Consider the following 87,977-nt stretch of genomic DNA (forward strand, 5'->3'; position numbering starts at 1 on the left):
GCTTGAAATGCTCTGAGTACTTGCTCATAACTCCCCCAAGGGTTGGATTGGTGTCCAACTTCTTGGGGGCAGTCCAGGTCAGGTGTACACAGTCCAGTGTGGGAGCCGGCCTTGCCGGCGATGGGCTGCGCAGCAGCCCCAATACCCTGATCACATCCTTTTGACACGCCAGCGACAATTCCCCACCTAGACTTTCCTTGGCAAGCGGAGAGTCTGAACATGCGGCGGTATTGGCTGGTAGTAGCGCTAATGGGTGTACTTGCGGGTTGCCAGACAACCCACGAGCAACTGATCAATCAGGGTTATCCACCGGCCTACGCCGATGGTTTCCAGGACGGTTGCAGCAGCGGTCGCCAGGCCGCCGGGGTGATGGCCGGGGATTTTCGCAAGGACGTGCCGCGCTACCTGCACAACCGTCAGTACGAGTCCGGCTGGGACGATGGCTTTCGCCAGTGCCACGCCATGCAGGAGAACCAGGAGCTGCAGGAATACCGCGCCCGACACTGGGATGACCGCGACGAGCAGTGGCAGGAAGAAAAGGATCGGGATGCCGCGCGCGCCTATCGACGCAAGTAGGTCGCAATCGGACATCCGATGCAACCACCGGGCTGTCAGCATGGTCTCCCATGAAAGGAGGCCCTCATGAGCCGAGCATTCGTCAACGAAGACCAGGCCGCCGCCCAGGCCAGCCAGCCGGTGGAACGCCGGATCAGCGAGCAGCCCAACCACGTTACTGCCCGCGGCCTGACCCTGCTGCAACAACGGCTCGCCGAGCTGAACAGCTTGCGCAGCGAACTCCTGAGCCAGGGCGATCAGGCTGACCAGCAGCGCCTGGCCGAAATCGAACGCGACCTGCGCTACTTCAGCGCCCGGGTGCAAAGCGCCCAGGTCGTCGCCCCCGCCACTTCCCATGAAAAGGTGCAGATCGGCAGCCGGGTACTGTTCGTCGATGAGCAGGGCCAGCAGCATCAGGTGCAACTGGTCGGTGAAGACCAGGCCTATGCCGCCAGCGGCCTGATCAACTGGGGTTCACCTCTGGGCCGGGCGTTGCTGGGAGCCGCGCCCGGTGATGAGGTGCTGTGGCGACGACCGGCAGGGGATGTGCGAATCGAGATCGTCGCCATCGAGCCGGAAGCTTAAACCACGCCCTGGGCCAGCATGGCATCGGCAACCTTGACGAAGCCGGCGATGTTGGCGCCCTTCACGTAGTTGATCCGGCCGTTCTCTTCGCCGTAGTGCACGCAGGCATGGTGGATCGATTGCATGATGTTGTGCAGCTTGCTGTCCACTTCACCGGCGGTCCACAACAGGCGCATGGCGTTCTGCGACATCTCCAGGCCACTGACGGCCACGCCACCGGCGTTGGAGGCCTTGCCCGGAGCGAAGAGGATGCCGGCTTCGATGAAGATATCCACAGCTTCGAGGGTGGTCGGCATGTTGGCGCCCTCGGCCACGCAGATACAGCCGTTGCGCAGCAGGGTGCGGGCGTCTTCAGCGTCCAGTTCGTTCTGGGTCGCGCATGGCAGGGCGATGTCGCAGGCCAGGGTCCAGGGGCGCTGGCCCTTGCGGAACTCCAGGCCAAAACGTTCGGCCAGCTCGCTGATCCGGCCACGCTTGACGTTTTTCAGCTCCATCAGCGCATCCCACTGCTCATCGCTCATGCCGGCTTCGCAGTACAGGGTGCCTTCGGAGTCGGACAACGAGATCACCTTGCCGCCCAGGTCCATGACCTTGCGCGCGGCATACTGGGCAACGTTACCGGAGCCGGAAATGGCCACCCGGCGTCCGTCGATGCGCAGGTCCTGGCGCTTGAGCATCTCTTCGGCGAAGTACACGCAGCCGTAGCCGGTGGCTTCCGGGCGGATCAGGCTGCCGCCATAGGTCATGCCCTTGCCGGTCAGCACCGAAGTGAACTGGTTGGCCAGGCGCTTGTACTGGCCGAACAGGAAACCGATCTCGCGGGCACCGACGCCGATGTCACCGGCCGGCACGTCGAGGTCGGCGCCGATGTGGCGGTACAACTCGCTCATGAACGCCTGACAGAAGCGCATGACCTCGGCATCGCTCTTGCCCTTCGGATCGAAGTCCGAGCCACCCTTGCCGCCGCCCATGGGCAGCGAGGTCAGGGAGTTCTTGAACACCTGCTCGAAAGCCAGGAACTTCAGCACCCCGAGGTTCACCGAGGGGTGGAAACGCAGGCCGCCCTTGTACGGGCCGATGGCACTGCTCATCTGGATGCGGTAGCCGCGGTTGACCTGGACCTTGCCCTGGTCATCGACCCACGACACGCGGAACAGGACCGCCCGCTCCGGCTCGACCATACGCTCGAGGATACCGGCCTGCAGGTAATGAGGATTGGCTTCGAGGAACGGCCAGAGGCTGCGCAGCACCTCTTCGACGGCCTGATGGAACTCAGGCTGGGCCGGGTCGCGTTGCTTGAGGCGAGCGAGAAAATCTTCGACAGATTCGATCATGTAGACATTCACCAGATGGAGTGAGCTTATTGGTTTTTTCCCCGACTTTACCAAGAAGCCACCGCACCGCAACAGGGCGAAATGTCGTTTTTATGAAATTAAATGGTGCAATTGTATAAGTGTATACAAGTTGGACAGCTTCGCGGGGCAAGCCCGCTCCTACAGAGCTGCAGTAAATTTCGGACAAAAAAAACGGGACCCGAAGGCCCCGTTCCAGTGCACACCCCTAAGGGTTATGCCAGTTTTTTGTGCCGTACCCGGTGCGGCTGTGCAGCGGCTTCGCCCAGGCGCTTCTTGCGATCGGCTTCGTACTCGGTGTAGTTGCCTTCGAAGAACACCGCCTGCGAATCGTCTTCGTAAGCGAGGATGTGGGTGGCCACACGGTCCAGGAACCAGCGATCGTGAGAGATCACGATGGCGGCGCCCGGGAAGTCCAGCAGGGCTTCCTCCAGCGAACGCAGGGTTTCGACGTCGAGGTCGTTGGACGGTTCGTCGAGCAGCAGGACGTTGGCGCCCTCTTTCAGGGTCAGGGCCAGGTGCAGACGACCGCGCTCACCACCGGAGAGGTCCTTGACGAACTTCTGCTGATCGCCGCCCTTGAAGTTGAAACGGCCCACGTAGGTGCGCGACGGAATCTCGTAGGTGCCGATGCGCAGTTGGTCGGAGCCGTCGGAGATCTGCTGGAACACGGTCTTGTTGCCGTCGAGGTCTTCGCGGCTCTGGTCAACGCAAGCCAGTTGCACGGTTTCACCGATCTCGATGCTGCCCGAGTCCGGTTGTTCCTTGCCCATCAGCATGCGGAACAGGGTCGATTTACCGGCACCGTTGCCACCGATCACGCCGACGATGGCGCCTTTTGGCATGGCGAACGACAGGTTGTCGATCAGCACGCGATCGCCATAGCCCTTGCTGACGTTCTTGAACTCGATGACCTTGTCACCCAGGCGTGGACCGGCCGGGATGTAGATCTCGTTGGTCTCGCTGCGCTTCTGGAATTCCTGCGACTGCATTTCTTCGAAGCGTTGCAGACGGGCCTTGGATTTGGACTGACGGGCCTTGGCGCCTTTGCGCACCCACTCCAGTTCTTCCTTCATGGCCTTTTCGTGGGCCGACTGCTGCTTGGATTCCTGGGCCAGACGATCGGACTTGGCTTCCAGCCAGCCCGAATAGTTGCCTTCGTACGGAATACCGGCGCCGCGGTCGAGTTCGAGGATCCAGCCGGCGACGTTGTCGAGGAAGTAACGGTCGTGGGTAATGGCAACCACGGTGCCCGGGAAGTCGTGGAGGAAATGCTCCAGCCAAGCGACGGAATCGGCATCCAGGTGGTTGGTCGGTTCGTCGAGCAGGAGCATGTCAGGGGCCGACAGCAGCAGACGGCACAGGGCCACACGGCGCTTCTCACCACCGGACAGGTGCTCGACCTTGGCTTCCCAGACCGGCAGGCGCAGGGCGTCGGCGGCCACTTCCAGCTGACGCTCGAGGTTGTGGCCATCGCTGGCCTGGAGGATGGCTTCAAGCTTGGCCTGTTCGGCGGCCAGCTTGTCGAAGTCGGCATCCGGCTCGGCGTAGGCGGCGTAGACTTCGTCCAGGCGGGCCTGGGCGTCCTTGATCACACTGACCGCTTCCTCGACCACTTCACGCACGGTCTTGGACGGGTCCAGCTGGGGCTCCTGCGGCAGGTAGCCGATGTTCAGTTCGGGCATCGGACGGGCTTCGCCGTCGAACTCGGTGTCTACACCCGCCATGATTTTCAGCAGGGTGGATTTACCCGAGCCGTTGAGGCCGAGCACGCCGATCTTGGCGCCGGGGAAAAACGACAGGGAGATGTTCTTCAGGATTTCCCGCTTCGGCGGGACAACCTTGCCCAGCCGATGCATGGTATAGACGTATTGAGCCATGGATAAACCTAGCGTCAGAGACGAAAAAATAAGGACGATACAGATGAAGGGAGCCGTAGCCCCCAGGAAAGGGCCAAAGCTACCGTAATGCGCCGGGTTGGGCAAACCGCCGACGAACAGGGCTGGCACTTTGCCACGTTTGCGGGCATGCTAGCCGCCCTTCGGGCGTCCGGCTTATAGTGCGCAACCGGAGCCGTCGCCAGGAACGCGGCACTTGCCAACCAGCAGCTCTAAACCTGCCATCCAGCCATACCGCAGGATCAACGTTTGACCAATCTCTCTCAGCCGTCATCCCTGCGCAAGCCGGCCACTGCGTCAGGCTCGCCGCTGCGCGGTTCATTGAAAGGCGCGCTGGCCCTGTTGGTGCTGTTGCTGCTCGGCCTGCTGCTGTGGCAGTTGATTGCCCAGTTCCGTCATACCCAGGCTGACCAATATCAGCAGAGCTTGAACGCCAGTGCCGAGCTCGCCGATCACATGAGCCTGAACATGGCGCTCAAGGCCCAGGTGGCGCTCAATCAGTTCCAGCAATACCGCGTGTCGCCTGGCCCGGAACACCTGCCAAAGGTCATCGCCCAGTTGCGTCAGCAACAGCCGAACCTGCTCAGTGTCGCCTGGATCGGCGCCGACGGCAGTCTACAGGCCGACAGCCTGAACGCCAGCCCCGATTACCAGGCGCTGGACGAGCTGCTGCGGCTGAACCAGGGGCGCGACTACTATTACAGCAACAGCGCCGATAACCAGCAGGTCTACCTGTTGCTGCGCCAGCCGGGCGAAGCGCCCAGCGGCTACTGGTTCCTGCGCCTGGCGCCGAGTTACTACAGCGACTTGACCACCCACCTGGACCGGCCCAACCACCCCTTATGGTTGCTGGAAAACAGCCGTACCGGCGACATCATCAACCGCCATCAACCGACTCCCGGCAGCGATGAGCCGCTGCAAAGCGTGATGCTGGCGTTTCTCGACAACAGCACCTGGCAACTGCGCGGCCTGTTCGATGCAGGCCTTGCCCGCCAGCAACTGTTGCCGGCACTGATCGGCAAATGCGTACTGGGGCTGTTCTGCGCGCTGATACCGCTGCTGGCCTTGATCAACATGCGCCGCCGGCATCGCCTGCTGCAGGAAAGCCGCCGGCGCTACCACGACATTTTCGAAGGTACCGGGGTCGCTCTGTGCGTGCTCGACCTCTCCGGCCTGCCCGGTCAGCTCGAGCGTTATCGCCTGCGCAGCCGCCCGGCCCTGGAACAGCGCCTGGCGTTCGACCAGCCTTTGCGCCGGGTGCTGCTGCAAGAGCTGAAAGTCACCGAAGTCAATCAGGTGGCCTTGCAACTGCTCGGCGTCAATTGCTGTGACAGTGCCTGGCAGCGCCTGGTCGAAGGTTCGCTGACCGGCAACGACGGTATCGGCGTCCAGCTGCTCGGGGCGATCCTCGACAACCAGCAACAGCTGGAACTGGAGATGCGCCTGCCGGCGGCGGATGGCGAGGACCTGCACCTGTGGCTGATGGTGCGCTTCCCGCAGCAACGCCGTGATTACCAGGCGGTGATCCTCAGCATCAGCGATATCACCAGCCGCAAGCAGGTCGAGCTGTCGCTGCTCGAACGCGAAAGCTTCTGGTCGGACGTGGTGCGCACCGTGCCTGACCAGCTGTACGTGCAGGATGTGCAAAGCCAGCTGATGATCTTCAGCAACCGCAACCTCGGCCAGACCCTGGGCTACAGCCGCGCGGAGCTGGCGAAGATGGGCGATCATTTTTGGGAGTTGCTGCTGCACCCGGACGATGCCCAGCTGTACCGGCAACTGCGTCAGCAACAGCGCCACTCGGGTTATGTCGAGCAACTGCATTGCCAGCTGCGTTTGCGCCACCACGACCAGTGCTGGCGCCGCTTCGACATCCGCGAACAGGCCCTGACCCGCAACAACGCAGGTTGCGTGACACGGATCATCGGCGTCGGCAAGGACGTTACCGAGCAGATCGAGGCCAGCGAATCCCTGCGCGACAGCGAACAACGCTACCGCATGCTCGCTGAAAGCATCAGCGACGTGATCTTCTCCACCGACAGCCAACTGCAGCTGAACTACGTCAGCCCGTCGATCCAGGCGGTGCTGGGCTTTGAAGTGGAGTGGATCATCGAACACGGCTGGCATTCGACCATCGCCAACCCGGCCCAGCTCACCGGCATCTACAGCCTGGTCGAGCGGGTCAACAAGGCCATCGGCGACCCCGAACAGCTGGAGCAGTTGCGCACCCAGTTGCCGACCCAGCTGTTTTTGTTCGACTGCCTGCGCGCCGATGGCCGCAAGATTCCGATCGAGCTGCGCCTGGTGCTGGTCTGGGATGACCAGGAGCGCTTCGAGGGTATCCTTGGCGTCGGCCGCGACATCAGCCAGCAACGCCGCGCCGAGAAAGACCTGCGCATGGCCGCCACGGTATTCGAGCACTCGACCTCGGCGATCCTCATCACCGACCCGGCCGGTTACATCGTCCAGGCCAACGAAGCCTTCAGCCGCGTCAGTGGCTACGCCGTGGCCGATGTACTGGACCAGTTACCAAGCCTGTTGACCGTCGATGAGCACCAGGATGCCCACTTGCGCTACGTGCTCAAGCAGCTGCACCAGCGCGGCACCTGGGAAGGCGAAGTGTGGCTCAAGCGCCGCAACGGTGAACACTACCCGGCCTGGGTCGGCATCACCGCGGTGCTCGACGATGAAGGCGACCTGGCCAGCTACGTGTGTTTCTTTACCGACATCAGCGAGCGCAAGGCCAGTGAACAGCGCATCCACCGCCTGGCCTACTACGATGCCCTGACCCACCTGCCCAACCGCACCCTGTTCCAGGACCGCCTGCACACGGCCCTGCAGCAAGCCGATCGGCACAAGGCCTGGGTGGTGCTGATGTTCCTCGACCTCGACCGTTTCAAGCCGATCAACGACTCCCTCGGCCACGCCGCGGGCGACCGCATGCTCAAGGACATGGCCGAGCGCCTGCTCGACTGCGTCGATGACGACGACACCGTGGCGCGCATGGGCGGCGATGAATTCACCTTGCTGCTGCAACCGCGCGCCACCCGGGAAATGGCCTTGAACCGTGCCATTCACGTGGCCGAACAGATTCTCGGCAGCCTGGTGCGGCCGTTCGTGCTGGAGAACCGCGAGTTCTTCGTCACCGCCAGTATCGGCATCGCCCTCAGCCCGCAGGATGGCAGCGAGCTCAGCCAGCTGATGAAGAACGCCGACACCGCCATGTACCACGCCAAGGAGCGCGGCAAGAACAATTTCCAGTTCTACCAGGCCGACATGAACGCCAGTGCCCTGGAGCGCCTGGAGCTGGAAAGCGACCTGCGCCACGCCCTGGAGCAGAACGAATTCATCCTTTATTACCAACCGCAGTTCAGCGGCGACGGCAAGCGCCTGACCGGCGCCGAGGCGCTGCTGCGCTGGCGTCATCCGCGGCGCGGGCTGGTACCGCCAGGGGACTTCATCCCGGTGATCGAGGAGCTCGGCCTGGTGGTCGATGTCGGCGATTGGGTGCTCAAGGAGGCCAGCCGCCAGCTCAAGGCCTGGCACCAGGCCAAGGTGCGGGTGCCGAAGGTCTCGGTGAACATCTCGGCGCGTCAGTTCTCCGACGGCCAGTTGGGCGAACGCATCGCCACCATCCTCAAGGAAACCGGCCTGCCGCCGGCGTGCCTGGAGCTGGAGCTGACCGAAAGTATCCTGATGCGCGAGGTCAACGAGGCCATGGTGATCCTCGACAGCTTGAAGAACCTCGGCCTGAGCATCGCGGTCGACGACTTCGGTACCGGCTATTCGTCGCTCAACTACCTCAAGCAGTTCCCCATCGACGTGCTGAAGATCGACCGCACCTTCGTTGACGGCCTGCCCGAGGGTGAACAGGATGCGCAGATTGCCCGGGCGATCATCGCCATGGCCCACAGCCTGAACCTGGCGGTGATCGCCGAGGGTGTGGAAACCCACGAGCAGTTGGAGTTCCTCCGTGAGCACGGCTGTGACGAGGTGCAGGGTTACCTGTTCGGGCGGCCGATGCCGGCGCATCAGTTCGAGGCGCAATTCAGCAACGAAACGCTGTTCATGTTCGAGTAGCCCCATCGCGGGTCAAGCCCGCTCCCACAGGGTAAGAGGTCTCTGTGGGAGCGGGCTTGACCCGCGATGAATTCACCACCTATCTCAGAATGAAGCCCACTTGTCTGCGACATGATGCCCTTTCATATGCCAGACAAAAGCCGATGAGGTAGAATGCCCGCCTATTTCAGCACGATCCTTGAGGACCGCCATGTTCAGCCGTGATTTGACCATTGCCAAGTACGACGCCGATCTCTTTGCCGCCATGGAGCAAGAAGCTCAGCGCCAGGAAGAACATATCGAGCTGATCGCCTCGGAAAACTACACAAGCCCCGCTGTCATGGAAGCCCAAGGCTCGGTGCTGACCAACAAGTACGCCGAAGGCTATCCGGGCAAGCGCTATTACGGCGGTTGCGAATACGTCGACGTGGTCGAGCAACTGGCCATCGACCGTGCCAAGGAACTGTTCGGCGCCGATTACGCCAACGTCCAGCCGCACGCAGGTTCGCAAGCCAACAGCGCCGTCTACCTGGCCCTGCTGTCGGCCGGTGACACCATCCTGGGCATGAGCCTGGCCCACGGTGGTCACCTGACCCACGGCGCCAACGTCAGCTCCTCGGGCAAACTGTACAACGCCATCCAGTACGGCATCGACGCCAACGGCCTGATCGACTACGACGAAGTCGAGCGCCTGGCGCTCGAGCACAAGCCGAAGATGATCGTTGCCGGCTTCTCGGCCTACTCGCAGATCCTCGATTTCCCACGCTTCCGCGAAATTGCCGACAAGGTCGGTGCCTACCTGTTCGTCGACATGGCCCACGTTGCCGGCCTGGTCGCTGCAGGCGTGTACCCGAACCCGGTGCCATTCGCCGACGTGGTCACCACCACTACCCACAAGACCCTGCGCGGTCCACGTGGTGGCCTGATCCTCGCCCGCGCCAACGCCGAGATCGAGAAGAAGCTGAACTCCGCGGTATTCCCGGGCGCCCAGGGCGGCCCACTGGAGCACGTGATCGCCGCCAAGGCCATCTGCTTCAAGGAAGCACTGCAGCCTGAGTTCAAGGCCTACCAGCAACAAGTGGTGAAGAACGCCCAGGCCATGGCCGGTGTGTTCATCGAACGCGGTTACGACGTGGTTTCCGGCGGTACCCAGAACCACCTGTTCCTGCTGTCGCTGATCAAGCAGGAAATCTCCGGTAAAGACGCCGACGCCGCCCTGGGTCGCGCCTTCATCACCGTCAACAAGAACTCGGTTCCAAACGACCCACGTTCGCCGTTCGTCACCTCCGGCCTGCGCTTCGGCACCCCGGCCGTGACCACTCGTGGCTTCAAAGAGGCCGAGTGTAAAGAACTGGCTGGCTGGATCTGCGACATCCTCGCAGACCTGAACAACGAAGCGGTGATCGACGCCGTTCGCGAGAAGGTCAAGGCCATCTGCGCCAAGCTGCCGGTATACGGCAAGTAAGCACAGCGTCATGATGTGAAAAAGCCCGGCTCTTGAGCCGGGCTTTTTTATTGAGCATGCAGCAAACCTGTGGGAGCTGGCCTTGCCAGCGATGAGGCCCTCAAGACTGGCTCAAAGCCTCAAACCCTTCGCGAATCTTCGCCTCCGGCAAATCGTCGGCAATGAACACCATCACACTCTCGCGCGCTTCCCCCTCTGCCCACTCGGTATCCCAGTCAAAGCCATAAAGCTTGAGCACGCCCTGGAACACCAGGCGCCGCTCCTCCCCGGCAATGTTCAGCACGCCCTTGTAGCGCAACAGCTGCTTGCCGTGCTCCTCCAGCAACTGGTTCATGAAGTCGCTGAGGCGATCAATGTCCAGCGGCGAATCAGTGCGCAACACCAGGCTGGAGATTCGATCCGGCGTCGCCGTCTGCCCGGCCGGGCGCAGACGCAAACCGCCGCCCAGGTCGGCATTGAGGTTGAAACCGCGGACATCGAGCAGCTCGGCCAGATCGATCTTGCCGTTGTCCACTACCCGAATCGGCGCGCGGCGGTTGATCCGCCCCAGGCGCTCGCTCAGTGCCTGGAAGCTGGCGGCGTCGACCAGGTCGGTCTTGCTCACCAGCAGGCGGTCGGCAAAACCGACCTGTGCCTGGGCGATGGTCTGGGTCAGGTGCAGGTCGGCGTGCGCGGCATCGACCAGGGTGATGATGCCGTCGAGGATATAGCGCTCGCGCAGCTCTTCGTCGATGAAGAAGGTTTGCGCCACCGGCGCCGGGTCGGCAAGGCCCGTGCACTCGATCACCAGACGGTCGAAGGCGATCTCGCCGCTGTCCAGGCGCTCGAGCAGCAGGAACAGCGCCTTGGTCAGGTCGGTGTGGATGCTACAGCACACGCAGCCGTTGGCCAGGGTCATGACCTGCACCGGTTCATCACCCAGCAGTTGGGTATCGATACCGGCGTCGCTGAATTCGTTTTCGATGACGGCGATCTTCAGGCCGTGCTCGGCCTTGAGCAGGTGGCGCAACAAGGTGGTCTTGCCGGCGCCGAGAAAGCCGCTGAGCACGGTAACGGGAATTGGAGGTAACAAACCGAATACTCCTGAACGCTGAAAATGACTGTGGGAGCCCGGCGCAAACCGGGCTCCCACAGCTTTGTCACAAGCCTTGCGTGCCGTCTTTCAACAGCACTTGGGCCCACCCTTGCCGCCGTAACGAGCCTCCTGGCGTTCGCGGAAGAACTCCTCGTAGGTCATTACCGGTTTGTCCGGGTGCTTGGTCTGCATATGCTCGACGTAGTTGTCGTAGTCGGGCATGCCGACCATCAGGCGGGCTGCCTGCCCCAGGTACTTACCCAGTCGACCGAGATCGTTGAACATCACTGCATTCCTCTTGGGTTACGCATCCGGCAGGGCCTGGAACGGGGACTCTTTGTCAGTCCGCTCTTTTTTGCCCAGGGCAGCGATGCCGACCTTGAGGGCGAAGAACAGAATGCTGAAGACCACGAACAGGAACAGGCCGGTCAGGGCCGCGTTGGTGTAGGCGTTGAAGATCACGTGCTGCATCTGGCCGATGTCCTTGGCCGGGGCCAGCACCTGCCCGGCGTCGAGCGCCGCGCTGTACTTGTTGGCCAGGGCCAGGAAGCCGACTGCCGGGTTAGGGTCGAACAGCTTGATGAAACCGGCAGTGGTGGTGCAGATCAGCAGCCAGACCGCAGGCACCAGGGTGACCCACATGTAGCGTTGGCGCTTCATCTTGATCAGCACCACGGTGCCGAGCATCAGGGCGATACCGGCGAGCATCTGGTTGGAGATGCCGAACAGCGGCCACAAGGTGTTGATGCCGCCCAGCGGATCGATCACGCCCTGGTACAGCAGGTAACCCCAGAGCGCCACGCAACCGGCGGTGGCGAGCAGGTTGGCGCCCCACGATTCGGTGCGTTTGAGCGCAGGTACGAAGCTGCCCAGCAGGTCCTGAAGCATGAAGCGTCCGGCACGGGTACCGGCGTCCACCGCGGTGAGGATGAACAGCGCCTCGAACAGGATCGCGAAGTGGTACCAGAAAGCCATGGTGTTCTCACCCGGCAGCACCTGGTGGAGGATCTGCGCGATCCCCACCGCCAGGGTCGGCGCACCGCCGGCGCGAGCCAGGATGGTGTGCTCGCCGATGTCCTTGGCTACCGCCTCAAGGGCATCCGGGGTAATGGCAAAGCCCCAGCTACTGACGGTTTGCGCAACCGAGACAACATCAGAACCGACCACTGCGGCCGGGCTGTTCATGGCGAAGTACACGCCTGGCTCGATCACCGAGGCGGCAACCATGGCCATGATCGCCACGAACGACTCCATGAGCATGCCGCCGTAACCGATGTAACGGGCGTTGACTTCGTTATCCAGCAGTTTCGGCGTGGTCCCCGAGGAGATCAGCGCGTGGAAGCCCGACACCGCGCCGCAGGCGATGGTGATGAACAGGAACGGGAACAGGGTGCCTTTCCAGACCGGGCCGGTACCGTCGGTGAACTGGGTCAACGCCGGCATTTTCAGCTCGGGAGCGATGATCAGGATACCGATGGCCAGGCCGACGATGGTGCCGATCTTGAGAAAGGTCGACAGGTAGTCACGCGGTGCCAGCACCAGCCATACCGGCAGTACGGCGGCAACGAAACCGTAGCCCACCAGCATCCAGGTGATCTGCACGCCAGTGAAGGTGAACGCCGGGCCCCAGACCGGGTCGGCGGCAACCTGGCCCCCCAGCCAGATCGACAACAACAGCAGCACCACGCCAATCAGCGAAATCTCGCCGATATGGCCCGGGCGGATGTAGCGCATGTAGATGCCCATGAACATCGCGATCGGGATCGTCGCCATCACCGTGAACATGCCCCATGGGCTCTCGGCCAGGGCCTTGACCACGATCAGCGCCAGCACCGCAAGGATGATGATCATGATCAGGAAGCAGCCGAACAGGGCAATGGTGCCCGGAATCCGGCCCATCTCTTCGCGGACCATGTCGCCCAGCGAGCGGCCGTTGCGGCGGGTGGAGAGGAACAGGATCATGAAGTCCTGCACTGCACCAGCCAGCACCACCCCGGCAATCAGCCAGAGCGTGCCCGGCAGGTAACCCATCTGCGCCGCCAGTACAGGACCGACCAAGGGGCCGGCACCGGCAATCGCGGCGAAGTGGTGACCGAAAAGAATGTGTTTGTTGGTCGGCACGTAGTCCAGACCGTCGTTGTTAAGCACCGCCGGAGTGGCCCGACGTGGGTCCAGCTGCATCACCTTGGTGGCGATGAACAGGCTGTAGTAGCGATAGGCGACCAGGTAGATGGCCACCGAAGCGACGACAATCCACAAGGCGTTGATGGCCTCGCCACGACGCAGGGCGACCACACCCAGCGCACAGGCTCCTATGACTGCCAGCGCCAACCACGGAATGTGGCGTAGCAGGCTATTATTGTTGTTCATGGTTTGCTTCCAGCTAGTGGATAAAAGACAGCCTTTCGAGTCTAGCGATACTGGCAGGAAAGGCCAGCCCCCACGTTGGTCTAGAGCCCTCCAGCGTGGGTTGGACAAACCTCGTTATGCGCCCTTGCGCGGGCCTTGGCAAGTGCTGAGCTATAGTCAGGAAGAACCCCGGAGTGCCTGAACATGAGCGACCCCCAAGAACGTCGACGTTTCCAGCGAGTAGCCTTCGATAGCCCCACCGAACTGCGTCAGGGCGATCGATACTGGCCGGTCGAGCTGATTGACCTGTCCCTCAAGGGCTTGCTGATCAAGTGCCCAGAACCTTGGGACCCCGACCTGACCCAGGACTTCGAGGCCCTTGTCCACCTGGGGGAGCAAGTAACCCTATGGATGCAGGTGGAACTGCGCCATGAAGAAGGCAATCGACTGGGTTTTGTTTGCCTGCGTACTGATATCGATTCATCGTGCCATTTGCGCCGTTTGGTGGAACTCAACCTGGCCGACAACCCCGAAATGATGCGTGAACTGCGGGAACTGATCGAAGATTAGAATCTGTTAGCACCCTAACTACCAGCCTCCCCCTTGCTTTTCTGTCCATCTGGACAGCTTTTTCAACCTCCCTGTCATTTCTCACGCAGCCTTGCGAGGGCTGCTCGCAGCTGTTGGAACGATCCCTGCATCCAGCCCTGAAGCCAAACCAGAGGTAGGACTGTTCCTACGTAAATCTAAAAATTGTATACAATTGTTCTGGCATTAACGCGCAGGACTTGTCTACAGTAGCGCCACAACAATAAAACTGAGAACTTGCCCCATGAATACGTCCTCCCCTAGCACGTCTTCAGCCCAGCGTCCCGAAGACGAGAACCTGGGCCTTGGCGCCAACCTGGCTTATGGCCTGCAGCATGTTCTGACCATGTACGGCGGTATCGTCGCCGTGCCTCTGATCCTCGGCCAGGCAGCCGGCCTGGGCCCCGCCGATATCGGCCTGCTGATCGCCGCGTCGCTGTTTGCCGGCGGCCTGGCAACCCTGCTGCAAACCCTCGGCCTGCCGTGGTTCGGTTGCCAGTTGCCGCTGGTGCAAGGGGTGTCGTTCGCCGGTGTGGCGACCATGGGCGCGATCCTCAGCAGTGAAGGCGGTGGCGGCTTGCCCGGGGTATTGGGCGCGGTCATGGCGGCGTCGCTGATCGGTTTTCTGATTACCCCGGTGTTCTCGCGGATCACCAAGTACTTCCCGCCGCTGGTCACCGGCATCGTCATCACCACCATCGGCCTGACCCTGATGCCAGTGGCCGCACGCTGGGTCATGGGAGGCAACAGCAAGGCGCCGGATTTCGGCAGCATGGCCAACATCGGCCTGGCTGGCCTGACCTTCGTCATCGTCCTGGTCCTGAGCAAGCTGGGTAGCGCGACCATCTCGCGACTGTCGATCCTGCTGGCCATGGTCATCGGCACCCTGATCGCCTGGTCGCTGGGCATGGCTGACTTCAGCAAAGTCCTCGACGGCCCGCTGGTGGCGATGCCGACGCCGTTCCACTTCGGCATGCCGACCTTCCACATCGCCGCCATCCTGTCGATGTGCATCGTGATCATGGTGACCCTGGTGGAAACCTCGGCGGACATCCTCGCCGTCGGCGAAATCATCGACACCAAGGTCGATTCCAAACGCCTGGGCAATGGCCTGCGCGCCGACATGGCCTCGAGCATCCTGGCGCCGATCTTCGGCTCCTTCACCCAGAGCGCATTCGCCCAGAACGTCGGCCTGGTGGCCGTGACCGGGGTCAAGAGCCGCTACGTGGTGGCCACTGGCGGGGTGATCCTGGTGGTGCTCGGCCTGCTGCCGATCATGGGCCGGGTGATTGCCGCGGTGCCGACCTCGGTACTGGGTGGCGCCGGCATCGTGCTGTTCGGCACCGTTGCCGCCAGCGGCATCCGCACCTTGTCCAAGGTCAGCTACAAGAACAACGTCAACCTGATCATCGTTGCCGCCTCCCTGGGCTTCGGCATGATCCCGATTGCCGCACCGAACTTCTACGCGCAGTTCCCCAACTGGTTCGAGACCATCTTCCACTCCGGCATCAGCTCGGCAGCGATCATGGCGATCGTGCTCAACCTGGTGTTCAACCACTTCACCGCCGGCAACTCCGACCAGCAATCGGTATTCGCCGCCGCCTACGAACGCACCCTCCACTACTCGGACATTTCCGCCCTGCGCGATGGTGACTACTTCGAAGACGGCAAGCTGTTCAACGCCGAAGGCAAGGAGGTACCGGTAATGAGCGAGGGCGAGCATGGAGAGCCGCCGGCGCGACGAGAGGCGATTTCGGAGCACTGATTGGGTTGCGCTTGATTCAACAGGGCCGGTGCTTATGCACCGGCCTTTTCTATTGAGCCGTTATTGATGCGCCGATGACAGCTGCTGGGTAATGAATCCCTCGGCGGTCAGCGCACGGATAACCCCACGCAAAAGGTAGCTGTGGGAAAAGCCCAAGGTGTATTGGCGGGCATTGGGCTTGATCGGGACCAGCATGCCGCGCTCAACCAGTTTCTTGATCTGATACGTACGTTGAGGGCCATTCAGTCCCGGCATCGCGGCTGCCAGGTCACTCGACCTGGCAATTGCGCTGTCACTATCGAGCAGCAACCGGAGTACTCCGTACTCAAGCTCGGTAAGCAACGCCCGTTCGCGAGCATGGCCCAGTGCTGGAGACAGAATGGCCTGTTTCAAATAACGGTAATCCAATAATCGATCAAGCTTCCTGAGTTCGTCCAGAATGCCCCGCAGAACATACTCGCACCACCGCTCCAGCCCTTCGACCGTACCGGCATCCGCTTGGGCAAGCATTTCGTAATAGCGTTCGCGGTCATTGCAAAACACTGCGGTCGGGTTGAGCAAACGCCCACCTGCGGCGACGTTGAATCCATATTTGATCGACATCACATAGGTCAATAACCGCACCACGCGGCCATTGCCATTGCTGAACGGGTGAATCCAACCGAATCGATGATGAGCGATGGCAACCTTCATCAGATCGTACTTTTGTGGATCCCTGCGATTGATGAAAGCAACCAGCTCTTCCATGTAACCTTGGACCTGCACCGGATCGGGCGGGAGATGGTTCGACTGGGCGATACGCACCTGTCCAGTGCGGAAACTGCCAGGGGTTCGGTCCCCTTCCCTGTCGAGGTCGTCAACGGTAATGGCATGCAACTCTCGCAGCAGATGCAAACCGACGTCATCCGCCTCATTGAAATGGTCCTCGACAAAAGTCATGGCTTTTTCGATATTGGATATTTCGCGAAGCTGGTCCGATGCGGAGTCAGTCCCCTCCACTTTGCTTTCGACATAGTCCGCAAGTGTCGTGTGGTTACCTTCGATACGTGCCGAACCCAAGCTCTCTAGAAGGTGGAAAATGCTCTTGAGCTGGAAGAACAGACTGGAAGGTGTGGTGCCAGCAAGCCGATAGCGACGTAAGTGCTCAAGCTCCGTCAAGACATCCACCAATGGCGAGTCGAAGGAAGGGTTAAGCAGTGCCAGTTCGTGGCGCTTGAAAGTCGGCATGTCGAATCATCTCAAGAGCACTTCTTCAGTAAGTCAAAAAATAGCACATGAAAGCCCTGTAAATTCTGGGTTTTATAAGAAAGCGCTTAAGCAATTATGTCAAAACACGGCGAGTAGCCAAGTCAAACGCTTGGTTACTGCAAGTCAAATGGCAAGCTGAACTCAGCCTGCAGCCAAATCCCCCGGGCCGCTGGCAAAGTAGCCATTCAGTTGCTGCAAATCCTGCGGTTCCAGCACCCCAGCCAGATAACGCAGCTGCAACCAGGCGCGCAGGTAATCGTAGCGCGCCTGCGCCAGGTCGCGGCGGGCGCTGTACAACTGCTGTTCGGCATCGAGCACGTCGAGGTTGACCCGCTCGCCACCGGCCACGCTTTTGCGCGTGGCCGTGATCAAGCCGCTGGCTGACTTGACCGCCAACTCATAGGCGCGGATCTTCGCCGTACTGCTGGCGCAGAGGTTGAACTGCTTGCGCAACTGATTGAGCGTGTCGGCAATCTGCCCATCCAGGCTGAAGCGCGCACTGTCGCGCTCGGCAGCCGCCTGGCGGGTGGACGCCGACACCCCGCCGCCGGCGAACAGCGGCAGGCTGACCTGGATGCCGATGCTGTCGGTGTCATAGCGCTGGTCGTAGCTGCTTTCGGAGCTGGAGCTGGATTTGCCGGTGCTGGCATAGGCGCTCAGGGTCGGCAGGTGGCCGGCGCGCTGACGCTCGACGGCATAGTCGGCGGCTACCAGGGCGTGACGCTGGGACGCCAGCTCGGCGTTGTGGGCCACGGCCAGGTCGCGCCAGCTTTCGAAGCGCAGTGGCTGCAAGGGTTGAACGCGGAAATCGCCATTCAATGGCGCCAGGTCGGCGACCTCCAGCGGCTCGCCGATGATCGCCTGCAGCGTACGCAGGGCAGCATCGAGGTTGTCGCTGGCTTCGATCTCTTGCGCCTGGGCCAACTCATAGCGCGCCTGGGTTTCCAGCAGGTCGGTACGGGTGCCCTCGCCGCCCTTGAGCAAGCGCCGATTCAGTTGCAATTGCTCGGCATAGGCACGGCGCTGGGCCTGGGCCAGGGCGATCTGCTCGTTGGCGAACAGCGCTTCGCTGTAGGCGGCGAACACCCGCACCGCCAGCTCCTGGCTACGGCTACGAAAACGTTCGTCCGCCAACAACGCCTTGGCCACACCCTGGCGGTACTCGGCCCAGGCGCCGTAGTCGAACAGCGGCTGCTGCAAGGTCAGCGTCGAGGTGTAGCTGCGGTAGTCACGCTGGCTGGTGACGTTGCCACGGGCGTTGGTCTGGGTCACTTCGGAATCGTTGCGGGCATTGTTGTAGCGGTAGGACAGGTTCGGCAGCAGCGCCGCCCGGCCGATGGCGCGGTGCTCAAGGCCGGCATCGCGTTCGGCGATGGCGGCATGGAAGGCCGGATCGTTGCGCAGGGCCAAGGCATAGGCATCGCCCAGATCCACCGCAGCGGCCGACAGGCTGGTGCCCAACAACAGCAGGCATGACCACACTCGCATCGACATCATTCCTCCGCCAGGGCGACATGCACCCGGTCGGTCAACGGCTTGAACAGGTAATTGAGCAGCGAGCGCTCGCCGGTACGCACGAAGGCTTCCACCGGCATGCCGGGGCGGATGTCCTGGCCGGCCAGTTGCTGCAAACCGGCGTCACTGACCTTGGCGCGCACCTGGTAGTAGGGCTGCTGGGTTTTCTCATCGACCAGGCGGTCGGCCGAGACCAGCGTCAGCTCACCCTCGACCCGTGGCGTTTTGCTCTGGTTGAAGGCGACGAACATGATCTCCACCGGCAACCCCGGATGCAGGCGGTCGACCAGCTCCACCGGCGCACGGGCATCGATCAGCAACGGCGCATCGCTGGGAACGATCTCCATCAGTTGCTGACCGCGGGCAATCACCCCGCCATTGGTGAACACGCTCAGGCCCACCACCGTGCCGCTGGCCGGGGCGCGCAGCTGGGTGTTGGCCAGTTCGAAGGCGGCACTGCGCAGGCGGTTGCCGAGGTCTTCGGCGCTGGACTGCATCTCGCTCAACTGCTGGCCGACTTCGCGCTGGTACTCCTGTTGCCGCTGGGCCATGCGCAGTTTCAGCTCCAGAACCTGGCGGCGGGTACGGCCGATATTGCCCAGGTCCTCCGAAATCGCGCCGTTGATCTGCGCGTACAGGCGCTCGCTGTCGAGCAGCCGGTTGCGTGCAATGTAACCGTCACGGGCCAGTTCACGCAGGCCCTGCAGTTGTTCATCAAGCGCAGCACGTTGTTCCTGCTTGTGGCTCATCGAGCCCTGCACACCGGCCAGCATGGCCTCGGCGCCGGCGATGTTCTCACGCAGGCCGGCCAGTTCCATGTCCAGCGACTGGCGCCGGCTGTTACGCAACTGGCGCTGCAGTTCCAGGGCGGTGGCCACCCAGGGTTCGGCCGCCAGGGCCTGCAACTCGGCCGGGAAGGTGATCGATGCCAGCCCGTCACGCTCGGCTTGCAGGCGCGCTTCACTGGCCCGGGCGTTAACGTACTGAACCCTTAACGAATCATGCTGGGCCTGAGCCTGGGTGGCGTCCATCTGCACCAGCACCTGCCCGGCACTGACACTGTCGCCGTCGCGCACCAGCAGGCGTTCGATGGTGCCGCCCGTGGGATGCTGCACAGCCTGGCGACTGCCGGCGACCACCACGTTGCCCGAAACCGGCACGCCCTTGTCCAGCGGTGCCAAGGCGGCCCAGAGGATGAACCCGCCAAAGCCGCCGATCACCAGCCAGCGGCCCAAACGGCTGTGGCGGCGGGCATCGAGGGTCAGCAGGTTGTCGGGAATGGCATGCGCGTGAAGCGACTGAGGGGCGGTCATGATCAGGATCTCGGGGTGCCGTAGCTCATGCTGACGCTGGCCGCGCTGCGTAGCGCCGGGGTGGGGGTGGGAATGCCGGCCGGCTTATGGCTGCGCTGCAGGTCCTGCAACACCCGCGCGGTCGGACCGAAGGCCTGCATCTGGCCGTTCTGCAGTACCAGCAACTTATCCACAGCCGCCAGCAGGCTGGATTTGTGGGTAATCAGGATCAACGTGCACTGCTGCGCCTTGACCTGCTTGATAGCTTCAAGCAAAGCGCGCTCGCCAACATCATCCAGGTTGGAATTGGGTTCATCGAGCACGATCAGCGCCGGCAGGCCGTACAACGCCCGGGCCAGGCCGATGCGCTGGCGCTGGCCACCGGACAGCCCTGCTCCGCCTTCACCCAACTGGGTGTCATAAGCGTTGGGCAGTTTCAGGATCAGCTCGTGCACACCGGCCCGTTGCGCGGCGGCCACCACCTGTTGCGAGTCGACCGCGCCCAGGCGGGCGATGTTCTCGGCAATGCTCCCGGCGAACAACTGCACGTCTTGCGGCAAGTAACCGATGTGGGTGCCGAGCAGGCCCTTGTCCCAGTGCTGCAGCTCGGCGCCATCCAGGCGCACCTTGCCGGCAGCCGGCAAGGCAGCACCGACCAGCAAACGCGCCAGCGTCGACTTGCCCGAGCCGGACGCGCCAATGATCCCCAGGCTGTCGCCGGCCGCCAGCTCGAAACCGAGATTGACCAGGCACGGCTTGCGCGTGCCCGGCTGCATCGCACTGAGCTGCTCCACCAGCAAGCACCCGCTCGGTGCCGGCAACGGCATGCCGGCCGCACGCGGCGGTTGCTCGCTGAGCAAGCTGTACAACCGCTCATAGGCCTGGCGTGCCGAACCCCACTGGCGCCACACGGCAATCAGCTGGTCGATTGGCGCCAGCACCCGGGCCATGAGAATGGAGCCGGCGATCATCATCCCCGGGGTGATCAGTTGCTCGATCGCCAGCCATGCGCCCAGGCCCAGTACCAGCGATTGCAGGGCCAGGCGCAGGCTCTTGGACACTGCGGTGATCGCTGCAGTGCGTTCGCTGCCGAGGTTCTGGCGCAGGAGAAAACCGTGGTGCAACCTGGCCCAGCGCTGACGCACCGCCGCCAGCATGCCCATCGCCTCCATGACTTCGGCATTACGCAGGTTGGCGCCAGCCTGCTGTCCGGCCTGCTGCGACAACTGCCCGGCTTCGGCGAACGGCGCCTGGGTCAGGCGCTCGTTGACCCAGGCGAGGATCGTCAACAGCACGGCGCCAACCAGCGCCATCAACCCCAGCCAGGGGCTGAACAGGAACATCACCAGCAGGTACACCGGGAACCACGGCGCATCGAAAAAGGCGAACAGCGCCTGGCCGGTGGCGAACTGGCGCAAGGTGGTCAGGTCGCTGAGCACCTGGGTCGCCGCGCCCTTGTGGCCGGCCAGGCTGGCCTGATAGGCGGCCTCGAACACGCGCGGGTTGAGGCGCATGTCCATCTGCGTGCCGAGACGGATCACCACCAGGCTGCGCACCCATTCCAGCAGGCCCATGAAGGCAAACAGGCCCAGCACCATCAGGCTGAGCATCAGCAGGGTCATCGCGTTGCCCGAAGACAGTACCCGGTCGTAGACCTGCAGCATGTACAGCGCTGGCGCCAGCATCAGCAGGTTGATCACCGCAGTGAACAGGCCGATGTTGGCAAAGCCGGCGCGGCAGGCCTTGAGCGCCTGCAACACTTCGTTCGCAGGGCGGGAGCGGGTTGCTTTCATGAAGGACCTCAACAGGGCGAGCCCGCGGGCGGTTGACCTCGCCGGCGCAGGCTCGCAGAATTCGCACCACCGCCGCCTGGGCCCGGCAAAGACGCAGGCGGCGGGGTAAGCCAGCAGCGAATGGAGGAGTGATCTTCCATTCGCTTTTTTTTGCCTGGGGTCAGGCGGCCAGGGCAAAGTCCTCGGCCAGGGCTTGAACGCCCACCACATCAGCCGAGGCGACACTCAGCGGGCCACTGGCCAGGGCAGCGCTGATGGCGTCGAAGGTGTCGTCGGTGGATACGCCGTAACCGGCCAGCAGGTTGTCCAGCACGCCTTCCAGGGCCGAGGTGTTGCCCTGCATCAGGCCGTAGATCACGCTCTGCACTTCGTTGCCGGCGCGACCGGCGCCCAGCGCCGCCTCCAGGTCCAGGCCATTGAACGTGACCACTTCTTCGGCCAGGGTGAAGTTGCTGCCATTGCCGCCACCGAGCTTGTAACCCAGCGAAACGCTGTCCACTTCGCCCCACAGGTAGTGGTTCATGTTGCTGCTGGCCGGTTGGCCCGGGTTGAACACATAGTGCAGGCCGTTGGTGGTATCGCTGCTGGCTACGAAGGCGTAGTCGGAACCATTGGCACCGTGGGTCGCATACTGCTCGCCATTGAAGCCGCCTTTGTTGAAACCGCCGGTGTTGCTGTAGCCATGACCTGCGGTGGCGAAACCGGCCGCCCAGGTGGCCAGGTAATCGTCAACGGTGTAGGAGGCGTACGCTGCATCGTAAGAAACGGAAAGGCTCATGTCTCATCCTCTAAATAGTTGAGGGTTGTGGTTCGAAGGCGTGTTCCATGCCTTCGGTGTTGCCCGGTATGGGCAATTCGGTCAGAACTTGTACTCGAGCATCCCGGTCAGGGTCCGGCCACGGGCCAGGGACAGGTTGTTGCTGTCGCCCATGGCCACGAAGTAGGCCTGGTCGGTGAGGTTTTCCAGGCTTAGGGCCAGGTTCAGCTGCGGGGTCATCCAGTAGCTGCCGTACAGGTCGTAGACCTTGTACTGCGGCCACAGGGCCTGATCGAGGTAGGAGTAGTTGTGGGTGTCCAGGTTGGTGCCGTTACCTTTGCTGTAACGCAGGCGGGCACCGACATCGAGCTGGTTGTCGAGAAAACGCAAACCGACGGTGAGCGAGCCGCGATCAGCCGGCATGTAGGTGGCGTTACCCATGATGTCGCCGCAGCGGCTGTAGTTGTTGAGTTCTGCATTGTCGAACGCCTCGCTCACCGGCACCCGCCGCATGATGATGCGATTGCCGACCTTGAGCGGGCGCAGCACTGTGCCCACGCGCTTGAGATCCTTGGCACCCCCCAGGTAGAACTGCGGCGAGCAGAACTCGTTGCTGCCGATCATGTGGGTGTAGCTGAGCTTGCTGTAGAACCGTCCGGCGTCGTAATCCACGGCGTATTCCACGCCACGGAACTGGGTCTGCTGCTGGTTGTTCTGGTACGCCATGCGTCCGGTCGAGGTGCCTGCTGCGGTCAGGCCCGGCACATCGACGTTGATATCGAGGAACGAGAAGTTGTCGATCCGGGTGTCGAAGTAAGCGACCTTCATGCCCAGCCGATCGCCTTCACGGAACAACGACTCCTTGAAGATGTTCACCCCCAGCTCCCAGTCGTGGGAGCGTTCGGCTTGCAGGAACGGGTTGGGGTAGACCATCTCGGCGCCACCGCCGCCGTGGGGACGGCCGGACATGAACACTTCGGTGACCGAGGGTGGCCGCCAGCCACGGCCCCAACGGGTGTACAGCTGCAGCCAGTCGACACCCGGCTTGACGGCAATGCCGAAGGTCGGCGAGAAGCGCCCTTCTTCCTGTTCCTCGTCAAACAGCAGGTGCGTCGCCGGCTTGCCCAGATCGGCCTCAAACGGTCCGTCCGGGTACATCCACACGGTCATGCCGGTTTCCCCCGTGAGCCGGTAGCGGTCATAGCGCAGGCCGGCATCCAGGGTCAGCCAGTTGCCGTGTTCGTACTGCATTTGCCCGAACAGGCTGGCCATGACGCGCTTGCCGCCCGGCGTCGACCCCTGGACGTAGGGGTAGGCTTCTTCGTTGCTGGCCGGCACGCGATCGGTGCGCGGTTTGAATTTGTCCTGGAACAGCTCGGTGCCGTAGTCGAACGTCAGCTTGTCGCTCGCCCCCAAGTAGAAGCGCGAGGTGTTCTGCAACTGCAGGCCCCAGGTATCGGTCTGGAAGCGATCGCTGTAGGCCGCATAGTAGTTACCGCTTTGCGAGCTGGCATTGTTGCCGGCATTCCAGCGATCCTGGCGGGTGCTGACGAAATAGAGCTTGGCCCTGAAATCGATCAGGTCGCTGTCGGGGCTGAAGCTGTAGTCGAGGGCGACGTTCTTGGCATTGATGTCGTTGCTGCCGGAGCGCTGGTAGAAGTACTGGTCCTCGGTGTCGTTGAGCCAGGTCCAGGCATCCTTGCTGTCGGTGTCGGTCTCCATGTAGCTCAACTGCACGCGCTGATCCTGGGGCAGGTTCAGGCCCAGTTTGATCATCTGCGAACGGGTGACGCTGCCCATGTCTTCGACTTCACCTTTGAGCCAGTCGTCCCAGGCGGCGGGAAACTGGTTCTTCAGGCGAATCTCGGTGCCGAGGTTGTCTTCATTGTTGCTGCCCGCCCGGTAGTTGCCGAAATGGCGCTCACTGACGCCGAGCAAGACATCGCCGACTTCATTGCCGAACGCGAACAGCGCACTGCCATTGAAGTACGTGCCGTTACCCAGTTCACCGATACCGTGACCGACGCGCAGGCGGCCGCCGTATTCCTTGCCGGCACCGAGAAACTCGCTGGCCTGCACGGTGTTGAAACTGGCAATGCCACCGATGACCCCGGCGCCGCCCATGCCTGAACGCGAACCTTTTTCGATCTCGACACTGCTGATGAACTCCGGGTCGACGAACATCACCCCGTTGCGCTGCTGGTGACCGTTGACGTTGAAGTTCTGGCGCATACCGTCGATGTTCATGTTGACCCGGCCGTAGTCCTGCACGCCGCGGATGTTCACCGACAGGCCCGGGTCGCGCTGGTTGACGGCGGTGTAGACGCCGGCGGTTTCTTCGAGCATGTCGGCGGCATGGCGCGGCGGGCGCTTGTCGATCTGCTCGCGGGTGATGACGCTGACCGAACGGGGAGTCTGATAAACCCAATCGGCATCGCTGTTCGAATCGACATGCGTGGCGCCCAGCTCCAGCGTCTGGCCGTCGTCGCTCACCCGCTCCAGGCCGACCCGGTCGGTGCCGCTAAAGCGATAGCGCACGGGCGAGCCACGCAACAACAAGCCAAGCCCTTCCTGTGCCGAATGCTCGCCGCGCAAGCCTTCACTGCGCAGGCCTGCCAGCTTGCGGCTGTCGAAGAACACCTGCACCCCGGCCTGTTCGGCGAAGGCCAGTACGGCGCTGTCCAGGGCCTGGGCGGGAATGTCGAAGTGGATCAGCGCGGTGCGCTGGCTGGGCGTCGCGGGCTCGGCCGCCTGGACGCTGCCAATCCCCATCGGCAAGGTCCAGGCGCCCAGCATCAGGCTGCTGGCAAGGGCTACCCGACCGAGCGGCCGGATGCGTCGTTGGTGTGGATTGCTCACTTTTGTTGCTCGCTGTGTTGGCGTTTTCTAGTAATGAAAATCAATCTCAACAAACAGACGTGCAACGCGGGGAAAGTCAGTAAAGAAATTTCAAAAGAAATTTAACCCGTGAACATCAGACGCCGCAGGTGAGCGCCGATTGCCCTTGTTTACGGTCCTTGCCGCTGTTTTCGATGATCGACGCCGTCACCGCAACCTCATCGCCGCTGGCCGACATGTCACCGTCTTCGGTCACCCGGTAGCCCAGTTTGCGAAACAGCGTACGTACCTGATCGGGCGGCGCATCAAAATAGATCCCGTGCCATTCATAGCCGATGAATACCGCCGTGACCTTGATGCCATGGAAGGGCAGGTCGACCGGGTAGCTCACCTCCTCTTCCTGCGCCTCGGCAGGCAGGGCCTGACGCTTGGCAATCGCCTTGTCGAAGTAAGGCTCAAGCGGTGCACCGAACTCGCAGGTGGCGGGGTCGAACTGCACCAGGTTGTCGTCGGCCGCCAGCACCTGAGTGCTGCACAGTCCGAGCAGCAAGGCGCCGGAGAGGGATGAAGCAATACACGCGAGAAAACCACTGGCCATATCCCTGCCTTAAGATCATCGTGAAAGCGCCAGTTTCGTGGAAAAAACCGCTGCCGACAATCGCCCGCCAAGGCACTCAATAGATCAGGGTCAGCCCCGGCAGATCCAGCCGACTGACCTTGAGCTCATCGGTCAGCAGGCCCAGCGCGGCGTCCAGGTTATCCAGACGAAACATGCCGCTGACTTCACGCCGTGCCAGAGCCTGATCGGTGATCAGCAGGTGTCCGGCACGATAGCGATTGAGTTGCGCGGCCACCTCAGCCAGTGGTTCGCGCTCGAACACCAGCACGCCGCGCTGCCAGGCGGTGGCACGACGCACGTCCTGCTCAGGCCACAGGCGAATACCGTGGGTCGTGTCGTAGCGCAGGCTCTGACCTTCCTTGAGCAACTGCTCGCCGCTGCCCGTTTGCGCGGCGTCCTGCAAGGTAACCGCAACACTGTGCTCGAGCATGCCGACCCAGGTGCCGCCATCAGGCTCGGGGCCCACCACGAAACGCGTGCCCAGGGCACGGCTGCTGCCCCCTGCCCGCTCGACCACGAAAGGCCGTTGTTCGGTGCCGGAGACCGGCGCAACGGTAAACACCGCTTCACCGGCCAACAGGCGCACACGACGTTCGCTGTCGCTGTAGGCCAGCTCGATGCCACTGTGACTGTCCAGGTCGACCTGGCTGCCATCGGGCAAACTCACCCGGCGCACTTCACCTTTGGCCGTTGCGTAATCGGCGTGTAATGCCAAGGAAACGCTGGGCAACTGATCCACAGCGACGACCGCCAGCAGCCATGCCGCCGTAGCGCTCAATGCCCAGCGCAAGCGTGAACGGCGTCGGCGCCCGGCCAGTGGACGGGCCACGGCAAGCGACGCCATTGGCGCACCCTGGTCAAGCGAGCCAAGACGGCCAAGGTCGGCCCAGGTCGCCTGGGCAAACGCCAGCGCCTGGGCATGGTGTGGAGCACTGGCCAACCAGCGCGCCAGCGCCTGCTCCTGCTCGGTACTCAACGGGCCGGCGCTGAGCAGCACCGCCCACTCGGCGGCCTGCTCGCGAATGGCTTGCTCTGGCGAGTTCTGGCTGGTCACACGGTTCTCTCGAATTCTGGTTATGTGAGTGCTGACGTCTGAAGGCGCATTTCCCAGTAAACCGTTCGTCATCCTGGTTCCTGCAGACACTGCATCACATAGGCCAAGGCCTTTGCCAGATGCTTCTGCACCGAGCTGTCGGAAATGTCCAGCGCACGCGCCACCTCGGCGTGGGTCATGCCTTCCAGGCGGTTGAGGCGGAACACGTCCTGGGTACGCGGCGGCAAGTCGGCCAGCGCCCTGCGCAGGCGGCGCATGTGCTGTTCAGTGGCGGCATGTTCATCCAGGCCCGGGCGGTCTTCGACGATGGTTTCCAGTGCGTCGTGTGGCACCGAATCGGTCTTGCGCCGTTGCTGCTGACGAACATGATCGATCATCAGGTTGTGCGCAGTGCGATAGAGATAGGCCGGGGTGTTGTCGATCCGTTCATGGCCCTGTTGCTCGGCCAGGCGCAGAAAGCTCTCCTGCACCAGGTCGGCAGCCAGTTGCGGATCACGCACCTTGCGCGTCAACACCCCCTGCAAGGTTTTCGCGTGCTTGAGGAACAGCCGCTTCAAGTCGGACTCCGCCACGCGAACTCCCTGTGGATGGCCGGAAGAAGGCGGTATGCTACTCGCTAGTGAGAATCACTTGCAACTTCACCCCGGCAAGCCTTGCACGCGCCGGGGTGCGCAGGTCACTCGAACAGCGCGTCCAGTGCCTGCTCAAGCCGGGTCACGGCAATCACCTGCAATCCGGGCGGCGCTTCCTTCGGTGCGTTGCCCTTGGGCACGATGGCACGCTTGAAGCCATGCTTGGCCGCTTCCTTCAGACGCTCCTGGCCACTGGGTACCGGGCGTACTTCGCCGGACAGGCCGACCTCGCCAAACACCAGCAGGCCGTTGTCCAGCGGGCGGTTGCGCAGGCTGGACATGATCGCCGCCATCAGCGCCAGGTCGGAGGCCGTCTCCAGCACCTTGACCCCGCCGACCACGTTGAGGAATACGTCCTGGTCGTGGGTAGGGATGCCGCCATGGCGATGCAGCACCGCCAGAAGCATCGCCAGGCGGTTCTGGTCCAGGCCGAGGGTGACCCGCCGCGGGTTGGACAGGTGGCTGTCATCGACCAGCGCCTGTACCTCCACCAGCATCGGTCGGGTGCCTTCCCAAGTGGCCATGACCACACTGCCCGGCACTTCTTCCTGGGCACGCGTGAGAAAGATCGCCGATGGGTTGGAAACTTCCTTCAGGCCACGGTCGGTCATGCCGAATACACCCAGCTCGTTGACCGCGCCAAAACGGTTCTTCACCGCGCGTAACAGGCGCAGGCGGCCGTCGGACTCACCCTCGAAATACAGTACGGTATCGACCATGTGCTCGAGCACCCGCGGCCCGGCCAGCGCGCCTTCCTTGGTCACGTGACCGACCAGGAAGATCGCCGTGCCGCTCTGCTTGGCATAGCGCACCAGCAAGGCCGCACTCTCGCGCACCTGGGAAACGCCGCCGGGAGCCGACTGCAACTGTTCGGTGAAGATGGTCTGGATCGAGTCGATGACCATCACCTTGGGCTTCTCGACCCGCGCCGTGGCGATGATGGTTTCGATGCAGGTTTCGGTCATCACCCGCAGTTTGTCCTGGGGCAGGCCCAGGCGTCGGGCACGCATCGCCACCTGTTGTTGCGACTCTTCGCCGGTGACATACAGCGCCGACATGCGCGTGGCGATGGCGCACAGGGTCTGCAGGAGGATGGTCGACTTGCCGATCCCCGGGTCGCCACCGATCAGCACCACCGAGCCATCGACCAGGCCGCCGCCGAGCACCCGGTCCAGTTCGGCGCTGGCGGTGGTGAAGCGCGGGATTTCTTCGACGCTGACTTCGGCCAGGGTCTTGATCTGCGCCTGTTGCCCGGCCCAGCCGGTGCGCCCGCTGGGGGCCGCGGCGGCGCCGCTTTCCAGCACGGTCTCGACCAGGGTGTTCCAGGCACCGCATTCAGCGCATTGCCCGGCCCATTTCGGGAAGGTTGCGCCGCACTCGGTGCAGCCGTACATGCGCTTGGCCTTGGCCATGGGACGGTCCTCTGGAAAAAGGCACCATCATAGCCGACCTCGACAGCCTGGGCGGGCACAGAAAACGACAAAACTATTCGGTATAACCGCAGTCTGTTGCAGCAGCGCGGAGCATGAAGCGCATAGCTGATTTACACTGCGTTTACCAACCTCATCTGTTACAAGGAATAAACCATGGGCGTGCTCAGTGAATTCAAGGCCTTCGCGGTCAAAGGGAATGTCGTCGATATGGCCGTCGGTATCATTATCGGTGCCGCCTTTGGCAAAATCGTTTCATCTTTCGTAGGTGATGTGATCATGCCACCGATCGGTCTGCTGATCGGTGGCGTCGATTTCAGTGACCTGGCGGTAACCCTCAAAGCCGCCGAAGGCGACATACCGGCTGTGGTAATGGCCTACGGCAAATTCATTCAGACCATCCTCGACTTCATCATCGTCGCCTTCGCGATCTTCATGGGCATCAAGGTCATCAACCGCCTGAAACGCGAAGAAGCCGCCGCACCCACCCTGCCGCCGGTACCCAGCAAAGAAGAAGAGCTGCTCACCGAGATCCGCGACCTGCTCAAGGCGCAGAATCGGCAACCCTGAGTACAGGGATAAAAAAACGGCGCCTGCGGGCGCCGTTTTGCTTGCGGCTTACCAGTAGGTCTCGACGGCTACCTGGCCGGGGCGGCGGCTGAGGCTGAGGTTCATGTCGCGTTGTTTGAGCACTTTGCGGGTGTCATCGATCATCTGCGGGTTGCCGCAGAGCATCACCCGCGAATGTTCCGGAGTCAGCGCCAGGCCTGCTGCGCGTTCCAGTTCGCCATTCTCGATCAGGGTGGTGATGCGCAGGTTCAGGGCGCCGGGATGCTGTTCACGGGTAACGATCGGGATGAACTGCAGCTTGCCGGCAAATTCCGCCAGGTAATCGCGTTGTTCAAGGCCCGCGATCAGTTCCAGGTACGCCAGCTCCCGGGCTTCGCGCACCGAGTAGACCAGCTTGATCGATTCGAAGCGCTCCCACACCTCGAAGTCCTGGAGGATCGACAGGAACGGCGCAATACCGGTGCCGGTTGCCAGCAGCCACAAGTCGCGGCCGTCGACAAAGCGGTCGAGGGTCAGGTAACCAAAGGCCTGGCGATCGATCAGCAGGCTGTCGCCTTCGCCCAGTCGGCTCAGTTCACTGGTGAACTCACCGCCCGGCACCACGATGGAAAAGAAATCCAAGTGCTCGTCGAACGGCGAGGACACCATCGAATAGGCGCGCCAGACCACGCTGCCGTCAGCCTTGGTCACCCCTAGGCGGGCGAACTGGCCGGCACGAAAACGAAAGCCCTGGTCGCGGCTGGTACGCAGGCTGAACAGGCTGGGGGTCAGTGGCTGGACGTCGAGCAGCGTCTGGCGGGTGAACTTTTCAGCACTGGCAGTCATGACTCGCTCCAAAGAAAAGATGGCCCAGTGTCGCGCAAACGCTACGGGATAAACACCGTTGGTTTGTAGTGGCATCGACCAGAGGCGTGGTCAGTGCCAGTGATAGCCCATTGATTTCGAACTGACATCAAACAACTACGCCACTGTGTGCTAAAGAACATCCCTGTCGAAATGTTCACATTTCTATAGCCAAAAAACCCAACAAAATCGTGGGACATTTCCTACACTACTTTCCACCTTTATTCAGTTGTTGGATCCATCAACGAGAGACTGGCCCCATGCCGCACTGGAAAGAACAGCAGCTAGAGCAGTTGCTGGGTGAAACCGACGAACAACGGATGTTTGAGCTCGCGGTTTCCCTGGCCCAGCAATTGGACATGGAGTACCTGGCCTTCGGCATGCGCGTGCAGATCGCGACTCTGGCGCCTCAACTAAGAACCTTCAACAATTATCCCGACGCCTGGAACGAACACTACCAACGCTGCAACTACCTGGACATCGACCCAATCGTCGCCCACTGCCATCGTTCGCTGATGCCGATCCTGTGGTGCGATGACCTGTTTCGAGAGACGCCTCAGTTCTGGGAAGACGCCCAATCCCACGGTCTGCGCCATGGCTGGAGCCAGTCGGCACACGATATACGTCACAACGAGAGCATGCTCAGCGTCGCCCGCAGCCAACAAGCAATCAGCCTCGAAGAACTCTACGACAAGGCCGGTCAGACGATCTGGCTGTGCAACCTGCTGCATACGCTGATGATTGACCGGCAACCGGGGCACGAAACACCGTCCTGCAATTTGTCCGCGCGGGAGACCGAAGTGCTGAAATGGTCTGCCGCCGGCAAAACCGCCGCCGATATCGCCTGCATCCTTTCGCTGTCGCAGAGCACGGTGAACTTTCACATCCGCAGCATCATCAGCAAAACCAACGCGAGCAACAAAGCCGGCGCGATCGCCATTGCGGCGATGCGTGGCCTGATCTGAGCCAACAGCCCCGCCCCCCTGCAAAGCACGGTAGAATCACGGCCCTGTAGAGCGCGCCACGCGCGCACATCAATGCCCCAGAGCCTTACACCATGCCCCTGCTGACCAGCCCTTTCGCCGAACTCGACCTGCTTCGCCAGCCCGAGCAAGCCAACGACCCCCTGCAAGCCTTCGATGCTGCCGACGAATATTTGCTGGAGCACCTGGCCGAGCAGTCACCGACGGCGAGTACCCGGGTGCTGGTGCTCAATGACAGCTTCGGTGCCCTGGCCACCAGCCTGGCCCCCCATGTAGCGGTGCTCAGCAGCGGTGATTCGCACCTGGCGCATCTGGCCCTGGAAAAGAACCTGGTGCGCAACGGCCTGGCCTTCGATGCAGTACCGTTCGTGGCGGCCAGCAAGCCGTGGCAGGGGCCGTTCGACCGGGTGCTGGTACGCGTGCCCAAGACCCTGGCGTTGCTCGAGGAGCAACTGATCCGCCTGCAGGGCCAACTGGCGCCCGGCGCGCAAGTGGTTGCCGGCGCCATGATCAAGCACCTGCCCCGCGCGGCGGGTGATCTGCTGGAGAAGTATATCGGCCCGGTGCAGGCGTCACTGGCGAAGAAAAAGGCTCGGCTGTTGATTGCCACCTTCGAGCCAAAACCGGCGTTCACCTCCCATTACCCGACCCGCTATCAACTCGACGCGCCACGCCTCGAGCTGCTCAACCACGCCAACGTGTTCTGCCGCGAAGGCCTGGATATCGGTACCCGGGCGTTCCTCCCGCACCTGCCCAAAGACCTCGGCGATGCACGGGTCGCGGACCTGGGCTGCGGCAACGGCGTGCTGGCGATCGCCAGCGCCCTGGCCAACCCGCAGGCGCAGTACACCCTGGTCGATGAATCGTACATGGCGGTGCAATCGGCGCTGGAGAACTGGCAGGCGGCGCTGGGCCAGCGTGAAGTCACTGTACGCGCTGACGACGGCCTGGCCGGGCAGCCTGCACAGTCGCTGGATGTGGTGCTGTGCAATCCGCCGTTCCACCAGCAGCAGGTGGTCGGTGACTTCCTCGCCTGGCGGATGTTCCAGCAGGCTCGTGAGGCATTGGTGGTCGGCGGCGCACTGTACATCGTCGGCAACCGTCACCTGGGGTATCACAGCAAGCTGGCGCGCTTGTTCCGTGGGGTCGAGCAGGTGGCGGCGACGCCGAAGTTCGTGGTGCTCAAGGCGCGTAAATAGGCCAGTACCGCGTCGCCTGCATCGCGGGTCAAGTCGGATCGCCGCACCGCCGCTCCCACAGGGCAAAAAAAACCCTCCGCAGCTGACGCTGCGAAGGGCTGTAAATCCGCCGCAAGGCGGGATGGGAAATATCGTTTCAGTGCGTGCTCAGTCCGGCCGCACTCATGAACAGGCGCATCAGCCAGGCCACCAGGGCCAGGCTCACCACACTGCCCACCCAGATCAGCGCCAACCAGCCCAGGCGCTGCCAGAGCGGTTTCTTCTCTTCGTCAATCGTGCCTTTGCCAGTCATTGCCATGCTCCCCTAGTGGTAGCCATCTTCGTGGGTCACCTTGCCGCGGAACACGTAGTAGCTCCAGAAGGTGTAACCGAGGATGAACGGGATGATGAACAAGGTCCCGACCAGCATGAAGCCCTGGCTCTGCGGTGGCGCAGCAGCATCCCAGATCGAGATCGACGGCGGGATGATGTTCGGCCACAGGCTGATGCCCAGGCCGCTATAACCAAGGAAGATCAGCACCAGGGTCAGCAGGAACGGGGTGTAGTGAGCATTACGCGCCACCGCCCGGAGCAAGCCGTAGAGGGTCACCAGCACCAGGATTGGTACCGGCAGGAACCAGAACAGGTTCGGCAGGCTGAACCAGCGCTCGGCAATGTCCGGATGGGCCAGCGGCGTCCAGATGCTGACGATACCGGTCACCGCCAGCAGCACCAGGGCCAGCGGGCGCGCCAGGTCATGCATCTGCAGCTGCAGTTTGCCTTCGGTCTTCATGATCAGCCAGGTGCAGCCGAGCAAGGCGTAGGCGACGATCAGGCCCAGGCCGCAGAACAGGCTGAACGGGGTCAACCAGTCGAGGCTGCCGCCAGCGTAGTTGCGATCGACCACCTTGAAGCCTTCGATGAAGGCGCCCAGCGCCACGCCCTGGAAGAAGGTCGCTGCCAGCGAGCCGCCGATGAACGCCTTGTCCCACAGGTGGCGCTTGGCCGCAGTGGCCTTGAAGCGGAACTCGAAGGCCACACCGCGAAAGATCAGCCCGACCAGCATCAGCATCAACGGCAGGTACAGCGCCGAGAGCACCACGGCGTAGGCCAGTGGGAAGGCGCCGAACAGCGCCGCACCACCGAGCACCAGCCAGGTTTCGTTACCGTCCCAGACCGGGGCCACGGTGTTCATCATCACATCGCGGTCCTGCTCGCCCTTGACGAAGGGAAAGAGAATGCCGATGCCCAGGTCGAAGCCGTCCATGACCACGTACATCATGATGCCGAAGATGATGATGATGGCCCAGATAAGCGGAAGATCAATGCCCATGATTCAGTTCCCCTTGTTCAGGCTGGCGGGCTCGCCATTGTCATGCTCGTCATCGGCGGCGGACAGCGGCCGAGCGGGGGTGCGTTGCTGGCCAGGGCCACCGGGATTGGTCTCGTTGCCTTCACCGGTTTTCGGCCCTTTGCGCACCAGGCGCATCATGTAGCCAAGGCCAGTGCCGAACAGCGCGAAGTAGACCACCACGAACATCACCAGGGTCAGGCCGAGCTGGCCGTAGCTGTGGTTCGAAGCGCCATCGGCGGTACGCATCAGGCCGTAGACCACCCAGGGCTGGCGACCGATCTCGGTGGTGAACCAGCCGGCGAGGATCGCGATCAGGCCGGACGGGCCCATCCACAGGGTCAGGTACAGGAACGGCCGCGAGCTGTAGAGCTTGTCGCTTTTGCGCAGCCACAAGCTCCAGAGGCCGACGAAGATCATCAGCATACCGAGGCCGACCATGACCCGGAACGACCAGAACACGATGGTCGAGTTAGGCCGGTCTTCTTTCGGGAACTCCTTCATCGCCGGCACTTGCTTGTCCAGGCTGTGGGTCAGAATCAGGCTGCCCAGCGCCGGGATTTCCAGCTTGAAGCGGGTGGTCTCGGCCTGCATGTCGGGGATGCCGAAGAGGATCAACGGGGTCGGTTCGCCCGGCACGTTTTCCCAGTGGCCTTCGATCGCAGCAATCTTCACCGGCTGGTGCTTGAGGGTGTTGAGGCCGTGGAAGTCGCCGATCACTGCTTGTACCGGCGCCACGATCAGGGCCATCCACATGGCCATCGACAGCATCTTGCGGATCGCCGGGTTATCGCGGCCGCGCAACAGGTGCCAGGCTGCCGAAGCGCCGACGAAGAACGCCGTAGCAACAAAGGCGGCCGTCGCCATGTGCGCCAGGCGGTAGGGGAACGACGGGTTGAAGATCACTGCGAACCAGTCCACAGGAACGACCACGCCGTTGACGATTTCGTAGCCCTGCGGGGTCTGCATCCAGCTGTTGGAAGCAAGGATCCAGAAGGTCGAGATCAAGGTGCCGATGGCCACCATGACCGTGGCGAAGAAGTGCAGGCCACGGCCGACACGGTTCCAGCCAAAGAGCATGACGCCAAGGAAGCCGGCCTCAAGGAAGAAGGCCGTGAGTACTTCATACGTGAGCAGCGGGCCGGTGACGGAGCCGGCGAAGTCGGAGAACCTGCTCCAGTTGGTGCCGAACTGGTAAGCCATGACCAGGCCGGAGACCACCCCCATGCCAAAGTTGACGGCAAAGATTTTCGACCAGAAATGGTAAAGGTCACGGTAGACGCTGTTGTTGGTTTTCAGCCACAGCCCTTCGAGAACAGCCAGGTAGCTCGCCAGGCCAATGGTGATAGCCGGGAACAGGATGTGAAAGGACACGGTAAACGCGAACTGAATTCGGGCGAGATCTAGAGCCTCTAATCCGAACATAGTGCTTCCTCTGTCAGGTAATCCGGCGTCAGGCGATGGCCTTGGCGCCAACTGCCCCCACGGTAGTTGAGTGCGGCAAGTTGGAATTGTTCTGTAAACATCACATCGCAGGGAATTCGGCCGTCTGGCCCTACCGTTGCAAATGAAACAATTGATCCAGATCAACGGTTGCCTGAAAGGATAGTCCTGAACGGCCTGCGCGCTTGTGTGGTTGATTGCCGCGTGACCGGTTGTCTCACCCCCTTTACCGCGCCCCAAAACAGTGCGCTAACCGCACGCAGGCCGAACTACTCGCAACCTATTGTTACAAAGTGATGATAATCTGCACCGCCGATCCCTTCGCCGAGGCTCTGTTTCGCCGATGTCAGACCCTGTTCTGCTACTGCGTCATCACCGTCCCTTCCTGGCCTTCTGGCTGGCCCGGGTGTTTACCGCCAGTGGTTTCCAGATGCTCACCGTGGCGATCGGCTGGCACCTTTACCAGTTGACCGGCAATGTCCTCGACCTGGGCCTGGTGGGCCTGGTGGAGTTCGCCCCGCGGGTGCTGTTCATGCTGCACACCGGGCACGTTACCGACCGTTATGACCGGCGCCGGGTCGCGGCCCTGTGCCAGAGCGCCCAGGCCATGATCGCCCTGGTGCTGGTGGTTGCCAGCAGCACCAACAGTGTCAGCCGCGAACTGATCTTCCTGTTGGCGTTTTTGCTCGGCAGCGCACGCTCGTTCGAAATGCCGGCAACTCAGGCGCTGCTGCCGAACGTGGTGCCTTCCGAGCTGTTCCCGCGTGCAGTGGCCGCTTCTGCCTCGGCGATGCAGGCAGCAACTATCGTGGCGCCGGCGGTAGGCGGCTTTCTGTATGCCTTTGGCAGCGTCTGGGTGTATGGGCCGACGGTGGCGCTGTACCTGATCGCCTGTGTACTGACCCTGGGCCTGGTCTCCCGTCAGCAACCGGGCAACCAGGGCCGCGCCAGCCTCGAATCGTTGATGGCCGGGATTCGCTTTATCCGCAGCCGCCCGGACATTCTCGGCGCCATCTCCCTGGACCTGTTCGCAGTGCTGCTGGGCGGCGCCACCGCACTGCTGCCGGTGTTTGCCAAGGACATCCTGCTCACCGGCCCATGGGGCCTGGGCCTGCTGCGCTCGGCGCCGGCGGTGGGCGCCTTGCTGATGTCGCTATGGCTGGCGCGCTTCCCGGTGGAGCGCAAGGTCGGGCGGGTGATGTTCACCGCCGTCGGCGTGTTTGGCGTGGCGACCATCGCCTTTGGCCTGTCCACTTCGTTCTGGTTTTCCCTGGCCGTGCTGGCGGTGCTGGGTGCCGCCGACATGATCAGCATGGTGATTCGCGGCGCCTTCGTGCAACTGGAGACCCCGGACGAGATGCGGGGCCGGGTGAGTGCGGTGAACGGGCTGTTCATCGGTGCGTCGAACCAGCTCGGTGAGTTCGAGTCAGGGGTGACGGCGCACTGGTTCGGCACGGTGCCGGCGGTGGTACTGGGCGGGGTCGGGACGCTGCTGGTGACCGGGGTGTGGATCAAGCTGTTCCCGACCTTGGCTGGGCGCGATCATATGCATAAGCAGTAAGGGCCTCATCGCGGGTCAAGCCCGCTCCCACAGTGGGAGCGGCGGTGCGACGACTCGACTTGACCCGCGATAGTCACACCCGCAGCTCAGCTGCCACCCGCTTGCGCAGCGCCCGCCCCGCCACCTGTTCAACCAGCACCAAGGCAAACTCCAACGCCGCTGCCGAGCCCTGCGCGGTGATGCAATTACCATCCACCACCACCGGCTGATCGACAAAGCTGCACCCGGACAAGCCCTGGCTGACACCTGGATCACAGGTCATGCGCCGCTGACGCAACACGCCATAGGCCTGCAGCGCCAAGGGCCCTTCGCCGATCGCGGCAAAAAACTTCCCAGCCTTGGCCTGATCCTTCACCTGCCGCGCCAGCGGATGGTGCGCAGTCATGTGCTGTGCGCCTTTTTCGCCCCCAGGCAAGACCATCAGGTCAAACGGCTGGGCCAGCAGGTCCACCAGCATGCCGTCGGCGGTCAAACGCGTGCCACGGGCACAGGTGAGCATCCGCCGGCCTTCAATGCTGGCCACCACTACTTCCAGTTCGGCGCGGCGCAGCACGTCGATCAGGGTCACGCTTTGCAAGTCATCCACGCCTTCGGCGACTACGATCAGGGCTCTGTGGGTCATCAACTGCTCTCCGCCGGGGTATCTAACAAGCTTAGTCGCTCATAGCGGCAGGGTCAGTTGACACTCATACCCCTTGCGCGCGCGGTAGCCGTCACCACTGTCGACCCAGCCGGTGGCCCGGTACAAGGCCAGGGCGGCGTGGTTGTCCGGGTCCACCGATAGCTGCAGGCAGCGCACCGCGGGCCACAGGTCGCGCACCAGGCCCGGCAATGCCTGCATGCAGAATCGCCCCAAACCACGCCCCTGCAGGCGTCGATCCACCTGCAAGGCATTGATCGTCGCGGCATCGACCCTGGCCCAGGGCGCCAGGAACGCCCCGCGCTGGAGCAACAGGAAGGCACGCGGCACGGCCTCCACCAGCAACGCCACGCCGCGCAGGTCAGGGCTGTCGGTACTGTGCAGGATGTACAGCGCACCGGCCATATCACCGGCATAGCGCTGTTGCTCGGGCTGCACCTGGATGTCGATCAGCCGATCGCGCTGGGCCGGGGTGAGGTCGCGGTAGTCGATCAGTTGCACAGCGTGGTCTCGTGAGGGGGGAACGGCGCAGAACCTGCAGATATCTGCAGTGTATCGCGACATTAATTACCGCTGCCCGAGCATGCTGGTATGATGCGCGGCTTTTTTCCGACCCAGGGAAAAACCACAGTCTCCCGGTACAGTCTGTGCTTTGCTAACTGGGTCGATACATTCACGGCGCCGGGAGCGCCACGGGGAGCAGGCATGCTGGAAAGGCTGTTTCAACTAAAAGCACACGACACCAATGTCCGCACCGAGATTCTCGCAGGCGTGACCACCTTCCTGGCCATGGCCTACATTCTGTTCGTCAACCCGAGCATCCTCGGCGAGACCGGCATGGACAAGGGCGCGCTGTTCGTCGCGACCTGCCTGGCCGCGGCCATCGGCTCGACCACCATGGGCCTGATCGCCAACTACCCGATCGCCCTGGCACCGGGCATGGGCCTGAACGCCTTCTTCACCTACACCGTGGTCCTGCACATGGGCCACACCTGGCAGGTGGCCCTGGGCGCGGTGTTCATCTCGGCCGTGTGTTTCTTCCTGCTGTCGATCTTTCGCATCCGTGAATGGATCGTCAACAGCATCCCGTTGCCGCTGCGTTCGGCGATTGCCGCCGGTATCGGCCTGTTCCTGGCGCTGATCGCCCTGCACAACGCCGGCATCGTCGTCGATAACCAGGCGACCCTGGTGGGCCTGGGCGATCTGAAGAAGCCAGCGCCGATCCTCGCCACCCTGGGCTTCTTCCTGATCGTTGCGCTGGAGGCCATGAAGGTCCGTGGCGCGGTGCTGATCGGTATCCTGGCGGTAACCGTGGCCTCGATCGGCCTGGGCTTCACCCCGTTCAACGGCGTGGTGTCGATGCCGCCGTCGCTGGCGCCGACCTTCCTGGAACTGGACATCAAGGGCGCGCTGGACGTCGGCCTGATCAGCGTGATCTTCGCCTTCCTGTTCGTCGACCTGTTCGACAACTCCGGTACCCTGATCGGCGTCGCCAAGCGCGCCGGCCTGATGCGCAAGGACGGCCACATGCCGAAAATGGGCCGTGCGCTGATCGCCGACAGTACCGCCGCCATGGCCGGCTCCCTGCTGGGCACCTCGACCACCACCAGCTACATCGAATCCGCTGCCGGCGTGAGTGCCGGTGGCCGTACCGGCCTGACCGCCATCGTCGTGGCCATTCTGTTCCTGCTGGCGTTGTTCTTCGCACCGCTGGCCGGTAGCGTGCCGGCCTTCGCCACCGCCCCTGCGCTGTTGTTCGTCGCCGTGTTGATGGCTTCGGGCCTGGCTGAAATAAACTGGGACGACATTACCGAAGCCGCGCCGGTGGTGGTTACCGCCCTGGCCATGCCGCTGACCTACTCGATCGCCAACGGCATCGCCTTCGGTTTCATTGCCTGGACCGCGATCAAGCTGCTCTCTGGCCGTGCCCGTGACCTCAACGCGGCGCTGGTGATCCTCTCGATCCTGTTCGTCATCAAGCTGGGCTGGTTCAACGCATGAGTGCTGTCTTCGATCCTTCGACCTACACCCAACAGCTCGACGCCAAGGTCGCGCGCCTGCGCGAGCTGCTGGCGCCGTTCGCGGCTCCCGAACCTGCGGTGTTCGACTCGCCGCGCGAGCACTATCGCCTGCGCGCCGAGTTTCGCCTGTGGCGCGAGAACGAGCAGCGCTTCTACGCGATGTTCGCCCCGGGCGAGAAGTACACGCCGATCCTGATCGAAGACTTCCCGATTGCCAGCCAGCAGATCAACGACCTGATGCCACGGCTCAAGGCCGCCTGGCAGGCCAGTTCGGCGCTGAGCTTCAAGCTGTTCCAGGTGGAGTTCCTCACCACCCTGGCAGGCGATGCAATGATCACCCTGTGCTACCACCGCCCGCTGGACGAGCACTGGGAAGCCGCCGCGCAACAACTGGCCAGCGACCTGGGCGTGAGCATCATCGGTCGCTCCAAGGGCAAGCGCGTGGTGATCGGCCGCGATTACGCCGTCGAAGAGCTGCAGATTGCCGGGCGCACCTTCCGCTACCGCCAGCCTGAAGGCGCCTTCACCCAGCCCAACGGCGCGGTCAACCAGAAGATGCTCAACTGGGCGTATGAGGCCCTGGGCGAGCGCGAGGACGACCTGCTTGAGTTGTACTGCGGCAACGGCAACTTCACCCTGCCGCTGGCCACCCGGGTACGCAAGGTACTGGCCACCGAGATCAGCAAGACCTCGGTGAATGCCGCCCTGCACAACCTCGACGACAACGCTGTGGATAACGTGCGCCTGGTGCGTTTGTCGGCTGAAGAGCTGACCGAAGCGCTGAACGAGGTCCGGCCATTCCGCCGCCTGGAAGGCATCGACCTCAAGAGCTACCAGTTCGCCAGCGTGTTCGTCGACCCGCCGCGCGCCGGCATGGACCCGGACACCTGCGAGCTGACCCGACGCTTCGACAACATCCTGTACATCTCCTGCAACCCGGAAACCCTGGCGGCGAATATCGCCCAGTTGCACGATACCCATCGCATCGAGCGTTGCGCGTTGTTCGACCAGTTTCCGTATACCCACCACATGGAGAGTGGGGTGTTGCTGGTTCGGCGTTGAAGCTATCGCGGGTCAAGCCCGCTCCTACTGTAGGAGCGGGCTTGACCCGCGATCTGGGCCCTTCAGCCCTGCCCCGAGCACATCAACAACGGCACCACCTGATCCTCATCGGTCAACGCCCCATGGTGCCCCCGCCACTGGCTGGCGTGCTTCTCCACCTCGCTGCGAATGATCCCGCCGGCCCCGCTCGGAATCACGATCAAATCGCCAATCCGCGCTTCCGCCTGGCTGAGCAACACATCGCCGAACAGCCCCTTGGCAATCGCCTGGGCTTTGCTCAGTACCCGGTAATCATCGCCCAGACGGTTCTGCCAACGTTCGTGCACACGGTCCTGCTGGTGCTCGTGGGTATACAGATAACGCGCACGAATATCCCCGGCCATCGCCCGCACGCCCTCCTGGAGCACGGGATCCAGGTCAAAATCATGCACCTGTTCGCTGTCCAGCGCTTGCATGCCGTGATCGGCAATCACCATCATCCGGGCCTGTTCGGGCAAGCGTCGGGCGATGGCCTGGGCCAACTGATCGGCAATCGCCAGTTGCTTGAGCCAACCCTCCGAGCCTGGGCCGAACAGGTGCCCGGCAAAGTCCAGGTCGCCGAAATAGGCAAAACAGAACGCCGGCCCCGGCACCGCCAGGGCGGCGTTGATCAGCTGCGGATAAGCGTCATAGGCCGGTGCCGGGAGGATCGTGCCGGCCTTGTAGATCGCCCGGCTGAAGTCGGAGTTGGCATAGCGCCCGAGCATCACCGTGCTGATGGCGACGCCCTGCGCGGCGGCCTGGCTCCAGGCATCGGCGGGCACGATAAAGGCCTCCGGCGGCGGCGCGACGCTGGCCTGCGCCTCGACCTGCAAGGGCGACGTGGTCCAGGTCAGCGGCGACAGTTCGGTCTGTTCATCCAGGGCAAACCCGCAGCCAACGATGCCGTGGGCACCGCTGCCCAGCCCTGAGGTCACCGAGGCCAGGCTGGTCGCAGTGGTGGCCGGAAACCCGACCTTGAAGTGGCTGTCCGGCTGCATCAATGAGGCAAGAAACGGCGCATGCCGGGCATGCGCCTGCAGCAGGTTCCAGCCCAGGCCATCGATCAACAGCAGGCAGGTGCTGCGCGAATGATCGAGGCGAAAGGCATTGCGAAAACCATGGCCACCCAAGGCGGCGAAGATCGACTGGGTCAGGTTGGCCAGGCCTGGCCAGGTCTCACCCAGTGACTGCAGCTCGTTGATCGGCGTTGCCATGTCTCCCTCCGTGGTCAGGTGCAAAGCAACATGTGTAGCACAGGCTGTGCGATCAGCGCACAGAAAACACATCCGCAGTCCTGCGGCCAATTGACCAAATTAACCATTTGGTACATTTTCTAACTGACGCGCTCCCGCTTCATTACCAAGAACAACAACGGAGTTTTCAGCATGGCTTTGGCCTCCTCTTCCGGCATCCTCGCCGGCCTTATCGGCGCCGGCATCCAGGCCTCGCGCACCCCGGCGCTGCACGAGCACGAAGGCGCCGCGCAAGGCCTGAACTACCTGTACCGGCTGATCGACCTGGATCAGCTCAAGCTCGACAGCAGCGCCCTCGAAGAGCTGCTGACTGCGGCCCAGTACATGGGCTTCACCGGCCTTAACATCACCTTCCCGTGCAAGCAGGCGATCTTGCCACTGCTCAATGAACTGTCGCCGCAAGCCCGGGGCATCGGCGCGGTGAACACCGTGGTGTTCAAGGATGGCAAACGCATCGGCCACAACACCGATTGCCTGGGTTTTGCCGAAGGTTTTCGTCGCGGCCTGGCCGATGCGCCGCGCCGCCAGGTAGTGCAGATGGGCGCAGGTGGCGCCGGGGCTGCAGTGGCCCATGCGCTGCTGGAAGAAGGCGTCGAGCAGCTAACGGTGTTCGATGTCGAACTGGCCCGCGCCCAGGCCCTTGTGGATAACGTGAACCAGCACTTTGCAGGCAGCCGCGCCAGGGTCGGCCATGATCTGCAGAGCGCCATGGCCAGCGCCGACGGCCTGGTCAATACCACGCCCATGGGCATGGCCAAGCTGCCGGGCATGCCGGTGCCCAAGGCGCTGTTGCGGGCTGAACTATGGGTGGCGGAGATCGTTTATTTCCCGCTGGAAACCGAGCTGCTGCGCGAAGCCCGGGCCCTGGGTTGCCGCACCTTGAGCGGAGCGAACATGGCGGTGTTCCAGGCGGTGAAAGCGTTTGAACTGTTCAGCGGAGTGAAGCCGGATGCGGCGCGGATGATCGAGCACTTCAACAGTCTGGGTGACTGAAAAGCATCGCCGGCAACGCCGGCTCCCACAATGGATCTGCATGCGCCGCAACTGTGGGAGCTGGCTTGCCAGCGATGGGCCGCAAAGCGGCCCCGGATCCTCAGGCCTGCAAGAACCTCAGCACCGCCTCGCAAATCATTTGCCGATGCCGTTCCTTGACCGCCTTGTCCTCGAAATCCACCTGGAAGATCTCGCCAAAGGTATGCCGGTTCGACACCCGGTAGAAACAGAACGAGCTGATCAACAGGTGCACATCCAGAGCCTCCAGCCCCTGGCGGAAGACTCCCTCGGCAGCCCCGCGCTTGAGCACTTCATCCAGCGCCGTGAGCACGGTCTTGTTCATCGAACGGATGGCCGAGGAGCGCTTGACGTACTCGCCGTGGTGCATGTTCTCGTTGCAGACGATGCGCACGAAGTCGACGTTGCGATCATGGTGATCGAAGGTGAACTCCACCAGCCGACGGATGCCCAGGCGTGGCTCGAGCTCGGCCAGGTGCAGGTTGCTTTCAGTGCTGCGGATATCGCCGTAGAGCTTCTCCAGTACCTCGACGTACAACTGCTCCTTGCTGTTGAAGTAGTAGTAGATCATGCGCTTGGAGGTTTGCGTGCGCTCGGCGATCGCATCGACCCGGGCGCCAGCCAGCCCCTGCTGGACGAACTCGCTGATTGCCGCCTGGAGAATGTTCTCGCGGGTCTTTTCCGGGTTGTTCTTGCGGCCCTTGCGCGGCGCTTGTTCAGGGGCTGCGCAGAGTGCTGGGGTAGTCGTCATACGGGACTCATGGCCATCGGTTAACCCGGCAATTATGAGCCCCGGGTGCTGAGTAAGGAAGCCTCGCCGCCTGTGCTCTACAACTTGGCCTGCGCCGGCGCGCCGGCACGGGCCTTGGCCATGGCGGCCAGGCGCACGGCGACGTTGGCCGCGCCATAGCCACTGTAGCCGTTACGCCGCTGCAGCACTTCGAAGAAGAAGCGTTCCTCGAACGGCTCGGTATACACATGAAACAGCTCACCACCCTGGGCGTCGCGGTCGTACAGCACGTTGTAGTAGGCCAGTTCGCTGAGAAACTCGTCGTCGAAATCAAAGCGCGCGGCAAGGTCGTCGTAATAGTTGAGCGGGATGTCGAGCAAGGCCACGCCAGATTCCTTGGCCTGTTTGACCGCAGCAAAAATATCGTCGCAATCAAAAGCGATGTGGTGCACGCCCGAGCCCCGGTAATGCGACAGGGCATGGGCAATCGCTGTGTTGCGGTTTTCCGAAATGTTCAGCGGCAGGCGGATCGAGCTGCAGCGGCTGCGCAAGGCGCGGCTCTTGACCAGGCCATAAGGGTCCGGCAGCACGACTTCGTCATCGGCGCTGAAATCCAGCACGCTCTTGTAGAACAGCGCCCAGCTGTCCAGGCCGTCGGCCGGCAAGGCCAGGGCCATATGATCGATGCGGGTCAGGCCCAGGCTGTTGCCCGGTTGTACCTGCACACTGAAGTCGGTGTCATAGATGGTCCGGCCCTGGGCGTCCTGGTCAACCAGGTAGATCAGGCTGCCGTCCGGTGCGCGCACCGCGGCCAGCTCGCGCTCGTTGGGGCCGACCAGGCCACGGTAAGGCTGGCCATGGTAGGCCACGGCACGGGCCAGGGCCTGGGCGCTGTCCTTGACCCGGATCGCCGTGGCGCACAGCGACGGACCATGGCTTTCAAAGAAGTTGTGGGCGAACGAATAGGGTTCGGCGTTGAGGATCAGGTTGATGTCGCCCTGGCGCAGCAGGCTGACATTCTTCGAGCGGTGCACGCCGGCGCGGGTAAAGCCCAGACGCTCCAGCCAGATACCCAGCTTGGCCCCCAGGGCGTCGTCGACGGCAAACTCGAGGAACTCGATACCGTCATAGGCACTGGCAGGCGGTGGGGCGAACAGCAGGTCCTCGCTGGCGGGCGCTACGCGCTCTTGCTCAAGGCGCTGACGGGTTTTTTCTTCCAGATACAACAGCGAGCGCAGGCCATCGGCGGCATTGGCCCGTGGTGGCGCGGCGCGGAATCCATCGTTGAAGATTTCCAGCGACAACGGGCCGCTGTAACCACTGGCCAGGATCGGTGCCAGAAAGCCTGCCAGGTCGAACTCACCCTGCCCCGGGAAGCAGCGAAAATGCCGGCTCCACTCCAGCACGTCCATGGCCAGGATCGGTGCATCGGCCATCTGCACGAAGAAGATCTTGTCCCCCGGCACTTGGGCGATGGCCCGTGGATCGCCCTTGAGCGACAGGGTGTGGAAACTGTCGAGGATCATCCCAAGGCTGGCATGGTCAGCGGTTTTGACGATGTCCCAGACCTGCTCCCAGGTGTTCACATGGCGGCCCCAGGCCAGGGCTTCGTAGCCGATGCGCAAACCACGGGCACCGGCCCGTTCAGCCAGCAGGCGCAGGTCGTCCACCAGCACCTGGCGCTCTGCAAGGGAGTCGGCAGCGACGTTGCTGCACACCAACACCAGATCGGTGCCCAGCTCCTGCATCAAATCGAATTTGCGCTCGGCCCGCTCCAGGTTGCGCGCCAGGCGATCGCGGCGGCAGCCCTCGAAGTCGCGAAACGGCTGAAACAAGGTAATTGCCAGGCCCAGGTCGGCGCAGCGCTGGCGAATTTCGCGCGGGCTGCCGGCGTAGTACAGCAGGTCATTTTCAAAGATCTCGACCCCATCGAAGCCCGCGGCGGCGATGGCTTCGAGTTTTTCTGGCAAAGTACCGCTCAAGGATACGGTGGCGATCGAACGCTGCATTATTCTGGCTCCGATGGGCAGGCAAAAACCGGGTAGAGGAATTATTGGCGTTGAGCAATTTTTGCTCAATAAAAAAGGTACGAACTAGTTAGTTTTGTGTTCGATTATCGCCCAAAATAGCGTTCAATGAATTGACCCTTTTTTGACCACAGGCGCACCATTTCGACACGGGGCAAGTGACCCACGAGCCAAAAGCTCCCCGCCACCTGCCAACTACTCGACTGCCGAACACCTCGGCGACCGTTGCGTTGCGTTCCACCCCAAGGCTTGACCCATAAACATAAAAATACGGGTAACCCGCGATGATCCACTCTCAATCCACCCGCATGGCCCAGCCTCTGGGCAGTACTCAGCACGCAGGCATCGGCGATAAGCTGCGTGGCGCCATGGCCGTCGGCAAGACCCGTTGGGTCATGCTCGCCCTGGTGTTCTTCGCCACCACCTTGAACTACATCGATCGCGCCGCTCTCGGCGTGATGCAGCCGATCCTGGCCAAGGAAATGAGCTGGACGGCGATGGATTACGCCAACATCAACTTCTGGTTCCAGGTCGGTTACGCCATCGGCTTCGTGCTCCAGGGCCGCTTGATCGACCGGGTCGGCGTCAAGCGCGTGTTCTTCTGCGCCGTGCTGCTCTGGAGCCTGGCCACCGGCGCCCACGGCCTGGCGACCTCGGCGGTGGGCTTCATGGTCTGCCGGTTCATCCTTGGCCTGACCGAAGCGGCCAACTACCCGGCCTGCGTCAAGACCACCCGCCTGTGGTTCCCGGCCGGTGAACGGGCGGTGGCCACCGGCATCTTCAACGCCGGCACCAACGTCGGCGCCATGTTCACGCCGATGCTGCTGCCGTTGATCCTCACCGTCTGGGGCTGGCAAGCAGCGTTCATGGGCATGGGCGCGCTGGGCCTGGTGTGGGTGGTGTTCTGGGGCCTGAAGTACTTCAACCCCGAAGACCACCCTAGCGTCAGCAAGGAAGAACTGGCCTATGTGCAAGGCGAAGCAGAACCGGATCAGGCTCGCGTGCCGTTCTCACGCATCCTGCGCATGCGCGGTACCTGGGCCTTCGCCCTGGCGTACTCGGTGACCGCGCCGGTGTTCTGGTTCTACCTGTACTGGCTGCCGCCGTTCCTCAACCAGCAATACAGCCTGGGCATCAGCGTGACGCAGATGGGTATCCCGCTGATCGTCATTTACCTGAGTGCGGATTTCGGCAGTGTCGGCGGTGGCATTCTCTCCTCGTTCCTGATCGGCCGCGGCATGGCCCCGGTCAAGGCACGGCTGTTGTCGATGCTGCTGTTCGCTATCACCATCATCGGCGTGATCTTCGCCGCCGGCGCCAGCAGCCTGTGGGTCGCGGTACTGGCGATTTCCCTGGCGATCGCCGCGCACCAGGCCTGGACCGCCAACATCTGGAGCCTGGTGATGGACTACACACCCAAGCACATGATGAGCACGGTGTTCGGTTTCGGCGGCATGTGCGCGGCCATCGGCGGCATGTTCATGACCCAGTTGGTCGGCTACATCCTCACCACCACCAACAACAACTACACCCTGCTGTTCACCATGATCCCGGCCATGTACTTCATCGCCCTGACCTGGATGTACTTCATGGCCCCACGCAAGGTGCCGAAAGTCGAGGCCTAACGGCGCCTCTGCAACCAGGCGGCGCCCAGGCCGCTCAGGCAGATCAAGGCAATCCCCACCAGCCCGGCCATGTCCGGGCTGTGTCCGAACAGCACCAGACCGAGAATCCCGGCGAACACGATCTGGCAGTAGCTGAACGGCGCCAGCATGGCCGGTGGCGCATGGCGAAAGGCCTGGGTCAGGAACAGGTGCGCAGTCATCCCACACGTGCCCAGGGCTACGGCCATCAGGCCGTGGATCAGGCTCGGGGTCTGCCAGAACATCGGCACCACGGCGCTCATCACCAGGGTGTTGAGCAGGCCAGTGAAGAAGTTGCTGGTGGTCGGGCTATCGGTGCCGCTGAGTTTGCGCGTCAGCAACTGGTAGAAGCAGAAGCACAACGCTGAGCCGAACGGCAGCAATACCGCCGGGGTGAACAACGCCCCACCCGGATGAATGATCACCGTCACCCCGACGAAACTCACCAGCACCGCCACCCACTGCCCACGCGTGACCTTCTCGCCCAGCAGCGGCAGCGACAGCGCCGTCACCAGCAAGGGCGCAAGGAAGTTGACCGCAGTGGCCTCAGCCAGCGGTATGTACTGCAAGGCCGTGGTGAACAACAGGCTGGTGCCCAACAGGCACAATGCGCGCAAGGTCTGCAGCCCCGGCCTTCGGCTACGCAGCACGCGCAGGCCCGATTGCGGCAGGAAGATCACCATCATCAGCAGGGTGTGCACCAGATAGCGTGCCCACACTACCCAGAGAATCGGATAAAAACCCGCCAGGTACTTGGACAAGGCATCGTGGCTGGCGAACAGAAAAGTCGCCAGCACTACCAGGGCAATGCCCTTGAGCGGTTGGCTGACAGCATCGAGCGCAGTGGGACGGGGCATCGGTAAAGGCTCGCAGGTTCAGAGTTGACGGAGCAGCTGACAGGTTTTGTCCAGGGCCATCTGCGCCCGCTGCAAAGCACTCAGGCCCTGGTCGCGGACAGGGATTTCCAGGCTCAGTGCAATGTTCTGCGGCAGGCTACGCAACAGGCCGGGCAAATCGCAATTGCCGTCACCGGGAAAACGCCGCTCGTTGCGCGCCTGGCGCAGGATTTCAGCCATGTCGTCCGGGCGCGGGCCGGCCACGTCGCACAACTGCGCATAGCGTAGCCGCGAGGCCGGGACCTGGCGCAATTCCTCCAGCGAGGAAGCCGAGCGGTCGAAGTGAAAGGCGTCGACCAACACCCCGCCATTGTCGCGCCCGGCCTGTTCGACGATACGCCAGGCCTGGGTGAGGTTCTTGGCGTCGGTCCAGGGCATGAACTCCAGGTGTGGGTGCAGGCCGTATTGCCCGGCCAGGTCACACAGGGCGGCGAAGTTGTCGGCCTGGCGTTGTTCATCGGGGTCGTTGCCGGCGACCAGCAGCTCGCTGGCGCCAAACTCGGCGCCCACCGCCAGCAGGGTCTCGAAGTCGGCCACGCGGGTGTCGGGTTTGAGCCGCAGGATCTCCACATCCAGCACCTTGATGCCGGTGTCGCGCAGGCGCGCGGCAGTCTGGCGACGCAGGCCAGCGTCGGCCACCAGCGGAAAGTGGTGCTCCTCGGCCGTGGCCGGCTCCAGACGCAGGCCGACATGGCTATAGCCGGCGCGGGCGGCGACCTCGACCATGTCCACAGGCGACAGCTCGAGTACCGTCAGGGCGGCGAGGGACATCACGCGTTGCGTCATTGTTGTTGTCTCGGCGGGTTGAATTTGGAAATATTTAGAACCCAGTTCCAATTTCAATGCAAGCGAAAAAACGACACTCATCGCTGGCAAGCCAGCTCCCACAGGTTCGGTGTATGCAGTACCTGTGGGAGCTGGCTTGCCAGCGATGCTTTTAAACGAACAACTCGGACGCAGGGCTCGCCGCCGACAACTCCGCCACCGCCGCCAATAACACCGGCGCCAGTTCGTGCATGCGCGCCTCGCTCATCCGCGCGCTGGGCCCGGCAACGCTGAGCACCCCAACCGCATGGCCGTCAAGCGGGTGACGCACCACCGCTGCCAGGGCCGAAGTACCCACCGCCGAGCTCTCCACCACCCAGGCATAACCATGTTCGCGGGCGATGCGCAGGCGCTCCAGCAACTCGGCATTGGACTTCGGCGCATTGGGGCCGAAGTCCGCCGGGTCGGCAATCCCTTGGCGCTCCACCAGCAACAAGGCCTGGGCATCGCTCAAACTCGACAGCCAGGCATGCCCGGACGCGGTGTAGAACAACGGCGCATCACGCCCCATGTCAGGGTCATAACGCAAGCCGGAACGGGCGCCCTGGGCCTTGGCGATCCAGGTCTGGCGCTCACCGTCGATCACCCCCAGGCGCACCAGTTCACCGGTCTGCTGCGCCAGTTGATCAAGGATCGGCTGGACGATATCGGCACCGCTGCTGGCCAGGTAGCGAAAGCCCATGGCCACCAGGCGAGTGCTCAGGTGGTAACGGCTGCTCTCGACGTTCTGGCGCACATAACCCAGGCGCATCAACTCGGCGAGCATGCGGTGGGTGGCGCTCTTGGGGATGTCCAGCTCTTCGGCCAGGGTCTGCAGAGGCAGCCCGCGCGGGTCGCTGGTAAGGCGTTCGAGAAGGCTCAACGCACGTTCGATCTGACTGCCGGCCATGGTCATGGTCCCTGAAATTTGTGCCGATTCTAAAGAGCCCCGGCGAAAGCGCAAATCACTGTCCGATCTTCGCCCACTTTGTCGTGGCACGCCTTGGCTGGGCAATCTCTCGAACCATAGAATGTGGAATCAAGTTCCAAAATACAACAAAACTGCTTGAAGGATGCTGCTCATGCCCGTCGACACCCCGATCATTGAATGCGATGTCCTGGTCATCGGCTCAGGCGCCGCCGGGCTGGCCGCTGCGGTGACCGCCGCCTGGCACGGTGAACAGGTCATCGTGGTGGAAAAGGACCCGGTATTCGGCGGTGCCACGGCCTGGTCCGGCGGCTGGATGTGGGTGCCCTGCAACCCGCTGGCGCAGCGCGCCGGGATCATCGAGGAGCGCGCACAGCCGCGCACCTACCTGGAACATGAACTGGGCGAACGCTTCGACGCAGCGATGGTTGATGCGTTCCTTGAAGCTGCGCCCAACATGGTGTCGTTCTTCGAGCGCCATACCGCCCTGCAGTTTGCCGACGGCAATGGCATTGCCGATATCCACGGCAATACCCCTGGCGCCGGCACCGGCGGGCGTTCGGTGATTGCGGCACCTTACGATGGGCGCCAGGTGAGTAAGAAGCTGCTCAAGCGTCTGCGCAAAACCCTGCGCGAAACCTCGTTCATGGGTATGCCGATCATGGCCGGCAAGGATCTTGGCGCCTTCCTCACCCTGACCCGTTCCTGGCGCTCGCTGCTGCATGTGAGCAAGCGCTTTGGCCGTCATCTGCTCGACCTGGCAACGCACGGCCGGGCCCTGCAACTGGTCAACGGTGTGGCACTGGTCGCGCGATTGGCCAAGTCGGCGCAAGACCTTGGGGTGTTGCTCTGGGAGTCAGCCGCGGCTCGCCAGTTGATCCACGAACAAGGCCGGGTAAGCGCTGCCGTGATTGAAAGCGCCCGCGGACCGGTACGTATAAATGCACGCAAGGCGGTGGTGCTGGCCGCTGGCGGCTTTGCCAACGACATCGCGCGGCGCAAGGCAATGTTCCCGCGCACACCCACCGGCCACGAGCACCTGGCCCTGCCGCCGCTGGGCGTCAACGGCGACGGCCTGCGCCTGGGCGAAAGCGTTGGCGGCCAGGTTGCCGATGACCTGCACAGCCCGGTGGCCTGGGCGCCGGTGTCGCGGGTGCCGCACAAGGACGGCAGCATTGGGCATTTCCCGCACATCATCGAACGGGCCAAGCCCGGCATCATCGGCGTGCTCGCCAACGGCAAGCGCTTCGTCAACGAAGCCGACGGTTACTACGACTACGTCAGCGCCATGGTCGCCCAGGCGCCCGGGGACAAGGTCGAGTCGTGGCTGATCTGCAGCCATGCCTTCCAGCGTCGTTATGGCCTGGGCATCTCCCGGCCATTTCCTTTACCGGTGCAGCCGTTGATCAAGTCCGGCTACCTGAAAACCGGCGACAGCATCGAAGCCCTGGCGCGGGCCTGCGGGATCGACGCTCAGGGCCTGGTCGCGACGGTCGCCGAGTACAACCTGCATGCCCGTAACGGCGAAGACCCGCAGTTCGGGCGCGGCTCGACGCCTTACAACCGCAAACAGGGCGATGCCCTGCACGGGCCTAATCCATGCGTGGCGCCGATCGAGCAGGGGCCGTTTTATGCGGTGAAAGTCGAGCCAGGCTGCTTCGGCACCTTTGCCGGGCTCAGGACCAACGCCAATGCGCAGGTGCTGGACGAGCACCAGCAAGCAATTACCGGGCTGTATGCGGTGGGTAGCGACATGGCCAGCATCATGGGCGGGCATTATCCGGCGGGCGGGATCAATCTGGGGCCGGCGGCGACCTTTGGTTACATCGCCGGGCGGCATATTGCCGGGGTGACAACGTACGAATGAGGGAGCTCTTGGGGCTGCTGCGCAGCCCATCGCCGGCAAGCCGGCTCCCACAGGTCGGGCGCACGCAGGTCTATTGTGGGAGCTGGCGTTGCCAGCGATGGGCTGCAAAGCAGCCCCAAGAAAGCATCAGAAATCGAAGAACACCGTCTCGCCTTCCCCCTGAATGCGGATATCAAAGCGGTAAGCCAGCTTGCCGTCCACTTCACAGCGGCTCGCCACCAGTGTCTCGCGCCGTTGTGGCTGCTCGATCAGGTTGAGCACCGGGCATTTGCCATTGGCTTGGGCCTCGTCATCGAAGTACAGGCGGGTCTGCAGGTGGATATTGATGCCGCGGGCAAACAGGCTGACGTTGATGTGCGGCGCCATTGGCACGCCTGCGGCGTTTTTCGCCACGCCCGGTTTGATGGTGTGCAAGGTCCACTCACCGGCATCGAATGTCGTGGCGGTGCGGCCAAAACTGTTGAACGGTTTTTCCAGGTCGAAGTCGCCCTGGTAGTCGCCATTGTGGTCGGCCTGCCAGAACTCCAGGAACGAGTCGCGCACCAGGTGACCGTTGCCGTCATAGACATTGCCGAACACCAGGATGTGTTCGCCCGGGGCATCAGCACGCGCCATGCGGTTCCAGATCTCCTGGTCGCGAGTCGGGTTGCCGGCAGCCTCCAGGGCCAGGCCGATGTGCACGTAGGGGCCGGCGGTCTGCGAAGGGGTTTCCGGCAGCAGTTCGATAGGCATTGGTAGCGCCTCCTCAGCAGTTTTCGAAGTGGGTCTTGCGCTGCCCGCGCAACACGATGTCAAAGCGGTAGGCCAGGCAATCCATGGGGTTGGCATTGCTCATGTCCAGCCGTGCGATCAGGCTCTGCACCGCGTCAGGGTTGGCAATCGACTTGACGATCGGGCACATCGGGATCAACGGATCACCTTCGAAATACAGCTGGGTAATCAAGCGCGTGGCAATCGACGGACCGCTGATCGACACATGGATATGCGCCGGGCGCCAGTCGTTGGGGCCATTGCGCCAGGGGTACGGGCCCGGCTTGATGGTGCGGAAACTGTAGTAGCCTTCACTGTCGGTCAGGGCACGGCCGACGCCACCGAAGTTGGGATCAAGCGGCGCCAGGTAGCGGTCGTTCTTGTGCCGGTAGCGGCCACCGGCGTTGGCCTGCCAGATCTCTACCAGGGTGTGCGGGATCGGTGTGCCGTGCTGATCGCAGACGCGGCCGGCGAGGATGATGCGCTCACCGATCGGCAGGCCGCCGTTGTTGAAGTTGAGCAGCAGGTCATGGTCGTGGGGGCCGAATTTCAGGTGCGAAAAATCCGGGCCGGTGCTTTCGCTGATCGACTGCGGGATGCTCACCAGGGCCTGGCGCGGCGAACGGGCGACGGAAGTCTTGTAGTCCGGGGTGAAGGCTTTCGGGTGCCAGTTGCGATCACGGATAGCGAAGCGACTGTTGTCTTGCGCAGACATGCCGTTCTCCTGTGTTGGAATTATTGGAGGGCCTGGGCGTGGCAGGCGAGCTTGCAGTTTCCGGTATGCAGGGCCCGGCGAATACTGAAAAGAACAGCGCCATACATAACCAAATGGTTATGTGTAAATCAGGAATCTGACAGAGCCCCGTGCGGTGAACTAATCTTTGTCCTCATGTTTCCAAGCTCCGGAGAGCACTCATGCAATGGCGAAAAGGCAGGCGTAGCGACAATGTGGTCGATGCCCGTGGCGAGGGCGGCGGCGGCATGCGCTTCGGCGGTGGCAAAGGCCTGAGCATCGGCGCGATCCTGTTAATTGTCGGGATTGGCTGGATCACCGGCCAGGACCCGCTGCAGATCCTCGGCCAGCTGGCCGGGCAGATGGGCCAGGAACAGACCGCACCGGTCAGCCCTGGCACCGGCAAGGCGCCGCCGGCCAACGACGAGCAGGCGGAATTCGTACGGTCCGTGCTGGGCGACACCGAAGACACCTGGAAGGCCATCTTCGCCCAGGCCGGCCGTCAGTACCAAGACCCCAACCTGATTCTGTTCAGCGGCCAGATCAACTCGGCCTGCGGCTTCGCCTCTTCGGCGGTCGGCCCGTTCTATTGCCCGGCGGACCAGAAGGTCTACCTGGACATGAGCTTCTTCCGTGAAATGGAACAGCGCTTCTCGGCCGCCGGCGATTTTGCCCAGGCCTATGTGATTGCCCACGAAGTCGGCCATCACGTACAAACCCTGCTCGGCGTCTCGGCCAAGGTTCAGGCCGCACGCCAGCGTGGCGAGCGCATGGAAGGCGACAACGGCTTGCTGGTGCGCCAGGAACTGCAGGCCGACTGCCTGGCCGGGGTCTGGGCCTACCAGGCGCAAAAGCGCCTGAACTGGCTGGAACCGGGCGATGTCGAAGAAGCCTTGAACGCCGCCAACGCCATCGGCGATGACCGTCTGCAGCAGCAGGGCCAAGGCCGGGTGGTACCGGACTCGTTCACCCACGGTACCTCGCAACAGCGCCAGCGCTGGTTCAAGACCGGCTTCGCCAAAGGCGATATCAACCAGTGCGACACCTTCAACGCACGCACGCTCTGACCCGCCTCACCACGGTTTCGCGGCCACCTGAAACCTCAGGTTGGCCGCGGAAACGCCCTGTTACCTACCGCTGATCATTTTTGCTGAAAAAGCGTTTCAGCTCCGGCGCAAGCCGCCGATAAACCCTGCTCAGAACATCGGCTGGCCATCAACAACAACAACCTTCCACCGATTCGGATCAAGAAGCACAACGTTCCTGGAGGGATTGCATGAATAGCTGGTTTGCCAACATCAGCGTCAACCTGAAACTCGGCCTGGGCTTTGGCCTGGTGCTGTTGCTTACCGGCCTGCTGGCCCTCACCGGCTGGAACAGCCTGGGCGGGCTGATCGATCGCAGCAACTGGATGAGCGATATCACCCAGCTCAACAGCGACCTGACCAACCTGCGCATCACCCGCCTGCAGTACATGCTGACCAACGGCGATGACGCCGCCGCCGGCAACGTCCAGGTCAAGCTCAATGCCTTCAGCGAACAGCAGCAAAAACTGCTGAAGAACTTCAAGAGCCCCGAAAACATCAAGCTGCTCCAGGACCTGGGCCAGACCATCAGCGCATACCAGGTGTCGATCAACAAGATGCGCGCCGGTTACAAGACCAGCCTGGCCGCACGCGATTCGATGAACCAGGCCGCGGCCCGCGCCATCGAGCTGATCGAAACGATCAACCGCGACGTACTGGCGCTGCCCGAGGGTGACGCCAGCCGCCTGGAGCAGTTCCGCACTATCACCCAGGCCAAGGAGCAACTGCTGCTGGTACGCCTGGCCGTGCGCAGCTACATCGCTGACATCAGCAGCGAAACCGAGCAACTGGCCTTGCGTCAGCTCGACACCGCCCTGGCCGAAATTGCCAGCCTGAACCGCCAGCTGCCAGGCGAAGCCGCGCGCATCAAGCAGTTCGAAACCGCCGTCATGGCCTACCGTGACGCCGTGCGCCAGTTCCGCGATGCCACTGCCGATATCGCCGTAGCGCGTCAGGAAATGACCGTTCAAGGTGCCGACATCGTCAAGACCAGCGACGCCCTGTACCAGATCCAGCTTGACCGTCGCGACAGCGAAAGCACCCAGGCCCGCTCCCTGCAACTGACTGCCACCTTGCTGGCGCTGCTGGTTGGCGTACTGGCGGCGGTGATCATCACCCGCCAGATCACTCGCCCGCTGCGCGAAACCCTGGCCGTGGTCGAGAAGATCGCCGCCGGCGACCTGACCCACAACCTGCGCGTCACCCGCCGCGACGAACTGGGTGTGTTGCAACAAGGCATCCAGCGCATGGGCTCGACCCTGCGTGACCTGATCACCGGCATCCGCGACGGCGTCACGCAGATCGCCAGCGCCGCCGAAGAGCTGTCGGCCGTTACCGAAGAAACCAGCGCCGGGGTCAACAGCCAGAAAGTTGAAACCGACCAGGTGGCGACCGCCATGCATGAAATGGCCGCCACCGTACAGGAAGTGGCACGCAACGCCGAGCACGCCTCAGAAGCCGCCACCGAAGCCGATAGCCAAGCCCGTGCCGGTGATCAGGTTGTCGCCGAAGCGATCAGCCAGATCGAACGCCTGGCCGAAGAAGTGCACCGCTCTACCGAAGCCATGGGCCTGCTGCAGCAGGAAAGCCAGAAGATCGGCAGCGTCATGGACGTGATCAAGTCGGTGGCCGAGCAAACCAACCTGCTGGCACTCAACGCCGCCATCGAAGCGGCCCGTGCCGGTGAAGCCGGGCGTGGTTTTGCCGTGGTCGCCGACGAAGTCCGTGGCCTGGCCCAGCGCACGCAGAAGTCCACCGAAGAAATCGAAGAGCTGGTGGCCGGCCTGCAGAGCGGTACCCAACAGGTCGCCAATGTGATGCTTGGCAGCCGCAACCTGACCGACAGCAGCGTCGAGCTGACCCGCAAGGCCGGTGCCTCGCTGGAAAGCATCACCCGCACGGTGTCGAACATTCAGTCGATGAACCAGCAGATTGCGGCGGCGGCGGAGCAGCAGAGCGCGGTGGCCGAGGAGATCAGCCGCAGCATTCTGAACGTACGTGACGTATCCGAGCAGACGGCGGCGGCCAGCGATGAGACCGCAGCGTCGAGTGTTGAACTGGCGCGCCTGGGCAACCAGTTGCAGACCATGGTCAGCCACTTCCGCGTCTGACCCGCTGAAGCCGGGGCTGCTTTGCAGCCCATCGCCGGCAAGTCCGGCTCCCACAATGGATCTGTTGACTCCGAACCCTGTGGGAGCTGGCTTGCCAGCGATAACTTCACCACTTATTTAACGATCTGCCCCACTCCCCGCCCACGCGGATCGGAAGCGGTTTCCAGCGCCGTGCCATTAACGCGGATGGCCTGGATGTCGCCCATCTCCCAACCCTGATCTTCCAGGGTGTAGCCCATCTTCTTCAGCTCTTCAGCGACCTTGCCGTTAAGCGGTGCAAAGGCATCGAAATAAATGGTGTCCTTGGGCAGCAACTGGTGATGCACGCGCTGCGCAGCCACGGCTTTTTCCAGCGGCAGGTTGTAGTCATAGAGGTTGTTCAGCACCTGGAAGATCGAGGTGAAGATCCGCGAACCACCCGGGGTACCCAGCACCAGGGTGACATTGCCATCGCGGGTCACCAGGCTCGGGCTCATCGACGAGAGCATGCGCTTGCCCGGCTCGATCGCGTTGGCATCGCCACCGACCACACCAAAGGCGTTGGCCACGCCCGGCTTGGAACTGAAATCGTCCATTTCATCGTTGAGCAGGAAGCCTGCGCCCTTGACCACCACGCCGCTGCCATAGTCCCAGTTCAGGGTGTAGGTGTTGCTGACCGCGTTACCGTCCTTGTCGACGATGGAGAAATGCGTGGTCTGGTGCGGCTCAAGGCCAGGGCGGACTTTCTCGGTTTCCGAGATGGCGATCGGGTTGACCTCTTGGGCGCGCTTGGCGAGGTAGTCCTTGGCAATCAACTGCTCCACCGGCACCTTGGAAAACGCCGGGTCGCCAAGGTAGTCGGCACGGTCGGCGAACACGCGTTTTTCGATTTCGGCCAGCAGGTGGATGTAGCGCGCCGAGTTCAGCTCGACACCCTTGAAGTCGGCGGCGCGCGCTTCCTTGATGCCCAGCAACTGGGCCAACGCGATGCCCCCGGAGCTTGGCAGCGGCGCGGTGTAGACGGTGTTGCCGCGCCAGTCGATCTTCATCGGTTCGCGCCATACGGCTTTATAAGCCTTGAGGTCGTCCTTGCTGATCAGGCCCTTGTCGGCCTGCATCTGCGCGACCAGCAGGTCAGCGGTCTTGCCTTGGTAGAACTCGCTGACGCCCTTGTCGGCGATGCGCTCCAGGGTTTGCGCCAGCTCCGGCTGCTTGAAGGTCTCGCCGACTTTCATGCTGCCGAAATAGTCGTTGAAGTTGGTGCTGTCCTTGAACAGGCCCAGGGCATCTTCGCGGTATTGGTACTGCTTGGACGCAACCTTGAAGCCGCTCTTGGCGTACCCCACCGCCGGGGTCAGTAGCTCGGCCCACGGCAGCTTGCCGAATTTCTGATGCGCCTCCCACAGCCCCATCACCGTGCCCGGCACGCCAGCGGCGCGGGCACCGACAAGGCTGAGGTTCTCGATGATCTCGCCCTTGTCGTCCAGGTACATGTTACGGCTGGCGGCCTTCGGCGCGGTTTCACGGTAGTCGAGGAAGTAGGCCTTGCCGTCGACATAGAGGGTCATGAAACCGCCGCCGCCGATGTTGCCTGCCTCAGGATAGGTGACCGCCAGGGTAAAGGCAGTCGCCACGGCCGCGTCCACCGCGTTACCGCCTTTTTTCAGGATATCGGCGGCGACCTGTGCACCATATTGATCAGGTGCAGCCACCGCGCCACCCTCCAGGGTCACCGCGTAAGCCGCGTTACTGGCGAGGATCGCGGCACCCAGGGCCAGGGATCGGAACATCACAACGCGCATGAGAGCTTCCTTAGTGTTGTTTTCGTTGAACAGCCATTAAGGCTGATGTCCGACGAGTTATCAAACACCGTGGGGGATTTCGCCGCGCATAGACAGAAGCTGTCGCGTATGGAGTGATCAGCAGGCGTAGACCGCCAGCTTGTTCTGAATGAAGTCGAGGAAGCACTGAATGCGCAACACCAGTTGGGTATTGCGGTAGTACACCGCATTGATCGGCTGGCGATAGCCGCTGTTGTGCTCGGGCAGGATTACCTGCAGGCGGCCGCTGCGGATGTCTTCATGGGTCATGAAGTGCGACAGGCAGGCGATGCCTTCACCGGCCAGGGCCAGCTCACGCAGGGTTTCACCGCTGGAGGCCGACAGGCCCGGGCGGATCAGCAGGCGGTCGCCCTCGGCATGGCGCAACGGCCAGTGGTTGAGGGTTTCGGTCTGGGTGAAACCGAGCAGTGCATGTCTTTGCAGGTCTTCGACCCGTTCGGGGGTGCCGTGGCGGGCCAGATACTCGGGGCTGGCCAGCACGTTCAACGGGCTGCAACCGAGCGCGCGGGCATGCAGGCTGGAGTCGGCCAGTTCGCCGATGCGGATGGCAACGTCGGTGCTCTGCTCGATCAGGTCGATGATCAGGTCGCTGGTGTTGAGTTCCAGCTGGATCTGCGGGTACAGCGCGCGGAACTCGCCGACCCAGGGGACGATGGCGTGCAACATGAACGGCAAGGCCGCATTGATGCGCAGGCGCCCGGACGGCGTCTGGTGGTGCACCGACAGATGCTCTTCGAGCTCGTCCATCTGCTGCAGGATCGACTTGGCCCGCTCGAAGAAAAACCGCCCTTCTTCGGTCAGGTCCATGCGCCGGGTGGTGCGGTTGATCAGGGTGGTGCCAAGCTTGGTTTCCAGGCGCGACAGGGTCCGGCTGATCGCCGATGGCGTTTGCCCGCCCTGCTCGGCAGCCGCGGTAATCGAGCCGCACTCGATTACCGAGACGAACACCTGCAATTCATCGGACTTGGCTTTCACGGCTGTACCCCAGGGCTGGCAACAGCCGTGATAGATAGCCGCTTGGCGCGGCCAGCGCAAGGCTTCATCAGGCTTGAGCCTGGAAAACCTCGGCCAGGTGCTGCTCGTAGGCGGCCACGGCGGCTTCGACGTTGGGGCGTTTCATCACGTCCACGGCAAGATACGTCGGCAGGCCGCTCATGCCGAGGAACTGGTTGGCCTTGTGGAACGGGAAGTACACCGCGTCCACGCCCTTGCCTTCGAAGAAGTCGCTGGGGTCGTCAAAGGCTTGCTGCGGCGCGTTCCAGGTCAGCGACAGCATGTACTGCTTGCCCTGGATCAGGCCACCGCTGCCGTACTTTTGCGAGGCATCGGAACGGGTGCGGCCATCGTTGGCGTAGAGGCTGCCGTGGCCGGCGGTGAAGACCTCGTCCAGGTACTGCTTGACGGTCCACGGCGCGCCCATCCACCAGCCAGGCATCTGATAGATGATGACGTCGGCCCAGAGGAACTTCTGCACCTCTTCGGCGTTGTCGTAGCCGCCGTCGATGTAGGTGGTCTTCACATCGAACCCGGCGCGATCAAGGAATACCAGCGCGGCTTCGTGCAGGGTTTCGTTCAAGCGGCCATCGGAGTGGGCGAACTTTTTACCACCGTTGAGCAACAGGACTTTTTTCATAGGCGCCTCATCTGTGTTCGATCAGGGGCAACGGAGCCTGTGACCGAGTGAATTTGATGGCGGCAGAATAGGGGCCGGCCTCGCGGGGAAACAGCCGCGCCGGGGCAAAATACATTTGACCAAAAAGCACGAATCCAGCGCTTATTGTTGCCTTAGAATCGTTTAACCCCCTTCCTTTCAGAGGCTTCTTCATGAGCGAGCAGTACGGTTTCATTCTCAAAGCCAAGACCCGTCCGGAAATGTCCGAAGCGTTCGAAGCGCTGTTTCGCGCCTACGTCGAGCCAAGTCGCCAAGAGCCAGGCTGCATCGAGTACCACATGCTGCGCGACAAGCAAGACCCCAGCCTGTTCGTGTTCTACGAGATCTGGGCCAGCAAGGCGGCGCTGGATGTGCACTCGGCCCTGCCGCACATGCAGGCGTTTTTCGACAAGCGCATGGATTATCTGGAGCGCGACTTCGACATCCAGTTGATCGACATGCTCAGCCCCTCTTCGGCTAGCCGTTAAGCAACAGGTGCGCGCCGAGCAGGGACAGGCCGATAAAGAAACAGCGCTTGAACAGCTCGGCGCTGATGCGCTGACGCAGCCACTGGCCACCGAGCATGCCCAGTAGCGCCGGCGCCAGCACCAGCAATGACGCGCCCAGGGCCTGCGCGCCGAGCGCATCCTGGCCCGCCAGGCCGATCGCCAGGGCCAGGGTCGAGACGCTGAACGACAGGCCCAGGGCCTGGACCATTTCGTCGCGGCTCAGGCCCAGGCTCTGCAGATAAGGCACCGCAGGAATCACGAAGACCCCAGTGGCAGCGCTGATCACTCCGGTGATCAGCCCGCAAAACGGCCCGAGGCAGGCTTCATGCGCAGGCGCCAGGCTCACCCCGCGCCCGAACAGGCCATACAACGCATACACCAGCAACGCCCCACCCAAGGCATGCGCCGCCCAGGCGCCACTGTTGATGCCCAGCCAGGCGCTGCCCAGCAAGGTGCCGACAAAGATCATCGCCAGCATCGGCCACAGCCTTTTCAGCAGCGCCCGCAGGTGCCCGCCAAAGGCCAGTTGCCAGAGGTTGGTCAATGTCGAGGGCACAATCAGCAGGGCCGCTGCCTGCGTCGGAGACATAGCCATGCCCAGCAGGCCCATGGCAATGGTCGGCAAGCCCAAACCGATCACGCCCTTGACCGCGCCGGCCAGCACGAAGGTCGCGATGACCAGCAGCGACAGCGCTGGGCCGATAGCGTGATAGAAGCCAAAGAAGGTAGTCATGGCGCTATCCTGCACCTCGCCACCCAGGCTGAAAATCTGCCATATACTCAGCCAGACTATTGCCAAGGAAGAGGCTGATGCATTTCGACCTGATTGACCTGCGCCTGTTCCAGCACACCCTGGAGTGCGGCAACATCACCGCCGGCGCCCAGCGCAGCCACCTGTCGCTGCCGGCCGCCAGCGCGCGCATCCGCGCCATGGAAAGCTCACTGGGCACGCCGCTGCTCGAGCGCAACCGCCGAGGCGTGCAGGCCACGCCTGCCGGGCAGGCGCTGCTGCAGCATGCTCGGCTGATCGGCCAGCAGGTCGAGCGCCTGCAGTTCGACCTCGGGCAGTACGCCCAGGGCCTGCAGGGCCAGGTCCGGCTGTTGTGCAACACCGCAGCGCTGACCGAATACCTGCCGGAATTGCTCGCAGGCTTTCTCCAACAGCACCCGGCCATCGATCTCGATATCCACGAACTGCCCAGCCTGCGCATCGTCCAGGCGATCACCCAAGGCGTGGCGGAAATCGGCATCATCTCCAGCGCGGTGGCCAGCGAGCACCTGCAGACCCTGCCGTTTCGCGACGACCCGCTGATGTTGATCATGCCGCCCGGGCATCCGCTGGCCAGCCACGCCAGCCTGCGCTTTGCCGATACCCTCGGCCACGGCTATGTCGGCCTGCAAGCCGACAGTGCCCTCGCCCTGCACCTTGAAGAGCAAGCCCTGCACCTGGGCCGGCGCCTGCAGGTACGGGTGCGCGCCGACGGCTTTGACGGGGTGATCCGCATGGTCGCCCATGGTGCCGGCCTGGGCATCGTGCCAATGGCCGCCGTGCAGCGTTGGCAGGGGCTGCTGCCCTTGCGCAGCCTGGCGCTGAACGAGCCGTGGGCCAACCGCCAGTTGCGCCTGTGCAGCCGGGATTTTGCCAGCCTGCCCGGGCATGCACGGGCCCTGCTCGACTGCCTGAGTGCCGGCGCTATTGCTCCGACAGGGGCAATCCACCGACAATCGCCCCCGCGGACCTAGTTGCTGCTGCACTGATCGCCAACCGAGTCGTAAAGGGAGTTTCACCGTGCCGTCGATCTACCAGCTCAAACCCCGCTTTCAGGCGCTGTTGCGCCCGACGGTCGAGCGCCTGTACCAACGCGGTGTCACCGCCAACCAGGTGACCCTGAGCGCCGCCGTGGTTTCCGTCTTGCTTGGCCTGTTGCTGGCCTGGCTCCCGCAGGTCACCTGGCTGTTCGCCCTGGTGCCGGTGTGGATGCTGCTGCGCATGGCCCTCAATGCCATCGACGGCATGCTCGCCCGTGAATTCGGCCAGCAATCCAAGCTCGGCGCCTACTACAACGAACTCTGCGACCTGATCGCCGACAGCGCCCTGTACCTACCCTTCGCGCTGCTGCCGGGCGTCTCGGCGGCGCTGCTGGTGATCGTCGTGCTGGCGGCGCTGATCAGTGAATACGCCGGGGTCATGGGCCCGCTGGTCGGTGCCGAGCGCCGCTACGACGGGCCCATGGGCAAGAGCGACCGTGCCTTTGCCTTCGGCGTGCTGGGCGCCGGCGTTGCCAGCGGGCTGTTGCCGGCCAGCTGGATCAACGGCGTGCTGCTGGTGATCTTGCTGCTCTCGCTCTATACCCTCTACAACCGGGTCAGCCGCGGTCTGGCGCAAACCCGCTGAAGCTCTTTGTGCCAGATAAGGATATTTGCCATGCGCAACGCGCAATCGCTGCATTTCACCACCCACGATGGCGTCGAACTGCATTACCGCCACTGGCCCGCCAACATTGCTGACGACCAGCCGCGCCGCGCCGTGGTGATGTTCCACCGCGGCCACGAACACGGCGGGCGCATGGCGCATCTGGCCGATGAGCTGCAACTGCCCGACCACGACATCTTCGCCTGGGACGCCCGTGGCCACGGCCAGTCGCCCGGGGCCCGTGGCGACAGCCCGAGCTTCGCCTGCAGTGTGCGCGACGTGCAGACCTTCATCGAACATATCGCCCGCGAGCACGGCATCGCCGAAGAGGACATGGCGGTACTGGCGCAAAGCGTCGGAGCCGTACTGATCGCCACCTGGGCCCACGACTACGCGCCCAAGGTGCGTTGCCTGGTACTGGCCTCGCCGGCCTTCAAGGTCAAGCTGTACGTGCCGTTTGCCCGCCCGGGGCTGAAGCTGATGCGCGCCTGGCGCGGCAACTTCTTCGTCAACAGCTACGTCAAGCCGCGCCTGCTCAGCCACGACCCCGAGCGCATCGCTTCGTATGAAAGCGACCCACTGATCAGCCGGCCGATCTCGGTGACCATGCTGCTTGGCCTGTATGAAGCCGCCGACCGCGTGGTGGCCGATGCCCAGGCGATCCAGGTGCCGACCCAGGTGCTGATTTCCGGCGCAGACTTCGTGGTCAAGCGCAAACCCCAGGAGCAGTTCTTCGAGCGCCTGGGTAGCGTGCATAAAGAGAAACACATCCTCCCCGGGTTCTTCCACGACACCCTTGGCGAGCGGGACCGCAGCCATGCCCTGGCGCGGATCCGGCGCTTTATCGAGCACTGCTTCAGCCAGGCGCCGCAGCGCCCTTCGCTGCTCGATGCCGACCGACTGGGCGCCAGCTGCGCCGAGGCCGAAAGCCTGGCCGCGCCGCTGCCGCGCAACTCGCCAGCGGACCTCTACTGGCGCGCCACCCGCGCCGGCTTGCGCCTTGGCAAAGGCTTGTCGGATGGGGTCAAACTGGGCTTCGACACCGGCTTCGACTCCGGCAGCACCCTGGACTACATCTACCGCAACCAGCCCACCGGCAAGGGCGCGATCGGACGCATGATCGACCAGAACTACCTCAATGCCATCGGTTGGCGCGGCATCCGCCAGCGCAAGCTGCATGTCGAAGAACTGCTGCGCCTGGCCATCGAACGCCTGCGCGAACAGGGCAAGCCGGTGGATATCGTCGATATCGCCGCCGGCCATGGCCGCTACATCCTTGAAGCGTTGCAGGGCCTTGAGCGCAAGCCGGAGTCGATCCTGCTGCGCGACTACAGCGAGCTCAATGTCCAGCAGGGCAGCGCGCTGATCGCCGAAAAAGGCCTGGCCGAGATTGCCCGCTTCGTCCAGGGCGATGCCTTCGATGCCCAGAGCCTGGCCAGCCTCGACCCGCGCCCGACCCTGGCGGTGGTTTCCGGCCTGTATGAACTGTTCGCCAGTAACCAGATGGTTGGCGACTCCCTTGGCGGCCTGGCCCAGGCGGTGGAGCCCGGCGGTTACCTGGTGTACACCGGCCAACCCTGGCACCCGCAGCTGGAGATGATCGCCCGTGCCCTGACCAGCCATCGCGCAGGCCAGGCCTGGGTGATGCGCCGGCGCAGCCAGGTGGAGATGGATCAACTGGTGGAGGCGGCAGGCTTTCGCAAGGTCTGCCAGCGGATCGATGAGTGGGGCATCTTCAGCGTCAGCCTGGCCCAGCGGGTCGCTTGATGAGCATTGCGCGCGAGCCCGGATTGATCAAGCGCGGGGTGCTCTGGCTATTGTTGCTCGGCCCGCTGTTCTTTCTCAGCTACGGCCTGACCAACACCTACACCGCCGGGCGCAACGACGTCGGCAGCCTGGTGTTCGCCTGGGAAGGCGGCATCCCGCTGTGGCCCTGGACCATCATCCCGTACTGGTCGATCGACCTGCTCTACGGCCTGTCGTTCCTGTTGCCGCTGAGCCGCCTGGAGATGGACCGCCACGCCCTGCGCCTGCTCAGCGCGCAGCTCATCTGCATCCTGGGCTTTCTGCTCTGGCCGCTGCGTTTTACCGTCGAACGGCCAGCGCTGGATGGCCTGTTCGGCTGGTTGTTCGATGTGCTGATGGGCTTCGACAAACCGTTCAACCAGGCGCCGTCGCTGCACATCGCCTTGCTGGTGATCATCTGGGCAATGTTTGCCCGGCATATCCACGCAAGGCTGCCGCGCTTGCTGGTGCATGGCTGGATGGCACTGATCGGCGTATCGGTGCTGACCACCTGGCAACATCACTTTATCGACCTGCCCAGCGGCGCGCTGGTGGGCGTGCTGTGCGTCTGGCTGTGGCCGGTCGAGGGCCGGCCGGTGCTGCGCCATCTGCAACTGGCCCGCGACCCGCAGCGCTGGCGCCTGGCGCTGCGCTATGGGGCCGGAGCGGCATTGCTGGTGGGGCTGGCGCTGTACCTCGGCGGTGCTGCCCTGTGGTTGATGTGGCCGGCGGTCGCGTTGCTGCTGGTGGCGCTCAACTATGCGCAACTGGGCGCCGAAGGCTTTCAGAAAGGTGCCGATGGCCGGCTCTCGTATGCCGCGCGCTGGTTGCTGGCGCCCTACCTGATTGGCGCCTGGCTCAACTCACGCGGGTGGACGCGGCGTCATCCCGAAGCGGATGAAGTGTGCGATGGCGTGTACCTCGGGCGAATTCCGGGCAAGGGGCAGGCCGCGCACTTCGCCGCCATTGTCGATCTGTGCGCCGAACTGCCGGCCTCGCTCGCCCCGGGCCAGGCCTACTGCGCCCTGCCCAGCCTCGACCTGGTCGTGCCCACGGCCGAGCGCTGCCGGGAAGCGGCAACGGCCATCGAACAGCTGCGCACCCAGGGCCCGGTGCTGGTTTGCTGCGCCCTCGGTTACTCACGCAGCGCCAGCGCCGTGGCTGCCTGGCTGGTGCTCAGCGGGCGCTGCGCCGATGCCGGGCAAGCGCAGCAACGCATTAGCCAGGCACGCCCCGGGGTGGTCCTGCATCCGCAGCACCTGCAGGTGATTGAACGCCTGCAAACGGAGCCTTGCCTGTGAGCGGCGAAATCCACCTGGCCCTGGTCGCCAGCCTGCTCAAGCGCGGTCGGCAGGTTGAGCGCCTGGCCGACGGGATCAGCCTGCTGGCGGTATTTTTTGGCCTGGCGGCGTTGCTGATCGACGCGCCCGCCCCTTGGTTCAGCGCTGTGCTGTGCAGCCTGTTGCTGTTGGCAGGCTTGCTGCAGAAATTCTTCGCCCTGCGCGTAGCGCTGGATGCCGATCTGTTTGCGCACCTGGCCGCCCGCAGCAATCAGCTCACGCAGCACACCCAGGTACTGGACCAGTCGCTGTTCAGCCTGGGGCTCAAGGCCAACCCGCTCGATCAGCGCGACTGGCAGGCACGCAGCCTGGCGGCCATGGGCCTGCTGCGCAAACAACTGCTGTGCTTTGCCGTACAAGCCGTGCTGGCGTTGGCCAGCATCCTGCTTTTGCCCTTGCTTCACGCTGCCGGATAAGGACCTTGCCCATGCTTGCTGCCCTCACCGCCTTTGCCATCACCTCGGTCGCCCGCCTGATCACCGGCGCCCGCGCCCTGTGGCTGGGTTGCACGCCGCAACCGGTGCAACGGCTGTACTACGCAAACCACAGCAGCCACGGCGACTTCGTGCTGATTTGGGCATCGCTGCCCCAGCCGCTGCGCCAGCACACGCGGCCGGTAGCCGGTGCCGATTACTGGCAAAAGCCGGGCATCCGCCAGTTCCTGATCAAGCGGGTGTTCAATGGCGTGCTGATCGACCGCCAGCACAGCGACGCCACAAGCAACCCCTTGCAGCCGATCCAGGAGGCGCTGGCCCAGGGCGACTCGCTGATTTTCTTCCCCGAAGGTACGCGCAACCTCAGCGACGAGCCGTTACTGGCGTTCAAGAGCGGCCTGTTTCACCTGGCCAGCGCTCACCCGCACGTCGAGGTGGTCCCGGTCTGGATCGCCAACCTCAACCGGGTCATGCCCAAGGGCCGCGCCCTGCCGCTGCCCTTGCTGTGCACCTTGAGCTTTGGCGAGCCCCTGCAACTGCAGGCGGACGAAAGCAAGCACGCGTTTCTCGACCGGGCCCGCCAGGCCCTGTTGGCCCTGGCCCCGAAGGAATCCTGAGATGGACAACAACACCCTTTCACTGTTCGCCGGCATCGGCGGCCTGCTGCTGCTCGCCAGCCTGATCGGCCGTCTGCTCAAATGGCGCGCGGGCCCGGCGCCCCACGCCGTCATCGACAACCTCAATGCACGGATCAACGCCTGGTGGGTGATGGTCCTGGTCATCGGCCTGGCCTTCCTGTTCGGCAAGCTGGGGGTGATCCTGCTGTTCTACTGCGTGTCGTTCTACGCCCTGCGTGAGTTCCTGACGCTGACGCCGACCCGGCGCAGCGACTACCCGGCACTGGTTGCGGCCTTCTACGTCGCCCTGCCGGTGCAGTACCTGTTGATTGCCATGGACTGGTACGGGCTGTTCAGCATTTTCATCCCGGTCTATCTGTTCCTGCTGCTGCCGATCCTGGCCAGCTTCGGCGGCGATACCACGCGCTTTTTGGAGCGCGCCTCGAAGGTGCAGTGGGGCTTGATGATCGCGGTCTACTGCCTGTCCTCGGTACCGGCCTTGATGACCCTGGAGATCCCCGGATACGAAGGCCGCAACCTGCTGCTGATCGCCTGGCTGATCCTCGTGGTGCAGATCTCCGATGTGCTGCAGTACGTCTGCGGCAAGCTGTTCGGCAAGCACAAGGTGGCGCCCAAGCTGTCACCGTCAAAGACCGTCGAAGGCCTGGTCGGCGGCGTGGCCCTGGCCACCCTGATCGGTGCCACCTTGTGCTGGATCACTCCGTTCAGCTTCTGGCAGGCGGCACTGATGGCCCTGACCGTCAACCTCATGGGCTTTGCCGGCGGCCTGGTGATGTCGGCCATCAAGCGCGACCGCGGCGTGAAGGACTGGGGCCATATGATCGAAGGCCACGGCGGCATGCTCGACCGCATGGACTCGGTGTGCTTCGCCGCACCGGTGTTCTTCCACTTCGTGCGCTACTGGTGGGTGTGACCGTTACAGCAACAGGTCGTAGGACAGCTTGCCGATCAGGATCAGCAGCAACACCAGAAACAGCGCGCGAACAAACGGCACGCCCTTGCGCACCGCCAGCCAGGTACCGGTCAGCGCACCGAGGATGTTGAAGGCGGCCATGGGAATGGCGATCAGGTAGAGCACGTTGCCGGTAGGGATGAAGAACATCAGCGCGGCGACGTTGGTGGCGATGTTCACCAGCTTTGCCGACGCCGACGCATGGAGGAAGTCGAAGGCGAAGCAGCGGATGAACAGGAAGATCAGAAAGCTGCCGGTGCCCGGCCCGAACAGGCCATCATAGAAACCGATGGCACCGCCGATGACGATCGCCAGCAGTTTCTCGCGGGTGCCGATGCGCATCGGTTTGTGCAGGGCGCCGAAGTCCTTTTTCCAGAAGGTGTAGATCGCCATCAGTACGATCAGCACCAGCACCGCCGGGCGCATCAGCGATTGCGGCACCAGCGACACCGTCGCCGCGCCGACGAAGGCCATGGCAAAGGCCGCACAGGCCGCCGGGATCACCAGGCTCCAGTCGATCACCACCTTGCGCACGAACGAGCGTGCGGCAAACGCCGTACCGCATGCCGAAGCAACCTTGTTGGTGCCCAGCAGGGCCGCCGGTGGCGAGGCTGGCAGCACGTTGAACAGCGCCGGGATCTGGATCAGCCCGCCACCGCCCACCGCGGCATCGATCAGGCCGGCGGCAAAGGCAAACACGCAAAGAATGACGAGATCGACCATGGATTCAGGCTCTGACGATGACGGATGGACGCGCCAAGGTTAACCAACGTGCGGTTTTTGTGTTGCAATGCCATATTGCGAAAACTGCAACGAGGTAGTGCATGGCCCTGAATATGCTGGCAGAGCTGGAAGCCTTGGCGATGGTTGCCCGCAAGCGCAGTTTCGTCGCGGCGGCGCGTGCCCTGGGGCGCTCGCCCAGTGCGGTGACCCGTGCTGTGCAGGCCCTGGAAGAAAACGCCGGGGCCAAGCTGTTCAATCGCTCGGCCAACGCCGTAAGCCTGACCGAGGCCGGCGAGCGCCTGCTGCCCTATGCCAACAAAATGCTTGATCTGCAACGCGAGGCCGATGAAGAACTGGCCGGGCTCAGTGGCCTGGCCTCCGGCTGGGTGAGGTTTTCCGCCCCCGAATCACTGGCGCCGGTATTGCCCGGCTTGATTGCCCAGTACGGCGAGCGCTACCCGCAAGTTAACGTCGATGTGATCTTCAGCGACGAGCCGCTCGACCCGGCCAAGAGCAAACTGGACTTCGCCATTCGTGGCGCCTTTGCCCAGGACAGTGAACTGATCGGCTACCCGCTGTGGCGCTACTCACGTTCGCTGTATGCCAGCCCTGCGTACCTGCAAAAGCACGGCGTACCCGAATCGATCGAGGCCCTGGAAGCACACGCGCTGATCCTGCATACCGCGCCGCGGATTCTCAAGGAGTGGCAGTTTCGCAGCGCCGATCAGGCCGTCAGCCTGCGGGTGCATCCGAAGTTTCGCTTCAGCTCCGGGGTCGCGGTATTCCAGGCCGCCCTGGCCGGTGTCGGCATCGCCCGCCTGGCCGACTGGTTGGCCGAACCCGAGGTGCAGGCCGGGCGCCTGCGGCGGGTCTGCCCGGAGTACCGGCTGACCGCCAGCAACGGTGACAGCCCGCAAATGCACGCGGTGTACCCGGCCGGCACCTTGGCGCAACGGGTCAAGGCGCTGCTGGAAGTGATCCGCAGCTTCGGCGACAGCCTCGAACGCTAATCACGGTTTTGCGCTCCCAGACACCCAAAGGTCGAGACCAGACATCTGCCAAGTGCCAATCGCCCCTATGGTGACAGGCCTTTGAGCAATCCTCTGGAGCCTGGAATGTCCGATTTCATCACCGTGCTGCGCGAGACCTGCCCTACCCCCGTGCTGGATGCAACCAAGTGGCAACGCATCGGCGGCGACCCGCACACCGTCAACCTCAACGCCTATGTGTCGGCCGATGGCAGCAAGATCATGGGCACCTGGATCTGCACGCCGGGCACCTTCCAGGTCAATTACGAGAAGTGGGAGTACTGTCACTTTCTGGATGGCTATTGCGTGATCACCCCGGAAGGTGAACAACCAGTGCATCTGCGGGCCGGTGACGTGTTCGTCATTGAACCTGGGATGAAAGGCACCTGGGAGGTGGTGGAGACGGTGCGCAAGTATTTCGTTTTTGCCTGACCGCCGGGGCTGCCTTGGCAGCCCATCGCTGGCAAGGCCAGCTCCCACAGAGTTAGGTGTGCGCAGTACCTGTGGGAGCCAGCCTTGCTGGCGATGCTCTTTTTACTCGGGCTTGCGATAGCCTTCGACAATCGCCGAGAAATCCTTGCCACCCTCGCCACGCAAACTCATGGCCTGGTACAGCTGCTGGGCCACCGCACCAAGAATCACGGGCTGGTGCGCCTGGCGTGCCGCCTCGGTGGCCAGCCCCAGGTCCTTGAGCATCAGCTCGGCACCAAAGCCACCGGTATAGCCACGCGATGCCGGGGCCGTTTCGATGATGCCTGGCCACGGGTTGTAGGTGTCCGAACTCCAGCAACGGCCGGTTGAGCTGTTGATGATCCCGGCCAGTACCTTGGTGTCGATCCCCAGCGCGTTACCCAGGGCCATGGCCTCGGATACGCCGATCATGGAGATGCCCAGCAGCAGGTTGTTGCAGATCTTGGCGATCTGCCCGGTGCCGACATCGCCGCAGTGGACGATGTTGCGGCCCATCTGCGCCAGCACCGGCTGCAGGGTGGCGAACAGTGCGTCGCTGGCGCCAACCATGAAGGTCAGGGTGCCGGCTGCAGCGCCGCCAGTCCCACCGGACACCGGTGCGTCGGCCAGGTCGACGCCCTGCTTGGCCGCAGCAGCCGCTACATCGCGGGCCGTCTGCGGGTCGATGGTGCTGCAATCGACCACCGGGGTACCGGCCTTGACACCGGCCAACACACCGTCTTCGTTGAGGTACACACCGCGTACGTGGGCAGCAGCTGGCAGCATGGTGATCACCAGCTCGCTCTGCTGCGCGGCGTCACGCGGCGAGCTGCTGATCTGTCCGCCGAGCTCGGCAAGTTCAGCCAGCACGGTCTTGTTCAGGTCGAACAGGTTCAGCTGATGCCCGGCCTTGATCAGGTTACGGGCCATGGGCGCGCCCATGTTGCCCAGGCCGATGAATGCGATACGCATGATGAGCTCCTTAGCGCAGGCTGATGGTGGTGTTCACGCCATCGTTGACGCTGTCATCATCGAACCAGCGGCTGGTGACGGTCTTGGTCTGAGTGTAGAACTGCACCACCTGTTTGCCGTACGGGCCCAGATCGCCGAGCTTGGAGCCGCGCGAGCCGGTGAAGCTGAAGAACGGTACCGGTACCGGGATCGGGATGTTGATGCCGACCTGGCCGACGTCGATCTCGGTCTGGAACTTGCGCGCCGCCGCGCCGCTCTGGGTGAACAGGCCGGTGCCGTTGCCGAAGGGGTTGCGGTTGACCAGAGCGATGGCTTCGTCGAGGGTGTCGACTTCCAGCACCACCAGTACCGGGCCGAAAATTTCCTGAGTGTAGATCTGCATGTCGGTGGTCACCCCGGAGAACAGGGTCGGGCCGACAAAGTTGCCTTCCTCGTAGCCCGGCACGCTGACCTCGCGGCCATCGAGTTCAAGCGTGGCGCCTTCCTTGATGCCGTTTTCGATCAGGCCCAGCACCCGCTCCTTGGCGCGCTTGGAAATCAGCGGGCCGACATCGGTGCCCGGCTCACTACCGGCGTTGACCTTGAGCTTGGAGGCCAGCTCCTTGAGCTCCGGCAGCCACTCGCGGGCCTTGCCCACCAGCACCGCCACCGAGGTGGCCATGCAGCGCTGACCGGCCGCACCGAAACCGGCACCGACCAGGGCGTTGAGGGTTTGCGTGCGGTTGGCGTCCGGCAGCACCACCGCGTGGTTCTTGGCCCCCATCATCGACTGCACGCGCTTGCCGTGCTGGCTCGCCAGGTTGTAGACGTGGGTACCGACTTCGGTGGAACCCACGAACGAGATGGCCTTGATATCGCTGTGGGTGCACAGGGCATCGACCACCTGCTTGCCACCATGGACGACGTTGAGCACGCCGGCCGGCACACCGGCTTCGATTGCCAGCTCCACCAGCATCATGGTCGACAGCGGGTCCTGCTCGGACGGTTTGAGCACAAAGGTGTTGCCGCAGACGATGGCCATCGGGAACATCCACAGCGGGATCATCGCCGGGAAGTTGAACGGGGTGATACCGGCGCAAACGCCGATCGGCTGGCGCAGGGTATAGGTATCGACGCCACCGGCGACGTTCTCGGCGAATTCGCCCATCTGCAGGCTGCCGATGCTGCTGGCATGCTCGACCACTTCCAGGCCGCGGAAAATATCGCCTTCAGCGTCGGCGATGGTCTTGCCCTGTTCGGCGCTGAGGACCACGGCGATGCGCTTGGAGTGTTCACGGATCAACGCCTGCAGCTTGAGCATGATGCGCATGCGCGCACCGATCGGGGTGTCGCGCCAGGTCTTGAACGCCCGCTGGCCGGCGGCAATCGCGGCGTCGACTTCTTCGGCGGTGGCAAAGGGTACGCGGGCCAGCACTTGTTGGGTGGCCGGGTTGACCACGTCACGCCATTCGCTGGTTTTCGATTCGACCCATTGGCCATCGATCAGCAGCTTGACCTGCTCGACCTTGGTCTGGCCGGGAGTAAGGGATGCGTTCATGTGCGTTCTCCTGAAATTGTTGTTAGGGAGAGATCGACGCCGCCGGGTCAGCCACAGCGGGCGCTTGGGTCCAGGGCTTTTTTGGAGTATAGATGTGCAAACATCTAATAAGAACGCACATAAAAGCCGGACCAACATGCAAAAAAACATCACCTCCCTGGGGTCGTTGAACTGGGATGACCTGAAGTTCTTTCTCGAAGTGGCGCGCACCCGCAAGGCCAGCAGCGCGGCCAAACGCCTGGGTGTCGACTACACCACCGTGTCGCGGCGGATCAGTTCGCTGGAGGTGGCACTGGGCACCCTGTTATTCGAAAAATCACGGACCAATGGCTTTGTCCTTACCGCCGAGGGCCAGCGCCTGCTCAGCTATGCCGAGTCGATCGAGAGCACCCTGCACATGGCCTGCGAACAGGTGTCGGGCTCCGGCGTGGCGCTGTCGGGGCATGTGCGCATGGGCTGCACCGAGGGCTTCGGCAGCTTCTTTGTCACCCCCCAGCTGAGCCATTTCGTCGACGCCTACCCGGCGATCTCGGTGGACATCCTGCCGCTGCCGCACTTCATCAGCCTGTCCAAGCGCGAGGCCGACATCGTCATCGCCCTGGAGCGCCCGGAACATGGGCCGTATGTGTGCTGCAAGCTGTGCGACTACCGCCTGCGCCTGTACGCCACCCAGGAATACCTGGACAGCCACGAGCCGATCACCCGCAGCAGCGACCTGGCCCGGCATCAGTTCATCAGCTATGTCGACGACCTGGCCTTCAGCTCCGAGCTTCTGTACCTGGCCAACCTGATCCCGGCCGCCAGCGCCAACCTGCGCAGCACCAGCGTAATCGCCCAGTACGTCGCAGCCCAGCAGGGTCGTGGCCTGGCGATACTGCCGTGTTTTCTGGCCGCGCAGGATCCGCGCCTGGTGGCGATTCTGCCGGAGGAGGTGGCGATTACCCGGCAGTTCTGGATGTACTGCCGCGAAGACTTGAGGAAGTTGAAGCGGATTACCCTGCTATGGGATTACATCCGCAATGTCACCGAGCGCAACACCCCGCTGCTGATGGGCGAGTCGCGCACGATGAGCTTTGCCGAGGAGTAGATCGACAAGGAGTAAGGGTTCCCCATCCTACCGACACCGAAGGCGCCATGACAACGACTTGTGACAGTCCACCTTCATGGCTCCATGCTCATCGGTGACCGGCTGCGCAGCAGTGACCATTCATTCCCGAAGGCGCTCAATCGCTGAGGCTATGGCATCTGCGTTGGTATCGAGAGCTTGTAGGGCAGCCATCACGTTGTCATGAACGTTGATCGAGCCTCGCTGACGAATCCAAGTGCTGACTTCCTCTATCGCCGCCCGTATGGCTATTTGGTTGAGATGGAGTAGTTCGAGTGTGTCAGCGGTGGTGTTGGCTTTGTCTATGGGTGAGGCTCAGTAGGGTGGTTTGCGTAAGCGTAACCCCATTTGCCACAAACCCAATTCCCCCTCAAATCAGGATTGGGAATCCAACGCAAACCGGGAACGTTACATGGTCAAAATCCTCTGATGGGCATGATGGCTTCGTTCCTGCTCTGGTGTTCGTTGCCACTAATCCATGGAGCCTGATCGACTGTGTTCAATACCCCACGTTTGTATGCTGATGGGGGGTGCCAAACATTATGGAAATCCGTACACGCACACGCACTTGGCATCATCCTTGCCCAGAGATGAGCATAAATCCATGCTTGGTGATGACAGTCTTGGGGAGTGGAAACTAGAACGCCCCACAAGGCTCCGGTTCGGGCCACCCACAGCACAGCTTCTACAAACAGTCGATTATCACGGGCCGTGGCACCTCGGTCGCTGACTTTTCCAGGCAACAGATCCTTGATCCGCTCCCACTGATCAGCGCGCAGCCGATTGAGGCTCATCTCGCCCTCCAAAACAATTCAAGGGCATCGAGTGGCTAGATTTTCCTCAAATGAGAGTGTTCTGTAGTTTATTTTTGTAAATGCATTTACCATTATGCTTCAACAACCGACAAAAGGTGCGGACTATGCAAATCGAAGAGTCCATTGAGATTAGATCGAAGCCCGAGCAGGTGTTCCGGCTGTATCAGGACGCCGCATGCTGGGCCGATTGGGACCCAGAAGTGGCCAGTGCAAGCCTGCCCGACGGTCTCATGCTGGGAGCAAAGGGCTGGCTGAAGCCAAGGACTGGGCCTAAGGCCAATATACAGATCGTCGAAGTGACCGAAGGCAAGTCGTTCTCGGTCCAGAGTTGGTTGCCGTTATGCCGCATGTTGTTCGGGCACCGACTAGCGGAGAGCGAAGGATGGACTGTGGCAACCCATTGGGTCGAATTCTCCGGACCTTTGAGCTTTCTATTTCGGTACTTGGTCGGTAAGTCCATTCAGGCATCGCTGCCTAATACGATGCGCGCCCTCAAGCAATTCAGTGAAGCCCAGGTAAGCACATCATGAGTACGAGCAAACCAGCCGTCGAGGCGAACTGGAGTGGCTCTGCTTACGCGGGACCGAGCGGCAGCCCAGGATTCCGACTCTGGCGCGACTTCTTGGACTGGCAACGCCAACTCAATGCCTGCCTGAAACCCCTGGGGCTCACCCAGCCGCAGTTCGCCATCCTAGCGGTATGCGGCTGGCTAACTCGAGAATGCGAACTGGTCACTCAGCATGGCATCGCGAACTTTACCGGTATGGACCGCATGCATATTTCGCAAATCGTATCTCGTCTGGAAAGAGATGGGCTTCTCGAAAGGCGGACGAATCCGGAAGACCATCGTGCGAATCTGGTGTCCCTCAGCAACGATGGCCACCATCAGTTGCGCATTGCCATGCCAATTGTCGAAGCGTTCGATAGGGAGTTCTTTCTGAAACGCAACGCTTGACTGCGCTAACAACAACGCATTGAAGGCCCATTCTCGACCGTAGTCCTCAATAAAGAGCGGGGGGAGTAATCATGCCCTTTGAATCGCCCCGATGGCGTAATGCGTGACCGTCATCAGCAGAAAGCAGAGTACGTCTCGCCACCGTCAGCAGATGTTCCCGCAGATCATTCCATGAGGCATCAGGACGATCCAAGTGGAAGGCTTGAAGTGATGATGTGAGATGACCCGAGGCGTCCATAGCCCTTCTGCGGTCGCTGGTCTTCAGAGAAACAGAAACCGCACGATTCACGCTGCCGGTCAACCGAAATCGTAGGTAGTAGATGCCATGGCGCCTGTAATTAGGGACTCGCCAACCGACAATTCGGCCTTAAGGGCAACGTGTGGGTTGTGACAGCACTTGTGACAGGGTGCTCCTGTGGAAATACGCTCATTGCGGTTAGCCCCCGTAATCATTGGGTTAACCCTTTCCCTCCTTGTCGTTCTGGATGTACTGCCGCGAAGACGTGAGGAAGTTGAAGCGGATTACCCTGCTATGGGATTACATCCGCAATGTCACCGAGCGCAACACCCCGCTGCTGATGGGCGAGTCGCGCACGATGAGTTTTGCCGACTGATTCAGTCGGAGGCGACCACGATCGACACCCGGCGGTTTTCCAGGCGTCCGGCGCGGGTGTCGTTGCTGGCCACCGGCTCGCTGCTGCCCAGGCCACGGGTTTCGACGTTCTCGGCGCGCATGCCAATCGCAATCAGCACCTTGGCCACGCTCTGTGCCCGGCGCGTGGACAACTGCTCGTTGTAAGCGGCGCGGCCCGAAGCATCGGTGTGGCCATCGACGCGCACGCCCTGGATGTTCACCGACAGCAGCGACTTGCCGATGCGCTCGACAATGCTCCGGCTCTGGGCGTTGAGGGTGTCGACATCGCTGCCGAACAGCACTTTGCTCGACAGGCCGAACTCCCAGCCTTCATCGGTGAGCTGGAAGCCCTCTTGCTTGAGCAAGGCAATCTGTTCGGCAGTGAGGCCCTTGGGCGGCACGCTCTGGCAGCCGCCCAGGGCGAACAGCGCCAGGGCCAGGCAGATAACGTGAAAACGTAGACGTTGGCTCAGGTGAATCACGGTTCAGCTCCTGTTTTTTACGTGATGGGCAGAGCGCTCCGTCTCTGCCATTTGCCCCTGCCTGCGCAGGTTGCGCTTGACCTGATACATCGCCGCATCGGCGGCATTGAGCAGATCTGACGGGCTGCGGCCGTCATCGGGGAAATAGGCGATGCCGATACTCAACGAGGTAATGATGCTCCGCCCTTCGCTCAGGCGGATCGGCAACTTCATGCTGGCGGCAATCTTCTCGGCAATGCGCAAGGCATCTTCGCGCGTGTGCAGCGGCGCCAGCAGCACCGCGAACTCGTCCCCGCCCAGACGGGCGACCAGGTCATTCTCGCGCAGTTGCGCGCGCACCCGCATGGCTACGCTGATCAGCACTTCATCGCCCGCGGCATGGCCAAAACTGTCGTTGACCTCCTTGAAGTTGTCACTGTCGAGAAACAACAGTGCCAAATGCTCCTGGTGCTTGTCGGCATTACGCAGGGTGCGGCTCAGGCGGCCCTCGAAAAACGCCCGGTTCGGCAGACCGGTAAGGCTGTCATGGCTGGCCTGGTGGGCAAGGCTTTCATTTTCGCTTTGCAGGTGGCTTTGCCAGGACTCCAGCTCGTCAAGCAGGGCGTTGAAGTCATTGCCCAGTTCGTTGAGCTCGGCAATCTGCGCCGCTGGCACGCGGCGGTCGAAGCTACGTTCGCGGCGCGCGGCATGAGCGACATTGGCCAGACTGCGCAGAGGCCCGACAATATCGCCAAACATCCGCCGCGACAGATAGAGGGCGCTAAAAGCACTGAGTGCCGTGCACAGGAGGATGCCGGCCAGGCCACTGAGCAGGAAGCGCACCAGGCTACCGCCCTGGCCCACCAGTTCAATGTGCCCGACCTGCTGGCCCTGGTGCAGCACCGGCAAGACGATCGGTTCTTCCAGCAGGCTGCGGGCAATCACTTGCTCGGTCTGCGCCAGCAAGCCGCTCTCACTGCGCTGCCAGCGGGCCAACAGTACACCGTCATCATCGAAAACCTTGGCATCGGCCACCTCTTCAGTGGTGGCGATCAGTGCCAGCGCCTCGTTGGCCGCACCGGCATCGTTGAACACCACCGCTGCTTCCACGGTGTAGTTGATCGAACGGGCAATCAGGTGCAGGTTGTGATTGGCGTACACACGCAAGGCCAATACGCCGAGCACGGTCAGGGAAACGCCGGCCAGGCCGACCGCCAGCAGCGCGACGCTCAGGTGGCGGCGACCGAGGACGGCACGCAGGGTCGGGCGCTCGCGCCCCTTGCCAAAACCGATCATGGTTGCGCCGCCCGTCGCCGCGATAGCTGCAGCACACTGGGGTGAATCCGCACACCGCTACGCGCTACCGAGTCGAGGTTGACGTCAAAGGCTACCTGGCGGTCGCTGACCCGCAGGCAGAACAGGCTGCCAACCGTGCACGGGTCGTCGGCTTCGCTCATGCTCAGGACCGGATGGCCGCTCACTGCAGTGAACAGCCGGGCGCGTTCGTCCTGGCCGAGCTTGCCGATATAAATCGCATCGCATTCATTGGCGATACGCGGGTCGTCGGCCAGCAAGCGGCGCACCTGTACCGGGCGGCCGGTGGCCTGGGTAGTGCCCTTGACCAGGTCGTCGGCGTATTCGGTCGGGCCGATCAGGCACAAGCGCAGTTGCGCCGGCTCAACCGGCCAGCGTGCATAGCTGAGGATACCCAGCACCACCTGGGTGACGGCCTTGGCCCGCTGCTCGGCCAAGTTCGAAGTGGATCCAGCCTCGGCACCGGCCTGCGACGCGAACAGCAACAACAATGCGGTCAGCAGCGAACGCGTCAGGCTCCTCACGCGTCCCGATGTCGGGGCGGCCAGATTCATGAAGGAAATCTCTTAAGACCATGCAGGATGATGCCGCAACGATAGCACAGAGGCCGATTTTCCAGCGAGGCAGCAGCCCGCCGATGATCCGGTAAAAGGCCGAATCGCCGTGGTTATACCTGCTCCAGCATCAGCCCGGAGATCCGTTTGACCTTGCGCCGCACCGCGTCCTCGAACACGCCCTGTCGCGGCTCGATCAAACTGAAGCAGGTCTTGGCCCGGGTGATACCGGTGTAGATCAACTCCTTGGTCAACACCGGGTTCAGGGCGTCCGGCAGCACCAGCGCAGTATGGGTGAACTCCGAGCCCTGGGACTTGTGCACGGTCATGGCGAATACCGTTTCGACTTCGTTGAGACGGCTGGGCAGGACGAAACGCACACCGCCGTGCCCGTCGTTGCGGGCGAAAGCCACCCGCAGCACGTGCTGCCCGTCATGCTGCTCGTCCGGCAGGCGCAGGGCGATGCCGATATCGCCATTCATCAGGCCCAGACCGTAGTCGTTGCGGGTCATCAGCACCGGACGGCCTTCATACCAGGGCTGTTCACTGTCGATCAGCCCGGCGGCGCCGAGTACCCGGCCAACCCGCTGGTTCAGGCCCTCGACACCCCAGGGCCCCTTGCGCACGGCGCAGAGCAACTGGAAGGTCTCGAAGCCTTGCAGCACCTGCATGGCCCAGGTCTCCCAGCGCGGATCCTCCACCGGCGTGCCAAGTGGCGGGCGCTGCTGGCGAAGGGTCTGCAGGTAGCTGCGATAGCCCTGGGGCCCGGCGTTGCCGCGGCCCAGGCCTTCGAGCAGCAAGCGATCGAAGTTGCGGTCCTGCTCGCCGCGCAGGCTCAGGGCAAACACATCGTCCTGCTTGTGGTTGAGCAGGGCCCGTGCCTGTTCGGCATCCTGGCGGTTGACCAGGCGCGCCAGCTGGCCGATGCCACTGCCTTCGCCGAAGCGCCGCGAGTAGCGCAACATCACCACTTGCTGCGCCAGGGGATACTGCCCGGCGCTGCCAGGCAGCAGCTCGCTGGCGGCCAGGGCTTCGCCACTGACCTGCTCCAGCCAGGCCTGCGTCTCGGGGCTATAGCGCCCGGCTTCGGCATCGCGGCACAGGTCACCCAATACCGCGCCGGCCTCCACCGAGGCCAGCTGGTCCTTGTCGCCCAACAGCACCAGGCGTGCGTGAGGTGGCAAGGCGCCAAGCAGGTTGGCCATCATCTCCAGGTCAATCATCGAGGCTTCGTCGACCACCAGCACATCCAGCGGCAGCGGGTTACCGGCATGGTGACGGAAATGCCGCGAGCCCGGGCGACTGCCGAGCAGGCGGTGGACGGTGGAGACGTCGGTGGGAATGTTCTCACGAACCTCGGCGGCCACCGCCAGGCGCTCGACCTGCTGGCCGATGGATTCGGTCAGGCGCGCGGCGGCCTTGCCGGTCGGCGCTGCCAGGCGGATGCGCAGCGGGCGGCCGGCCTCGACGGCGGGCGCTTGCAGCAAAGCCAGCAAACGCACCACCGTGGTGGTTTTGCCGGTGCCCGGCCCGCCGGTGATAATGCTGAAAGCGCTGCGCGTAGCCAGGGCGCAAGCGAGCTTTTGCCAATCCACCTGGCCAGTGGGCGCACCGCCGTCGAACAGTTGCGCCAACCGCGCGCAAAGGTCCACCGGGGTTGGCTCGACCTGCTGCAGGCGCTCGCGCAAGGCGTTGTCGATCCGCCGCTCGTAGGCCCAGTAACGGCGCAGGTACAGGCGCTGGCCGTTGAGCACCAGCGGGCGCGCGCTGTCTTCATCGCTGCCGCCATGGGCCACCAGGCGACTGCGGCTCAGTTGCTGCAGCCAGGTGTCGAGCGCCAGGCGCTCAAGCAGTTGCGATGGCAACAGCAACGGCCCGGCCAGGGCATCGCCTTCGGGCGGCAGCGACAGGGCGAAATCCGGTTCGGCCAGGGTTTCGCCCAGGTCCAGGCACACATGGCCGTGGCCCAGTTGATGGCTGGCCAGGGCCGCTGCCAGCAACACCAGGGGTTCGCCGCCCGGGTCGCGCTCGCCGAGAAAACTCACAAAGGCCCGATCCAGCGCACGTAGCCAGCCCCGTTCGACCCAGCGATCAAGCAAGGCAAGCAGGTCGGCGCTCTTGCCCAACGGCTCCAGCGCCGCCAGGTGGCGGGCATCCAGCGGCGTCGGCAACAGGTCGTCGAGGCTACGGCTCATGGTGCGTCTCCGAGAAACAGGTCGTGTTGTTGCGGGGTGCTGACACCGCGGAACAGGGCATCGAGCTGCTCGATCAGCTCACGCGGTGGCTTGGCGAAATACAAGCCGCGGGATGCCGAATCGACACCGCGCAGGAAGATGAACAGCGCGCCGCCGACATGCCGGTCGTAGTCATAACCGGGTAGCCGTGCGCGCAACTGTCGGTGCAGGGCCAGCAGGTAGAGCACGTACTGCAGGTCGTAGCGGTGGCTGAGGATCGCCCCTTCCATGGCCAGTTCGCTGTAAGCCTGGTCATCAGGGCCGAGCCAGTTGGATTTGTAGTCCGCTACGTAGTAGCGGCCGTCATGTTCGAAGGCCAGGTCGATAAAGCCCTTGAACATGCCATTGAGCAGCGCCGGTTGCGCGGCCAGGCGCGCGACGCCCTGATGGGTGTATTCGCACACCAGTTGATCGAGCCTGCCAACATCGACCTTGTGGCTGGCAAACCAGAACTCCATTTCAATCTGGTACTGGTCCAACTGGCTCAAGGACAACGGCGAACTGTCGGGCGACAGGGCCATGGGTTGCTCGAGCAATTGCTGCAACCATTGGCTGAGGGTCGGGATCCAGCCGGTCCAGTCGCGGCGGTTGCAGCGCTGGCCAACAGTGCGGGTCAATTGCTCGGGGGCAGCGCTGACCTGGGCGAAACCTTCATGACCGGCCCATTCGAGCAGGCCGTGGAGGAAGGTGCCGGGGTTCGGCCCACGGGGGAAGCGATGAATATCACCGCTGCCGGGCATGACTTCACGCAACTGCTGCAAATCGGGCCGCTCGTCATCGAGCAGTTGTTGCGCCTGGGAGCTGTCGGCTGCCAGGGTCATGGCCTCTTCGCCGATACGCAAGGCGCTGTAGGAAGCGATCCACCAGTTTTCCGCAGCCCGGCGTTTGGGCTGGCGTGCGGGCAGCAATTCGGCCTGGTTGCGTGGGGCGCTGTAGGCCTGTTCATCGGGCGCTGGCAAGGCGATGCTGGCGATCGATAGGCAACCGGATTGCAAGGCCTGCAGCCAATCGCCCAACTGGGTCGAGGCTGGCAAGGCGCTGCCGCCGCCCAACAGGTAACCCAGGGCCGAACGGTGCAAGGTCGAGGTCTTGCCGGTGCCACGCTTAAGGTCGGCGACACCAAGCCAGCAGGCATGCTGGGCGCGGGTCAGGGCCACGTACAGCAGGCGCAAGTCCTCGGCCAGGCGCTCATCGTCGGCCAGGGCGATCTGCTCGGCATCCGGGGTCAGGGTCAGGTGCGCCTGGCCTTCGCTGTCGTGCCAGGCCAGGGGCAAGCGCGAACCATCCACCGGCTTGCTGGTGCAGATGAAGGGCAGGAACACCAAGGGATACTCCAGGCCCTTGGACTTGTGGATGGTCACCACCTTGACCAGTTGCTCATCGCTTTCCAGACGCAGGATCTGCTCCTCGCCGGCCTGCCCGGAGCTGGCCAGGTGCTCGCCCAGATGACGAATCAACGCCTGCTCACCATCGAGCTCGGTAGCCGCCTGTTGCAGCAGTTCGGCCAGGTGCAGCAGGTTGGTCAGCACCCGCTCGCCATCGCTGCGGGCGATCAACACCTGCGGCAGGTCGAAGTCGTGCAGCAGGCGCCGCAGCATCGGCAACACCCCCTGGCTGCGCCAGATCAGCCGGTACTGGCGGAACTGCATGACCCAGCGTTCCCAGACCCGCTCATCCTGGTTCAATTGTGCCAGGGCGCTGAGCGGCAAGTTGAGGGTGATGCTCGCCAGCGCGGCCTTGAGCAGGCGCTCGGCGTCCGGCTCGGCGCAGGCTTTGAGCCAGGCCAGCAGGTCATGGGCCTCCTGGGCGGCGAACACCGAGTCCTTGTCCGACAGGTACACGCTGCGTACATCGCGAGCTGCGAGTTCGGCTCGGATCAACTGCGCCTCGCGGCCATCGCGTACCAGAATGGCGACGTCCGACGGCAGGCAGCCGCGCAGTGGCTGATCAGCCTGAACGAAACCACTGCGCCCCTGCTGCCCGCCATTGAGCAGGGCGACGATCTGGCTGGCGCAGCTGGCGGCCAGTTGCTGGCGATAAACGGCGCCGGATACCGGCTCTTCACTGCTCAGTTGCCAGAGATTCAGTGCGGGTACCGGCGAGCCATCGACCTGCAACTGCTCGCTACGGCCCTTGGCCTTGACCTCGAGAAACGGCACCGGGTTATCGCTGCCGTCGCGAAACAGGAAGGCGCCACGCCCCTGCTCACGCACCTCGGCCTGCATGAACACATGATTGACCGCCGTGACCATGGCCTGGCTTGAGCGGTAGTTGGTATCGAGGCTGTGCAGGCGCCCGGCCGTGGCCCGCCGTGCCCCCAGGTAGGTGAAGATGTCGGCGCCGCGGAAGGCATAGATCGCCTGCTTGGGGTCGCCGATCAGGAACAGGCCGGTGTCGCGAACGTTCTCTTCAATCCGGTAGATGCGCTGGAAGATCCGGTACTGCACCGGGTCGGTGTCCTGGAATTCATCGATCAGTGCCACCGGGAACTGCTCGCGGATCAGCCCGGCCAGGCGCTCGCCGGCATCGCCATGCAGCGCATGGTCGAGGCGCAGGAGCATGTCGTCGAAACCCATCTCGGCGCGGCGGCGTTTCTCCTGTTCGAAGCGTGCGCCAACCCAGGCGGCGGCATGTTCGAGCAGACAGGCATCGGGAGTGGGCAGCCCCTGGAGCTGATCACGCAAACCTTCCATTGCCTGCAATGCCGGGTGACTTGGCGCTTCGCCCTTCCAGGCTTCGGCCATGCCGGCGCGGGTAAAGCGACTGAAGCCGGTACCCAGGTCCAGCTCCAACGCCTGATCGTCCTCGGCCCAGGCCTTGAGCTTTTCACACCAGGGCTCGAAGTAGCGCGCTTGCATCTTGCGCCCGTCGACCTGCTTGGCGGCCAGGCCCTCACGACAGATCTGCAGCAACTCGCCGGACCACTGCGCCCAGGGCGCCTTGAGCGTGCGCAGCAATTCAGCGCGTTGCTCCAGCACCGCGTCGATCAGCGCCTGCGGCTCTTCTTCATTGCTGTCGATGTGCTGGCGCCCGAACAGCGCGCGCACCCGTGGCAGCAAGGCTTCGGGGCTGACCCAATGGGTGCGTACCCAGGCCAGCGCATCGCCCTGCATGCTGTAGCAGAAGCGTCGCCAGTAGTCACGCATGACCTGGCCCAGCAGGTCGCTATGGTCGGTTTCCAGGGTCTGGGTAAACAGGCTGCCGCTGTCGAAGGCATGCTCGCGCAGCATACGCTGGCACCAACTGTGGATGGTCGATACCGCGGCTTCGTCCATCCACTGCGCGGCCACGTCCAGGCGGTTGGCACAGGCGGCCCACAGCGACGGCTCATAGTCATCGCGCAGTTGCTGGAGCAAGGGATCGGCTTCGCTCAATTCACCACGGAAGTAGCGCGCGGCTTCTGCCAGGCGGGTGCGGATACGCTCCCGCAGTTCCTTGGTAGCGGCGTCGGTGAAGGTCACCACCAGGATCTGGGGTGGCAACAGCTCGCGGCCAAAGCCCTGCTCGCCGCCATGACCAAGCACCAGGCGCAGGTACAACGCCGAGATGGTGAAGGTCTTGCCGGTCCCGGCGCTGGCTTCGATCAACTGGCTGCCGTGCAGGGGAAAAGTCAGGGCCAGGGGGGCTGGGGCAACAGCAAGGCTCATCGAGCGCTCTCCTCTTTGCCCAGCGTCTGCCAGGGCGCTTCGAACATCGGGCGGTACAGGGCTTCGCACCAGCCTTCGAACTCTTCACTGGCACTGAGTGCGGCAAAATCGCTGAACTGCCGGGCCAGCGCGGTGCTTTCGCTGCGTTCGCCGAAGCTATTCTGGCCATCGCCGTCGTAAGCCTTGGCCGCCGCGGCCAGGGCCTTGTCTGGATCGCTCTGGGCCAGCCAGGCAAAGGCGGTCTTGACGGCTACCGGCAGGGGCGCATTCATACCGGCCTGGCGGGCCAGCAACAGATCACCCAGCAGCTCGGCGGCGCGGGCCTGCTCCAGGGGCGCGAGCAACAGGGTGATGTCGGTGGCGACCACCGCGCTATGCAGCTTCAGGCCAACCGCACAGGCCGCCAGGTGCATGACCCAGGTCGGCGTCAGACGGTGCCATTTGAGGGTGCGGCCACTGCTGATGCCGTTGGGCAAGGTAGTGATGCTCAGCAGCGAATCATCTTCACGCTGATAGACCCGGCCCAACCAACCTTCGAGCTTGAGCTGGCGGTACTCGAAACGGATTGGCAGGGCGTTGTCCACAGGTATCGGCCATTGCTGCAGCAACTGTTGATAACGCTGCAGCACGCCGGGCAACGGCTCGATCAGTTCGGCCTGCAGGCAATCTCCGAAGCCTGCCAGCGGCAACAGCCCGTAGCCCTGCAAACGCCGGGCCTGGGTGGTCAGTGCCCGCTCGCTGTCTTGCGGGTCGGCCAGGGCTGCGGCCAGCAGGCTTTCGCTCAGGCTGTAGCGCTGCAGGGCATCGAGCACAAACGGCTCTTCATCGGCCAACGGCGCTTCCACCGACTCGAAGAACACTTTCAAGCGTTGGCTGAAAAAGTGCCGAAGCGGATGGCGGAGAAAGTCCTGCAGCAAGGTCAGGGTCAGCGGTTCATCGCTGCTGTACGGCGGCAGCTCATCCTCTGGCTTGAGCTGTTGCTCGTCAGGCAGATGCAGCGTGCGCCACTCGCGGGCATAACTGAACAGGCCGCTGCCTTTGTGGAAGTAGCGCGCACTGAAGGGCTGCAATGGATGCTCCACGGTCAGGGCATGCAGCAACTGCTCACCGGCATTGAGCTTGCCGCCAGCGGCAGCGCCGGCCAGGCGCCAACCGGCAGCCAGGTGGTCGCGCAACTGGCCGATCAGCACCGAGGCCGGGCGTTCGCTGTTGTCGCGGATGCTGCGCCCGACCCAACTGACGTACAGCTGGTCACGGGCCGAAAGCAGCGCTTCGAGCAACAGGTAACGGTCGTCCTCACGCCGCGAACGATCACCCGGACGGTAGTCACTGCCCATCAGGTCGAAGTCCAGCGGCGGTTGCGCACGAGGATAGTCGCCATCGTTCATGCCCAACAGGCAGACCACCTTGAACGGAATCGCGCGCATGGGCATCAGGGTGCAGAAGTTCACTGAACCGGCAAGAAAGCGCTGGGACAAGCGGCCCTGGTCGAGCCCGGCCAACCAGGCTTCACGCACCACGGTGAGCGGCAGCAAGTCTTGCAGGCCAACTGATTCACAGGTCTGCAACCAGGTTTCACGCAAGGTCTGCAGTTGCACCAGCAGATAGTCGTCATGCTCGGTTTCTGCGAAGAAGAACACTTGCAGCAAGGCATGCAGGCGCTCGCCCCACTCGGCCGCCGTTGCCGCTTGAGACAGTTGTTCGTGGGCGATTTCCAGAGCGTCGAGCAAGGCCACCAGCGGGCCGATCAAGGCAGCATCCAGGCCGCCGATTTCATCGAATGGCTCGATACCATCACACCCTTCACCGACACCGACGGCGTACCCCAGCAGCATGCGTCGCAAGCCGAATCGCCAACTGTTCTGTTCGAGGTTTGCCGGCAAGCCGAGGCCGGCGCGCTGCTCGGCGTTCAGCCCCCAGCGGATACCGGCACCTTCGATCCAGCGGTGCAGGGTTGGCAGATCGCTTTCCTTGATGGCGAAGCGCGCACGCAAGGCGGGCACATCCAGCAGGTCGAGGATCTCGCTGACCGCGAAACGGCTGTCGGGCAACTTCAGCAGGTGTTCCAGGGCAATCAGCAGCGGGTCGCGGCCACGCTGGCCCTGGTCGGTCAGGGTGAAGGGGATGAAACGCGGGTCGTTGCGGTCCAGCTGGCCGAACACGGCGCGGATGTGCGGTGCATAAGTGTTGATGTCCGGGAGCATGACGATGATGTCACGGGGGCGCAGCGTCGGGTCGGCACTGAAGCGGGCGAGCAACTGGTCGTGGAGGATTTCCACTTCACGCTGCGGGCTGTGGCCGACATGGAAACGTACCGAGCGATCTTTGCCTGGGTCGACGTCTGGCCAACGCTCGCGGGTTTCAGCCAGCGGACGCAATTCAAGAATGTCGTCCTGCAACTGGTTGAGCAGGGTCTTGGGCTCGTTGTCGCTGAACAGGTCTATGCGCCCGTCGCTGAAGGCTGCGCGGTAACTGCCAGGGTCGTCATAGCTGTCGAGCAGGTTGATGTAGTCGCGGCCCTGCTTGCCCCAGGCGGCCAACAAGGGATGAGCATGCTGGTGCAGGGTTTCGGCGTCGATCAGGCTGGGCATGCCCTGCTTGCGTTGCTGGCGCTTGTATTGATGGCGCAGCAGGTCCTTGTCGGCAACGATGTCGGCCCAGTGATGACGGCAGGGGTTGTGCACGCAGAGCAGCACCTGGCTGAAACGAGCCAGGCCGGCCAGCGCTTCCAGCGCCTGGGCGGGCAGCGAGGAAATGCCGAAGACGATGACGCGTGACGGTAAGCCAGGCGGTGCCTGCTCCAGGCTGTTGATGCGCTCGATGAAGCGTTGATGGACACCGGCGCGGCTCTGGGCCATGCCCTCTTCTCCGACATCCAGCAGCAAGGCGCGCCACAATTCGGCCTGCCAGCAGTTGGCGGGCGGCAGTGGCTTTGATTCGCCACGGGCGGTATTGAGCACATGGCGCCCGGCTGCCCAGTCCTTGAGCCAGTCGGCACGATACACCTGATATTGGTCGAACAGGTCGGCCAGGCGTTCGGCCAACTGGTAGCGCTTGCGCAGGTCGTTGTCGTCGGTGAGAAAGCGCTGCAAGGGCTCGAAATGCGGTTTGTCGATGACCTCCGGCAGCAGGCGCATCAAACGCCAGGTCAGCGGCGCCTTGTCGAGCAGCGATACCTCGGGGATTTCTTCGCGGCCCAGCACCTTGCGGTACAGCTGCCACATGAAACTGCCGGGCAGTTGCACCTCGACTGCGGCGGCGATGCCGCAGCCGCCTTGATCGTCGTCTTGAGGGTCTTCGGCCAAGGCCAGCTTCAGCCACTGGGCGATGCCGTTGCTTTGCACCAGGGCGATTTCGTTTTCCAACGGTGCCAGCGGGTAACGCCGCATCCAGCTCACCACCAGGCTGCGCAGTTCATCCAGGCGGTTGCCGTGAACCACCATGAATCCTGGTATGAGTGGGTTTGCGTGCGGCATTGGGCATCCTTGAGGCTGTGCGGGCAGGGGGAAACCTTATCATGCTCCGGGCGTCTGGCTGCCTTGCGCAACAGCCAGAAAGACAAAACCCCTACCTGCGTACGCAGATAGGGGTTTCGGAATTTAATCTTGACGATGACCTACTCTCAC

74 protein-coding genes and 1 pseudogene are annotated in these 87,977 nt (G+C 63.0%); 31 read left to right on the forward strand and 44 right to left on the reverse strand.

Translation table 11 applies throughout. From position 1 onward, the window contains the following. Window positions 1-219: 219 nt before the first annotated feature. Both NLX68_RS24815 and NLX68_RS24820 read left to right on the forward strand, forming a co-directional pair. Complete coding sequence (locus tag NLX68_RS24815) at window positions 220-576, forward strand: hypothetical protein (RefSeq protein WP_254286245.1); 357 nt, start codon at window positions 220-222, stop codon at window positions 574-576. A 66-nt stretch (window positions 577-642) separates the two neighbouring features. Further along, entirely contained in the window at window positions 643-1,140 is a 498-nt protein-coding gene (locus tag NLX68_RS24820; protein ID WP_254286246.1) for a GreA/GreB family elongation factor, read from the forward strand. Here the strand turns inward: NLX68_RS24820 and gdhA are convergent. Both gdhA and ettA read right to left on the reverse strand, forming a co-directional pair. Next, window positions 1,137-2,474 carry an NADP-specific glutamate dehydrogenase gene (gdhA, locus tag NLX68_RS24825; RefSeq protein ID WP_010226392.1) on the reverse strand — a complete coding sequence of 446 codons (1,338 nt, stop codon included), beginning with the start codon at window positions 2,472-2,474 and terminating at the stop codon, window positions 1,137-1,139. The two genes, NLX68_RS24820 and gdhA, sit on opposite strands and share 4 nt — an antisense overlap. 233 nt (window positions 2,475-2,707) lie before the next feature. Further along, window positions 2,708-4,372 (reverse strand): energy-dependent translational throttle protein EttA, encoded by a 1,665-nt coding sequence (ettA, locus tag NLX68_RS24830; RefSeq protein WP_254286247.1) that lies wholly within the window; start codon window positions 4,370-4,372, stop codon window positions 2,708-2,710. A 267-nt stretch (window positions 4,373-4,639) separates the two neighbouring features. Here ettA and NLX68_RS24835 point away from each other — a divergent pair, with 267 nt between their 5' ends. Both NLX68_RS24835 and glyA read left to right on the forward strand, forming a co-directional pair. After that, entirely contained in the window at window positions 4,640-8,470 is a 3,831-nt protein-coding gene (locus NLX68_RS24835; RefSeq protein ID WP_254286248.1) for an EAL domain-containing protein, read from the forward strand. A 190-nt stretch (window positions 8,471-8,660) separates the two neighbouring features. Further along, window positions 8,661-9,914 carry a serine hydroxymethyltransferase gene (gene glyA / locus NLX68_RS24840; protein WP_254286249.1) on the forward strand — a complete coding sequence of 418 codons (1,254 nt, stop codon included), beginning with the start codon at window positions 8,661-8,663 and terminating at the stop codon, window positions 9,912-9,914. Window positions 9,915-10,014: 100 nt separating this feature from the next. Here the strand turns inward: glyA and yjiA are convergent, their stop codons facing one another. The 3 genes from yjiA to NLX68_RS24855 form a co-directional block, all read right to left on the reverse strand. Continuing rightward, window positions 10,015-10,986 (reverse strand): GTPase, encoded by a 972-nt coding sequence (gene yjiA, locus NLX68_RS24845; protein ID WP_254286250.1) that lies wholly within the window; start codon window positions 10,984-10,986, stop codon window positions 10,015-10,017. A 90-nt stretch (window positions 10,987-11,076) separates the two neighbouring features. Continuing rightward, window positions 11,077-11,274 (reverse strand): YbdD/YjiX family protein, encoded by a 198-nt coding sequence (locus tag NLX68_RS24850; protein WP_010226397.1) that lies wholly within the window; start codon window positions 11,272-11,274, stop codon window positions 11,077-11,079. An 18-nt stretch (window positions 11,275-11,292) separates the two neighbouring features. Continuing rightward, window positions 11,293-13,359 (reverse strand): carbon starvation CstA family protein, encoded by a 2,067-nt coding sequence (locus NLX68_RS24855; protein WP_254286251.1) that lies wholly within the window; start codon window positions 13,357-13,359, stop codon window positions 11,293-11,295. A 183-nt stretch (window positions 13,360-13,542) separates the two neighbouring features. Between NLX68_RS24855 and NLX68_RS24860 the strand changes: the two genes are divergently transcribed. Together NLX68_RS24860 and NLX68_RS24865 are read left to right on the forward strand one after the other, a co-directional pair. Beyond that, window positions 13,543-13,908, forward strand: a complete 366-nt coding sequence (locus NLX68_RS24860) for a PilZ domain-containing protein (protein ID WP_010226401.1) — start codon at window positions 13,543-13,545, stop codon at window positions 13,906-13,908. 262 nt (window positions 13,909-14,170) lie between these two features. Next, window positions 14,171-15,691 (forward strand): nucleobase:cation symporter-2 family protein, encoded by a 1,521-nt coding sequence (locus tag NLX68_RS24865; protein ID WP_254286252.1) that lies wholly within the window; start codon window positions 14,171-14,173, stop codon window positions 15,689-15,691. A gap of 60 nt (window positions 15,692-15,751) precedes the next feature. On the opposite strand, the gene NLX68_RS24870 is transcribed toward NLX68_RS24865, so the two are convergent. From NLX68_RS24870 to radA, 10 genes are all read right to left on the reverse strand, one after another. Next, the gene (locus NLX68_RS24870) at window positions 15,752-16,918 is read right to left on the reverse strand and encodes a Fic family protein (RefSeq protein ID WP_254286253.1); all 1,167 of its coding nucleotides are present in this window, start codon (window positions 16,916-16,918) and stop codon (window positions 15,752-15,754) included. A gap of 162 nt (window positions 16,919-17,080) precedes the next feature. After that, a complete protein-coding gene (locus NLX68_RS24875) occupies window positions 17,081-18,427 on the reverse strand; it encodes a TolC family outer membrane protein (protein ID WP_254286254.1) in 1,347 nt (448 codons plus the stop codon). Between the two features lie 5 nt (window positions 18,428-18,432). Next, on the reverse strand, window positions 18,433-19,767 hold the full coding sequence (locus tag NLX68_RS24880) for an HlyD family type I secretion periplasmic adaptor subunit (protein ID WP_254286255.1): 1,335 nt from the start codon (window positions 19,765-19,767) through the stop codon (window positions 18,433-18,435). A 2-nt stretch (window positions 19,768-19,769) separates the two neighbouring features. Beyond that, window positions 19,770-21,539: a type I secretion system permease/ATPase gene (locus tag NLX68_RS24885; RefSeq protein WP_254286256.1), complete on the reverse strand. Its 1,770-nt coding sequence runs from the start codon at window positions 21,537-21,539 to the stop codon at window positions 19,770-19,772. 160 nt (window positions 21,540-21,699) lie between these two features. Beyond that, complete coding sequence (locus NLX68_RS24890) at window positions 21,700-22,317, reverse strand: heme acquisition protein HasA (RefSeq protein WP_254286257.1); 618 nt, start codon at window positions 22,315-22,317, stop codon at window positions 21,700-21,702. An 81-nt stretch (window positions 22,318-22,398) separates the two neighbouring features. After that, on the reverse strand, window positions 22,399-25,068 hold the full coding sequence (locus NLX68_RS24895; RefSeq protein ID WP_254286300.1) for a TonB-dependent receptor: 2,670 nt from the start codon (window positions 25,066-25,068) through the stop codon (window positions 22,399-22,401). A gap of 202 nt (window positions 25,069-25,270) precedes the next feature. Beyond that, window positions 25,271-25,732: a hypothetical protein gene (locus NLX68_RS24900; protein ID WP_254286258.1), complete on the reverse strand. Its 462-nt coding sequence runs from the start codon at window positions 25,730-25,732 to the stop codon at window positions 25,271-25,273. Window positions 25,733-25,808: 76 nt separating this feature from the next. After that, complete coding sequence (locus NLX68_RS24905; RefSeq protein WP_254286259.1) at window positions 25,809-26,807, reverse strand: FecR domain-containing protein; 999 nt, start codon at window positions 26,805-26,807, stop codon at window positions 25,809-25,811. 68 nt (window positions 26,808-26,875) lie between these two features. Continuing rightward, entirely contained in the window at window positions 26,876-27,379 is a 504-nt protein-coding gene (locus tag NLX68_RS24910; protein WP_254286260.1) for an RNA polymerase sigma factor, read from the reverse strand. A 104-nt stretch (window positions 27,380-27,483) separates the two neighbouring features. After that, complete coding sequence (radA, locus tag NLX68_RS24915; RefSeq protein ID WP_010226418.1) at window positions 27,484-28,851, reverse strand: DNA repair protein RadA; 1,368 nt, start codon at window positions 28,849-28,851, stop codon at window positions 27,484-27,486. A gap of 174 nt (window positions 28,852-29,025) precedes the next feature. Here radA and mscL point away from each other — a divergent pair, with 174 nt between their 5' ends. Then, window positions 29,026-29,439 (forward strand): large-conductance mechanosensitive channel protein MscL, encoded by a 414-nt coding sequence (gene mscL / locus NLX68_RS24920; protein WP_010226419.1) that lies wholly within the window; start codon window positions 29,026-29,028, stop codon window positions 29,437-29,439. Between the two features lie 48 nt (window positions 29,440-29,487). On the opposite strand, the gene NLX68_RS24925 is transcribed toward mscL, so the two are convergent. Next, complete coding sequence (locus NLX68_RS24925; RefSeq protein WP_254286261.1) at window positions 29,488-30,264, reverse strand: ferredoxin--NADP reductase; 777 nt, start codon at window positions 30,262-30,264, stop codon at window positions 29,488-29,490. A gap of 278 nt (window positions 30,265-30,542) precedes the next feature. Between NLX68_RS24925 and NLX68_RS24930 the strand changes: the two genes are divergently transcribed. Then, window positions 30,543-31,247: an autoinducer binding domain-containing protein gene (locus tag NLX68_RS24930; protein WP_254286262.1), complete on the forward strand. Its 705-nt coding sequence runs from the start codon at window positions 30,543-30,545 to the stop codon at window positions 31,245-31,247. A 92-nt stretch (window positions 31,248-31,339) separates the two neighbouring features. Beyond that, entirely contained in the window at window positions 31,340-32,464 is a 1,125-nt protein-coding gene (locus tag NLX68_RS24935) for a methyltransferase (protein WP_254286263.1), read from the forward strand. A 136-nt stretch (window positions 32,465-32,600) separates the two neighbouring features. On the opposite strand, the gene NLX68_RS24940 is transcribed toward NLX68_RS24935, so the two are convergent. Genes NLX68_RS24940 through NLX68_RS24950 form a run of 3 tightly spaced genes read right to left on the reverse strand, consistent with a single transcriptional unit; the run spans window position 32,601 to window position 35,219 of the window. Next, on the reverse strand, window positions 32,601-32,756 hold the full coding sequence (locus tag NLX68_RS24940; RefSeq protein ID WP_254286264.1) for a DUF2474 domain-containing protein: 156 nt from the start codon (window positions 32,754-32,756) through the stop codon (window positions 32,601-32,603). A gap of 12 nt (window positions 32,757-32,768) precedes the next feature. Next, a complete protein-coding gene (gene cydB, locus NLX68_RS24945; protein WP_254286265.1) occupies window positions 32,769-33,776 on the reverse strand; it encodes a cytochrome d ubiquinol oxidase subunit II in 1,008 nt (335 codons plus the stop codon). Between the two features lie 3 nt (window positions 33,777-33,779). Beyond that, complete coding sequence (locus NLX68_RS24950) at window positions 33,780-35,219, reverse strand: cytochrome ubiquinol oxidase subunit I (RefSeq protein WP_254286266.1); 1,440 nt, start codon at window positions 35,217-35,219, stop codon at window positions 33,780-33,782. 361 nt (window positions 35,220-35,580) lie between these two features. On the opposite strand from NLX68_RS24950, the gene NLX68_RS24955 reads away from it, so the two are divergent. Next, window positions 35,581-36,798, forward strand: a complete 1,218-nt coding sequence (locus NLX68_RS24955; RefSeq protein WP_254286267.1) for an MFS transporter — start codon at window positions 35,581-35,583, stop codon at window positions 36,796-36,798. Between the two features lie 73 nt (window positions 36,799-36,871). Here NLX68_RS24955 and NLX68_RS24960 read toward each other — a convergent pair whose 3' ends face one another. Together NLX68_RS24960 and NLX68_RS24965 are read right to left on the reverse strand one after the other, a co-directional pair. Next, a complete protein-coding gene (locus NLX68_RS24960) occupies window positions 36,872-37,420 on the reverse strand; it encodes a DJ-1 family glyoxalase III (RefSeq protein WP_254286268.1) in 549 nt (182 codons plus the stop codon). A gap of 39 nt (window positions 37,421-37,459) precedes the next feature. Then, on the reverse strand, window positions 37,460-37,939 hold the full coding sequence (locus tag NLX68_RS24965) for a GNAT family N-acetyltransferase (RefSeq protein WP_254286269.1): 480 nt from the start codon (window positions 37,937-37,939) through the stop codon (window positions 37,460-37,462). Between the two features lie 204 nt (window positions 37,940-38,143). Here NLX68_RS24965 and NLX68_RS24970 point away from each other — a divergent pair, with 204 nt between their 5' ends. Continuing rightward, complete coding sequence (locus tag NLX68_RS24970; RefSeq protein ID WP_010226435.1) at window positions 38,144-39,439, forward strand: NCS2 family permease; 1,296 nt, start codon at window positions 38,144-38,146, stop codon at window positions 39,437-39,439. Further along, on the forward strand, window positions 39,436-40,521 hold the full coding sequence (gene trmA, locus NLX68_RS24975) for a tRNA (uridine(54)-C5)-methyltransferase TrmA (protein ID WP_036993770.1): 1,086 nt from the start codon (window positions 39,436-39,438) through the stop codon (window positions 40,519-40,521). The genes NLX68_RS24970 and trmA overlap by 4 nt, the downstream gene beginning before the upstream one ends. Window positions 40,522-40,583: 62 nt before the next feature. Here the strand turns inward: trmA and NLX68_RS24980 are convergent, their stop codons facing one another. Beyond that, the gene (locus tag NLX68_RS24980) at window positions 40,584-41,756 is read right to left on the reverse strand and encodes an alkaline phosphatase family protein (protein ID WP_254286270.1); all 1,173 of its coding nucleotides are present in this window, start codon (window positions 41,754-41,756) and stop codon (window positions 40,584-40,586) included. Window positions 41,757-41,933: 177 nt separating this feature from the next. Here NLX68_RS24980 and NLX68_RS24985 point away from each other — a divergent pair, with 177 nt between their 5' ends. Then, window positions 41,934-42,788 (forward strand): shikimate dehydrogenase, encoded by an 855-nt coding sequence (locus NLX68_RS24985; protein ID WP_254286301.1) that lies wholly within the window; start codon window positions 41,934-41,936, stop codon window positions 42,786-42,788. A 100-nt stretch (window positions 42,789-42,888) separates the two neighbouring features. Here NLX68_RS24985 and NLX68_RS24990 read toward each other — a convergent pair whose 3' ends face one another. Both NLX68_RS24990 and quiC read right to left on the reverse strand, forming a co-directional pair. After that, window positions 42,889-43,557 (reverse strand): TetR/AcrR family transcriptional regulator, encoded by a 669-nt coding sequence (locus tag NLX68_RS24990; protein ID WP_254286271.1) that lies wholly within the window; start codon window positions 43,555-43,557, stop codon window positions 42,889-42,891. A 77-nt stretch (window positions 43,558-43,634) separates the two neighbouring features. Then, a complete protein-coding gene (gene quiC, locus NLX68_RS24995) occupies window positions 43,635-45,545 on the reverse strand; it encodes a 3-dehydroshikimate dehydratase QuiC (protein WP_254286272.1) in 1,911 nt (636 codons plus the stop codon). A gap of 326 nt (window positions 45,546-45,871) precedes the next feature. Between quiC and NLX68_RS25000 the strand changes: the two genes are divergently transcribed. Continuing rightward, window positions 45,872-47,188 (forward strand): MFS transporter, encoded by a 1,317-nt coding sequence (locus NLX68_RS25000; RefSeq protein WP_254286302.1) that lies wholly within the window; start codon window positions 45,872-45,874, stop codon window positions 47,186-47,188. Here NLX68_RS25000 and NLX68_RS25005 read toward each other — a convergent pair. The 3 genes from NLX68_RS25005 to NLX68_RS25015 form a co-directional block, all read right to left on the reverse strand. Then, window positions 47,185-48,063 (reverse strand): DMT family transporter, encoded by an 879-nt coding sequence (locus NLX68_RS25005; protein WP_254286273.1) that lies wholly within the window; start codon window positions 48,061-48,063, stop codon window positions 47,185-47,187. The two genes, NLX68_RS25000 and NLX68_RS25005, sit on opposite strands and share 4 nt — an antisense overlap. Before the next feature lie 18 nt (window positions 48,064-48,081). After that, complete coding sequence (locus tag NLX68_RS25010; RefSeq protein WP_254286274.1) at window positions 48,082-48,888, reverse strand: sugar phosphate isomerase/epimerase; 807 nt, start codon at window positions 48,886-48,888, stop codon at window positions 48,082-48,084. A 151-nt stretch (window positions 48,889-49,039) separates the two neighbouring features. Next, window positions 49,040-49,816, reverse strand: coding sequence for an IclR family transcriptional regulator (locus NLX68_RS25015; RefSeq protein ID WP_254286275.1), 777 nt, complete (start codon window positions 49,814-49,816; stop codon window positions 49,040-49,042). A gap of 172 nt (window positions 49,817-49,988) precedes the next feature. Between NLX68_RS25015 and NLX68_RS25020 the strand changes: the two genes are divergently transcribed. Continuing rightward, the gene (locus tag NLX68_RS25020; RefSeq protein WP_254286276.1) at window positions 49,989-51,701 is read left to right on the forward strand and encodes an FAD-dependent oxidoreductase; all 1,713 of its coding nucleotides are present in this window, start codon (window positions 49,989-49,991) and stop codon (window positions 51,699-51,701) included. A 126-nt stretch (window positions 51,702-51,827) separates the two neighbouring features. On the opposite strand, the gene pcaG is transcribed toward NLX68_RS25020, so the two are convergent. Further along, the gene (gene pcaG / locus NLX68_RS25025) at window positions 51,828-52,433 is read right to left on the reverse strand and encodes a protocatechuate 3,4-dioxygenase subunit alpha (RefSeq protein ID WP_254286277.1); all 606 of its coding nucleotides are present in this window, start codon (window positions 52,431-52,433) and stop codon (window positions 51,828-51,830) included. 13 nt (window positions 52,434-52,446) lie between these two features. Further along, complete coding sequence (gene pcaH, locus NLX68_RS25030) at window positions 52,447-53,166, reverse strand: protocatechuate 3,4-dioxygenase subunit beta (protein WP_254286278.1); 720 nt, start codon at window positions 53,164-53,166, stop codon at window positions 52,447-52,449. 200 nt (window positions 53,167-53,366) lie between these two features. Here pcaH and NLX68_RS25035 point away from each other — a divergent pair, with 200 nt between their 5' ends. Together NLX68_RS25035 and NLX68_RS25040 are read left to right on the forward strand one after the other, a co-directional pair. After that, complete coding sequence (locus NLX68_RS25035; protein ID WP_254286279.1) at window positions 53,367-54,251, forward strand: neutral zinc metallopeptidase; 885 nt, start codon at window positions 53,367-53,369, stop codon at window positions 54,249-54,251. 209 nt (window positions 54,252-54,460) lie between these two features. Continuing rightward, the gene (locus NLX68_RS25040) at window positions 54,461-56,380 is read left to right on the forward strand and encodes a methyl-accepting chemotaxis protein (protein WP_254286280.1); all 1,920 of its coding nucleotides are present in this window, start codon (window positions 54,461-54,463) and stop codon (window positions 56,378-56,380) included. 113 nt (window positions 56,381-56,493) lie between these two features. Here the strand turns inward: NLX68_RS25040 and ggt are convergent, their stop codons facing one another. The 3 genes from ggt to NLX68_RS25055 form a co-directional block, all read right to left on the reverse strand. Then, the gene (gene ggt / locus NLX68_RS25045; RefSeq protein WP_254286281.1) at window positions 56,494-58,161 is read right to left on the reverse strand and encodes a gamma-glutamyltransferase; all 1,668 of its coding nucleotides are present in this window, start codon (window positions 58,159-58,161) and stop codon (window positions 56,494-56,496) included. 117 nt (window positions 58,162-58,278) lie between these two features. Further along, a complete protein-coding gene (locus NLX68_RS25050; RefSeq protein WP_254286282.1) occupies window positions 58,279-59,175 on the reverse strand; it encodes a LysR family transcriptional regulator in 897 nt (298 codons plus the stop codon). Window positions 59,176-59,242: 67 nt separating this feature from the next. Then, on the reverse strand, window positions 59,243-59,833 hold the full coding sequence (locus NLX68_RS25055) for an NAD(P)H-dependent oxidoreductase (protein ID WP_010226902.1): 591 nt from the start codon (window positions 59,831-59,833) through the stop codon (window positions 59,243-59,245). Between the two features lie 191 nt (window positions 59,834-60,024). Here NLX68_RS25055 and NLX68_RS25060 point away from each other — a divergent pair, with 191 nt between their 5' ends. Then, on the forward strand, window positions 60,025-60,339 hold the full coding sequence (locus NLX68_RS25060; protein ID WP_010226903.1) for a putative quinol monooxygenase: 315 nt from the start codon (window positions 60,025-60,027) through the stop codon (window positions 60,337-60,339). Here NLX68_RS25060 and NLX68_RS25065 read toward each other — a convergent pair. After that, window positions 60,329-61,093: a sulfite exporter TauE/SafE family protein gene (locus NLX68_RS25065; RefSeq protein WP_254286283.1), complete on the reverse strand. Its 765-nt coding sequence runs from the start codon at window positions 61,091-61,093 to the stop codon at window positions 60,329-60,331. The two genes, NLX68_RS25060 and NLX68_RS25065, sit on opposite strands and share 11 nt — an antisense overlap. A 77-nt stretch (window positions 61,094-61,170) precedes the next feature. On the opposite strand from NLX68_RS25065, the gene NLX68_RS25070 reads away from it, so the two are divergent. The 7 genes from NLX68_RS25070 to NLX68_RS25100 are packed head-to-tail and all read left to right on the forward strand — an operon-like array spanning window position 61,171 to window position 67,883. Beyond that, entirely contained in the window at window positions 61,171-62,103 is a 933-nt protein-coding gene (locus NLX68_RS25070; protein WP_254286284.1) for a LysR substrate-binding domain-containing protein, read from the forward strand. Window positions 62,104-62,149: 46 nt separating this feature from the next. Beyond that, window positions 62,150-62,755: a CDP-alcohol phosphatidyltransferase family protein gene (locus NLX68_RS25075; protein WP_010226907.1), complete on the forward strand. Its 606-nt coding sequence runs from the start codon at window positions 62,150-62,152 to the stop codon at window positions 62,753-62,755. Window positions 62,756-62,785: 30 nt separating this feature from the next. After that, window positions 62,786-64,540 carry a bifunctional alpha/beta hydrolase/class I SAM-dependent methyltransferase gene (locus NLX68_RS25080; RefSeq protein WP_254286285.1) on the forward strand — a complete coding sequence of 585 codons (1,755 nt, stop codon included), beginning with the start codon at window positions 62,786-62,788 and terminating at the stop codon, window positions 64,538-64,540. Continuing rightward, window positions 64,540-65,859, forward strand: a complete 1,320-nt coding sequence (locus NLX68_RS25085) for a phosphatase PAP2/dual specificity phosphatase family protein (RefSeq protein ID WP_254286286.1) — start codon at window positions 64,540-64,542, stop codon at window positions 65,857-65,859. The genes NLX68_RS25080 and NLX68_RS25085 overlap by 1 nt, the downstream gene beginning before the upstream one ends. Next, the gene (locus NLX68_RS25090) at window positions 65,856-66,314 is read left to right on the forward strand and encodes a hypothetical protein (RefSeq protein ID WP_254286287.1); all 459 of its coding nucleotides are present in this window, start codon (window positions 65,856-65,858) and stop codon (window positions 66,312-66,314) included. The genes NLX68_RS25085 and NLX68_RS25090 overlap by 4 nt, the downstream gene beginning before the upstream one ends. An 11-nt stretch (window positions 66,315-66,325) precedes the next feature. Beyond that, window positions 66,326-66,949: a 1-acyl-sn-glycerol-3-phosphate acyltransferase gene (locus NLX68_RS25095; protein WP_254286288.1), complete on the forward strand. Its 624-nt coding sequence runs from the start codon at window positions 66,326-66,328 to the stop codon at window positions 66,947-66,949. A gap of 1 nt (window position 66,950) precedes the next feature. After that, on the forward strand, window positions 66,951-67,883 hold the full coding sequence (locus NLX68_RS25100; RefSeq protein WP_010226917.1) for a phosphatidate cytidylyltransferase: 933 nt from the start codon (window positions 66,951-66,953) through the stop codon (window positions 67,881-67,883). Between the two features lie 3 nt (window positions 67,884-67,886). Here NLX68_RS25100 and NLX68_RS25105 read toward each other — a convergent pair whose 3' ends face one another. After that, complete coding sequence (locus NLX68_RS25105) at window positions 67,887-68,645, reverse strand: TSUP family transporter (protein ID WP_010226919.1); 759 nt, start codon at window positions 68,643-68,645, stop codon at window positions 67,887-67,889. A 101-nt stretch (window positions 68,646-68,746) separates the two neighbouring features. Here NLX68_RS25105 and NLX68_RS25110 point away from each other — a divergent pair, with 101 nt between their 5' ends. Together NLX68_RS25110 and NLX68_RS25115 are read left to right on the forward strand one after the other, a co-directional pair. Then, window positions 68,747-69,655, forward strand: a complete 909-nt coding sequence (locus NLX68_RS25110; RefSeq protein ID WP_254286289.1) for a LysR family transcriptional regulator — start codon at window positions 68,747-68,749, stop codon at window positions 69,653-69,655. A gap of 105 nt (window positions 69,656-69,760) precedes the next feature. Continuing rightward, complete coding sequence (locus tag NLX68_RS25115; protein ID WP_254286290.1) at window positions 69,761-70,105, forward strand: cupin domain-containing protein; 345 nt, start codon at window positions 69,761-69,763, stop codon at window positions 70,103-70,105. Window positions 70,106-70,207: 102 nt separating this feature from the next. On the opposite strand, the gene mmsB is transcribed toward NLX68_RS25115, so the two are convergent. Both mmsB and NLX68_RS25125 read right to left on the reverse strand, forming a co-directional pair. After that, on the reverse strand, window positions 70,208-71,095 hold the full coding sequence (gene mmsB, locus NLX68_RS25120) for a 3-hydroxyisobutyrate dehydrogenase (protein WP_010226922.1): 888 nt from the start codon (window positions 71,093-71,095) through the stop codon (window positions 70,208-70,210). A gap of 10 nt (window positions 71,096-71,105) precedes the next feature. Next, entirely contained in the window at window positions 71,106-72,632 is a 1,527-nt protein-coding gene (locus NLX68_RS25125) for a CoA-acylating methylmalonate-semialdehyde dehydrogenase (RefSeq protein WP_254286291.1), read from the reverse strand. Between the two features lie 136 nt (window positions 72,633-72,768). On the opposite strand from NLX68_RS25125, the gene NLX68_RS25130 reads away from it, so the two are divergent. Further along, window positions 72,769-73,719 carry a LysR family transcriptional regulator gene (locus NLX68_RS25130; protein WP_254286292.1) on the forward strand — a complete coding sequence of 317 codons (951 nt, stop codon included), beginning with the start codon at window positions 72,769-72,771 and terminating at the stop codon, window positions 73,717-73,719. A gap of 120 nt (window positions 73,720-73,839) precedes the next feature. On the opposite strand, the gene NLX68_RS25135 is transcribed toward NLX68_RS25130, so the two are convergent. Both NLX68_RS25135 and NLX68_RS26485 read right to left on the reverse strand, forming a co-directional pair. Further along, the gene (locus NLX68_RS25135) at window positions 73,840-74,043 is read right to left on the reverse strand and encodes a hypothetical protein (RefSeq protein ID WP_254286303.1); all 204 of its coding nucleotides are present in this window, start codon (window positions 74,041-74,043) and stop codon (window positions 73,840-73,842) included. A gap of 110 nt (window positions 74,044-74,153) precedes the next feature. Beyond that, window positions 74,154-74,531: a transposase gene (locus NLX68_RS26485; protein WP_302056353.1), complete on the reverse strand. Its 378-nt coding sequence runs from the start codon at window positions 74,529-74,531 to the stop codon at window positions 74,154-74,156. Between the two features lie 125 nt (window positions 74,532-74,656). Here NLX68_RS26485 and NLX68_RS25145 point away from each other — a divergent pair, with 125 nt between their 5' ends. The 3 genes and pseudogenes from NLX68_RS25145 to NLX68_RS25155 form a co-directional block, all read left to right on the forward strand. Then, window positions 74,657-75,082, forward strand: coding sequence for an SRPBCC family protein (locus tag NLX68_RS25145; RefSeq protein WP_254286293.1), 426 nt, complete (start codon window positions 74,657-74,659; stop codon window positions 75,080-75,082). Further along, window positions 75,079-75,507: a MarR family winged helix-turn-helix transcriptional regulator gene (locus NLX68_RS25150; RefSeq protein ID WP_254286294.1), complete on the forward strand. Its 429-nt coding sequence runs from the start codon at window positions 75,079-75,081 to the stop codon at window positions 75,505-75,507. The genes NLX68_RS25145 and NLX68_RS25150 overlap by 4 nt, the downstream gene beginning before the upstream one ends. Before the next feature lie 479 nt (window positions 75,508-75,986). Beyond that, window positions 75,987-76,121, forward strand: a pseudogene (locus NLX68_RS25155) (LysR family transcriptional regulator); the annotation flags it as partial. Between the two features lies 1 nt (window position 76,122). Here the strand turns inward: NLX68_RS25155 and NLX68_RS25160 are convergent. The 6 genes from NLX68_RS25160 to recC all read right to left on the reverse strand — a co-directional run bounded on the left by NLX68_RS25160 (window position 76,123) and on the right by recC (window position 87,827). Beyond that, on the reverse strand, window positions 76,123-76,614 hold the full coding sequence (locus NLX68_RS25160) for an OmpA family protein (RefSeq protein ID WP_254286304.1): 492 nt from the start codon (window positions 76,612-76,614) through the stop codon (window positions 76,123-76,125). A gap of 12 nt (window positions 76,615-76,626) precedes the next feature. After that, the gene (locus tag NLX68_RS25165) at window positions 76,627-77,898 is read right to left on the reverse strand and encodes a diguanylate cyclase (protein ID WP_254286295.1); all 1,272 of its coding nucleotides are present in this window, start codon (window positions 77,896-77,898) and stop codon (window positions 76,627-76,629) included. Then, window positions 77,895-78,470 (reverse strand): YfiR family protein, encoded by a 576-nt coding sequence (locus tag NLX68_RS25170; RefSeq protein ID WP_254286296.1) that lies wholly within the window; start codon window positions 78,468-78,470, stop codon window positions 77,895-77,897. The genes NLX68_RS25165 and NLX68_RS25170 overlap by 4 nt, the downstream gene beginning before the upstream one ends. 113 nt (window positions 78,471-78,583) lie before the next feature. After that, window positions 78,584-80,665, reverse strand: a complete 2,082-nt coding sequence (gene recD, locus NLX68_RS25175) for an exodeoxyribonuclease V subunit alpha (RefSeq protein WP_254286297.1) — start codon at window positions 80,663-80,665, stop codon at window positions 78,584-78,586. After that, window positions 80,662-84,351: an exodeoxyribonuclease V subunit beta gene (recB, locus tag NLX68_RS25180; protein ID WP_254286298.1), complete on the reverse strand. Its 3,690-nt coding sequence runs from the start codon at window positions 84,349-84,351 to the stop codon at window positions 80,662-80,664. Before recB ends, recD begins: the two co-directional genes overlap by 4 nt. Next, the gene (gene recC / locus NLX68_RS25185) at window positions 84,348-87,827 is read right to left on the reverse strand and encodes an exodeoxyribonuclease V subunit gamma (RefSeq protein WP_254286299.1); all 3,480 of its coding nucleotides are present in this window, start codon (window positions 87,825-87,827) and stop codon (window positions 84,348-84,350) included. The genes recB and recC overlap by 4 nt, the downstream gene beginning before the upstream one ends. Window positions 87,828-87,977: the final 150 nt, after the last annotated feature.

The organism is Pseudomonas sp. SBB6, assembly GCF_024213215.1.
Lineage (GTDB): Bacteria > Pseudomonadota > Gammaproteobacteria > Pseudomonadales > Pseudomonadaceae > Aquipseudomonas > Aquipseudomonas donghuensis.

Bases quoted from the DNA above. Each gene is read 5' to 3' on its own strand.
- NLX68_RS24815 (WP_254286245.1), top strand. From the start codon at position 220: ATGCGGCGGTATTGGCTGGTAGTAGCGCTAATGGGTGTACTTGCGGGT.
- NLX68_RS24820 (WP_254286246.1), top strand. From the start codon at position 643: ATGAGCCGAGCATTCGTCAACGAAGACCAGGCCGCCGCCCAGGCCAGC.
- gdhA (WP_010226392.1), bottom strand. From the start codon at position 2,474: ATGATCGAATCTGTCGAAGATTTTCTCGCTCGCCTCAAGCAACGCGAC.
- ettA (WP_254286247.1), bottom strand. From the start codon at position 4,372: ATGGCTCAATACGTCTATACCATGCATCGGCTGGGCAAGGTTGTCCCG.
- glyA (WP_254286249.1), top strand. From the start codon at position 8,661: ATGTTCAGCCGTGATTTGACCATTGCCAAGTACGACGCCGATCTCTTT.
- NLX68_RS24850 (WP_010226397.1), bottom strand. From the start codon at position 11,274: ATGTTCAACGATCTCGGTCGACTGGGTAAGTACCTGGGGCAGGCAGCC.
- NLX68_RS24855 (WP_254286251.1), bottom strand. From the start codon at position 13,359: ATGAACAACAATAATAGCCTGCTACGCCACATTCCGTGGTTGGCGCTG.
- NLX68_RS24860 (WP_010226401.1), top strand. From the start codon at position 13,543: ATGAGCGACCCCCAAGAACGTCGACGTTTCCAGCGAGTAGCCTTCGAT.
- NLX68_RS24865 (WP_254286252.1), top strand. From the start codon at position 14,171: ATGAATACGTCCTCCCCTAGCACGTCTTCAGCCCAGCGTCCCGAAGAC.
- NLX68_RS24870 (WP_254286253.1), bottom strand. From the start codon at position 16,918: ATGCCGACTTTCAAGCGCCACGAACTGGCACTGCTTAACCCTTCCTTC.
- NLX68_RS24875 (WP_254286254.1), bottom strand. From the start codon at position 18,427: ATGCGAGTGTGGTCATGCCTGCTGTTGTTGGGCACCAGCCTGTCGGCC.
- NLX68_RS24880 (WP_254286255.1), bottom strand. From the start codon at position 19,767: ATGACCGCCCCTCAGTCGCTTCACGCGCATGCCATTCCCGACAACCTG.
- NLX68_RS24885 (WP_254286256.1), bottom strand. From the start codon at position 21,539: ATGAAAGCAACCCGCTCCCGCCCTGCGAACGAAGTGTTGCAGGCGCTC.
- NLX68_RS24890 (WP_254286257.1), bottom strand. From the start codon at position 22,317: ATGAGCCTTTCCGTTTCTTACGATGCAGCGTACGCCTCCTACACCGTT.
- NLX68_RS24895 (WP_254286300.1), bottom strand. From the start codon at position 25,068: ATGGGGATTGGCAGCGTCCAGGCGGCCGAGCCCGCGACGCCCAGCCAG.
- NLX68_RS24900 (WP_254286258.1), bottom strand. From the start codon at position 25,732: ATGGCCAGTGGTTTTCTCGCGTGTATTGCTTCATCCCTCTCCGGCGCC.
- radA (WP_010226418.1), bottom strand. From the start codon at position 28,851: ATGGCCAAGGCCAAGCGCATGTACGGCTGCACCGAGTGCGGCGCAACC.
- mscL (WP_010226419.1), top strand. From the start codon at position 29,026: ATGGGCGTGCTCAGTGAATTCAAGGCCTTCGCGGTCAAAGGGAATGTC.
- NLX68_RS24925 (WP_254286261.1), bottom strand. From the start codon at position 30,264: ATGACTGCCAGTGCTGAAAAGTTCACCCGCCAGACGCTGCTCGACGTC.
- NLX68_RS24930 (WP_254286262.1), top strand. From the start codon at position 30,543: ATGCCGCACTGGAAAGAACAGCAGCTAGAGCAGTTGCTGGGTGAAACC.
- NLX68_RS24935 (WP_254286263.1), top strand. From the start codon at position 31,340: ATGCCCCTGCTGACCAGCCCTTTCGCCGAACTCGACCTGCTTCGCCAG.
- NLX68_RS24940 (WP_254286264.1), bottom strand. From the start codon at position 32,756: ATGACTGGCAAAGGCACGATTGACGAAGAGAAGAAACCGCTCTGGCAG.
- cydB (WP_254286265.1), bottom strand. From the start codon at position 33,776: ATGGGCATTGATCTTCCGCTTATCTGGGCCATCATCATCATCTTCGGC.
- NLX68_RS24950 (WP_254286266.1), bottom strand. From the start codon at position 35,219: ATGTTCGGATTAGAGGCTCTAGATCTCGCCCGAATTCAGTTCGCGTTT.
- NLX68_RS24955 (WP_254286267.1), top strand. From the start codon at position 35,581: ATGTCAGACCCTGTTCTGCTACTGCGTCATCACCGTCCCTTCCTGGCC.
- NLX68_RS24960 (WP_254286268.1), bottom strand. From the start codon at position 37,420: ATGACCCACAGAGCCCTGATCGTAGTCGCCGAAGGCGTGGATGACTTG.
- NLX68_RS24970 (WP_010226435.1), top strand. From the start codon at position 38,144: ATGCTGGAAAGGCTGTTTCAACTAAAAGCACACGACACCAATGTCCGC.
- trmA (WP_036993770.1), top strand. From the start codon at position 39,436: ATGAGTGCTGTCTTCGATCCTTCGACCTACACCCAACAGCTCGACGCC.
- NLX68_RS24980 (WP_254286270.1), bottom strand. From the start codon at position 41,756: ATGGCAACGCCGATCAACGAGCTGCAGTCACTGGGTGAGACCTGGCCA.
- NLX68_RS24990 (WP_254286271.1), bottom strand. From the start codon at position 43,557: ATGACGACTACCCCAGCACTCTGCGCAGCCCCTGAACAAGCGCCGCGC.
- quiC (WP_254286272.1), bottom strand. From the start codon at position 45,545: ATGCAGCGTTCGATCGCCACCGTATCCTTGAGCGGTACTTTGCCAGAA.
- NLX68_RS25000 (WP_254286302.1), top strand. From the start codon at position 45,872: ATGGCCCAGCCTCTGGGCAGTACTCAGCACGCAGGCATCGGCGATAAG.
- NLX68_RS25005 (WP_254286273.1), bottom strand. From the start codon at position 48,063: ATGCCCCGTCCCACTGCGCTCGATGCTGTCAGCCAACCGCTCAAGGGC.
- NLX68_RS25010 (WP_254286274.1), bottom strand. From the start codon at position 48,888: ATGACGCAACGCGTGATGTCCCTCGCCGCCCTGACGGTACTCGAGCTG.
- NLX68_RS25015 (WP_254286275.1), bottom strand. From the start codon at position 49,816: ATGGCCGGCAGTCAGATCGAACGTGCGTTGAGCCTTCTCGAACGCCTT.
- NLX68_RS25020 (WP_254286276.1), top strand. From the start codon at position 49,989: ATGCCCGTCGACACCCCGATCATTGAATGCGATGTCCTGGTCATCGGC.
- pcaG (WP_254286277.1), bottom strand. From the start codon at position 52,433: ATGCCTATCGAACTGCTGCCGGAAACCCCTTCGCAGACCGCCGGCCCC.
- pcaH (WP_254286278.1), bottom strand. From the start codon at position 53,166: ATGTCTGCGCAAGACAACAGTCGCTTCGCTATCCGTGATCGCAACTGG.
- NLX68_RS25035 (WP_254286279.1), top strand. From the start codon at position 53,367: ATGCAATGGCGAAAAGGCAGGCGTAGCGACAATGTGGTCGATGCCCGT.
- NLX68_RS25040 (WP_254286280.1), top strand. From the start codon at position 54,461: ATGAATAGCTGGTTTGCCAACATCAGCGTCAACCTGAAACTCGGCCTG.
- ggt (WP_254286281.1), bottom strand. From the start codon at position 58,161: ATGCGCGTTGTGATGTTCCGATCCCTGGCCCTGGGTGCCGCGATCCTC.
- NLX68_RS25055 (WP_010226902.1), bottom strand. From the start codon at position 59,833: ATGAAAAAAGTCCTGTTGCTCAACGGTGGTAAAAAGTTCGCCCACTCC.
- NLX68_RS25060 (WP_010226903.1), top strand. From the start codon at position 60,025: ATGAGCGAGCAGTACGGTTTCATTCTCAAAGCCAAGACCCGTCCGGAA.
- NLX68_RS25065 (WP_254286283.1), bottom strand. From the start codon at position 61,093: ATGACTACCTTCTTTGGCTTCTATCACGCTATCGGCCCAGCGCTGTCG.
- NLX68_RS25070 (WP_254286284.1), top strand. From the start codon at position 61,171: ATGCATTTCGACCTGATTGACCTGCGCCTGTTCCAGCACACCCTGGAG.
- NLX68_RS25080 (WP_254286285.1), top strand. From the start codon at position 62,786: ATGCGCAACGCGCAATCGCTGCATTTCACCACCCACGATGGCGTCGAA.
- NLX68_RS25085 (WP_254286286.1), top strand. From the start codon at position 64,540: ATGAGCATTGCGCGCGAGCCCGGATTGATCAAGCGCGGGGTGCTCTGG.
- NLX68_RS25095 (WP_254286288.1), top strand. From the start codon at position 66,326: ATGCTTGCTGCCCTCACCGCCTTTGCCATCACCTCGGTCGCCCGCCTG.
- NLX68_RS25100 (WP_010226917.1), top strand. From the start codon at position 66,951: ATGGACAACAACACCCTTTCACTGTTCGCCGGCATCGGCGGCCTGCTG.
- NLX68_RS25105 (WP_010226919.1), bottom strand. From the start codon at position 68,645: ATGGTCGATCTCGTCATTCTTTGCGTGTTTGCCTTTGCCGCCGGCCTG.
- NLX68_RS25110 (WP_254286289.1), top strand. From the start codon at position 68,747: ATGGCCCTGAATATGCTGGCAGAGCTGGAAGCCTTGGCGATGGTTGCC.
- NLX68_RS25115 (WP_254286290.1), top strand. From the start codon at position 69,761: ATGTCCGATTTCATCACCGTGCTGCGCGAGACCTGCCCTACCCCCGTG.
- mmsB (WP_010226922.1), bottom strand. From the start codon at position 71,095: ATGCGTATCGCATTCATCGGCCTGGGCAACATGGGCGCGCCCATGGCC.
- NLX68_RS25125 (WP_254286291.1), bottom strand. From the start codon at position 72,632: ATGAACGCATCCCTTACTCCCGGCCAGACCAAGGTCGAGCAGGTCAAG.
- NLX68_RS25130 (WP_254286292.1), top strand. From the start codon at position 72,769: ATGCAAAAAAACATCACCTCCCTGGGGTCGTTGAACTGGGATGACCTG.
- NLX68_RS26485 (WP_302056353.1), bottom strand. From the start codon at position 74,531: ATGAGCCTCAATCGGCTGCGCGCTGATCAGTGGGAGCGGATCAAGGAT.
- NLX68_RS25145 (WP_254286293.1), top strand. From the start codon at position 74,657: ATGCAAATCGAAGAGTCCATTGAGATTAGATCGAAGCCCGAGCAGGTG.
- NLX68_RS25150 (WP_254286294.1), top strand. From the start codon at position 75,079: ATGAGTACGAGCAAACCAGCCGTCGAGGCGAACTGGAGTGGCTCTGCT.
- NLX68_RS25165 (WP_254286295.1), bottom strand. From the start codon at position 77,898: ATGATCGGTTTTGGCAAGGGGCGCGAGCGCCCGACCCTGCGTGCCGTC.
- NLX68_RS25170 (WP_254286296.1), bottom strand. From the start codon at position 78,470: ATGAATCTGGCCGCCCCGACATCGGGACGCGTGAGGAGCCTGACGCGT.
- recD (WP_254286297.1), bottom strand. From the start codon at position 80,665: ATGAGCCGTAGCCTCGACGACCTGTTGCCGACGCCGCTGGATGCCCGC.
- recB (WP_254286298.1), bottom strand. From the start codon at position 84,351: ATGAGCCTTGCTGTTGCCCCAGCCCCCCTGGCCCTGACTTTTCCCCTG.
- recC (WP_254286299.1), bottom strand. From the start codon at position 87,827: ATGCCGCACGCAAACCCACTCATACCAGGATTCATGGTGGTTCACGGC.